We start from the raw sequence: 115,343 nt of genomic DNA on the forward strand, positions 1-115,343 counted from the left end.
CCCCCGAGGACGCCATCGAGGGTGCCAAGAGCCGCTACACCCTGGTGGTGGAACTGGCCCGGCGTGAGCGTCTCACCGTGCGGCAACTCATCGGGCGGCTGGGCGGCGGGCGCGGGCACCTCACCTTCGCGGGCACGCCCGAGCAGGTCGCCGACGCGATCGAGACCTGGTTCACGCAGGACGCCGCCGACGGTTTCAACATCATGCCCGCCGTGCTGCCCTCCGGGCTCGACGCCTTCGTCGACCACGTCGTCCCGCTCCTGCGCGCCCGTGGCCTGCTGCGCACCGAGTACGGCCCCCGCCAGACCCTCCGGGACCGCTACGGCCTCCCCCGCCCCGCCAACCAGTACGTCACCCCCGTAGAAGCCACCTCCGCCCCCATCCCCGCCTTCGTCTGAAAGGACGGCTCCCTATGAGCACCCTCGACATCCGCAAGGTCACCGCCCATATCGGTGCGCACGTCTCCGGTGTGGACATCTCCCAGCCCCTCGACGGGGAGACCGTCGCCGCTCTCCGTGAGGCGCTGAACGTCCACAAGGCGCTCGTCTTCGACGACGTGCGGCTCGACGACGTGGGCCAGCAGGCCTTCGCCCGGCACTTCGGCGACCTCACCAGCGCCCACCCGACGGTCGCCGCCGTCGAGGGCGCCCCGAACGTGCTGCCCGTCGACAGCGAGCGGGGCGTCGCCAACCAGTGGCACACCGACGTGACGTTCGTCCTCAACCCGCCGCAGGCCAGCACCCTGCGCAGCATCACGCTCCCGCCGTACGGCGGCGAGACCCTGATCGCCAACTCGGCCGCCGCCTACCGCCAACTGCCGCAGCCGTTGCGCACGTTGGCGGACTCCCTGTGGGCCGAGCACACCAACGACTACGACTACGCGGTGCCGGCGGAGGAGATCGACGAGGAACGGGCCGCGCAGCGCGCCCGGTTCACGTCCATCAAGTTCCGCACCGCCCACCCGGTCGTCCGCGTGCATCCGCTGACCGGTGAACGCGGCCTGTTCATCGGCGGGTTCGCGCAGCGCGTCGTGGGGCTGTCGGTCGGCGAGTCCCGCAAGGTCCTCGAACTGCTCCAGTCGTACGTCGTGCGGCCGGAGAACATCCTGCGGCACCGCTGGTCGCCGAACCAGCTCGTGCTGTTCGACAACCGCATCACCCAGCACTACGCCGTCGACAACTACGACAAGCTGCCGCGCCGCCTGAACCGGGTGACCGTCGCCGGGGACGTACCGGTCGGCGTCGAGGGCAAGGAGAGCTACTCGATCGAGGGGGATGCGGCGCACTACACCCCCGTAGCCGCAGCCGTAGCGGCGTAGGCACTCTCCGTATCCGAACAGTCCAGATAGTGGGCAGTCCCCCGCTCACCCGGCGGGACTGCCCAGACTGTGTGCGTTTTTGTCCATCTCACGCATTGGACGAGCCGCACCCATGCCCAACACCGCCAAGGCGGAGACGTCTCACGAGGACGCCGTCGCCCCTCTCACCCACGGCCTCAAGCAGCGCCATCTGTCGATGATCGCCCTCGGCGGCGTCATCGGCGCGGGTCTCTTCGTCGGTTCGGGGGCGGGCATCGCCGCCGCCGGGCCGTCGATCGTCCTCGCCTACACCGTCTCCGGCCTCCTCGTGATGCTGGTGATGCGGATGCTGGGCGAGATGTCGGCCGCGCATCCCTCGTCGGGCTCGTTCTCGGCGCATGCCGAGCGGGCGTTCGGGCCCTGGGCGGGCTTCACCGTGGGCTGGGCCTTCTGGGTCCTGCTGTGCACGGCCGTCGGCCTGGAGGGCATCGGCGCCGCGAAGATCGTCACGGGCTGGCTGCCGGGCACGCCCGAGTGGGCCTGGGTGGCCCTGTTCATGCTCCTGTTCTGCGGGGCGAACCTGGCCGCCGTGAAGAACTTCGGCGAGTTCGAGTTCTGGTTCGCGGCCCTCAAGGTCGGGGCGATCACCCTGTTCCTGCTGCTGGGCGTGCTGGCCATCGTCGGCGTCCTGCCGGGCACGGACGCGCCGGGGACGTCGAACCTGGGCAGCCTCCTCCCGCACGGCAGCGAGGGCCTGGTCGTCGGCCTGCTCGCCTCGGTCTTCTCGTACGGCGGCCTGGAGACGGTCACCATCGCCGCCGCCGAGTCCGAGGACCCGGTCAAGGGCGTGGCGAGCGCGGTCCGTACGGCGATGTGGCGCATCGCGCTGTTCTACATCGGCTCGATGGCCGTCATCGTCACCCTCGTGCCGTGGGACTCGGCGGCGGTCGTCGAGAAGGGCCCGTACGTCGCCGCCCTCGACCACCTCGGCATCCCGGGCGCCGGCCAGGTGATGAACGTGGTCGTGCTGGTCGCGCTGCTCAGCGCCATGAACGCCAACATCTACGGCGCCTCGCGCATGGTGCACTCGCTGGTCGAGCGGGGTCACGCGCCGAGGGCGCTGGGCCGGGTGTCGGGCGGCGCGCCCCGCGTCGCGGTGCTCGCGTCGTGCGTCTTCGGCTTCGTGTGCGTGGTGCTCAGCTACTGGCGGCCGGACGACGTCTTCCCGTGGCTGCTGAACATGATCGGCGCGGTGATCCTGGTCGCCTGGATCTTCATCGCGCTCTCCCAGTTGCGGCTGCGCCGCCGCCTGGAACGGGAGTCGCCGGAGAAGCTCGTCGTACGGATGTGGGCGTTCCCCGTGCTGACGTGGGTCGCGCTGGCCGGCATGCTCGCGATCCTCGTCCTGATGGCCCGCGAGCCGGGCACGCGCGTGCAGTTGTACTGGTCAGGCGGCATGACGGCGTTCCTGGCGGCGGTCGGATACGCCTGGCAGCGGAAGCGCTCCACGACCTGACCCGCCCTTCCCCCCTCCCCCCCTTCCCCGGTAGGCCCTCACGTGCAAGAACACGTGAGGGCCTACTTGTTGCCCCCACACCCACTCTTGTTGCTAACCTGCACTTGCAAGTAGCTTGCAATAAGAGGTTGAGGGGACCCCGCATGCCCGTCTACACGCTGCCCGAACTGCCCTACGACTACGCCGCGCTCGCCCCCGTGATCAGCCCGGAGATCATCGAGCTGCACCACGACAAGCACCACGCGGCCTATGTGAAGGGCGCCAACGACACGCTGGAGCAGCTCGCGGAGGCGCGGGACAAGGAGTCGTGGGGATCGATCAACGGGCTGGAGAAGAACCTCGCGTTCCATCTCTCCGGGCACGTCCTGCACTCGATCTACTGGCACAACATGACCGGCGACGGCGGCGGCGAGCCCCTCGCGGCGGACGGCGTCGGCGAGTTGGCGGACGCGATCACCGAGTCCTTCGGCTCCTTCGCGAACTTCAAGGCCCAGTTGACCAAGGCCGCAGCCACCACCCAGGGCTCGGGCTGGGGCGTCCTCGCCTACGAGCCGCTCAGCGGCCACCTCATCGTCGAGCAGGTCTACGACCACCAGGGCAACGTCGGCCAGGGCTCCGTGCCGATCCTCGTCTTCGACGCCTGGGAGCACGCCTTCTACCTCCAGTACCGCAACCAGAAGGTCGACTTCATCGACGCGATGTGGGCCGTCGTCAACTGGCAGGACGTGGCCCGGCGTTACGCGGCGGCGGCGTCCCGCGCGGATGTGCTCCTGCTCGCTCCCTGAGCAACAAAAAAAGCGTCCTGCCTCGTGATCGTCTTCTCACCCTTCACGGCGGCGGGCGGAAGGACGGAACGGCCTCGCGAGGACCTGACTCGCGGGGCCGCTCCCGTGTGTGCGGCGCGGAGGCTTCCCTTCGACGCGCGTCGCGGGCGACAGTGGCCCGCATGGGTCTTCCGACGAGGCGGTGCCCCAACTGCGGGGACACCGACCAGGGCTTCCGACCGCTGCACGGCGACGAGACGGCCTTCGCCCTGACACGGGTGGAGCGCGCCGATCTCGCCAAGTACCGCCGCTGCACCCGCGAGGGCTGCGTACGGGTCCAGTCCTACTTCAACTGGCGCTCCGGCTTCGACCTCCCGGAACAGTTCCGAACGCCTCCGCCTCCGCCACCGCCCCCGCCGTCGCCGTCATAGCCGCCGGACACGTAGTCCCGCGAGGTTCTCGTGCGGTCAGACCTTGCGCCCCAGCCCCCCGTGCTGGCCGATCGGGGTCGGGGTGGCCGTGTCCTTGGTCGGGCGCCACAGGGGGACCGAGACGATGCCCGGGTCGACCAGGTCCAGGCCGTCGAAGTAGCCCTCGATCTGGGTGACCGGGCGTAGGAAGTACGGGACCGCGCCGGTTTCGTTGTAGGCGTCCTGGGCTGCTTCGTAGGCGGGGTCGGTGCCTCGGGAGCCGTCGTTGATCGAGAGGTAGCTGCCGGCGGGGAGGCCGGACAGGAGGGCCTGTACGAGGTCGCGGGCGCGGTCGTAGCCGTCGACGTGGCCGAGGATGCCGCTGAGGATCAGGGCGGTCGGGCGGTCGAGGTCCAGGGTCCGGCCCGCCGCCTCGAGGATGCTGTCGGGGGCGTAGAGGCTCAGGTCCTCGTACGCCGTCACGCCCTCGGGGGTGGAGGTGAGCAGGGCGCGGGCGTGGGCCAGGACCAGCGGGTCGTTGTCGACGTACACGATCCGGGACTCGGGGGCGAGGCGCTGGGCGACCTCGTGGGTGTTGTCGACCGTGGGCAGGCCGGTGCCGACGTCGAGGAACTGGCGGACGCCCGCCTCCTCGACCAGGTACCGGATGCTGCGGCCGAGGAAGGCGCGGCTGCCGCGCGCGACGGTGACGATGCCGGGGAAGACGGCCGTGTAGGCGTTGCCGGCCGCCTCGTCCACCGGGTAGTTGTCCTTGCCGCCCAGCCAGTAGTTCCAGATGCGGGCCGAATGCGGCACCGAGGTGTCGATCTTCGTCATGGGAACCATGGTGCCCCCGCGAGGGCGGCTCGCGGGGGCTGTGCGGCGCAGAAGTCGTTACAGATTGCTGAAGTCGGGGCCCTGGGTTCGGGTGCGCTTGATCTCGTAGAAACCGGGGACCGAGGCGACGGCGAGGGTGCCGTCCCACAGGCGCGCGGCCTCGTCGCCCTTGGGGGTGGGGGTGACGACGGGGCCGAAGAAGGCGATCTGCTCGCCGTCGGCGCCGGGGACGGCGATGACGGGGGTGCCGACGTCCTGGCCGACCTTCTCGATGCCCTCCTTGTGGGAGGCGCGCAGTTGGGCGTCGAACTCGAAGTCGGACTGCTCGGCGTACTCGATGAGGGACGCGGGCAGACCGACGTCCTTCAGCGCGCCCGCGATGGCCTCCACGGTCGGGCCCTCGCCGTTGTTGTGGATGCGGGTGCCGAGCGCGGTGTAGAGCGGGCCGAGGACCTCGGCGCCGTGCAACTGCCAGGCGGCGGTGACCACGCGGACCGGCTGCCAGGCCTTGACCGCGAGCATCTCGCGGTACTGCTCGGGCAGCTCGTCGAGCTTGTTCTCGTTGAGGACGGCGAGGCTCATGATGTGCCAGCGCACCTCGATGTCGCGGACCTTCTCCACTTCCAGGACCCAGCGGGAGGTCATCCAGGCCCAGGGGCAGAGCGGGTCGAACCAGAAGTCGACGGGGGTCTTCTCCGACATGTCTCTCCTCAACGGGAAGTCTTTCCCCACTGAACACCGCCGCCGGTGCCCGTCATTCCCGCCGCCGGGCCCGACGGGCGCGTGGCAGGATCGCTGCTGTTCATCCGCACCCTGTTCATCCGCATCCTGTTCAGAGGGAGTACCGCCTGTGCCCGGTGAGAACCTGTCCCGCGACGAGGCCCGGGAGCGGGCCGCCCTGCTGTCCGTCGACGGGTACGACGTGTCACTCGACGTACGGTCGGCCGTGGGCGACCCGGGCGGGGACGGGCCGCGCACCTTCCGCTCGGTCACCACGGTCCGCTTCCGCTGCGCCGAGCCCGGCGCGTCGAGCTTCGCGGACCTGATCGCGCCGAGTGTGACGTCCGTCTCCCTCAACGGCCGGGATCTCGACCCCGGCGAGGTCTTCGACGGCGTCCGGATCCGCCTGGACGACCTGGCGGCGGAGAACGAGCTGGTCGTCGACGCGCAGTGCGCCTACTCCCGCACCGGCGAGGGTCTGCACCGCTTCGTCGACCCGGAGGACGGCGAGGTGTACCTGTACACGCAGTACGAGCCGGCCGACGCGCGGCGCGTGTTCGCGGACTTCGAGCAGCCCGACCTCAAGGCCCCGTTCCGCTTCGAGGTGCGCGCCCCCGAGGGGTGGACGGTCTGGAGCAACGGCGTCGGCACACCCTCCGGCGACCTGTGGCGGTTCGCGGAGACGAAGCCGATCTCGACGTACATCACGTGCGTCGTGGCCGGCCCGTACCACTACGTGACGGACTCCTACACGCGCGACCTCGGTGACGGTACGACGCTGGAGATCCCCCTCGGCGCGATGTGCCGCAAGGGTCTGGCCCCCTACTTCGAGGCCGACGACGTCTTCCTGATCACCAAGCAGGGCCTGGACTTCTTCCACGACCACTTCGACTACCCGTACCCCTTCGGGAAGTACGACCAGGCGTTCGTCCCCGAGTACAACCTCGGGGCGATGGAGAACCCGGGTCTGGTGACCTTCCGCGAGGAGCTGATCTTCCGGGGCAAGGTGACGCGGGTCGCGTACGAGGGCCGGGCCAACGTCATCCTGCACGAGATGGCGCACATGTGGTTCGGCGACCTGGTCACCATGGAGTGGTGGGACGACCTGTGGCTCAAGGAGTCCTTCGCCGACTTCATGGGCACCTTCGCGAACGTCGGCGCGACGCGCTTCACCGACGCGTGGATCACCTTCGCCAACCGCCGCAAGGCGTGGGCGTACCGCGCCGACCAGCTTCCGTCCACCCACCCGGTCACGGCCGACATCCGCGACCTCCAGGACGCCAAGCTCAACTTCGACGGCATCACCTACGCCAAGGGTGCCAGCGTGCTCAAGCAGTTGGTGGCGTACGTCGGGCAGGACGCGTTCCTGGAGGGCGCGCGGCGCTACTTCAAGCGGCACGCGTACGGGAACACGCGCCTCGGCGACCTGCTGTCGGTGCTCGGCGAGACCAGCGGCCGGGACATGGCCGCGTGGGCGCGGTCCTGGCTCCAGACGGCCGGCGTGAACTCCCTGACCCCGCAGGTGCTGCTGGACGCGGAAGGTCGTATCAACGAGCTGACGGTCCTTCAGGAGGCCGCCGAGTCGCATCCGGAACTGCGCCCGCACCGCGTCGCGATCGGCCTCTACCGGCTCGAAGAGGGCCGTCTCGTGCGGTACGCGCGCGCCGAGGCGGACGTCGACGGTCCGCGTACGGTCGTGACCGGGCTGGCCGGTGAGGCGGCCCCGGAGCTGGTGCTCGTCAACGACGACGACCTGACGTACTGCAAGATCCGCTTCGACCAGACCTCGCTGGACACCCTGCGCGAGCACCTCGGCGACATGACCGACCCGCTGGCCCGCGCCCTGTGCTGGTCGGCGCTGTGGAACCTGACCCGGGACGCGCTGCTGCCGGCGCGGGACTTCGTCGACCTGGTGCTGCGGTTCGCGGGGCGCGAGTCCGACATCGGCGTGCTCCAGATGCTGCACGCGTGGGCGGAGTCGGCGCTGGTGCACTACGTGGCCGGGGAGGCGCGGCCGGGCGTCGGCGCGCTGCTGTCCGAGGGCGCCGGGCGTGAGCTGCGCAGCGCCGAGCCGGGCAGCGAGCACCAGTTGGCGTGGGCGCGCTTCGCCGCGCGGACGGCCGCCGCCCCGGGCGACTTCGAGCTGCTCCAGGGCCTGTTGGACGGTACGTCCGCCGTCGAGGGGCTGGACGTCGACCAGGAGTTGCGCTGGGTGTTCCTGGAGCCGCTGGTCGCGCACGGGTTCGCCGACGAGAAGGCCCTCGCGGCCGAACTGGCCCGCGACGACACGGCGTCCGGCAAGCGGCACCAGGTCCGCTGCCTGGCCGCCCGCCCCTCGGCGGCGGTCAAGGCGCAGGCGTGGGCCCAGCTCATCGAGTCGGACGCGCTGTCCAACGCGCTGGTGGAGGCGACGATCGCCGGGTTCGACCAGCCCGCGCAGCGCGAACTGCTCGCGCCGTACGCGGCGAACTACTTCGCGTCGATCGAGCGGATCTGGGCCGAGCGGTCCATCCAGATCGCGATGGACGTCGTCAAGGGCCTGTTCCCGGCGCTCCAGGACTCCCCTCAGACGCTGGCGGCGACGGACGCGTGGCTGGCCGCGCACGAGTCGGCTCCGCCGGCGCTGCGGCGGCTGGTGCTGGAGGCCCGGGACGACCTGGCGCGGGCGCTGCGGGCGCAAGGCCGCGAAAATCTTTAAAATCTCCGGGATCTTTGGCCAAGGATTCCGCTGACGGTCACCGTTACGGAATTCAGTCAATCGGAACCGTAACCCCTGGCTCCCCCGATCGGGACCAGGGGTTTTCGGTGCCTACTCGGCATCCGAACACCCGTCCTTTAGGGCGAGCTTGTCCGGGTTTGTCGACGGGCGTGTAACAGCGGTTATGAGGGCGTCCGGGCGCGGAATCCCCGTTGCATGAACCCCAACACCCCGCTCCCCCAGGTTCCCTCGGCGTCCCCCCGCCCCGTCCGCCACCTGTCCGAGGTCCAGCGCCGCGTCACGACGGCGGCCCAACTCCGCGCCCAGGGCGTCGCGCAGGCCGAGGCGAACGACCAGTGCCGTCCCGGCGGCCCCTGGCAGCAGTTCCTGCCCGGCGTCTACCTGCTCCACCCGGGGCCGCCGACCAGCGAGGAGCGGCTGCACGCGGTGCTGATGTACGCGGCCCGCGAGACGGCCGCGCCGGGCGTGCCGGCCCAGCCGGGCGCGGGGGGACCGCACCGGCCGGTGTACCAGGACGCGATGATCACGGGCCTGGCCGCCCTGAACCTGCACGGCCTGGCGTCCGCGCCGCCGCTGCTGTCCCTGGAGCACATCGACGTCCTCGTCCCGCGACTGCGCCGGCTGCGTTCGACGGGCAGCGCGCACATCGTCCGTACGGCGGCCCTGCCGGCCCCCGAGCAGGCCACCGGCATCCCGGTCGCGCCGGTGCCGCGCGCGCTGGCCGACGCGGTGGCGCAGCTGACGGACGCGGGGGTGGTGCGGCGGCTGCTGTCGGAGGCGGTGCGCGGCGGTCACTGCGAACCGGCGGCGGTGGTACGGGAGTTGAACGACGCGAAGCTGCTGACCCGCCCGCACGTGGTCGACGCGGTGGACTCGCTGCTCGCCGAGGGCCGCGCGATCGCGGAGGACCGGCTGTACGCGATGGTCTGCGAGTACGGCCTCCCCGACCCGGTGTGGAACGTGGACCTCCGCCTGCCCGGCGGCCCCCACCTGGGCGGTCTCGACGCGTACTGGCCGGAGCAGGCGGTCGCGGTGGAGCTGGACACCCGGGCGCCGAGGCAGGACGAGGACGCCCTGTGGTCCGAATACGCCCGCAAGCGCGAGCACTTGGAGCGGCTGGGCATCACGGTCGTCCACATCACCCCCAAGAAGCTGCGGGACTCCCTGGAGCAGCAGGCTGCGGTGGTCCGTACGGCGCTGATGGCGTCGGGCGACCGGGACCCGGCCGCGTACGTCGTGGTGCTGCCCCGGTAGCCCGGCAGGGGGACCCGGGGGCAGCGCGACGGCGATGTGTACGTTGGCCCGAACAGCCAGTCGGGAACAGCCAGTCGGGAACAGCCGGTCGGCCACAGCTAGGGGAAGACACACATGGCACGCGTCGCCGTCGTCACCGCGCCCAACATCGGGTACCGCAACACCGGAATGCTGACCGTCGACCTCGCCTTCGAGTCCCTGCGGCGGCGGACGGGCGACGAGATCGACGCGAGCTGGTACACCCTCCACACCCCGGAGACCGTGCCGCTGCGTGCGGGGATGCGGGACGCCGAACTCCCGTTCCGGTTCCGGTCGTTGATCGAGCAGCCCGACGAGCGCCTCGCCGAACTCCGCGACCACGACGCCGTCGTCTTCTGGGGCGACTTCCTCCACACCCGCCACTACCTGGCCCAGGACGCGACCAACCGCCTCCTCGACTTCGGCTTCGCCGCCGACCGCGACGCCGCCCGCGCCCTGCTGAACCGCACCCTGCTGATGGCGGACCAGCCGGACGAACTCCTCGCGCGGACCGTCAGTTACGGCGGCACGATCCTGCACAACACGCAGTCCGACTACGAGGACAAGGAGTACGGCCCGCTGTTCTCCCGTCTGATGACGCGCAGCCACCGCGTCTGGATGCGCGAACCGCTCTCGGCGGCCAAACTCGCCCACTTCCGGGGCGACTTCACCACCGAGTACTTCGGTTCGGACGCGGCGCTGCTGTCCCGTCCCGGCGACCTCGACGGTCATCTCCCGACCACACCGTGGTCCCAGGACGTCCCGGACGGCGGCGCGATCGGCGTGTTCCTCGGCGCGCGCACCGCCATCCCCGCCTGGCTGCCCGACTTCTGCCAGGGCCTGTCCGACCGGCTCGGGGCCCCGCTGGAGTGGCTGCCCTGGTTCGACCGGGACGTCCCCGCCCAGGTCGGCCACATCGGGCAGCGCCCGGGCGACCCCACCGTCGGCGACCTGGTGGGCGTGCTCCCGCGCTACCGGCTGGTCATCACCGACACCTACCACCTGTGCGTCAACGCGTGGGGCGCGGGCACCCCGGTGGTGTGCGTCGGCGCGCCCGAACCGGTTCCGACGACCGACGACGACTATCTGACGCTGAGCGACGTGAAGAAGCACGTGTTCCACATGGCGTACGACGCGGCGGACTTCTATCTGTCCACCCTCCCCGACACCGACGAGGCCCACGCCCGCCGCGCGGACCGGCTCGTCCAGCTCGTCGAAGGCGGCGGCGCGGATGCCGTCGCGGCGCGGATTCGCGCGCACGCCGACCGTTCGGGGGCCGCCTTCACCGAGACGCTCACGTCGTTGCTCGGCGCTACTTGCCGTTGAGGCGGGCGCGGACGGTCTTGCCGACCTCCGCACGCGGGAACCAGTCCAGTTCGGCGGCGATCGACGACACGACGAGGAGGCCTCGGCCGGTGTCGCCGGTCGCGTTCTCCTGGATCTCCGGGAACGCGCGCAACGGGTCGGACACCTCGATGCTCAGCGCACGGTCCTCCTCCAACTCGTGGATCCGCAGCCACAGTTCGTGACCGGGGACCCTGCCGTGCCGTACGGCGTTGGCGACCAGCTCCGACGTCACGAGCACGGCTTCGTCGACGTCACCGGGCCACAGCCACATCGTCAGCCGACGGCGGACATGGAGCCGGGTGAGGCGAACGGTGCGGGGGGTCATGGGGTAACCCATGGACCAGTCGGGGGCGAGGAGGGTGGGGGGCATGGGGGGTCCTTTCGGTGCGTGACTCCCCATCAGCCTCTTCGGCTGACCCGAGTGGCCGCAATCGAACATGCCTTGAATATTCAATACCGGCGATATTGGACTATGCAGGAATCTGCACAAGTGCCTGCGCGAGCGCCACAGGCGATGTCACACTCTGCGTACGAGATCTCACTGAACGCACTCGAATGTAAGGGAGCGCACATGGCAGCGAAGCGCGGACGCACGGCCCAGCGACTGGAACTTGGGCTTCAGCTACGTCAATTGCGCGAGAACTGCGACGCCGGTCATCAGGGAACGGGGATCACCCGCAAGCAGGCGGTAGTCGGACTGCGTATCTCGGAGGCGTCCCTCCAGCGCATCGAAACCGGCTCCCTCAACTTCCGCAACGTCGGCGACCTGCGCAAGCTGCTGAACAAGTACGGGGTGACCGACGAAGAGGTCGTCGAGTCGCTGATCAACCTCAACAAGGAGTCGAACCAACAGGATTGGCTGACCCAGTACCGGGGGCTCATGCCTGCGGGGATGCCTGGTTTCGTCGGGCTGGAGCCCGAGGCACGGTCCATGAAGGCGTATCACCCGACGGTCGTCTACGGCCTCTTGCAGACCAAGGCCTACGCCCAGGCAACGCACGAGTCGCACAAGCCGATCGAGGAGTACACCACGGAGTTCATCAGGAACAGCGTCGAGCTCCGCATGAAGCGCCAAGAAGTGCTCACCCGGGAGAATCCGGTCAGGCTGCACGTCATCCTCGGTGAGGCTGCACTGCGCTACCCGGTCGGGGGCCTTGATGTGATGGCCGAGCAGTACGCGAAGATCGAGGAGATGTCCGGCTGGGACCACATCACCATCCAGGTGCTGTCTTTCCGTCGGAGCTACCGTTCGACCAATGACTTCGCCATCCTCGACTTCGGCACCGAACTGCCGCCTCGTGTACAGACCGACAGCGCCTGGGGGTCCGTGTCCAGCTCGGACAAGCCAGGTGAAGTGGACAGGTTCCACCGCCGGTTCAACGCGATGGCGGCATCGGCGCTGCCGCCTGAGGACACGCCCGACTTCCTGCACCGACTGAAACGAGAGCTGTAGCCCATGCCCCCGCGTCCGACCGCACCCGAACTCGCCCCTGAGCACGCCTGGTTCAAGTCTTCGTACAGCGACCCGGGCCAGAACTGCGTAGAAGCAGCCTGGATCAAGTCCTCCTACAGCGACGCGACCCAGAACTGCGTGGAAGTCGCCGCCGTCGCGCCCGGCATCGCGATCCGTGACTCCAAGAACCCCGCCGGCCCCGCCCTCCTCCTCCCCTCGCCCGCCTGGGCGGAGTTCCTCAGTTCTCTTCCGGAGATGTGAGGGTCAGCGGGGCACCCGCGTAGACGCGGTCGATCAGGGCCGCGTAGGACGCGATCATCCGCGTCCTGCTGAAGCGTTCGCGGCTCGCGGTGAGGGCCTGGGCGTACGACGCCCGGTCCGTCACCGCCGTGCGCCAGGCGGCGGCGATCGCGTGCGGGTCCGGCGGGGTGACCAGGCCGTGGCCCGCCACGATCGCCGCGCTGTCGCCGACATCCGTCGTCACCGGGACGGCCCCGCACATCATGCCCTCGATGAGGCACAGCGGGGCCGCCTCGCCCCACGCCGAGGTGAGGGAGACGACGTCGGCGGCGGCGTAGACCGTCTCCATGTCGTGGCGGACGCCGAGCCGGTGCAGGCCCGCCGGCTCAGGCGTGCCGAACGCGTCCGTGATGTCACCCGCGAGGCCCGGGTTCGTCGCCGTCATGCCCGCCCCGCACATCAGGACGTGCCCGTCCGGTACGGCGTCCAGCCACGCCCTGGCCGCCGCCAGGAACAGGGGGACGTTCTTCATGCCGTCGTAGCGGGCGGCGAAGACGATCACCGGGGCGGTGGGCGAGATGTTCAGGGACGTGCGCAGGGTCAGTCTGCGGGCCGCGTCGGGGCGGAAGCGGATCAGGTCGACGCCGTTGGGGATCACGTGCAGCAGGGCGGACGGGACGCCCGCCGCCTCGTACGCCGCCCTCGTCGACTCCGCGCAGCACACCGCCGCCGCGACCGTGCCGTCGGCGATCGCGGCCTTGAGATCGTCGAGGGCGCGGCCCTGGTTCTCGGGGTCGGAGCGGTGCAGGCCGACCACGACCGGGCGGCGCGGCAGGCCCGCCTGGCGCAGCAGGGCGAGGGGCTGCTCCTTGAGGGAGAGGATGACGTCCGCGTCGGCCGTCGCCCGCGCGGTATCGGCCAGCTCGGGGCCAGTGAAGACGGCCGGATCCGTACCCCCCGTGCCGAACGTACGGCCGAGGGAGGTCACTCCCACCTCGGCCGCCGTCAGCTTGCGGTAGCAGGCGTCGTCCTCCATGCGCTGGCGGGTGGCCTCGCGGTGCACCTCGCCGTGAATGCTCAGCACCCGGTGGTGCTGGCCGCCTTCGCGCAGCCCCAGCACCACATCGCTGTGCACGATCCGGGCCCCTCCGGAGAAGAACCCCTCGTAGACCGAGAGCACCCGCAGTCCGTTGCCCCTGCGCACGCCATTGCGCATACGATCACCCGCCTTGCACCGATATCAAGCCATCCCCGTGAAGTGCGGGTTAGCCGATATGAGGCGGTACGGACGTTTCGCATGGATGAACGCGGCGTCACATGTCCGCGCATGCTGCGTGACGTGCGGGTCACAGCCTCGGCGGCACGTGCACCCGGCCGTTCGCGGGGCGGTCGCGCCACAGTGTCAGGGCCACGTCGACCAGGCGGATGCGGGTGGCGGGCAGCGCGGTCAGGTCGTGCCAGGCGGCCAGGTCGGTGGAGCCGTTCACCTCGTTGCGCAGTGCGCCGCCGACGATCCGGGCTTCGTAGACGATGCGGAGGGCGTGGTGGTCGCGGGGGCCGCGCAGGCCCTCGCGGGGGAAGGTGTGGCGGGCGGAGTCGACGCCCAGGAGGCCGGTCGGCTCGACGCGGTAGCCGGTCTCCTCGTCCAGTTCGCGGACGACCGTGTCGAGCGGATCCTCCCCGTGTTCCATGCCACCGCCGGGCAGCACCCACTCGTAGGTGCCGCCGGGGGCGGGTGAGCGGGCGAGCAGAATCCGGTCGTCGCGGACACATACGGCGTAGGCCGCCACCCTCAACTTCGTGCGCATACAGGGACGTTAGCCGTTCCGAGGCCGATCGGGAGAGCGGAAAACCCGCACAATCGGCACAACAAACACACCGTCTTCACACAGGGGGTTCGTAGAGGGTTTTCCCCATCCGTCCATATCGATTCGGTCAACTCTCCCCAAACAGCGGTCCCTTAGGTAAAGCTTTGCGGTCATCCGGGATCGCATTCCGGACGACCGTGATCAGGCAGGAACGTACTGATCATGTGCTGCTCGTTCCTTTACCTACAAGGGATGCCGATGACCCTCACCCCCCAGCCCGAGTCGATACCGGGCGCGAGACGCGTGGCGCGGATAGCCGTGGCCGCAGGCCTGGTGGCCGCGCTGTCCGCGGCCGGTCCGATCCCGCTGGCCTTCGCCGCCGACTCCGGTTCGACCCCGGCCGTGGCCGACCCGGGCGTGAAGTCCGCCCACGACAAGCTCGGCGCCGACGACGCCGACCTCCTCGCCGACGCCAAGGCCGACGGCGACAAGAACGTCACGCTGATGGTCGCGACCGCCCCCGGCCAGACCGAGCAGGTCGCCAAGGAGCTGGACGCGGTCAAGGGCGGCTCGGTCGGCCAGTCCTACGACAAGGTCGGCTACGTCCGCGCCACCGTCCCGACGGCCAAGGCCGACTCGGCGATCGCCGCCGCGGCCAAGCTGACCTCGGTGCACGCCATCGACCTGCGCCAGGACATCGCCCTCGACGACCCGACGCCGAGCGCGGACACCGCGACGGGCGCCACGAGCGCCGCCTCCGCCGCCAAGGCGAAGAGCTACCCCGCGCCGGGCAAGGACACGCCCGCCGAGAACCCGTACAACCCGTCCTTCGAGACGGGCGCCGTCGACTTCGTGAAGAAGAACCCGAAGGCGGACGGCCGCGGCGTCACCATCGGCATCCTCGACTCGGGTGTGGACCTGTCGCACCCCGCGCTGCAGAAGACCAGCACCGGCGAGCGCAAGATCGTCGACTGGGTCACGTCGACCGACCCGATCATCGACAACGACGCCTCGTGGCGGCCGATGACGACCTCCGTGTCCGGGCCCACCTTCACCTTCGGCGGCCGGACCTGGACGGCGAAGGCCGGCTCCTACCAGGTCAACCTGTTCCGCGAGTCCGCCACCGCGGGCGGCGACGCCAAGGGCGACGTCAACCGCGACGGCGACACCACCGACGCGTGGGGCGTCCTGTACGACGCCGCGGCCGGCACGGTCACCGTCGACGTGAACAACAACGGCGACTTCACCGACGACACCGCGATGAAGCCGTACAAGGACGGCTACCAGGTCGGCTACTTCGGCACCGACGACCCGAAGACCGACGTCGCCGAGCGGCAGCCGTTCGTCGTGCAGATCCGCAAGGACGTGCCGATGGACCCCTTCGGCGGCGACTGGGTCGGCAAGAAGGCCGACTTCGTCAACATCGGCCTCATCGCCAGCGAGCACGGCACGCACGTGGCCGGCATCACCGCCGCGAACGGCCTGTTCGGCGGCAAGATGAACGGCGCCGCGCCCGGCGCGAAGATCGTCTCCTCCCGTGCCTGCGTCTTCGGCCCGGGCTGCACCAACGTCGCGCTCACCGAGGGCATGATCGACCTCGTCGTCAACCGCGGCGTCGACATCGTCAACATGTCGATCGGCGGCCTGCCGGGTCTGAACGACGGCAACAACGCGCGCGCCGAGCTGTACACCCGCCTCATCGACACCTACGGCGTCCAGCTCGTGATCTCCGCGGGCAACGAGGGCCCCGGCGCGAACACCATCGGCGACCCCGGTCTGGCCGACAAGGTGATCTCGGTCGGCGCGGCCATCTCCAAGGAGACGTGGGCCTCGAACTACGGCTCGCAGGTCGAGAAGAAGTACGCGCTGATGCCGTTCTCCTCGCGCGGCCCGCGTGAGGACGGCGGCTTCACGCCGACGCTCGTCGCGCCCGGCGCGGCGATCAACACCACGCAGACCTGGCTGCCGGGCTCCCCGGTCGCCGACGCGGGCTACCCGCTGCCGGCCGGCTACTCCATGCTCCAGGGCACCTCGATGGCCTCCCCGCAGGCCGCGGGCGCGTCGGCGCTGCTGATCTCCGCCGCCAAGCTGAACAAGGTCGCGCTCACCCCGGCGATCCTGCGCACGGCGCTGACCTCGACCGCCGACCACATCAAGGGTGCGCAGGCGTACGAGGAGGGCGCGGGCGCCATCAACATCGTGGACGCCTGGAAGGCCATCAAGAAGGGCGCCACCGCCCACGACTACACGGTGAAGGCCCCGGTCGACACCGCGCTCGACCAGGCGCTGAAGACGCCGGGCTTCGGCACCGGCATCTACGACCGCGAGGGCGGCCTCAAGGCCGGGCAGAAGAAGACGTACGACGTCACCATCACCCGTACGTCCGGCGCCGACAAGGCGATCCGCCACAAGCTGCACATCGAGAACAACGCGGGCGGCACCTTCAAGATCCTCGGCTCGGACGAGGTCACGCTGCCGCTGAACAAGCCGGTCACGGTCAAGATCCAGGCCAAGGCGGGCTCCGCCGGTCTCAAGAGCGCGATCATCGAGGTCGACGACCCGAAGACCGTGGGCATCGACAAGCAGATCCTCGCCACGGTCGTCGTGTCGACGCCGGTGCACTACACCTTCGTCAAGAAGGCCAGCGTGCAGCGCAACAGCTCGCAGTCCTACTTCCTGACCGTGCCCGAGGGCGCGAAGTCGTTCGAGGTCGGGATCAGCGGTCTGAAGGACAAGAGCCAGACCCGGTTCATCTCGATCCACCCGTACGGCGTCGCCGTCGAGGACACCGGCACCCCGTACTGCTACAGCAACTACCCGAACAGCAACGGGTGCGGGCCGGACGCCCGTTCGTACCAGAACCCGCAGGCCGGGGTCTGGGAGATCGAGGTCGAGTCGCGCCGCACGTCGCCGCTGCTCGACAACCCGTACACGCTGGACGCCACCGTCTACGGCGCGACCTTCGCCCCGGAGACCGTGACCCTGCCCGAGGCGAAGGTCGGCACCCCGGCCCCCGTCTCCTGGACGGTCTCGAACACGTTCGCCGCGATCGACGGCAAGCTGGTCGGCGGCCCGCTCGGCTCGTCCAAGAAGGACCGTCCGAGCATCGCGAACGGCGCGACCCAGACCAGCACGGTCGAGGTCCCGGCCGGCGCGAAGTCGCTCGACGTCTCCATCGGCAACGTCTCCGACGCCTCCGCCGACCTGGACCTCACGGTCTACGACGCGAACGGCACGCAGGTCGGCCAGTCCGCCGACGGTGACTCGGAGGAGGCGGTCTCCATCCCGTCGCCCGCCGCCGGCACGTACACCATCGAGGTCGCGGGCTACTCGGTCCCGGCCGGCACGACGGCGTACGACTACCTGGACGTGTTCTTCTCGGCCTCGCTCGGCACCGTCACGGTCGACGAGTCGACGCCGGTGAAGCTCGCCACGGGCGCCTCGGCGCCGGTCTCCGCGACCGTCACCGCCGCGGCCGCCGCGCCCGAGGGCCGCGCCTTCTTCGGCCAGGTCCAGTTGGTGAACGCGCGGGGCACCGTCGCGGGCATCGGCAACGTGGCCATCGAGAAGGTCACCCCGTAACACCGGTACCGGTACCGATATCGGCATCGGTTGAGCAGTGAGGGCGGGCGTCCGTAAGGGCGCCCGCCCTTCGTCACGGAGGCGTACGTCACACCCCTCCGTGTTCCACTCCTCGGGCATGACGCGCAAAGAATTGGACAAGTGGACCGGGATCGGTCTCATGATGGAGAAAACCACGTTGTAGGGAGTCGCTGTGAGGGTCGGAATCGTCGGAGCCACCGGTCAGGTCGGCACGGTCATGCGCGGGATCCTCAAGGAGCGCGCCTTCCCGGTCACCGAGCTGCGCCTGTTCGCGTCGGCCCGTTCGGCGGGCACGACCCTGGACGGCGTGACGGTGGAGGACGCGGCGAGCGCCGACTACACCGGCCTGGACATCGTGCTCTTCTCGGCGGGCGGCGCGACGTCTAAGGCGCTGGCCGAGAAGGTCGCCTCGCAGGGCGCGGTCGTGATCGACAACTCGTCGGCCTGGCGCAGGGACCCGGAGGTTCCCCTCGTCGTCTCCGAGGTGAACCCGCACGCGATCGCCAACCGCCCCAAGGGCATCATCGCCAACCCGAACTGCACCACGATGGCCGCGATGCCGGTCCTGAAGCCGCTGCACGCGGAGGCCGGGCTCGAGGCGCTGGTCGTCGCGACGTACCAGGCGGTGTCCGGGTCGGGCGTCGCGGGCGTGGCGGAGCTGCACGGGCAGGCGCAGAAGGTCGTCGCCGACGCGGACAAGCTGACCCACGGCGGCGACGCGGTTTCCTTCCCCGACCCGCAGGTCTACAAGCGCCCGATCGCCTTCAACGTCGTCCCGCTCGCGGGCTCGATCGTCGAGGACGGGCTGCACGAGACGGACGAGGAGCAGAAGCTCCGCCACGAGTCCCGCAAGATCCTGGAGATCCCCGCCCTCAAGGTCTCCGGCACCTGCGTGCGCGTCCCCGTCTTCTCCGGCCACTCCCTCCAGGTGAACGCCCGCTTCGCGCGTCCGCTGTCGGTGGAGCGGGCCACGGAGCTGCTCGCGGGCGCGCCCGGCGTGGAGCTGTCGGAGATCCCGACCCCGCTTCAGGCGGCGGGCCGGGACGCGTCCTACGTGGGCCGCATCCGCCCCGACGAGACCGTCGACAACGGCCTCGCCCTCTTCATCTCCAACGACAACCTCCGCAAGGGCGCGGCCCTGAACGCGGTGCAGATCGCGGAACTGGTAGCAGCGGAACTGAAGGACTGACGCCGGCCTCTCCTCGGGGGCTCCGCCCCCGAACCCCCGCTCCTCAAACGCCGGAGGGGCTGGATTTCCAGCCCCTCCGGTTGGGCGATCGGCACAGCTCCCGTGGAAGGATGGCGCAACCCACCCATCACGAGGAGATGACCGCGTGCCTGGCACAAACCTGACTCGCGAAGAGGCCCAGCAGCGGGCGAAGCTGCTGACCGTTGACTCGTACGAGATCGATCTCGACCTCTCCGGCGCGCAGGAGGGCGGTACCTACAGGTCCGTGACCACGGTGCGCTTCGACGTCGCCGAAACCGGTGCCGAGTCCTTCATCGACCTGGTCGCCCCGACCGTCCGCGAAGTCACGCTGAACGGCGACGCGCTGGACCCGGGCGACGTCTTCGAGGACTCCCGGATCGCGCTCCCGGGCCTACTCGAAGGCCGTAACGTCCTGCGGGTCGTCGCCGACTGCGCCTACACCAACACCGGTGAGGGCCTGCACCGCTTCGTCGACCCGGTCGACGAACAGGCCTACCTGTACACGCAGTTCGAGGTGCCGGACGCCCGCCGGGTGTTCGCGTCGTTCGAGCAGCCGGACCTCAAGGCCACCTTCCAATTCACGGTGAAGGCCCCGAGCGGCTGGACCGTCATCTCCAACTCCCCGACGCCCGAACCCAAGGACGACGTCTGGGCGTTCGAGCCGACCCCGCGCATCTCGACGTACATCACGGCGCTGATCGTCGGCCCGTACCACAGCGTCCACAGCGTGTACGAGAAGGACGGCCAGTCGGTGCCGCTCGGCATCTACTGCCGGCCCTCCCTCGCCGAGTTCCTCGACTCGGACGCGATCTTCGAGGTCACGCGGCAGGGCTTCGACTGGTTCCAGGAGAAGTTCGACTACGCGTACCCGTTCAAGAAGTACGACCAGCTCTTCGTGCCGGAGTTCAACGCGGGCGCGATGGAGAACGCGGGCGCGGTGACCATCCGGGACCAGTACGTGTTCCGGTCCAAGGTCACCGACGCGTCGTACGAGCTGCGCGCCGAGACCATCCTGCACGAGCTGGCGCACATGTGGTTCGGCGACCTGGTCACCATGGAGTGGTGGAACGACCTGTGGCTGAACGAGTCGTTCGCCACCTACACCTCCATCGCCTGCCAGGCGTACCACCCCGACTCGCGCTGGCCGCACTCGTGGACCACGTTCGCCAACTCCATGAAGACGTGGGCCTACCGGCAGGACCAACTGCCCTCCACCCACCCGATCATGGCCGAGATCGGCGACCTGGACGACGTCCTCGTCAACTTCGACGGCATCACGTACGCCAAGGGCGCGTCCGTCCTGAAGCAGCTCGTGGCGTACGTCGGCATGGACGAGTTCTTCGCGGGCGTGCAGGCCTACTTCAAGCGGCACGCGTTCGGCAACACCCGGCTGTCCGACCTGCTCGGCGCGCTGGAGGAGACCTCCGGCCGTGATCTGGGCACCTGGTCGGAGAAGTGGCTCCAGACCGCCGGCATCAACATCCTCCGTCCCGAGATCGAGACGGACGCCGACGGCGTCATCACCTCCTTCGCCATCCGCCAGGAGGCCCCGGCGCTGCCCGCGGGCGCGAAGGGCGAGCCGACGCTGCGCCCGCACCGCATCGCGGTCGGCCTGTACGACCTCGACGGCGACAGCGGCAAGCTGCTGCGCGGCGAGCGCGTCGAACTGGACGTCGACGGCGAACTGACCGCCGTACCGCACCTGGTGGGCAAGCGCCGTCCGGACGTGGTGCTGTTGAACGACGACGACCTGTCGTACGCCAAGGTCCGCCTCGACGAGCAGTCCCTCGCGTTCGTCACCGAGCACCTCGGCGACTTCGAGTCGTCGCTGCCCCGCGCCCTGTGCTGGGCGTCGGCCTGGGACATGACCCGGGACGCCGAACTGCCCGCCCGCGACTACCTGTCGCTGGTGCTGTCCGGCATCGGCAAGGAGTCCGACATCGGCGTGGTGCAGTCGCTGCACCGCCAGGTCAAGCTCGCCATCGACCTGTACGCCGACCCGAGCACCCGCGAGGCCCTGCTGGCCCGTTGGACGGACGCCACGCTGGCCCACCTGCGGGCGGCCGACGCGGGCGGCGACCAACAGCTCGCGTGGGCACGGGCGTTCGCGGCTACGGCCCGCACGCCGGAGCAACTGGACCTCCTGGAGGCCCTGTTGGACGGCTCGCAGACGGTCGAGGGCCTGGCCGTCGACACCGAGCTGCGCTGGGCGTTCGTGCAACGCCTCGCGGCGGTCGGCCGGTTCGACGAGGCGGAGATCGCCGGGGAGTACGAGCGCGACAAGACGGCCGCCGGTGAGCGGCACGCCGCGACCGCCCGCGCCGCCCGGCCGACCCCGGAGGCCAAGGCGGAGGCGTGGGCGGCGGTCGTCGAGTCCGACAAGCTGCCCAACGCCGTGCAGGGCGCCGTCATCGGCGGCTTCGTCCAGACCGACCAGCGTGAGCTGCTCGCGCCGTACACGGACAAGTACTTCGAGGTCGTCAAGGACATCTGGGACGCCCGTTCGCACGAGATCGCCCAGCAGATCGCGGTCGGCCTCTATCCGGCGATCCAGGTCTCCCAGGAGATCCTGGACAAGACGGACGCCTGGCTGACCTCCGCCGAGCCGAACGCGGCCCTGCGCCGCCTCGTGTCCGAGTCCCGCTCGGGCGTGGAACGCGCCCTCCAGGCCCAGGCGGCGGACACGCAGTAGCCGGTAGTCGGTACATGGATGGGGGCGCCCGGTGTCATACCGAGCGCCCCTTCTCCGTACTCAGGACGGGGATCGCGCCCCTTCCGTCCGGACCGGACGCGCGTACGACCGCCCTGGTCGTCCCGGTCGTCCCGCCCACCCCCCGCTGCCCCGCCACCGTCGCGCCGAACGCCAGCGCCATGCCCGTCAGTTGTACCGGTGTCAGGGCCTGGCCGAGGGCGGCCCAGCCGACGACGGCGGCGGTCAGCGGGGAGAGCGGGCCGAGGAAGGTGACCTGGGTGGCGGTGAGGCGGCCGATGCCGCGGAACCAGAGCCAGTACGAGACGGCCGTGTTCGCCAGGGCGAGGTAGAGGTAGCCGCCGACCGCACGGCCGTCCAGGGCGGGCGGAGCGCCCTCGACGAGGAAGGCGACCGGCGCGATGAGCAGGCCGCCCGCGGTGAGCTGCCAGCCGGTGAGGGCGAGCGGGCCGACGCCGTCCGGGCGGCCCCACTTCTTCGTGAGGACCGTACCGGCCGACATGGAGGCGGCGGAGGCGAGCGCGGCCAGGACGCCGACGGGATCGAGCGCGCCGGCCGCCTTCAGCACGACCAGGCTGACGCCGAACGCGGCCACCACCCCGGCGAGCAGAGTCCGCACGGTCGGCCGCTGCCCCAGCAGCAGCGCCGAGAGACCGACGACGAACAGCGGCCCGACCGAGCCGACGACCGCCGCCATACCGCCGGGCAGCCGGTACGCGGAGAGGAAGAGCAGCGGGAAGAAGGCCCCGATGTTCAGCGCGCCGAGCACCGCCGCCTTCCCCCACCACGCGCCGCGCGGCAGCACCCGGCCGAGCGCGAGCAGCAGCAGCCCGGCGGGCAGGGCCCGCATCAGCCCGGTGAACAGGGGCCGGTCGGCGGGAAGGAACTCGGTGGTGACGGCGTAGGTGGTGCCCCAGGAGACCGGGGCGAGCGCGGTGAGCAGGACGGTGAGGGAGGTGGCGGCGGGCAGCTTCATGGCCGGTCCCTTCCGAGGGAGGCGTGCGGGAGTGAGAGGGGGGTGGTGACGGGGGCGGGGGGCGCGGTGTGGGTGACGGTCGGCGGGGTGGGGCGTACCGCTTCCGCCGGGAGCCGTCGTTCCACCCGGACGAGCAGGGTGGCGGCCACGGCCGAGGTGAGGACGAGGACCGCCCACGGCAGCCGGCCGTCCACCGCGAGGAGCACGGTGAACAGGGACGGCGCCACCGCCTTCGCCAGCGACCAGGACATCTGGTAGGCCGCCAGGTACCGGCCGCGCACGGCCTCCGGGGCCGCCGACACCGCGAGGACCTCGGCGGCGGGGCTGTGGATCAGTTCGCCGAGCGTGTAGACGACGACCACGGCGACCAGGGCCGCGCCCAGCACCGGTCCGGAGGCCGGGCGCAGGGTGCCCAGGACGATCTGCGCGAGGAACGCGACCGCGAACAGGCCACCGCCCAGCGCGGCGGCCCGGGTACGCCGGGCACCGGCCCTGCGGACCCGCCCGCCGACGAACATCCCGGCCGCCGCGCACAGCACGGTGTTGACCGTGAACGCGGCTCCGGTGAGCACGGCGGGCCCGTGCAGCCACTCCACGATGAACAGCGGGAAGAGGACGGACAGGGCCGAATAGCTCAGCGCGTTCAGGAAGTTGGCACCGGTGACCACCAGGAAGGGCCGGTCGGCCAGCACGAGCCGGTATCCGGCACCGGCCGCGGCCCCGCGCGTCTTCGTGCCGTCCGGTGCGCGCCGCGGCCGCAGGGGACGCAGCGGGCGCAGCAACAGGGCGGCGCATGCGAAGGAGAGGGCGTTGCCCCAGGCCGCGTAGGTGTAACCGGCGCTGCCCGCGAAGGCGATGACCAGCGTGGCCAGCAGAGCGCCCGCGCCGTTGCCGCCGTTCTGCAGCGCCCGGGTGGCGGCCTGCAACCGGTCCCGGTCCGCGCCCCGCGCCACCTCTCCGATCAGGGACGACTGCACGGCCGGGAAGGCGCGGTCGGCGGCGGCGGTGACGAGGGCGACGCCCGCGAACGCCGTCAGGGAGTGGGCGAAGGGGTAGAGCGCGAAGCCGACGACCCGCACGCCGTACAGCACGTACTGCACGCGCCGCGCCCCGCAGCGGTCGACGGCCGCCCCGGCGAGCGGGAGTGCGCCGATGCCGACGAGTCCGGTGACCGTGAGCACGGCGCCCACGAGGGTGAAGGACAGCCCGGTGACGTAGTGGAAGAACACGAGCGTGAACGGGATGTACATGCCGGTGCCGACGCCGTTGACGGCGGCGGCGACGGGCAGGGCCCAGTGGCCGGGTATGCCCGGGCCGCCATCCCTGTTGTCCTTGTCCTTGCTTTTGCGCTTGTCCTTGCCCTTGCCCTTGCCCTTGCCCTTGCGCATGGCTCCCCCTTGGAGGCGATGAAAGTAGCTCGCTCGAAAGTAGCTTACTCCTAAGCTACTTTCCATCAAGCTACTTTCTTGCGGCCGACCGAACCCCGTCGGATACTCGCCCCATGGACCCCATGGACCCCGTCGACGTGATCGTCAAGCAGTGGGCCGCCGCGCGGCCGGACCTCGACACCCGGGCGATGGAGGTCTTCGGCCGCGTCTACCGGCTCTCGCGCGCGATGGGCGACCGGGTGGAGAAGGTGTACGCGGGGTACGGCATCGGACGCGGCGAGTTCGACGTACTGGCCACCCTGCGCCGCTCCGGCGAGCCGTACACCCTCTCGCCGCGTCAGTTGTCGGCGACGCTGATGCTCACGACCGGCGGTATGACCGGCCGCCTCGACAAACTGGAACGGGCCGCGCTGCTGCGCCGCTCCCCCGACCCGCACGACCGCCGGGGCCTGCACGTCACGCTGACCGAGAAGGGGCTCGAACTGGTCGACCGCGCGGTCGGCGCGGGCCTCGCCCTCCAGACGAAGGCCCTGTCCGCCGCCCTCACCCCGGAACAGTCGGACCAACTGGCCGACCTGCTAAGGCTGTTGCTGACGACGACGGAGACGCCGGGGAGTTGACGGTGTCAGCCGGAGCCGGAGGGCCAGTCAGTGGTGTGGGGTGCGGCGAGCAGGCCGGGCACGGGAGAGCCTCCGAGATGCGGCGGACTGGATACGCCATCCGGGCGAGGGCACCGCGAGGCGCAGCACGCGGTCATCGAGCGGTGAAGGACTCGATTCCGTATCCGTAGGTCATGCGCGGCAGCCTGCCAGCCGGGCTCGCGGCCTGTCGACGGAATTACCCACCGGGCGACATGCGGGGGAACGCGACGAGGGCGTCGGCCTCACCTGCGTCCGGCGTGCGTGTACGCGAGTGAGGCCGACGCCCTCGGAGAGCGTGCGGCGGATACCGGACCAGAGGCCCGGCGCTGGACCTAAGCCTTGGCCTTGGCCATGACCTAGGCCTTGGCCCGGGCCTTGCTGTCGTCGCGGTCGGTCGAACCGTCGAGGACCCAGACCAGCCCGGCGATCACAGCGAAGATCACGAGGGGGGCCGCGACATAAAGGCCCAGCGTGTCGACGACACTGAGACCCGGGCCGGGGTCGTCGCCGTCGTCGCGGGTCAGCGCGAGGGCGGGGGACGACATGAGCAGCATCATCAGCGTCGTACCGGCGGCCAGGGCGCCGGCGCGCAGGGTGTTCTTCTTGTCCACGGTGCCAAGTTAGCGAACGGTGTCGGAGGGCGCGCGTCCGGGGTGCCGTATGAGGAGCCGTACGCGGTGCGGGGCGGGAATCACACGGTGCCCCGCTCGCGCAGGACGTCGATCAGCGCCCGCAGTCTCGGCGAGGCCGCGAGCTGCTCCAGGGTGACCGGACGGCCCTCCGCGTCCGCGACGGGCAGACGCCAGTTCGGGTACTGGTCCCACGTGCCGGGGAGGTTCTGCGGGCGGCGGTCGCCGACGCCGTCCGGGAGCCAGACGCCGATCATGCGGGCGGGCGTGTGCAGCAGGAAGCGGTGGACGGCCTGCACCTCGGCCTCCTCCGAGGAACGGTCGCTGCCGCCGCCGGACCCGGCCAGCAGCCCGAGGCGGCTGAGCAGGGCCAGCCACTCCGCCGTGTCGTTGGCGGCGGCCGCGCGCTCCTCCTCCACGGGCCGGGTCAACAGGCCCAGCCGGTCGCGGAGTTCGACGTGTTCGCCGGTGAGGCGGGCGGCGGTGGACGGCAGGTCGTGGGTGGTGGCGGTGGCCAGGCAGTCGGCGCGCCAGCGGTCGGGGGGCAGCGGCTGTCCGTCGCCGTCCCAGTCCCGCTCGAACCACAGGACGGACGTACCGAGCACCCCGCGCTCGCGCAACGCCTCCCGGACGCCCGGCTCGACGGTGCCGAGGTCCTCGCCGATCACGATCGCCCCCGCCCGCGACGCCTCCAGCACCAGGACGGCGAGCATGGCCTCGGCGTCGTAACGGACGTACGTACCCTCCGTGGGCGGCTGCCCCTGCGGCACCCACCACAGCCGGAACAGGCCCATGACATGGTCGATGCGCAGCGCGCCCGCATAGCGGAAGAGGCCGCGGAGCAGTCGCCGGTAGGGCGCGTAGCCGGAATCGGCGAGCCGGTCCGGACGCCAGGGCGGCAGGCCCCAGTCCTGGCCGCGGGCGTTGAAGGCGTCCGGCGGAGCGCCGATGGACATGCCGGCGGCGAAGTACTCCTGCTGCGCCCACGCGTCCGCGCCCTCGGGGTGCACGCCGACGGCGAGATCGTGCACGATCCCGATGCCCATCCCCGCCTCGCGCGCGGCGCGCTGGGCGGCGGTGAGCTGGGTGTCGGTGAGCCAGGCGAGCCGGGAGTGGAAGTCGACGCGGGCCATCAACTCCCCGCGCGCACGGGCGGTTTCGGCGGACCGGGGGTCCCTGAGTCCCGTCGGCCACTGCTGCCACCGCGACCCGTGGACCTCGGCGAGGGCGCACCAGGTGGCGTGGTCCTCCAGGGCCTGTCCCTGCTCGGCGAGGAAGTCGCAGTAGGCGGCGCGCCGACCGGGCCCGAGCGGCACCCGGACAACGGCGTCGAGCGCCTCCCGTTTCACTTCCCATACGGCATCCCGGTCGATCAGCTCACCCTTCTCCAGCACGGCTTCCCGCAGCCGGGCGGCCCGTCCGAGAAGCGCCGCGACGCCTTCGCGGTCGTCGACGTACGCGAACTCGGGAATGTCCTCGACGCGCAGATGCACGGGGTCGGGGAACCGGCGGGAGGACGGCCGATAGGGCGACGGATCGGTCGGCGCACCGGGCACCGCGCCGGGCACGGCCGCATGCAACGGGTTGACCTGCACGAACCCGGCCCCGAGCGCCCGCCCGGCCCAGCCGGCCAGCTCCCCGAGGTCCCCCAGGTCACCCATGCCCCAGGAGCGCCGGGAGAGGAGTGAGTACACCTGAACGAGAAGCCCGTACGACCGTCCCGTGGGCGGGGACGTGGGCGTGGGCGTGGGCAGCCGGCCCGGGGCGACGACGAGGTGGGCGCGGCCGGTCCGCCCGTCGGGCGCGGTGACCGTCAACCGATGCACCCCGAGCGGAAGCCCGTCAACCGCGTGACGGCTCTCTCCCTGCTCGGTCTCGACGAGCAGCCGAGTGCCCTCGGGAAGGGCGTCGAGCGCCTCCGCCCGGCCCCCGTCCCCGTCCTCGTCCCCGTTCCAGCACACCACGGTCGGCGGCAGCAACCGCTCCCGCAGTTCGGCTTCCCGGGCGGCGAGCGCGTCCCGAACGGCCTCCGGGGTGCCCACGTCGACGCCGAGGGCGGCCAGCGCACGGGTGACGGCGGCGGCCGACGCCGTGACCGTACGGTCCGGGGAGGGCTGGTAGGAGGTGCCGACGCCGTGCAGCGCGGCGAGCCGGGCGAGCTCCTCTCCGGGCGGCGCGGCCACCGCTACCGCCTCGTGGACCCGGAGTCGGCGGCGGCAAGCGGCGGCTCGCTGGTCAGCGGCTCGGCGTCGGGCAGCGGAGGTTCGCTGGTCAGCGGGGGTTCGGCACAGCTTCCTTCGGCCCGGGTCGGCTCCGCCAGACGTTTGGACTGAACCGGGAACGGGGGGTATGCCGGTGCGACCACAGTGGCCTCCTTGTGGGGGGTACGGCGTCGGTTACCACTACCGCAGGCCTACCCAGCGAGCGCGATGACAGACGTCCGACGAACGTCCGTCATCGCAACACACGCTGCCATAACCTCGCTCGACCCGCTCAGAACCGACAGACCAGCAGACCGGCAGACCAGCGGCCCGGCCGAACTATTCGGTTGACCGGGCCACGGGGCCGACGCTGCACTGTGGCGGGCAACCATGAGGCGTGGTGGCGTTTGTTTCGGATTCCGGGGAGGCGGCGGCAGTGGCAGCGATGGAGATTCGTCCCACGACCGACGAGGATCGCGAGGTCTTCGTCGACACGCTCCATGCCGCGTTCGGGCGCTTCCCGGAGACGCCGGGCGAGGGCGGCGGCGGGGTCTGGTGGGCGGCGCTCGAAGCGGACCGCTGTCTGCTCGCCGTGACGGCGGACGGGCGGCCCGTCGGCACCGCCGGTGCGTACTCGTTCGAGCTCACCCTGCCCGGTGAGATCCTCGCCCCGGCCGCCGGGGTGAGCTTCGTCGGCGTCCTGCCCTCGCACCGGCGTCGGGGCGTGCTCAGCGCGATGATGCGGCACCAGCTCACCGAACTGCGGGCCCGAGGGGAGTACCTCTCCGTGCTGCTGGCCTCCGAGGCCCCGATCTACCAGAGGTACGGCTACGGACCGGCGACCTACACGCAACGCCTGACGGTGCCGCGGAGGCAGGCCGCCCTCGTCCTCCCCCGGACTCGCGAAACGACCGACACCGCAGCGACCGTCCTGGACCCCGGCACGATCGAGGTGCTGCGGCGGGCCGAGTGCGGCGAGATCCTGGAGGCGGTCTACGACCGGTACCGCCGCGCACAGCCCGGCGCGCTGTCCCGGCCGCACCGCTGGTGGGCGTCGGGCGCGGGGCAGCCCCCGATCGCTCCGGCCCCGCGCTACGTCGCCGTCCACCGTGACGTCGACGGCGTCCCGGACGGCTACGCCAGCTACTCGATCGGCGAAGCCGACACCCTGACGGTCGACGAGACCATCGCCGCCGACGACGCCGTCTTCACGGCCCTGGCCCGGTTCGTACTCGGACACGACCTCGTCTCGCAGGTCGTGTTCAAGCACTTCCCGCCGGGCCACCCGCTGCGCTGGCAGCTCGCGGACTTCCGCGCCGGCCAGGTCAGCGGCGACACCGACTGGCTCTGGGTACGGCTGCTGGACATCCCGGGCGCGCTGACCGCGCGCGGCTGGTGCACGGACGGCGAGCTCGTCCTCGACGTCGACGACCCGTTCCTCGGCGAGCGCAGCCGCCACCTGCTGACCGTCCGGGACGGCAAGGCCGACTGCGTCCCGACGGACCGCGCCCCCGACCTCTCCCTGGACGTGAGCGACCTCGGCTCGATCTACCTGGGCGGCACCACCCCGAGCACCCTCGTCCGCGCCGGCCACATCACGGCCCACCACCCAAGCGCGCCCAGCCTCGCCGACACCCTCTTCCACACCGCCGTCCCCCCACACTGCCTGCACTGGTTCTGACGGCAGGCGGGGCGCACCCGCGCAAGGCTCGCGTGAACCGGCTGCCCGGGGCGGGGCGATAGACAGGTTGTGAGACTGTTCCGCCCCGTGAGGGGCCACCGGGAGAGTGATACGGACGCGGCGCTGCTGCGGGCCGTGGCGGGTGGGGACGCGGCCGCGCTGGGCGCGCTGTACGACCGGCATGCCGGGTGGCTGCACGCTCGCCTGACGCGGCGTTGCGCCGATCCCGAGGTGGTGCGGGAGGTGTTGCAGGACACCTTCGTGACCGTGTGGCGGTCAGCCGGCGGGCACCGGGGTGAGGAGGCCGGCGGGTGGTTGTGGACCGTCGCCGCCCGGCGGCTCGTCGACGCGCGGCGGGTGCAGGAGCGGGCCGACCGGGTCGAGGCGGCACGGGTCGAGGACTGGCCGTCGCCGGTCGCCGCCTCCGCCGAGGAACGGGTGCTGGCCGGGCTGGAGTTCGGCGATGTCGGCACCGCCCTGGACCGGATCTCGCCCGAGCTGCGCGAGGTGCTGCGCGCGACCGTCGTCGACGGGCTGACGACCCGGGAGGCGGCCCGGCTGCTCGGCATCCCCGAGGGCACCGTCAAGACCCGAGCGATGCGCGCCCGCGCCGAACTCCGCGCCGCGCTCGCCCAGTTGAACCCCAACCCGAACCCGAATACCCATCCCTCGGGAGGTCCGGCATGAGCCTGGCCCAGAACTGGCACACGTCCGACGACCTCGCCGCCCGCTACGCCGACGGCACCCTCCCGGAAGCCGACGCCTGGTCCCTGGAGAAGCATCTGGAGCGGTGCGCAGCGTGCGCCGAGCGCGTCTCCGCAGCCGTACGGCAGTCGCCCGCGGCGGGAGTGGTGCTGGCGGAGGTGCGGGCGACGGTGCTGAGGGAGGTGCGGGAGGTCACCCCCCGCGCCCACCCGCCGTTCTCCTTCCTCACCCGCGCCCTCTGGGCCGCCGGACCCGCCCTGCGCGGTGCCTGGCTGCCCGCGCTCCTGCTCGTCGCCCTCGGTGCGCTCGCCCTGTCGTACGGGGCCGGGGTCGACGGGTCGTGGCCGTTGCTGCTGGCGCTCGCGCCTGTCGTGCCCGTCGCCGGGGTCGCCGTCTCCTACGGGGTGCACGCCGATCCGCTGCACGAGATCGCGGCGGCCACGACCTCCGGGGGGCTGCGGCTGATGCTGACGCGGACGACCGCCGTCCTCGCCGTCAGCCTGCCGCTGCTGACCCTCACCGGTCTGCTGCTGCCCGCCTCCGGTGCTCCGGGCGCCGCCGCCTGGCTGCTGCCGGGGCTCGCGCTGACGCTGGCCTCGCTGACGCTGGCCGGGTGGGTCGGCTGCCGGACCGCCACCGCGCTGACGGGCGGGGGCTGGCTGGCCGCCGTCCTCGTCCCGGCGCTGGCCGCCCCCGACGGGCCCGCGCTCGCCGGGCTGGCCGCGCAGCTCGACCGCTGCCTCGACGGCCCCCTCGCCCAGGGCACTTGGGGAGCCGCGGCCGTGCTGTGTGCCGGACTGCTGGCCACCCGCCGTTCCGCCTACGACCGCCTGGAGAAGCCGTGAGCACGACAAGCGCGACCCACACGATACGAGTGAGCGGACTGCGCGTCCGGCACCGCAGGACCGTCGCCCTCGACGGCGTCGACCTCGACCTCGGTCTCGGCGTGCACGGGCTGCTCGGTCCGAACGGGGCCGGGAAGACGTCCCTGATCCGGGTCCTGGCGACCGTCGCGCAGCCGTCCGCCGGGCGGGTGGAGCTGCTCGGCGAGGACGTCGGCGAACCGTCCCGGCGCGGCACGGTCCGGGCCCGACTCGGTTATCTGCCGCAGGAGTTCGGCTACTACCCGGGCTTCACGGTGCGCGAGTTCGTCGCCTACGTGGCCTGGCTGAAGGACATGCCCGCCGCGGACACCCCGGCCGCCGTCGCCCGCGCCGTCGAACGCGTCGGCCTCGGCGACCGTGCCGACGTGAAGGTGAAGACGCTGTCCGGCGGCATGATCCGCCGGGTCGGCATCGCCCAGGCCATCGTCAACGAGCCGGAGCTCCTGCTCCTCGACGAGCCGACCGCGGGCCTCGACCCCGAGCAGCGCGTCGAGTTCCGCGCGCTGCTGCGCGAACTGGGCACCCGCGCCACGGTCGTCGTCTCCACCCACCTGGTGGAGGACGTGGCCGCCGCCTGCACGGAGGTCACCCTCCTGGACGCGGGCCGGGTCGCCTACCAGGGCACCCCCGCGTCCCTGACCAAGCTGGGCGAGGCAACGGAGACCCAGGGGGCCGAGGCAGCGGACGGCTTCGGCGACAACCCCGTCGAGCGCGGCTACCTGGCCGCCCTGCGCGCCCACCGCGCCCCGACCACGGTGGAGACGGCGCGATGACGCTCGTGGCGGAGCCGAAGACGGCGCGGCGGGCGCTCGCGCATCCGCTGTGCGCCGAGGCGACCCGTGGGCTCGCGCCCTGGGCGGGCGTCGCCGCCTTCCTCGTCCCGGCCGTGCTGCTGGCCGCCACGGCGGACCGCTGGCAGGGCGGCTGGGCCGAGACCCGGTCCGAGGTGCACGGCGTGCTGCTGGTCCTCGTGCCGCTCGCGGCGGCCGTGGGCTGCGTGCGGGGCGGGCGGGAGCGGCGGCGCGGCACGCAGGAGTTGTGGGGGACGGCCGTCCGCGGACCGCTGGCCCGGCTGCTCGCGGCGGCGCTGCCGCCCGCGCTGTGGGTGGCGGCCGGGTATCTGCTCGCCGCGGCCGGGGCGCTCCTCGCCACCTGGCCGTACGCCCGCGGCGACCGGCCGTACCTGGACCTGCTGCCGACGGACGCGGTGGTCCTGGTGGCCGCCGCGCTGGCCGGCCATGTCGTGGGGCGGCTGGTCGCATGGCGGGCCGCGGCGCCGTTGCTGGCGGTGGGCGGGTATCTCGGTCTGGCCCAGTCCGGGCAGCCGGGCTCGGGCTCCGGGCGCTACCTCGACCCGGCGCTGCCCGTCGCGGAGGGGCTGGTTCCGGTGGGGTGGCAGCCGACGGCGATGGCCGTGTGGACGGCCGGGCTCGCGGTCTCCGCGGTGCTGGCGTACGCGGCCCGGCGCAGGTACACCGCGCTGCTGCCGCTGGCGGCGGCGACGGCCGCGGGCGCGCTGCTGGCGCAGACCGGGCCCGGACCGTGGCGCACGAACCCGGCCGGGCACGGCCAGGTGTGCGCCACCTCGACCTCGCCGCAGATCTGTGTGAACGACCGCTACAAGGACCTGTTGCCGCAGGTCACAAAGGCGCTGTCGGGGATCACCGGCCGCCTGGAGGGCGTACGGAACCTGCCGGTCCGGTTCGAGGACCGTCCCGGCGAACCGGGCGACGGCGAGGTGCGGCTTCCGATGCTGACGCCGTTCGGCCGGTCGGTCGTACGGGGTCGGCTGACCGATCCGGAGCAGTACGCGTGGGAGGCGGTGATGGCGCTGGAGGGTCGTGACGACTGCCGTGAGCTGACCGCGCGTGTGCGCCCGGCGGACGACGCCGTCATCGCCTACCTCGCGCCGAGCCCCAGCCAGGACTACTTCGACGGTCTGGACGCGAAGGGCACCGCCGCCGAGCGCGCCGGGCTCAAGGAGCGGCAGGCGGCCCGGGCCCGGCTGGCGTCGATGGGCGCCGACGAACGTCGGACCTGGCTGTCGGCCTACTTCGCGACGGCCGGCGACTGCGACCCGAGCGGGGTGCCCGCCCTGTGAGCCCCCGCCTCTTCGCCTCGACGTCCGGCCTCCGCCTCTACGCCCGCTCCCGCACTGTTCCCCGCACCCTCGTCCTGCTCACCGTGACCTGCGTGTTCGCCGGGTGGGCGGCGCACCGGACGGGCGATGCGGAGCTGGATCCGGGGCGGGCGACGCCGGTCGCGACCCTGGCGGCCCTGGCGGCCGCCGCGTTGATCGGCGCGAGCCTGTACGCCCCGTCCCACGAGCTGGACCGTACGGCGGTACGCCCCTGGTGGCCCCGGCGGCTGGCCCACCTGCTCGCCCTGACGGCCGTCGCGGCCCTCATGGCCGCACTCCTGCCGCTCGCCCCTGCCGCCGCGCTCCGCGATCTGCTGGGCTGCGTCGGCCTCACGGCGACCGCGGCCGTCCTGTTCGGCGCCCGGCTGAGCTGGCTGCCCGCGTCCTGCTATGTCGGCGCGATGTGCCTCGCGTCGGGCGGGGTGCACGGGTGGGCGGTCACGGTGTGGGCGTGGCCGGCGGCGGGGGCCGCGTTCGCGCTCGGCGCGGCGCTGTACGCGGTACAGGGGGCGCGGCCCGAGGACTCGCGCGACTGAGTTCTCGGGCCCGGGAGCGGGTCGTCCCGAAGGGCCCCGTGGCTGGGCTGGCTGGGGCGGGGGTGCCACGGGGTATGCAAAAGCCCGGGTCGGCTAGGCGGAGATGCCGTCGATCCGGGCCAGGGCGTCGTCCGCGCCGTACGGCTGCAAGTACGGCAGCCAGCGCGGATCCCTATGGCCCGTGCCGATGATGCGCCAGGCGAGGCCGGAGGGAGGGGCGGGTTTGTGGCGCAGCCGCCAGCCGATCTCGACGAGGTGCCGGTCGGCCTTGGTGTGGTTGCAGCGGCGGCAGGACGCCACGACGTTGTCCCACACGTGTTTGCCCCCGCGGCTGCGCGGGATGACGTGGTCGACGCTGGTTGCGACGCCACCGCAGTACATGCACCGGCCCCCGTCCCGGGCGAACAGCGCCCTGCGGGTGAGAGGAACGGGCCCCCGGTAGGGAACCCGGACGAATCGCTTGAGCCGGACCACGCTGGGTGCTGAAACCGTGACGGTCGCGCTGTGCATGAAGGCGCCGGATTCCTCCAGGGAGATCGCCTTGTTCTCCAGGACGAGGATGAGCGCGCGGCGGAGCGGTACGACGCCGAGGGGCTCGTACGACGCGTTGAGGACCAGGACATGCGGCACGGATGCCTCCTTGGGCGTCGGCGGCGCGTGGCTCGCGCCGGGACGATCTGCAGTCAGTCTCTCCTCTTGCCTGGTGGACGCGCCACCATGTCCCGGTAACGGGCTGGGAGTGTTTTCGACCACACCCTGATGCATCCCCCGGATCATGGCCTGTTCAAGCACGGGTGAGGACCGTCTCTCCTTCACTCATCTCGCCGAACCACTCACAATGCCCCGTTAGTGTGGTGGTTCTGTCTGTCCGGTGACCTTTCCGTGACCTTGCGGCGCGTGTCGCCTTGACCCGCCGCGCCGGACGGAGCAGTGCAGCACCTGGAGGTACCTGCCGTGTCCTTGCCCGCCGTCCTACTGGCCGCCGGTTCGTCGCCGTCGCCGACTCCCTCGGAGTCGCCGACCACGGTGACGGTCCCGTCCTTGCAGGACGCCCAGGAGAGCGCGACGAACGCGGCTAGCTGGGTCGAGGAGAACTGGTCGACGTGGCTGGCGATCGGCCTGCGGGTGCTGCTGATCGTGGTGATCGCGGTGGTGCTGAGAGTGGTGGTGCAGCGGTCGATCACCAAGCTGATCGACCGGATGAACCGCACGGTCGCGTCGGTCGACGGCACCTCGCTGGGCGGGCTGCTGGTCAACAACGAGCGGCGGCGGCAGCGCTCGCAGGCGATCGGCTCGGTGCTGCGTTCGGTGGCGAGTTTCCTGATCCTGGGCACGGCCGCGCTGATGGTGCTGGCCACCTTCGAGATCAATCTGGCCCCGCTGCTGGCCTCCGCCGGCGTCGCGGGCGTCGCGATCGGTTTCGGGGCGCGCAACCTGGTCACCGACTTCCTCTCCGGCGTGTTCATGATCCTGGAGGACCAGTACGGCGTCGGCGACCAGATCGACGCGGGCGTGGCCTGCGGCGAGGTCATCGAGGTGGGGCTGCGGGTGACCAAGCTGCGCGGCGACAACGGCGAGATCTGGTACGTCCGCAACGGCGAGGTCAAGCGGATCGGCAACCTCTCGCAGGGCTGGGCGACGGCCGGCGTCGACGTCACCGTCAAGGCGTCCGAGGACCTGCACCTGGTCAAGTCCACGCTGGACGAGATCGCCGAGAAGATGAGCAAGGAAGAGCCCTGGAACGAGCTCCTGTGGAGCCCGATCGAGGTCCTCGGCCTGGACAGCGTCCTGCTGGACTCGATGGTGGTCCGCGTCTCCGCGAAGACCATGCCGGGCAAGGCCCTCACGGTCGAGCGCGAGCTGCGCTGGCGCGTCAAGCGCGCCTTCGACGCCGCCGACATCCGCATCGTGGGCGGCGCGACCGCGCCCGCCACGGAGGACCCGGCCGACCCGACCGCCTCGGTCGCCGCGCCGTCCGCCTTCGCCAACGCGGACTCCCCGCAGTCGGCGGCGGCCACTCCGATCGCCCCGCAGCGCGCGACGACGCCTCCGGCGAAGTAACCCGCGCTCCACCCCCGCCTCACCCCCGCCTCATCCCCGTCCCATCCCCGTCTCAGCGCCCTTGAGGTAACGACTCCGTTGCCTCGGGGGCGTTTGTCGTTTCCCTTCTTGACGCCCCCTTCGCGCCGGGCTTACCTTCCCTTCCATCGATAGGAAACTTTCCTAACAATGATCGCGGATGACGGGAAGTGGACTTGTGTCCCGCGTCACTGAAAAGCTGTGCAGTTCAGAAAGGCAGGTGTCGACCCCATGGCAGCAACCGCAGGACCCTCCGGAACCACCGGAACGCCGGGCACCCCGCGCGTCCTGCGTGCCATGAACGACCGCGCAGCCCTGGACCTCCTGCTGGCGCACGGCCCCCTGTCCCGCACCCGCATCGGCAAGCTCACCGGCCTGTCGAAGCCCACCGCCTCCCAGCTCCTGGCCCGCCTGGAGGCGGCGGGACTGGTCCTGGCCACCGGCACCACCGAGGGCCGACCCGGCCCCAACGCCCAGCTCTACGAGGTCAACCCGGCCGCCGCGTACGCCGCCGGGCTGGACGTCACCCCCGAACGCGTCCTCGCCGCCGTCGCCGACATCACCGGCCGCACGGTGGGCACGTACGAGGTGCCGACCCCCGGCAGGAAGACCGCCGGGGCCGTCGTACGGCAGGTCACCGACGCCCTCGACGGCGCGGTGAAGGCCGCGGGCCTCACCCGCGGCGACGTGCGGCGGCTCGTCGTCGCCACCCCCGGCGCTTTCGACCCCACCACCGGTCGCCTGCGCTACGCCTCCCACCTGCCCGGCTGGCACGCCCCGACGCTGCTCGACGACCTCGCCGCAGCCCTGCCGATGCCCGTCGAGTACGAGAACGACGTCAACCTCGCCGCCATCGCCGAACAACGGCTCGGCGCGGCCCGCGGCCACGAGGACTTCGTCCTCCTGTGGAACGAGGGCGGTCTCGGTGCCGCACTCGTCCTCGGCGGCCGGCTGCACCGCGGCTGGACCGGCGGCGCGGGAGAGGTAGGTTTCCTGCCAGTTCCGGGCGCACCCCTGGTGCGGCAGGTAAAGAAAGCCAACAGTGGCGGTTTCCAGGAGCTGGCCGGCTCACAGGCCATCCCGCAGCTCGCCCTGGACCTCGGCATGAACGGCATCCCGTCCGGACCCTACGCCGAGGTCGCCGCCGCACTCGTCCAGCGGGCCGCCGCCGAGGACACGGTCCAGAACCGGCTGCTGCTCCAGACGTACGCGACCCGGCTCGCGACCGGTCTCGCCTCGCTCGTCTCCGTGCTCGACCCCGAACTCGTCGTCCTCAGCGGTGCCAGCCTGACCGCCGGCGGCGAGGTACTGCGCGCCCTCGTCCAGGACGAGCTGGAGGAACTGGCCGCGTCCCGGCCCAAGCTGGTCGTCGGCGACGTCATCGAACGGCCCGTGCTGCGCGGTGCGCTGGAGAGCGCGCTCGCGGCCACCCGCGACGAGGTCTTCGACACCACCGCACGCTGACCCCGGCCACCTCCTCTTCCCCCTCCCCTTAGACCCCTCTCGCCTCACCCCTCACCTCTCTCCTCACCCTCCCCTGTCCCTGGAAGGCTCCGCCATGCCCACACGCATACCCGAAGTAGTCCGAAAGGCGGCTTTTGCCCTCACCGCCTCCACGGCACTGCTCCTGTCCACCACCGCCTGTACCGGCCAGGCGGCATCCTCCGGCGCGGGCGACGACGCGTCGAAGGAACAGACCATCACCTTCTGGCACGCCTGGAGCGCGCCGAACGAGGTGAAGGCCGTGAAGGCGCTGGTCGCCGGCTTCGAGAAGGCGCACCCCAACATCCATGTCGACGTCGTCGGGAACATGACCGACGACAAGATCAACCAGGCGCTGCGGGCGGGCGGCAGCACCGCGCCCGACGTGATCTCGTCGTTCACCACCAACAACGTCGGCAAGTTCTGCTCGTCCGGCGCGCTGGTCGACCTCAACCCGCTGTTCAAGAAGGCGGCCATCGACCCGGGCACCACCTTCCCGAAGGCGATGAGCGAGTACACCGAGTACGACGGGAACCGCTGCGCCGTGCCGCTGCTGGGCGACGCCTACGGCCTCTACTACAACAAGACCGCGTTCCAGAAGGCGGGCATCACCGCCCCGCCGAAGACCTGGTCCGAGTTCGAGGCCGACGCCAAGAAGCTGACGATCACCCAGGGCGACACGTACAAGCAGCTCGGGTTCATGCCGAACTACCACGGCTGGGAGGCGACGACCGAGCACTACATGGGCCAGTTCGGGCCGACGTACTTCGACTCGTCCGGCAAGTCGACGGTCGCCACCGACCCGGCCGTCGCGGGCGCCTTCACGCTCCAGAAGCAACTGGTCGACGAGCTGGGCGGGTTCAAGAAGCTGGAGAAGTTCCGGGCCGGGCTCGGTGACGAGTGGGGGCCGAAGCACCCCTTCCACACCGGCCAGGTGGCCATGCAACTGGACGGCGAGTGGCGTCTCGGGATGGCCCTGGACGCCAAGCCCGGCTTCGAGATCGGCGTCGCCCCGCTGCCCGTGCCCGACGACCAGGCCGATCGGTACGGCCGCGGCTACATCACCGGCACCATCGCCGGTATCGCCGCCACCAGCAAGAAGCAGGCCGCGGCCTGGGAACTGGTGAAGTACATGACCACCGACACGGCCGCGGTGGTCGCCTTCTCCAACGCCATCCACAACGTGCCGTCCACGCTGGCCGCGCTGAAGTCGCCGGACCTGAAGTACGACCCGCGCTTCAAGACCTTCCTCGACATCGCCGCGAACCCGAACTCGACGACCGCCCCCGCCTCGGTCAACGGCGGCGTCTACCTCACCACCATCCAGCAGCTCGGCTACGACTACGAGAGCGGCAAGGTCACCGACCTGAAGGCGGGCCTGACGAAGGCTGCCGCGCAGATCGACACGGACATCGCGCAGGCGAAGTAGCGATGAGCGCACTCACGTCGACGACGACGTCGAAGCGGCGCTCGCCCGGCCTCGCCGCGAAGCAGCGGAAACAGGCCCTGCGCACGCTCGCCTTCCTCTCCCCCTGGCTGATCGGTTTCGCGGTCTTCTTCGCGTACCCGATGATCTCGACGGTCTACTTCTCGTTCATGCACTACGACGGCTTCCAGCCGCCGACCTGGAGCGGGGCGAAGAACTGGACGTACGTCTTCGAGCACTACCCGCTCTTCTGGCCCGCCCTGCGCAACACCCTCTGGCTGGTCGTGATCATGGTGACGACGCGGGTCCTGTTCGGGCTCGGGATCGGCATGCTGATCACGAAGATCAAGACCGGTACGGGCGTCTTCCGGACCCTCTTCTACCTGCCCTACCTGGCCCCGCCGGTCGCGGCGACGATGGCGTTCGCGTTCCTCCTCAACCCCGGTACGGGCCCGGTCAACTCGATCCTGGAGAGGATCGGCATCCCGGCCCCGGGCTGGTTCAACGACCCGGACTGGTCCAAGCCGGCCCTCACCCTGATGTTCCTGTGGGGCATCGGCGACCTGATGGTCATCTTCATGGCCGCGCTGCTCGACGTGCCGAAGGAGCAGTACGAGGCGGCGGAACTGGACGGCGCGTCGGCGTGGCAGCGGTTCCGGTTCGTCACCCTTCCCAACATTTCACCGATCATCATGTTCGCGGTCGTCACCGGCGTCATCGCGGCGATGCAGTGCTACACGCAGCCGCTCGTCGCCGGAAAGGTCGCCTCGGGCGTGATCCAGGGCGCGGGCACCATGTTCGAGCCCGGCTACCCCGAGCACTCCACGCTCACCCTCCCCCAACTCGTCTACAACCTCGGCTTCCAGCGCTTCGACTACGGCTCCGCCTGTGTCGTCGCCCTGGTCCTGTTCGCCCTGTCGATGGCGTTCACCGCGCTGTTGATGAGGCGCCGGGGCGGCCTCATCCAGGCAGGTGACTGACATGGCCCAGCACATGGCCCCGGACACGGCCCAGAACACGGTCCACGTACCGGAACAGGAACGGGAACGGCCGGTGGGGTCGCAGTCGCAGGACCCGGCCTCGCCCGCCGAGCGCACCGCGCGCCGCAAGGCGCTCCTCGAATGGGTCGCGATCCACTCCCTCGGCGTCGCGGCGGCCCTCTTCTTCGTCCTGCCCTTCGTGTTCGTCTTCCTGACCTCCCTGATGAGCGACTCCCAGGCGCTCAGCCGGGACCTGATCCCGCACACCTGGGAGTGGGCCAACTACCGGAAGGTCTTCGACACCCCGGGCTTCCTCACCTGGTGGAAGAACACGCTGCTCTACGCGGGACTGGGAACAGTCCTTACCGTCGTGTCGTCCGTCCCCGTGGCGTACGCGCTGGCCAAGTTCCGCTTCCGGGGCCGCAATGTGACGCTCATGCTGGTGATCTCGATGATGATGCTGCCTCCCCAGGTGGTCGTCATCCCGATGTACCTGTTCTGGGCGAAGCAGCTCGACCTGTCGGGCACCCTGTGGCCGATGATCATCCCGCTGGCGTTCGGCGACGCGTTCTCGATCTTCCTGCTGCGCCAGTTCCTGATGACGATCCCGAACGAGTACCTGGACGCGGCGAAGGTGGACGGCTGCGGCGACCTGCGCATCCTGCTGAAGGTGGTGCTGCCGATGGCCAAGCCCGGCATCGCCGCCGTCGCCCTCTTCCAGTTCTTCAACGCCTGGAACGACTACTTCGGCCCGCAGATCTACGCCTCCGAGAACCCGGGCGCGTGGACCCTCTCCTACGCGCTGGAGTCCTTCAAGGGCGCGCACCACACCGACTGGAACCTCACCATGGCGGCCACCGTGCTGGTCATGGCCCCCGTGATCCTCGTGTTCTTCTTCGCGCAGAAGGCGTTCGTCGAAGGTGTCACCCTCACCGGAGTAAAGGGTTAACAAGGTATGAAACTCACCGTGGTCGGCGGCGGCTCGACCTACACCCCCGAACTGATCGACGGCTTCGCACGCCTACGCGACACCCTCCCCGTCGAGGAACTGGTCCTGGTCGACCCGGCGGCCGACCGGCTGGAGCTGGTGGGCGGTCTGGCGCGGCGCATCTTCGCCCGCCAGGACCACCCCGGCCGGATCGTCACCACCTCCGACCTGGACGCGGCCGTCGAGGGCGCCGACGCCGTCCTGCTCCAGCTCCGCGTGGGCGGCCAGGCGGCGCGCCAGGAGGACGAGACATGGCCCCTGGAGTGCGGCTGCGTCGGCCAGGAGACGACCGGTGCGGGCGGCCTCGCCAAGGCGCTGCGCACCGTCCCGGTGGTCCTCGACATCGCCGAGCGGGTGCGCCGCACCAACCCCGACGCCTGGATCATCGACTTCACCAACCCGGTCGGCATCGTCACCCGCGCCCTGCTCCAGGCCGGCCACAAGGCGGTCGGCCTGTGCAACGTGGCGATCGGCCTCCAGCGCAAGTTCGCCGCGCTCCTCGGCGTCACCCCGGCCGACGTCCACCTGGACCACGTGGGCCTCAACCACCTCACCTGGGAGACGGGGGTGCGCCTGAACGGCCCCGAGGGCGAGGACGTCCTGCCCGGCCTCCTCACCGCCCACGGCGACACGATCGCCGCCGACCTGCGGCTGCCCCGCCCCCTCCTGGACCTGCTGGGCGTCGTCCCGTCGTACTACCTGCGCTACTACTACGCGCACGACGAGGTCGTACGGGAACTGCGCACCAAGCCGTCCCGGGCGGCGGAAGTGGCCGCCATGGAGAGCGAGTTGCTGTCGCTGTACGCCGATCCGGCGCTGGCCGAGAAGCCCGCGCTGCTGGCGAAGCGCGGCGGCGCGTTCTACTCGGAGGCGGCGGTGGATCTGGCAGCCGCCCTGCTCACCGGCTCCGGCAGCCCCCACCAGGTGGTCAACACTCTTAACAACGGCACGCTGCCCTTCCTGCCGGACGACGCGGTGATCGAGGTCCAGGCGGCGGTGGGGTCCAAGGGCGCGGCCCCGCTCCCGGTGGCGCCGGTGGACCCGCTGTACGCGGGCCTGATGGCGAACGTCACGGCCTACGAGGACCTGGCCCTGGACGCGGCCCTGCGCGGCGGCCGGGAGCGCGTCTTCAAGGCGCTCCTCTCGCACCCCCTGATCGGCCAGTACGAGTACGCCGAGCGACTGACCGACCAACTCGTCTCGCACAACCGGGAGCACCTCGCGTGGGCCTGACGGCAAGTGTGCTCGCCATCGACGCGGGCAACAGCAAGACCGACGTCGCGGTCGTGGCGCCCGACGGGGAAGTCCTCGGCACGGCCCGCGGCGGCGGCTTCCGGCCGCCCGCCGTGGGGGTGGCGGCGGCGGTGGACGCCCTCGCCGACACCGTCACGCGCGCGTACCGGGCCGCGGGCGTCACGACGGCGACCCATGTCTCCGCGTGTCTGGCCAACGCCGATCTGCCGGTCGAGGAGGAGCAGTTGGCGGCGGCCCTGCACGCGCGCGCGTGGGGCGACTCCGTGGACGTCCGCAACGACACCTTCGCGATCCTGCGGGCCGGCGTGGCCGACCCGCGGGGCGTGGCCGTGGTGTGCGGGGCCGGCATCAACTGCGTGGGCATGCGCCCCGACGGCCGCACGGCCCGCTTCCCGGCCCTCGGCCGCCTCTCCGGCGACTGGGGCGGCGGCTGGGGGCTGGCCGAGGAGGCCGTGTGGCACGCGGCGCGGGCGGAGGACGGCCGGGGCGGCCCCACGGCCCTGACGCACACCCTCCCGGCCCACTTCGGGCTGCCGACCATGTACGCCCTGATCGAGTCGCTGCACCTGGAGCACATCCCCGCGTCCCGCCGCCACGAACTGACCCCGGTCCTCTTCGCGACGGCCACGGAGGGCGACCCGGTGGCCCGCGCGCTCGTCGACCGCCTGGCCCAGGAAGTGGCAACGATGGCAACAGTCGCCCTGACCCGCCTGCAACTGCTGGAGGAGGAAACCCCGGTACTGCTCGGCGGAGGCGTCCTGACTGCGGGGCACGCGCAGTTGGACGACGGAGTGCGGGAACTGCTGGCGGCCGGCGCGCCCAAGGCGGTGCCGAGCGTGGTGCGCGCGCGTCCGGTGCTCGGGGCGGCGCTCCTCGGCCTCGACAGACTGGGAGCGGGGACGGAGGCACAGGAAAAGACACGGCGCCATTTCGACGCGGGCTGAGCGCACCCCCGAACAGCACGCCCCGAACAGCACGCTCAGAACAACGCGCCCCCGAACACAACACAAGCCCCCACAAAGGAACCGATCCCTCCCCCCAGACGTATTCATGAACAGGGCTGACTGCGATCTGATCAAGATCCAGTGAAGGCCGGTGCGCACAACACCTCCCGCCAGCGATACTTGCCGACGGGAGCTGACCACGGGGGAGGTCAAAACAGTGGCAAACCTGGCAAGCCCGCCAGTCGGCACGGCACCACCGCCGACACGCCGTACGGCATTCGCCGAGGGCGTCGACAAGGCGCGCGCGGCGGCGACCACGGAACCGGGCCGGCTCCGCATCATCGGCGCTCTCCTCGCCCTCCTCGTCCTCGCCTTCGGCGCGCTGACGGCCTGGCAGACGACCGACCGCGAGGCCGCCGCCGACGACGTGCTGCACAAGAGCCAGCCGCTGAGCACGGCCGCCGCCGACATCTACCGCTCGCTGGCCGACGCCAACACGGCCGCCTCCAGCGGCTTCCTGGCGGGCGGCCAGGAGACGGCGGCGTCCCGGCAGCGGTACGAGGACGACATCGACACGGCCGCCGCCAAACTCGTCACCGCCGCCAACAACGCCGACCCCGGCTCCCCCTCCACGGCGGCCATCACCCGGCTGAACACACTTCTGCCCGAGTACAAGGGCCTGGTGGAGCGCGCGCGGACGTACAACCGGCAGGGTTTCCCGGTCGGCGGCGCCTATCTGCGGTACGCGAACCAGAAGATGCAGGAGGAGATGCTCCCGGCGGCCGAGGATCTCTACAAGAAGGAGAACCAGCGCCTCGACGCCGACTACGCCGACGCCACCCCCTACCCGTGGGCGGCGATCGCGCTGGGCGTCCTCGCGCTGGCCGGCCTCGCCTGGGCACAGCACCGCAACTACCGCCGTACGAACCGCCTGTTGAACCACGGCCTGGTGTCGGCGACAGCGGCCACCACCGTCGTCCTGCTCTGGCTGGTCGTCGGCCACACCGTGGCCCGCGCGGGTCTCAACGACTCCTACGACAACGGCGTCCGCTCGCTGAACGTGCTGCACGACGCCCGGATCGCCTCCCTGAAGGCGCGCGGCAACGAGAACCTGACGCTGGTGGCGCGCGGCGCGGAGACGGTGAAGGTGACGGCCGACGGCGAGGACGTCACGCTCGACAAGTACGACCACGACTTCGGCACCGACATGAGCGCCCTCGGCAAGGGCCTCACCCTGGCGGCGAAGCTCGCCGACGACCAGTCGGGCGGGAAGCCGGTCGCGGCGGCCGAGAGCAACATGGCGGAGTGGAAGAAGCGCCACACCACGGCACGCGCGCAGGACGACAACGGCAACTACGAACAGGCGCTGGCCCTGGTCATCGGCGGGAAGGACGCGACCGGCGCGTGTTTCGACAACGTCGACGCGAACCTCGCGGACGCCCTCGATCACGAGCAGGCCGAGTTCCAGCGGGCGGCCGGGGACGGCCTGGGCGCGATGACGGGCCTCGCGGTCGGCGCGGCCGTGCTCGCCGTGCTGGGCGCGGCGGGCGCGGTCCTCGGCATCGGCCGCAGGCTGTCGGAGTACCGGTGAAAGGGGGCACGCCGATGCGTGCGCGACGTGTGCGGGCCGGTCAGCGGGTGCAGGCTGGTCAGCGGGTGCGGGCCGGTCTGCGGGGCTGGGGCGGCGTCGGGGCGATGGCGGTCGGCTGCGCCCTCGCGCTGGCCCTCGTCCTGCTGCTGCCGTGGGCGCGGTCCCAGGGCGACGGAAGCGGCGACGGCAGCACGGGCCGCGGCGGTCGGGGCGTCGCCGAGGGCAGCCCGGTGGCCGACGCCACCTGCACGGCCCCCGAGAAGCAGACCTTGGCGCCGTCGAGCGCGGACGGCCCGACGATCGCCGCGATCAAGGCCCGGCAGGGCGAGAAGCGCAAGCTGATCGTCGGCGTCGACCAGAACAGCTACCGCTGGGGCTACCGCGACCCCAACAACACCGGCGCGGAGCTGGAGGGCTTCGACATCGACCTCGTCCACCGCATCGCCCAGGACATCCTCGGCGACCCGGACGCGGTCCAGTTCAAGGCCATCCCGACCAACCAGCGCGTCCCGGCCATCCAGGAGGGCCGCGTCGACATGGTCGTCCGCACGATGACGATCTCGTGCACCCGCCTCACCGACGTCGCGTTCTCCGCGCCGTACTTCAAGACGGGTCAGCAGGTGCTCGCCCCCAAGTCCTCGACGATCACCGGCTACAACGGCACGCTGGCGAAGAAGAAGGTCTGCACGGCGACCGGTTCGACGGCCAACACCAAGCTGGCCGACGACAAGAAGACCGGCAGGCTCGCTTCCACCGTCGACATCCGCACCACCGTCCCCAACCAGCTCGACTGCCTGGTCCGGTTGCAGCTCGGCGAGGTCGACGCGGTGGTCACCGACGGCGCGCTCGCCGCCAGCCAGGCCGCCCAGGACCCGACGGTCGAGCTCAAGGGCGCCCCGTTCACGGCCGAGTACTACGGGGTGGCGATGAAGAAGGACGCGAGCGACCTGGTGCGCCGGGTCAACCAGATCCTGGTGGAGTACCGCGCGAGCGGCTGGCAGGCCTCGTACGACAAGTGGCTGTCGGCGACACTGGGCGGCGACGCGACGACGTCGATGCCACCCGCACCGCAGTACCTGCGCACGAGTTGACGAACGCCGGACAATACCGGGCAGGCAGCGCACCGAGCGAAGATCCGACAAGGCAGCGAGAGGTGATCGATGGGCGTCACGGGACCCCCCGGGCCGGTGCTGGACCGGGACGAGGTCGACCGTGCGCTGGCGCGGCTCGGCGCGGAGCACGAGGCGATCGAGACGTCGCTCCTCGCCCTCCAGGACCACGCGGGCCGCAGGCTGCTGGAAGGCGCCGAACTCACCGGTTTCACCAAGGAGCGCTGGGCGTCCGCCGACGCGTCGATCACCCTCCTGTGGGCGTACTTCGACGCGTACACGGACGCGTTGCGCCGCGCCCGTGACATCCGTTCGCGCCGCCGCTGGGCCAGCCGCGAGGACCTGGTCGAGCTGACGGAACTGCTGCGCGGCGAGTCCGTGACGGTCGCGGGATCGCTCGCCGGTGCGGCGGTGGCCACGGCCGAAGCGCCCACGCCGCACGGCACGGGCAAGCTCAGCCAGAGCTTCACCCTCGTCGGCCTCGTCGACCGGATGAACGAGCTGTACGCGTCGTCGCTGGACATGGTCGTCGCCGCCGACGCGGTGTGGTCGGCGCTGCCCGCGCGGATAGATTTACTGGCCGCGGAGCTCCAGCGCACCCGCCGGCTCGCGCACTCCGTCGGCGTCCGCCCGGGCGAGCACCCGGCGGGCGACGACCTCGAGCAGATCACGCACACCCTGACCCGGCTGCGCGAGGAGGTCGTCTCGGACCCGCTGGCGTACTGGGTGCGCGCGCAGGGCAGTTCGGCCCCGGGCGGCGGCCGTCCCGACACCACGGTGTACGACCGTGAGGCGCGCGCCCTGGAGGACGTACGCCGGGAGATCGACGCCGTGTTGACGGTCCGTCAGGACGCGGAGCAGCGGTTGGTGAGGCTGCGGGACGTCCTCAGCCGCGCCGACCGGACGCTCGCCGAGGCGCGCACCGCGCGCGGTGAGGTGCTCGCGAAGATCGCCGCGACCGAGGTGCCGGTGGTCGGCGGACCGCCGACCGTGCTGCAGGAGCAGCTCGCGACGGCCGCCGAGTACCGCCGGCACGCCCAGTGGCACCGGCTGTCCCCGCTCCTGGAGGCCCTGGAGGAGAAGGCGGAGGACGAACTGCTGCGCGCCCGCGAGTCGTTGAGCGCGGTCACCCAGCCGCTGGCGGTCCGCGCGGAGCTGCGCGGGCGTCTCGACGCGTACAAGGCGAAGGTCGCGCGGCACGGGCTCGCCGAGGACCCGTTCCTCATCGAGCGCTACGACGCGGCGCGCCGCATGCTGTGGAGCGCGCCCTGCGATCTGCGCGTCGCCGAACAGGCCGTCCTGCGCTACCAGCGGGCGGCGGCCGAACTGCTCGCCGCGCCGCGCGTGCCCGAGCAGGGCGGACCCGAGGACCACAGGGACAGGGGGGAGCAGTAGCCATGAGTCAGGCAGGGCAGTCGTGTCAACGGCCGGGCTGCGAGGGGTCGTACGAGGACGTGGGCGGCGGCGAGCTGTACTGCGACACCTGCGGTCTGGCCCCCGTCGTGGCGTCCGGGGGTCCTTCCTCCGGGGGCGGCCTGCTCGGCTCGCCGCCGACCGGGGTGACCGGCCGGGGCGGCGGCGGGGGCGGCAAGAGCTCGGCGGGGAGCGGGAGTTCGAGTTCCAGCGGGCAGAGCGCGCGTAGTGCGCGCAGTTCGCGTACGTCGTCGCAGTCGTCGAAGTCGCGGCGCTCGGTGTCCGGGCGGTTGTCCCGCTCGCTGTCGGGCAGTTCGACGGGGCGCTCGGTGTCGGTGCGCTCCTCCGGCACGGCGGCCGGCTCCTCCGGGCGGGCCCGGCTCGGCGCGGGTCTGGTCTCGGTGCCGCAGGTGCCGCGTCCCGACCCGCGCGCGATGGTCCTCGACAACCCGGAGGTGCCCGAGCGTAAGCGGTTCTGCTCGCGCTCCGACTGCGGGGCGCCGGTGGGCCGTTCGCGCGGCGAGCGGGAGGGACGTACGGAGGGGTTCTGCACCAAGTGCGGCAACCCGTATTCGTTCGTACCGAAGTTGAAGTCCGGGGACGTCGTGCACGGGCAGTACGAGGTCGCGGGCTGTCTCGCGCACGGCGGCCTGGGCTGGGTCTACCTGGCGGTGGACCGCGCGGTGTCCGACCGCTGGGTGGTCCTCAAGGGCCTCCTCGACACGGGCGACCAGGACGCGATGGCCGCCGCGATCTCCGAGCGGCGCTTCCTCGCGGAGATCGAGCACTCCAACATCGTGCGGATCTACAACTTCGTCGAGCATCTCGACCAGCGCACCGGCTCGCTCGACGGCTACATCGTCATGGAGTACGTCGGCGGCAAGTCCCTGAAGGAGATCGCCAACTCCCGCCGGACGACGGCGGACAAGCGGGACCCGCTGCCGGTCGAGCAGGCGTGCGCGTACGGCATCGAGGCCCTGGAGGCGCTCGGCCACCTGCACAGCCGCAACCTGCTGTACTGCGACTTCAAGGTCGACAACGCGATCCAGACCGAGGACCAGCTCAAGCTGATCGACATGGGCGCGGTCCGCCGGATGGACGACGACGAGTCGGCGATCTACGGCACGGTCGGCTACCAGGCGCCGGAGGTCGCGGAGGTCGGCCCGTCGGTCGCCTCCGACCTGTACACGGTGGGCCGTACGCTCGCCGTCCTGACCTTCGACTTCCAGGGTTACACGACCGTCTTCGTCGACTCCCTGCCCGACCCCGACAACATCGAGGTCTTCCGCCAGTACGAGTCGTTCTACCGGCTGTTGGTCCGCGCCACCGACCCGGATCCGGCCCGCAGGTTCGCCTCCGCGCAGGAGATGGCCGAGCAGTTGACGGGCGTGCTGCGCGAGGTCGTCTCGCTGCAGAGCGGCCGGGCGCGGCCCGCGCTGTCGACCCTGTTCGGACCGGAGGTCAAGGTCACGGACACCGAACTGTTCCCCAAGCTGGACGGGGAGGTGTCGCGGCTTGGGGCGCGGGTCACGGTCGGCGGTACGGTCAAGTCCCGGCGGCTGTCCGGGAGTTCGGGAAGCCAGGGGAGCTTGGGGAGTTCGGGGAGCTTGGGATCTTCGGGGGCTGTCCCGGCTCTCGGCGGCGGGCTGCCACATACCGGTGCCGGTGTCGTCCCCGGTGGGCTGGTGAAGATCGTCCCCGCGTCCGCCGCCGGCCTCGCGCTGCCCGTTCCGCATGTCGACCCCGCCGACCCCAACGCGGGCTTCCTCGCAGGCCTGTTGGCGTCCGCGCCGGGCGAGTTGATCACGGCTCTCACGGCCGCGCCCGCGCCGTCGGTCGAGAGCCGGCTGCGGCAGATCCGCGCCTGGCTGGAGAACGGCGACCATCAGGCGGCCCTCATGTCCCTCCAGAGACTGGAGGGCGAACGGCCCGACGACTGGCGGGTGGTCTGGTACCGGGGCGTGGCCTCGCTGGTCACCGGCGACCACGAGGGCGCGGCGCTCTCCTTCGACGCGATCTACGACGCCTTCCCGGGCGAGCCCGCGCCCAAGCTGGCGCTCGGCCTGTGCGCGGAGGTGCTGGGGCAGCTCGACAACGCCGCCGAGTACTACCGCCTGGTGTGGTCGACCGACCCGAGCTATGTCAGTTCGGCGTTCGGCCTGGCCCGCGTACAGCTCGCGGCGGGGGACCGCCGGGGGTCCGTACGGACGCTGGAATCGGTGCCGGAGTCCTCGATCCACTACACGGCGGCCCGGGTGGCGGCCGTGCGGGCCCGGCTCCGGCAGCGGACGGCGCTCGCCGCCGACGTACCCTTTCAGGAGGATCTCACCGCGGCCGCGGCCCAGGTCGAGGCGTTGGACTCGTACGGTCTGGATCCGACGCGGCGCGAGCAGTTGTCGGCGGAAGTCCTCGGCTGCGCCCTGGACTGGATACTCTCCGGAGGCCAGGGCGCGGGACCGGACACCCGGCGGGTACTGCTCGGCAGCGAACTGGACGAGCGGGGCCTGCGCTTCGGCCTGGAACGCTCGTACCGCACGCTCGCCCGGTTGGCGACCGGCGGTGAGGAGAGGATCGACCTGGTGGAACGTGCCAATCGTTACCGCCCCCGGACGTGGGTGTAGTTGATGTCCCAGATGCCCCAGCCCCGGCAGGCCGCCCTGCCGACGTGTCCGAGCTGCGCGGAGCCGCTCGACGCGGGTGACCGTTTCTGCGGCGCGTGCGGATACGACCTGTCCGCCGTACCGCCCCGCCCGGACGACCATCCGACCCTCACCATGAACACCACGAACGCCACGAACACCGCGGACGCCATGAACGGCTCGGCGCAACCGGCTGCCCCGGAGGGAGCCCCGGTGAGCGGTACGACCGTGTCGGGCACCGGCGTGAGCGGCTTCGCCGGTGGGACCGGTGCGGGATCGCCTGCCCCCGCTGTTCCCTCCGCCGCTCCCGCCGCCCCCGCCGCCTCCGGTGTCCGGTTCGACCGGCCCGCCGAGCCGGACGAGTACGCGCTCCAGGCGCCGGATCCCCGGGTGGCCGCCGAGGTCGCCGCGGTGGCCGGGGCCGTCAAGGTGTGCGTGGCCTGCCGTACCGGGCGGGTCGACGGCGACGGGTACTGCGAGAACTGCGGGCACGCCCAGCCGCGTGAACGCGACCACATGGAGCTGGAGTCGGGCCCGATGGCCGCCGTCAGCGACCGCGGGCTGCGCCACCACCGCAACGAGGACGCCTTCGGCCTCGGCCGCGCCGTCCTGCCCGACGGCACCCCCGCGCTGGTGGCGATCGTCTGCGACGGCGTCTCCTCCGCGACCCGCCCCGACGACGCCTCCCTCGCCGCGTCGAAGGCGGCCACCGAAACGCTGCTGGCGGCCCTGCCGCAGGGCACGCACCCGCAACAGGCCATGCACGAGGCGATCATCGCCGCCTCGCACGCGGTCAACGCGCTGGCCGACGAGCCGGCCACGGCCCGCGAGCACGCCCCGCACCAGAACGCCCCCGCCTGCACCCTGGTCGGGTCGGTCGTCACGCCCGGGCTGCTGGTCGTCGGCTGGGTCGGCGACAGCCGCGCCTACTGGGTGCCGGCGGACCGCAGTTCACCTCCGGCCCGGCTCACCGAGGACGACTCGTGGGCCGCGCAGATGGTCGCCGCGGGCCTGATGAACGAGGCGGAGGCGTACGCCGACGAGCGCGCCCACGCGATCACCGGCTGGCTCGGCGCCGACTCCTACGAACTCGAGCCGCACACCGCCTCCTTCAAGCCGGACCGGCCCGGTGTGGTCGTGGTGTGCACGGACGGCCTGTGGAACTACGCCGAGGCCGCGGAGGAGATGGCCGAGGTCGTCCCGCCGGACGCCGCCGTACGGCCCCTGCACTCCGCGCGCGTGCTCGTCGGCCACGCTCTCGACGGCGGGGGCCACGACAACGTAACAGTGGCCGTCGTGCCGTTCCCCGCCCCCGTACAAGGGGCAGGATCGGCCTGAGGCCGCAAACGAACGAAGCGCAGGACGCGAGAAGTAAGACGCAAGACTCAATACGTAAGACGCACACGGGGAAGCAGGGTGACGGACCGGTGGGGACCGGTCCGTGATCCGGATGACGGGACATCACTCCACCAACGTGGGGTTTTCAAGGGGGATTTGAGTAGGCATGGCCAATTTCGCGAAGTCGAACGTGCCGCAGTTCTCGGTGGACGTCTATCAGAACGAGTACCTGCCTGAGGGCGGGCGCGAGGTCAGCGCGATCGTCACGGTGAGCGCCACCGGCGGCGGCACGGTGGGCAGCGCGGTCGCCGCGCCGCACCTGTACTCGACGGGCCAGGGCCCGTCGGCCGCCGTGGCGATCATGGTGGACTGCTCCGGCTCGATGGACTACCCGCCGACCAAGATGCGCAACGCGCGCGACGCCACCGCCGCCGCCGTCGACACCCTGCGCGACGGGGTGCACTTCGCGGTGGTCGGCGGCACGCACGTCGCCAAGGAGGTCTACCCGGGCGGGGGCCGGCTGGCGGTCGCCGACGCGAGCACCCGTGAGCAGGCCAAGCAGGCGCTGCGGCGGCTGAGCGCGGGCGGCGGCACGGCGATCGGCACCTGGCTGCGGCTGGCCGACCGGCTGCTGTCCACCGCCGACGTCGCCATCCGGCACGGCATCCTGCTCACCGACGGCCGCAACGAGCACGAAGCGCCGCAGGATCTCAAGGCCGCCCTCGACGACTGCGCCGGACGTTTCACCTGTGACGCCCGTGGCGTGGGCACCGACTGGGAAGTGAAAGACGTCACAGGGATCGCCTCCGCCCTGCTCGGCACCGCCGACATCGTCGCCGACCCGGCCGGTCTCGCCGCCGACTTCACGCAGATGATGGAGACGGCGATGGGCAAGGAGGTCGCCGACGTCGCGCTGCGGCTGTGGACCCCGGTCGGCACCGCCATCAAGTTCGTCAAGCAGGTCGCGCCGACGGTCGAGGACCTGACCGGACGCCGTACGGAGGCGGGCCCGCGCGCGGGCGACTACCCCACCGGTTCCTGGGGCGACGAGTCCCGTGACTACCACGTGTGCGTCGAGGTCCCGATCGCGAACATCGGCCAGGAAATGCTGGCCGCGCGGGTGTCCCTGGTCATCCCGCAGCCGGACGGCAGCGTCCAGAACCTGGGCGCGCAGGGGCTCGTACGGGCCGTGTGGACCGACGACATGGCCGCCTCCACGTCGATCAACCCTCAGGTCGCGCACTACACCGGCCAGGCCGAACTGGCGCAAGTCATCCAACAAGGGCTGGATCTTCGCAAAGCGGGCGATATGGATGGAGCAACGGCCAAACTGGGCCGGGCCGTTCAGCTCGCGAGCGCCTCGGGGAACGGAGATACTGCGAAACTGCTTGCGAAGGTGGTGGACGTGGTCGATGCCACGACAGGTACTGTGCGACTGAAGGCGAAGGTCACGGACGCCGACGAGATGACGCTCGAGACCCGGTCCACCAAGACTGTTCGTGTAAAGAAGTGATCTGAACCAGCTCCTGAAAAGAACTTTTCAGGACACCGAAGGAGAGAGGGGGACGCGCCGACATGCCGACCTGCCCGAACGGACACCAGTCGGGTTCCGACGACTGGTGCGAGGTCTGCGGTCACCGCATGGCCGGTTCCGTACCTCCGCTCCCGCCGCCCCCGCCGCCTCCGACCGCCGGTGGTGGCTACGGCTTCCCGCCGCCGCAGCAGCCCGGCGGCCGGCGGCTGTCCTCCGGGCCGGATCACGAGCCCGAGCTCTGCCCGCAGTGCCGTACGCCCCGTGAGGGCGGCGCGCCGTTCTGCGAGGAGTGCCGGTGGAACTTCCTGACCAACACGGCGACCTCGTACACCCCGGCCGCCCCGCGCCCGCCGGCGCCCGGCCCCGGCCAGGGTCCCGGCGGTCCCGGTGGAGGCCCCGGTGGTCCCGACGCCCGTTTCCAGCCGCCGCCCCCGTCCTACGGCGGCGGCGACTCCTTCGAGTACCAGGGGTCCCGTCCGTCGCAGGTGAACCGTCCCGCGGAGCCGATCCCGCCGGGTCCCTACGGGCGTGACCCCTCCGGGCCGCCGCCCGGCCCCCCGCCCGGTCCTGGTGGCAGCTCCTTCGGGCCGCCGTCCGGTCCCGGTGGGCGTCCCCCCGGTCCGCCCGGTCCGCCCGGCGATCCCTTCGGGCGCGCGCCGTCGGGTCCGCCGACCTCGGACCCCTACCGGCGTGAGCAGAGCGGGCAGTCCTCCGACCCCTTCGGACGCGAGCCTTCCGGTCCCGGTCAGGGTCCGGGTCAGGGTCCGTCGGGTCCCGGCGGTTTCGGTGGTCCCGGTGGCCAGGGCGGCCAAGGTGGCCAGGGTGGTCCGTCCGGCTTCGGCGGCAACCCGTCGCGGCAGGTTCCGCCGCCGCCCGGGCCCACACCCACGGCCGGACCCGGATACCCGGGTCAGGGCCAAGGTCAGGGTCAGGGTCAGGGAGGCTTCGGCGGTCCCGGCGGCCAGGGCGGTCAGGGTGGCCAAGGTGGTCCCGGGGTTCCGCAGGCGTTTCAGCCGTCCGGTCCGCCCGGCTACCCGCAGGGGACGGGCCGTCCGCAGCAGGGCGGCCAGCCCTTCGGCGGCGGTGACGACGACTGGGTGATCTCCCCGCCGTCGAACGCCGACCCCCGCCAGGGCGGTCCCGGTGGTCCCGGTGGTCCGGGTAACACCCAGGGGCAGGGGGGCGGCGGTGGCTACGGCTACCCGCAGCCCGGTGCCACGCAGGCACCACCGCCGCCGCCCGGCCCGGCGTACCCGCAGCAGCCGGCGACCTGGACGGCGACCATCGGCCCGGACCGCGGCTACTTCATGGCGATGATGCACCGCTCGGGCCCCGAGGCCGCCGGCCTGAACCTGCCCGCGTACTCGCCCGAGCAGCAGCGCACGCTCACCGGCAACCAGATCACCATCGGCCGCCGCCGGCACTCCACCGGCGAGACCCCCGACATAGACCTGTCGGTGCCGCCGGAGGACCCGGGCGTCTCGCACCAGCACGCGGTGCTGGTCCAGCAGCCGGACGGCAACTGGGCCGTCGTCGACCAGAACTCGACGAACGGTACGACGGTCAACGGTTCCGAGGAGCCGATCCAGCCGTTCGTCCCGGTGCCGCTCCAGGACGGCGACCAGGTGCACGTGGGTGCCTGGACGACGATCACGGTCCGCCGCGGCTGAGCGACAGCCGGACTGACTGAGCCGACCGGGCCGGCCGGGCAATCGGATGCCGGTCGGCGCTAACCCGGCAGGGGCCACGCGTACGGCCCCTCCGGTTCGTCCAGCCACGCCCACGCGTGCTCGGCGGCGACCGTGACGCCGTAACGCTCCCGTCCCGGCATGCCCTCGCGCTCCCACAGGGCGTACGCCTCCTGGGGGTCGAGGGTGCCGCGGGTCAGGGCCAGCAGGAAACGGAACAGTTCGCTCTCCCTGGCTCGGCGCGGCACCCCGGCGAGCGCCACCGGCTGCGGCTCGGGCGGGTCCGACCCGCGCAGTGGCACGAAGTAGGCCGCGGTGTGCAGGAAGTGCCCCTCCGCGTGCCCGGAGTCCCGGACGGTCAGCGCGATCAGCCCGGTGGCCAGCGGCGCGAGGATCAGCGCACCCGGGGTGCACTGGGCCAGCCACGCGCGCGGGACGGCCGTCACCGTGCAGGTCGCGATGATCCGGTCGAAGGGGGCGCGTTCGGGAACCCCGCGCGCGCCGTCCCCGGTGACGACGGTCGGCCGGTACCCGGCGGTGGCGAGGTGCCGGCGGGCGGACTCGGTGATCTCGGGGTCGAGATCGACGGTGGTGACATTCTCCGCGCCGAGCCGGTACGACAGCAGCGCCGCGTTGTAGCCCGTCCCCGCGCCGATCTCCAGGACCGTGTCACCGTCCGCGACCCGTAGCTCGGCCAGCATCAGGGCCATCAGCGAGGGCTGACTGCTGGAGGAGACCAGCACGCCGTCGCGCAGCCGGGTGGCCAGCGGGACGTCCTCGTACGCGCCGCGCACCCACCGCTCCCGGGTGCGCGGGTCGGGACTCTCACCCCAGCGCCGTTCCGTGCCGGTGTAGTAGTACGGCACGAAGAGGTGACGCGGGACCGCCTCGAAGGCCGCCCGCCACCCCGGGTCGGCCGCGAAGGCCCCACTCGCCTCGATCTCCCGAACCAGCCCGGCCCGCGCAGCCCGCGCGACGCTCGCCAAAACGGCGAGGCCTTCCGGTTCCCTGTCGGCGGCATGGTTGCCCATGACTCAACTGTGCGGCGGAACGCGTCCCGGGGCGAATGTGGGGGTCCCCTAGGGGGAAGGGGGCCGCCCGTCAGCGCCGGCGGGCAGGTTGCCGGTGCGCCAGTCGTCCACGCGCTTGCGGATCGAGGGGACCATGGGCAGGCCGTCCACCTCGGACGGCTCGAACCAGCGGACGTCCGTGGACTCGTCCGACACGGCCAACGCGCCGTCCACGGGCCGGGCCAGGAAGCAGATGCTGAACTCCTGCCGTACCTCGCCGTCGTCGTAGGCGAAGACGTGGGCCGGGTTGGTGTAGGTGCCGACGATGCCGATCACCTCGACGTCGTAACCGGTCTCCTCGCGCGTCTCCCGGACCGCGCAGTCCGGCAGGGACTCGCCGATGTTCATCGCGCCGCCGGGCAGGGCCCACATGCCGTTGTCGGCGCGGCGCTGGAGGAGGATCCGTCCGGCGTCGTCGACCACGACGGCGGACGCGGCCGGAACCAGGCTGTTCGCGGCCGGGGCGGCCGGATCGTCCTCGTAGTCACGGCGTCCCATCGCTCTCCTCCCGTACCGGCCTGCCCCGGGTCCACAGCTCCTCGACGTGGGCCGCGAAGCGGTCGAACATCCCGTCGTCCTGGTGGCGGCGCAGGTGCAGCGTAGGTGCGTCGTGGCCGACGGAGTGTGTCAGCAGCGGCGTGACGATCATGTCGTCGTCGAACCGAAAGACGGACAGGTGGGCGTGCCCGTCGCTGAACCTCGCGGCGATGCCCGGCCGCCCGCGGATCTTCTCCAGCTCGGCCAGCGTGACGCGGATCCGCGTGGACAGGGTCAGGGCCACCCGCTCGTCCTCCTCCCGGGACCGCGTCGGTTGCGCGTGATCGGCCATGACTCAACTGTGCGGCGGAACGCGTCCCGGGGCGAATGTGGGGGGGCCGTGGTCGTACGCCTCGGGTCGTCGGTTATGCGCGGATCAGTCGAATTCGCGCAGTGCGGCGACGAGCTGATGCCCCTCGGGGGCACCCCGGCGCAGGAGCACGGCCGCCGTCGTGTGCAGTTCGTTCCACGAGTGCGGGCGGCCGACGGCAGCGGCGTCCGGTACCGCCTCCAGGGCCGCGGTGAGGGCCTGCGCCGCTTCTCCGGCGCCGGCGAGCGCATGTGCCAGGCAGGTGCGGTACCAGGTCCGGTCCCGCCGGTACTCGTCCGGTAGGGCGGCCAGCCCGACCGTCAGGTGGTCGACTGCGGTCCGCCAGTCCTTGAGGTGCAGCGCGGCCATGCCGCGTTGCAGCGTGAACCAGGTCTCCCCATAGAAGTACATCCAGACCGGCTCGTCCTCGGGGTGCTCGGCGGCCTGGCCGATGAGCGACTGCGCCTCGTCCAGGAGCCGTTCGGCGTCGTCGCCGTCACCGTTGAGGGCGTGCCCCCGGGCGGCCATCTGTGCCGCCATGCCCTGGACCCCGAGCGACGTCCCCGGGGCGGACCAGCGGGCGGCCTCGGCCAGCCGGACGGCCCGGTCACCCCGTCCGCCGGACCACGCCATGTGGGCTTTCATCGACAGGGTGGTGGCGGCCATATTGGCGTCTCCGGCCTCCAAGGCCCACTCGTGGGAGCGGTCGTACCAGGCCAGCGCGGCGGCCGTCCGGCCTTGGTCCTGCGCCATCCAGGCCAGGAACTGAGCGTGCTCCGAGGCGAGCCGGATCACCCGGTCGGCCAGCGGACCACGGGCCCCGGCGTACAGGTCGACGACCGTACGGAGCTGCTGGCGCATCACGTGTACGAGGGGGCGCGAGCCGATCTCGTCCTCGGCTCGGCGGTGCTCGGCGAGCAGTCGGTCGAGCCAGTTCAACGTGGGAGCGTCCACACGGTGTTCGGACTCCACCACGCTCGTCACCCGGGTCAGCAGATCGTCATCGGGCCCGGGGCCCGGGAGCACCAGCCCGGCGACCGCCTGAGCCGGGGCGCGGGCCCCCGCACGGGTGAGGTCCGCCGGGATGTCCAGGCCGGACACGATGCGTTGCCGCACCTCGACGGAGGTCACCCGGCGGTGCCCACGTTCGATACCGGAGACGTCGGGCTGGACCAGGCCGACACGCTCACCGAGCTTCATCTGGCTCAGGCCGGTGAGCTTGCGGTACGTGCGGAGGACAGCGCCCCAATCCTCGGCCGTGACGGCCGCGATGAGCTGCGGGTGCGACCACAGGCCAGGTCCGGAATCCCCCATGGATTCAACGATATCGGGCCGGGCTATAGGACGGCCCAATTGTGACGGATGATGCAGCGCACGAGGGTTGACAGGCAAGTACCCCGGGAGAACTGACCGACTCGCCGGGGCGTGGCCGACGCTTTGAGGGAGCGGCGACATGACCAAGACGACGATGAGCGGCCCGATGCACCTGGGACTGCCGAACGCGGAACCGGTGCCGATGGAAGGGTGCGGCGGTTGCGCGGCGTTGGCCGAACGGCGGAGAGCGGCCCGGCGGGGTGGGGATCTGTCGACGGTGTCCGACCTCAACGTCCGGATGCGCGCGCATCAGGGAAGTGGTTGCGCGTGATCGGCCAGGAGCCCCAAGTGGGCGACCTCGTCTGGGACGAGGCGACGCGAAAGGTCGGCCGGTTGATGGACCGGATCGGCACCCGTTGGCAGCTCCGTCCGGCGGGTGGAGGGCGGGAGTGGGATGCCATGGGCCCCCTGCGGCCCGCCACAGCGGCGGAAAGCCTGTCGGCGGGCGTGGCCCGGGCCAACGCGCGGAGCAGGGGAGAGCAGCTCTGAGCGCGCCGGCCGGTGAGGCGACCCTGTCCGCCGAGTGCACGGTGGCGCGGCGTCCGGACTGCGCGGACCTGCACGCGTGGTGCAAGCAGACGAAGGACGTGCCGCTGCCGCACTCGACGGGGATCCTGCTCGTGCGGCGGTGTGGCTGCTCGTGCCACCGGCGGCCCGGAGCGAAGTAGCCCGGACAGGGCGCAAGCCGCCCCGATCGGAAACCGGGGCGGCTCCGCACGTCCGGTTCTGGTGCCTGCTTTCCGTTCTTAACCTCCGTCTCCCCGTCTGAGACCATGGGAGGCGTGACAGAGATTCGGCGGGGCACGCTTCAGGAGCAGACCTTCTACGAGCAGGTCGGCGGGGAGGAGACCTTCCGGCGACTGGTCCACCGGTTCTACGAGGGAGTCGCCGGGGATCCGATCCTGCGGCCGATGTATCCCGAGGAGGACCTGGGTCCGGCCGAGGAGCGTTTCGCGCTGTTTCTCATGCAGTACTGGGGCGGTCCGACGACGTACAGCGACAACCGCGGGCACCCGCGCCTGCGCATGCGGCACGCCCCGTTCGCCGTGGACCGGGCCGCGCACGACGCCTGGCTGAAGCACATGCGGGACGCGGTCGACGAGCTCGGCCTCTCCGAGGAGCACGAGCAGACGCTGTGGAACTACCTGACGTACGCGGCGGCGTCCATGGTGAACACCCCGGAGTGATCACAGGGTATTGGTCAGGGTATTGACGCGGGCCGAAACCCGCTGTCATGGTTACCTCCGTCGAGACATCAGACGTCTGATGTCAGATGTCCGCACCCCACACTCCCGCGCCCCCGCACTCCCGTACTTCCTGATCCCGCCCGCCCGGAGGCCCAACGATGTCGCTCTCCGAAGACCTCGCCGAGCGTCTGCTCAGCGAGATCATCGACGGCACCCACCAGCCGGACGCCGCCCTCCCCCCGGAGGCCGAGCTCGCCGAGCAGGCCGCCGTGAGCCGGCTCACCGTGCGCGAGGCCGTGAAGCAGTTGCGGGCGAAGAACGTCGTACGGGTGGTCCGGGGCCGTGGCACCTACGTGAACCCGCCGGACCGCTGGACGGCCCTGGAGGCGGTGGTACGCGCCGCGTCCCACACCTCGCACTCCTCCCCCACCTCCCCCACCTCCCGTTCCTCCCTCTCCGAGCGGCTGATCGAGGCCCGGCGCCTCATCGAGAACGGCGCGACGGAACTGGCCGCCCTGCGCCGCGACGAGACCCACCTCGCGGACCTGCGCGAACACCTCGCCACCATGCGCGACGCCGCCGACGAGGCCGACACGGAGAAGTTCGTGCAGGCCGACATCGACTTCCACGCGACGGTGATGCGGGCGACGGGCAACCTCTTCGTCCCGCTCCTCTTCGAGCCCTTCGGCGCCCTCCTCGCCGAGGGCCGGCGCGAGACCTCCGCCGTGCCTCAGATCCGGGTCAACGCGATCGCCCACCACGAGGAGGTCCTCGCGGCCCTGGAGTCCGGCAACCCGGACAGCGCCCGCGAGGCGATGAACGCCCACATGAACCAGACGGCGACGGACTACCGCACACACGTGGCCAAGTCAGCCGGGTCCGCCGGGTCCGCCGGGTCCGCCGGGTCCGCCGGGTCCGCCGGGTCCGCCGGGTAACACCCCCGCCTTCCCCCCCCTCCCCCCCCCCCGCTTTCACCCCCACCCCAGGAACCCGCCATGTCCCTGCCTCGCCATGCCCTCGCCTTCCCCGAGTCCGACGTGCTCGCCGGTCTGCCTCCCGTCAGGGAGATCGCGCCATCCGAGGTGGCGGCCCGTATGGAGTCGGCCCCCCGGCTCGCCGTCCTCGACGACGACCCCACCGGCACCCAGACCGTCAAGGACATACCGGTCCTCACCACCTGGTCGGTGGACGACCTGCGCTGGGCCCTGCGCCAGGACAGCCCCGCGTTCTTCGTCCTCACCAACACCCGCAGCCTGGCCCCCCAGGACGCCGCCGCCCGCAACCGCGAGATCGTCCGCGCCCTGCACGAGGCCTCCCAGGCCGAGCAGGTCCCGTACGTCATCGCGTCCCGCGGCGACTCCACCCTGCGCGGCCACTTCCCGCTCGAAACGGACGTCCTGGCCGAGGAGTTGACGGCGACCGGCACCGCCCCGGACGGGGTCGTCCTGGTCCCCGCGTACATCGAGGCGGGCCGCCTCACCGTCGACTCGACGCACTGGATGCGCACCCCGGACGGCCTTCTCCCGGTCGGCGAGAGCGAGTTCGCGCAGGACGCCACCTTCGGCTACACCTCGTCCGCCCTCCCCGACTGGGTGGAGGAGAAGACGAAGGGCCGCGTCCCCGCCGACAAGGTCGTCCGCATCACCCTCACCGACCTGCGCACCGGCGGCCCCGCCCACGTCGCCGAGCAACTCCGCACGCTCCGCGACGGGTTGACCGCCGTGGTGGACGCGGTCTGCGACGACGACCTGCGCGTCCTGGCCCTCGCCACGGCCGAGGCGGAGACGCTAGGCGCACGGCTCCTCTACCGGGTCGGCCCGTCCTTCGTCCGCGCCCGCTCCGGCCAGCCGGCCCACCCGCCGCTCACCGCCGCCGAGTTGACGCCCCTGCGCGCACCCGCGCCGCACGGGCTGATCGTCGTCGGCTCCCATGTCTCCCTGACCACCCGCCAGTTGAACCGCCTGCGGGACAGTACGACGGACCTCGCCGAGTACGAACTCGACGTGGCCAGGCTCCTCGACCCGGCCCGCCGCGAGGCGCACATCCGCGAGATCGCCACCGCCGCGGCGACCGCGATGGCCACGGCCGACACGGTCATCCGCACCACCCGCACCGTGGTCACCGCCGCCGACCCCGACGAGAGCCTCGCCATCTCCCGCAGCGTCTCCGCGGCCCTGGTCGAGACGGTCCGGGCGATCACCGCGACCCGCCGCCCGGCCTTCGTCATCGCCAAGGGCGGCATCACCTCCAGCGACACCGCCACCCATGGCCTGGAGATCCGCCGCGCCTGGGCCCGCGGCACCCTGCTCCCCGGCATCGTCTCGCTGTGGCAGCCCGTCGACGGCCCCGCCGCCGGCATCCCCTACATCGTGTTCGCCGGAAACGTCGGCGGCGACGACGCCCTCACCGACGCCCTCGCCCTCCTACGAAGCGCCGCCTGACGCCGCCCCCCTTACTCCCCCCCGCCGCTCTCCCTCCCCGCTGCCCAGAAAGGCACCCGATGTCTCCCCGTCCCCGCACCGCAGTGATCGGCCTGGGTGCCATGGGCCTGCCCATGGCCACCCGCCTCGCCGCCCACCTCCCCGTCACGGCGTTCGACGTGGCCGAGGAGCGCGTCGCCCAGCTCACCGCGGCGGGCGGCACGGCCGCGCGCACCCCCGCCGACGCCGCCCGCGAGGCCGACGTCGTCCTGCTCGCCGTACGCGACCAGGCACAGGTCGAGGCCGCCCTGTTCGCCGCGAACGGCGTCGCCGAGACGCTCCGCGCCGGTGCCACGGTCGTCCTGACCAGCACCGTCGGCCCGGAAGCCGCCCGCGCGACGGCCGCCCGCCTCGCCGAGCAGGGCGTCCACACGGTCGACGCGCCCGTCAGCGGCGGCCCGGTCCGCGCCGGGAACGGCGATCTGCTGATCGTCGTGGGCGCGGCCGACAAGGCCCTCGACCTGGCCCGTCCGGTGCTGGACCTGCTGGCCTCCACCCTCACCGTCGTAGGCCCCCGCCCCGGCGACGGCCAGGCGCTCAAGGCGATCAACCAGCTCCTCGCCGGTGTGCACATCGCCGCCGCGGCGGAAGCCGTCGCCCTCGCCCGCGGCCTGGGCCTCGACCCCGCGACGGTCGTCGAGAGCCTGCGCCACGGCGCTGCCGGTTCCTTCATGTTCGCCGACCGCGGCCCCCGCATGGTCGAGACGTACGCCAACGACACCGCCCCCGAGGTGAAGTCCCGCCTGGACATCTTCGTGAAGGACATGGGCATCGTCACCGGCATCGCGAAGGACGCCCACGTCCCCGTCCCGCTCGCCTCCGCCGCCCAGCAGCTCTACCTCCTCGGCGAGGCGGCCGGGCTCGCCGCGCACGACGACTCGTCGGTCGTCACGGTCCTGTCCCCCAAGTCCCCAGCGGGAGGCACCCGATGAGCCACACCGCGCTGCTGCTGACGGCCGCCGTCGGCGTCGCCGGCCTCCTGCTGCTCATCCTGCGCGCCAAGGTCCAGCCGTTCGTCGCGCTGGTCGTCGTCTCCATCGGCGTCGCGCTCGTCGCCGGCGTCCCGGCCGCCGACCTGGTGAAGACCATCGAGGAGGGCATGGGGTCCACGCTGGGCCACATCGCCACGATCATCGCCCTGGGCGCCATGATCGGCCGGATCATCGAACTCTCCGGCGGTGCCGCGTCGTTCGCGCACTCCCTCATCGACCGCTTCGGCTCCCAGCGCACCCCTCTCGCGCTCACCGTCGCCGGTTTCGTCCTCGGCATCCCCGTCTTCTTCGAGGTCGGCCTGATCATCCTGATGCCGATCGCGTACGGCGTCGCCCGCGCTTCGCGCAAGCCGCTGCTCGGCTACGCCCTCCCGATGGGCGCGGCGATGCTCACCGTGCACGCCTTCCTGCCGCCGCACCCCGGCGCGGTCGCCGTCACCCAGGCCATCGGCGCGGACCAGGGGTTGGTCCTGCTCCTCGGCATCCCGATCACGGCGGTCGTGGTCCTGCTGGGCTACCTGGTCTCCCGCCGGATCACCCGCCGCGAGTACCCGATGGACCCGGCGGTGCACGCGGAGGTCTACGGCGAGGACCCGCCCACTCCCGGAACGGCCTCCTCAACTCCCGCCGCCGACCCGGCAGATGACGGCCACGGCACCGCCGTACTCACAAAGCCCGCGCACCAGACGACCACGGACGCCCCCTCCCCATCCGCCCCCTCCTTCGGCATGGTCCTGGCCCTGATCGTCACCCCGATCCTGCTGATCCTCGCCGGCACGCTCGGCCAGAACCTGCTGGCCGAGGACGGCGCGGGCTCCACCCTCCGGGCCACCCTCACCGTCCTCGGCGCGCCGATGGTGGCCCTGCTGATCGACGTGGCGCTGTGCGCGTACCTCCTCGGCGCGCGCCGTGGCTGGGACCGCGCGCACATCGCGAACGTGATGGGCTCGGCGCTGCCGCCGGTGGCCATGGTGATACTGGTGGCGGGCGCGGGCGGGGTCTTCGGCAAGGTGCTGGTGGCCAGCGGTATCGGCGACGCGATCGCCGACGTCCTGGACCGCACCGGCCTGCCGGCGCTCCTCCTGGCCTTCCTCACGGCGCTGGCCCTGCGCGCGGCCCAGGGCTCGACGACGGTGGCGCTGATCACGGCGGCGGGCATCCTCACCCCGCTCCTGGCGCGCGCCGACCTGTCCACCGGCCAACTCTCCCTGGTCGCCCTGGCGATGGGCGCGGGCGGACTCGCCGTCTCGCACATCAACGACGCGGGCTACTGGATGTTCACCAAGCTGGCCGGCCTGGACGTGGCCTCCGGCCTGCGCACCTGGACGGTCCTGACGACCACGATGGGCGTCATCGGCTTCGCCCTGACGGCAGCGCTCTGGCCGTTGGTCTGAGTTATCGGTACGACGGTGCCACGGGGCGGGGATCAGCGAACGCTGAGGACCGGGATCCCCAGCCCCGCCCGCCGTACGGCGATCGACCCGTACGGCGTGCGCAGCCGCAGCCAGCCGCCGAGGGAGAGCAGCGCGAGATCTCCCGAACTCGCCGAAGGGCGAAGGAAACCGAGCGACTGGGCCGCGTGCACGGCCCGTACCGGAAGGCCGGTGTCACCGACCGGCCGGGACCAGATCTCCCGCCCGATCCGGTCGAGTTCGGCGCGCGTGCGCTGCTCGTCCGCCAACTCCTCGCTGCGGGACCGGAATTCGGCGACGACCGCGCCGACCGTCGCCCGCAGCGCGTCCGGCGCCGGCAGTCCCGGCTCGGGCCGCCAGCCGCCGCGCGGCGGCAGCACCCCGGCCCACGGCGGCCCGGTGACGGCCGCGGGAACGACGGCCGTCGCGGCGCTCTCGTCGACGGACTCCAGCAGCTCACCCGCCGACACCGTCACGTCGAGCGTGACGTCGAGGCCGTTCTCGTACGGCTTGGCGAGGCGGACCGCGCGGATCGCGAGCACCTCGAAGGACGGCGGACGCCCGAAGACGGCGAGCGCGGTGCCGGCCGCCTGGAGACGGACCGCCGCGCCACGGTCGTAGTGGAGCAGCCGGGAGAGGAAGGCCGCGAGGTCCGCGGCCTCCCCCTCGTCGGCGAGGTGGAGCACCGTCATGCGGCGACGGCCTTCTCGGCGTCGTCCCGGTACTCCTGGAGGAACTCGCGCTCCTCGCCGGTGAGCCGGCGCGGTCGCCCGGTCTCGAAGTCGAACGGCACGACCACCGTCGACGCCCGTACGTAGACCAGGTCGTCGTCCTTCACCTCGTAGGCGATGGTGAAGGACGCCGCCCGTACCTCCGTGATCCACAGCTCGATGTCCACGGGCGTGTGCCGGTGGACGAGCTGCCGCTTGTAGTCGATCTCGTGGCGCGCCACCACGGACCCCTGCTTGAAGTTCTTCTCCGGACGGAACAGGAAGTCGATACGGGCTTCCTCCAGGTAGCGGAGGAAGACCACGTTGTTGACGTGGCCGTACGCGTCCATGTCCGCCCAGCGCAGCGGGCAGCGGTAGATGTGCCGCAAGATCGATCAGCCCCGGGTCAGCTTCTTGTAGGTGGCGCGGTGCGGACGCGCGGCGTCGGCGCCGAGCCTCTCGATCTTGTTCTTCTCGTACGAGTCGAAGTTGCCCTCGAACCAGAACCACTTGGAGTCACCCTCGTAGGCGAGGATGTGCGTGGCCACCCGGTCCAGGAACCACCGGTCGTGGGAGACGACCACGGCCGCACCCGGGAACTCCAGCAGCGCGTTCTCCAGGGAGGACAGGGTCTCGACGTCGAGGTCGTTGGTCGGTTCGTCGAGGAGGAGCAGGTTGCCGCCCTGCTTGAGGGTGAGCGCGAGGTTCAGGCGGTTGCGCTCACCGCCGGACAGGACGCCGGCGGCCTTCTGCTGGTCGGGGCCCTTGAAGCCGAAGGCGGAGACGTAGGCGCGGGAGGGCATCTCGACCTGGCCCACGTTGATGTAGTCCAGCTCGTCGCTGACGACGGCCCACAGCGACTTCTTGGGGTCGATGTTCGCGCGGCTCTGGTCGACGTACGAGATCTTGACGGTCTCGCCGACCTTGATGGAGCCGGAGTCCGGGGTCTCCAGACCCTGGATCATCTTGAAGAGGGTGGTCTTGCCCGCGCCGTTCGGACCGATGACGCCGACGATGCCGTTACGCGGCAGCGTGAAGGAGAGGTCGTCGATGAGGACCTTGTCGCCGAAGGCCTTGGAGAGGTTGCTGACCTCGACGACGATGGAACCGAGCCGCGGGCCCGGCGGGATCTGGATCTCCTCGAAGTCCAGCTTCCGCATCTTGTCGGCCTCGGCGGCCATCTCCTCGTAGCGGGCGAGACGCGCCTTCGACTTGGCCTGGCGTCCCTTCGCGTTGGAGCGCACCCACTCCAGCTCCTCCTTGAGCCGCTTGGCGCGCTTCGCGTCCTTCTGCCCCTCGACCTTGAGGCGGGACGCCTTGGTGTCGAGGTAGGTGGAGTAGTTGCCCTCGTAGGGGTGGGCGCGACCGCGGTCGAGCTCGAGGATCCACTCGGCGACGTTGTCCAGGAAGTACCGGTCGTGGGTGACGGCGACGACGGTGCCGGGGTACTTCGCGAGGTGCTGCTCCAGCCACTGCACGGACTCGGCGTCCAGGTGGTTGGTGGGCTCGTCGAGAAGCAGCAGGTCAGGGGCTTCGAGGAGGAGCTTGCAGAGCGCGACGCGGCGGCGCTCACCACCGGAGAGGTTGGTGACGGGCCAGTCGCCGGGCGGGCAGCCCAGGGCGTCCATGGCCTGCTCGAGCTGGGTGTCCAGGTCCCACGCGTTGGCGTGGTCCAGGTCCTCCTGGAGCTTGCCCATCTCGTCGAGCAGCGCGTCCGAGTAGTCGGTCGCCATGAGCTCGGCGACCTCGTTGAACCGCTTCAGCTTGCCCATGATCTCGGCGGCGCCGTCCTGCACGTTCTCCAGGACGGTCTTGGCCTCGTCGAGCGGCGGCTCCTGCAACAGCATGCCGACGCTGTACCCGGGCGACAGGAACGCGTCACCGTTGGAGGGGTGCTCGAGCCCCGCCATGATCTTGAGAACGGTGGACTTACCGGCACCGTTCGGCCCGACCACACCGATCTTCGCGCCGGGCAGGAAGCTCAGCGTTACGTCGTCAAGGATGACCTTGTCGCCGTGTGCCTTGCGCGTCTTGCGCATGGTGTAGATGTACTCAGCCAAGAGAAACCGTCCGGCAGCTTGAAATCAGGCAGTGGGCAGATACACCCCATCTTGCCTGAGGTCCACCCCCGGGTGGTAACCCGTTTGGTCGGGGGGCTGTGAGCTGGGGGTTCGGGGATGACCACAGCGGCGCGGCGGGGCGGGGCCGTGGAACGGTTAAACGGTGAAACGGCGAAGGGGGACCGGCCCTGGTGGACGCGGGACGCGCGACCCGAGCCTGATCTCGGGTGGACCTCGCTCGGTCGAACCCCCCGTGACGGAACCCCCCGTGGCGATGCAGATGCCGATGCCGGTGGTCGCGGTGACGTGAGCATGATGGTCGACCTCCCCATTTCCGCCGGGAGCCGGTGAGGTGGCGCCGGGCCGGTGTAACGGTGGTGATCGCCGAGGACGTGGCGTCCTTCGGGGCGGACAGTGGCGGCAGGGGTCTGTTGGAGTCACCGGCCGAGGGGGCGATGCAGAGGTGGCGGAGTTGGCGCGGGTCGACGCGGTCGGGGTCACGCTGGTCGGCGATCATCCGGTGGTGCTCGCGGGGTTCGAGTCGTGGTACGCCGCCTCGGACCCCCCGATCGAGGTGCGGGCCAAGGGCGTCCGGGTGGCGACGGCGCTCGCGGGGCCGGGGCGGGACGCCCACGTCGTCGTCCTCGCCCTCGGGCAGCGGAACGGCACGCCCGCCTACGGGGACCTCGAGCAACTGGCCCACTCCCGGCGGCGGGTGATCGTCTACGACGTCGAGGGAAGCCGGCACGCGGCGCTCACCTGTCTGGACCTCGGCGCGTTCACGTACCTCACCAGGGCCGAGGGGCGGCGGCATCTCCTCCAGGCCACCTACGCCGCGGCGCGCGGCGCGCGCTACGAGTCCCCGGCGCTCAGCGGTCCACGCGGCGGCCGGGGCCTCAAGCGGCCCCGGCTGTCACCACGCGAGGCCGACGTGCTGCTGAAGTGGCTGCAGAGCGAGTCCAAGGCCGTCGTCGCGGAATGCCTGTGGCTGTCCGTACGGACCGTGAACACCTACCTGGAGCGCGTCCGCGTCAAGTACGCCGACGTGGGCCGCCCGGCGACCACCAAGGCCCAACTCCTGGCCAGGGCCGTCCAGGACGGGCTGATTTCCCTGGACGACCTGTGAGCCTCGCGCGGTGACGGGAGCGTAGTGGTGGGACAACACATGGGACACCTGTCGGTTTCGCCGATTCATACCGAACGGCTCGTGCTGCTGCCGCTGCGGGTGGAGCACGCGGAGGAGATGGCCGGCGTGCTGGCCGACCCGGACGTCTCCGCGCGGTTCTTCGGCGGCGGCGAACCGCCGTCCGTGGAGCGGCTGCGGGCCGCCTACGAGTGGCTGCTCGCCACGTCGTCGGACACGGACTCGACGATCTCGTGGTGCAACTGGGTCATCCACCTGCGCGAGGCCTACTGCCTCACGGGCTTCGTCCAGGCGACGGTCTCGCCGTCCGACCGCGGCCCGAGCGCGGCCGTCTCCATGGTCGTGGGATCGCCCTGGCAGGGCCGCGGCATCGGCAAGGAGACGGCCCGGGCGCTCCGCGGCTGGCTCCACAGCCGGCGCGTCGACATCGTGGTCGCCAACATCCACCCCGACAACCGAGCCTCCCGAGCCGTCGCCGACTCCGCGGGACTCACGCCCACGGCTCAGCGGTACGACGACACGGTCCTCTGGCAGTCGCACGGCACCGGAGAACCCGGAGAACAGTGATTTTCGAGGCGCGGGGTGCCCCGCCGGACGGAGGGGGATCCGGCGGGGCGGGACCCGAGCGCCGCTCTCACCTGACGAGGCGCGTCCGGGTCGGATGGAGGTCCGGTCAGGCTACGAAGGCGTGCGTCTCACCGATGCCGGTGATCGTGTCGAAGCAGCAGATCATCTCGTGCAGACCGGCTGCGTTGACCATCTCCGTCGCCGCCAGCATCTGCAAGTCCTCGACCTTGTCCGTGACCACGTCCGTCGTCCTGTCCGTCATCGTGCCCACCCTTCTGTCGTGGTTCCGTCGTGTCCCTCGCGGGTTGTCGCGTGGGTTCGTGCGTGGGTTCATGCGCGCCACGGACGGTCCTGCCCGCGGCTGGGTGCCGTCGGCGGGGAGTCGTCCGCCATCCACCAGCGGTCACCGCCGTGGTGGAAGCGGTGGAGGAATCCGATCGGTCCGGCCATGCCCAGGTTGTAGCTGTGCAGCAGGTCGGAGCTCCCGGTGGCGGACTCCGCCACGACGACCCACCGGTCCTCGCGCAACGCACAGAACCGGTGCAGCGCCGTGACGTGTTCCGCGGCCCAGTCCCGGTAACGGCTCTCACCGGTCGCGGCCGCCATGTCCAACAGGAACTCCCCGTTTCCGGCGAGCCCGTGACAGTGCGACGGGCCCAGCAGCCACTTCTGGCGGCGCGCGCTGACCGCGGCCCGGTGCGCGACTGCCCGCAGCCGGTCGTCCCCGGTGACCTGCCACAGCCGGATCAGGAAGGTGCCGATTCCCGGTGCCCCGTTGCACCACCCGCACCCGTAGGCCAGGCGCATGGCCAGGTCGTCGTCCGTGGAGGCCGTCGCCCCGGGCCAGGTGACGCCGTTGCCGTCCTCGCGGGCCAGCGAGACCAGCAGCTCCCCGCTGCGCGCCGCCGCGTCGAGGAGGTCCGTACGGTCCAGGTCGCGCGCCGCGGCCAGCACGAAGGTGGCGATCCCGGCGATCCCGTGCGCGAAACCGAGGTCACCGGGGTTGGGCGTGCCGCGCAACTCGTCCGGTTCCAGCCACCTGTGCCCCTGGGCCGTACGGGCGTCGAGCAGGGAGGTGACGCACCGCTCCACCCGGTCCCGGAACTCCTCGTCCCCGGTACGACGCCACAGGTGCGACTGCGCGAGGCCGTTCCCCGCGAGGCCGTGGGTGATGTCGGCCACCGGCCACACCGTGGGCAGGCGCTTGGCACGCCGCGCGCTGCGCTGCCGGATCTCCTCCTCGCCGAGCGTGTCGGCGGCCTCGTACATGGCCCAGTAGGTGCCCGCGCGGCCGAAGTAGAGGCCGGGCAGTTGTCGCGACTCCCGGTCGACGTGCCGGTCCAGCCAGGTCAGAGCGGTGCGCAATGCGTCGCGCAGTCTCTCCCCGCCGTGCCCGGTCTGGGCCCCGCGACGCAGTACCTCGAGCGTCCCCGCGCCGCCCGCGTGCACGGCGAACGGGTCGAAGCGCTTCCCGCCGACCGTCGGAGCGGACCAGGGGGCGCGCCCGGAGGACGGGGTCAGGGCGGCGGCGAGCTCGTCCCAACCGTCGGTGAGCAGCCGTTCCGCGTCGATGGGGACGAGGGGCTGCGGCGGCTCCACGATCGCCCACGCCGTGGGCGGTGCGTGCGGGGCGGGCATGGTGCGCAGGGCGTCCTTCGCCTCGGCCGGCTCGGGCCGCCGCTCCGGCTGCTCCCGCATGAGCGCGGTGACGAGCGGGGCGAGGGCGGCGAGCGCCGGACTGTCGGCGGCGACGGCCCCCACCAGGTTCCGCACCCGCGCGTCGTGCGGACGCGACCGAGGGCGCGGCTGCGACTGCGGTCCGTCGGCGGTGCCGGGCCGGTCGTCGGCCAGGTAGGGGACGCTGCCGGTGCACAGGTAGAAGAGCGTCGCGCCGAGACTGTAGAGATCGGCGGCCGTCGTCGCCACGATCGTGCGGTCAACTCCGGTACGGGCAGCTCCAGTCCCGTCCGCTCCAGTCCCGTCCGCTCCGATACGGGCCGCTCCGGTGCGGACCTCGGGTGCCATGAAACCGGGGGTGCCGACGGGGGTCACCCGCTCACCGGCCATCGCCACGAACTCGGTGTCGATGAGGAGCAGTTCGCCCTTCGGCGTCACCATCACGTTGCCGGGGGTGAGGTCCCGCAGCGCCAGCCCCTTGTCGTGCACGGCGGCGACCAGGTCCACCAGACGCCGGGCCACCGGAAGCACCTGCTCGGGGGCCAGGAACCGGCCGGGCTCCGCCTGGACGAGGTCTCGCGCCCAGGTCCGCAGACTCGCGCCGGGCACCTCCTCCTCGGCGAGAAAGACATGGCCCTGATACTCGAACAGACCCACAGGCCGCACCGCGATGTCCAACGGCTCCAGCAGGGTCAGGACGCGGTGCTCGTTCCAGAGCTGGTCCCGGATATCCGTCCCGTCCGACTTGGCCTCGATGTGGGGACGCGCTTCCTTCAACACGACCGCGCGATCACCGTCGTGCCGGTCGAGCGCACGGTAGACACCCCCCTTGTTGGAGTGCCGAACGGCATTGCGCACCAGAAAGCGACCGCCGAGAAGGACGGGAGACGGAGCCGTCGTACCTCCCGAGGCCGACGCCCCGGCCCGCGCACGCGCCCCGTCCCCAGCCGCGGTCGCGGTCTCGGCACCGGGCAGTGGCGGCAGCGCGGCCCAGGACGGGGGCGAGAACCAGGCGTTGCGCTCGTCGGGAGCCCAGCCGCCGTCGGGCGCGACGAGGACGGGGACGTAGAAGCCGCCGTCGTCGAGCCTGGGCGGAAGACCGCCGAAGCCTCCGTAGCGGTAGTGCACGACACTGTCCGGCCGGTAGCGGCGGTCGGACAGGACGGCCGGCCCCTCCATCCCCTCCGTGACGCGCTGCAGGGCATCGAGAAGCCGGACGAACTGCGTGTCGTCCCCCGGGTAGACGGTGATGAACTTCCCCGCCGAACCCCGGACCGTACTCCTGGACAGCAGACTCCGCAGGCGACTCTGGTCCCGCGCGAACTTGAAGACGACCCGCTCCCGCGTCAGCACCCGGGCGGCAGCGCCCAACACGTCCTCCGCGGAGTGCGGGGTCGCCGACAGATGGATCTTCCAGCCCTGCGTACGAAGCGCGGCACCGGGCGGGGCCATGACACACCAGACGTCACGGACATCGCTCCGCCAGCCCTCCCCGGTCTCCTCGGCCTCCCCGCCCTCCGCAACCGCGCCGACGCGGGTCACGATCTCCCGGTAGGTGTGGTCACCGCCGAGCTCGACCCGCGCCGACCCGAACTCCGCCTGCCGAAGCCCGACTTCAGGGTGACTCGTACACATTCCACACCTCCACGCTCGCCACACCCCACGCTAGGACGCCGACCCGCCAGCCGGTGACGGCCGATCGACCCACCTGCGGTGCGGGTGGGTCGAGGTGTGGCGGGGGTGGTGCCAGTGGGGTGGGGCTTACGAGGTGGCGGCGGTCCAGGAGTGGGCGACGTCCACGATCAGGTGATCGCCCGACTGGGTCACCCGGAACGGCAGTCGAGCCCGCACACCGACGCCCACCACCACGCCGTCCTCAAGGCCGTCCGCGTAACGGGTGTCCTGGAACGTCTGGTAGCCCGTGATGTCCACTCCGGGGAGCGGCTGGCCGTGCTGTCCCGGGTAGGAGTCCGTGCCGGTGGCCGGGTCGTAGTTCGGGCCCACGGAGATCTGCAGGATCGCCCCGCCGGAGACCGGGATCTCCCCCGTGGCGGGCGTGGTCAGTTTGTCGACGTACTTGACGCGATAGCCGAGCGCGCCCGCTGTCGCGCCGCCCTTGAAGTCGAGGACCATACGGTCGAAGCACTCGTGCTGACCGGTCCTGATGTTCGTCAGCGGGGGCTTGTGGTCGTCCGTCGGCGCGACCCGCTTCTCGAGGCTCCCCCACCCGGTCTCGCACACCGCCTCCGCCGCTGCTGCCGCGGTGCCCGCCTGCGCCGTCCCCGCCGCTCCCGCGATGCCGGTTCCCGCCAGCACGAGCACCGCCAGTGTGGTTCCCAGTCGTCGCATGCTTGCTCCCCTTGATCGAGTACAGGTGGACCTGGTGATCAAGGCTGAGCGCGCGATGTGACCGGACCTGGCCCGGACGATCACGAAACGACAACGGCGACGGCAACAGCAACGGGGACGGCAGCGGGGACGGGGACGGCAGCGGCGACGACAACGGCCGACGAAGGGAGAGACCGGAGCCCGAGGCGACCCTCGGCCTCAACAGCCGTTCTAGCCGCCGTAGTTGACCCAGTGCACACCACGGGGGTACTGGAACGCGACCTGCTTGCAGTCGAGACCCGTGTCGGCGCGGTCCGAGTCGGCCGGAAGACGGTAGGTGGACGCGCCCGCGACCTCGGCACCGGAGCAGTTGGTGCTGCGGTAGGTCCTGAGCGTGTAGACCAGGTCGGCGCGGATGGTGGCGCGGAAGTTGAAGTTGCTGAGGACGGTGCCGTGCACGATCGTGGCGCAGGAGCTGCCCCCGCCCTCGCTGAGCCGGACGCTGTTGGTCCCGGACGGCAGTCCGCTGTTGAGGACCTGCCCGGTCCACGGGGTCGCGGCGGACGCCGTGCCCGTGCTCACAGCGGTCGCACCGACGACTGTCGCGAGCACCAGACCGGCGCTGACGCCGGCGCCGAGCGCCCGACGACGGAGAGGACGGCCAGAGGAGAACATGGTGGAACCTTTCGGATGGTGCGAGGGGGGAACCGAGGTCTTCGGCAGCAGAAGTCCGCTGCTCTCCTCGGCTTTCCGATTGTCGAGGCCGAACACCCGACCGGAATAGAGCAAACGTCACCAACTCGGCGTCGACTTCCGTCGGCCACCGCAAGTCGCCGTCGCCTCGCGTGCTTCCCGCGTGCGCTTCCCTCGCGTGTTTCCCCCGCGCGCTCCGCGCCCTCCCCGCTCAGTCCTGCGCCCCGTTCTCCTTTCGTCCGACGAGAACCAGGGCCGCGCCGCCGATGACCACCAGGCCGATGGCCGTGCCCGCGATCAGGGGGGTGGCGCTGGAGCCGCCCGTCGCCGCGAGGTTGGTTTCGTCCACCGTGGACGTGCCGCCCACCGTGGCCGGGCTCGGTTCGCTGAGGGTCTGGGTGGTCAGGCCGGCGATTTCGTCGGCCTGGGTCTTGCAGTCCAGGACACCGGTGAAGCGGTACTCGGCGCCTTGCGGACCGTTGATCGTGAAGTCGTAGGCCTGGTCCTCCTGGAGCGGGATCGTCACCGTCTGGGACGCACCGGCCGGGATGGTGTGCTGGGCGCCCATCAGGTCGAAGGCGAAGGCCGCGTCACCCTGGTTGGCGGCGGTGATGTCCACGCCGCTCTTGGCGCAGTTCTTCGCCGCGGACAAGGCCGGTACGGCGCCCTGCTTCGCCCACGTCGCACTCGCCGTCGCCGACACCGTCGACTCGCTGGAGCCGGCCAGGATCTGGGTCTGGCTGCGGCTCTCGGAGGTGAAGGCGCGGCCGACGGGGACGGTCGTCGAGGCCTGGACGGTCAGCTCGGCCGAACCGGCGGCCGCGTCGGCGGGCACGTCGAAGAACAGTTGGCTGCCGTCCGCCACGGACGTCACCACCTTGCCGTTTTTGCCGACGATCCGCACCCCGCTGATGGCGGCGTCCATCGGCGGTGTCACCGTCCCGCCGGTCGCGTCGGTGTGCACCGTCACCGGGCCGAGCAGCTCGCCGGGGCGACCGGAGACGGCGGGCGCGTCGAGGGTGAGCGACGCCTTGGGCTCCGCCACGGTGCGGGCGGCCTTCTGGAGGTAGTCGGCGAGCCGCTCGGCCTGCGGGTCGACGGCGTCGACGTCCGCGCCGTCCGAGTAGCGCCAGATGGCCACCTGGGTGCCGGCGGCCGCGTCCTGCTCGGTGAGACCGGCGGCGATGCCGGCCTTGTCCGCGAGCGCGGCGAGGTCGTTGACCTGGGGGTAGGAGTTCTGCAGGATCCAACGGATGCGACCCGCGTCCCGGTTGGTGCCCAGTGAGGTACCGCTCCAGGGCGTCTCGTGGTACTTGGCGTCCTTCTGCGTGGGGTTGTAGAGGTCGACGCAGTAGGTCTGAAGGGTGCCGCCGCCCTCGACGGACATCTCGAACAGACCGGCCGAGACCTCCTGGTCCCCGCTCTGCCCCTCACCCTGCCCCTCGCCCGAGCCCTGTTCCCCGCTCCCGGCGTGGATCACCGCGGCGCCGTAGGTCTTGAGGCCGCCTATGGTCGCGGTCGCTCCGCCCTGACTCTGCGTCATCTCGGCGGCGACGGCCGCGCCCGCACCGGTGATCACCCCGGCTGCGACGAGTCCGGACACCAGCACCGCCGCGGCGAGGCGAACCACCCCTCGTCCGCACGCGAACGGCGCGGAGAACGAAGAAATCACGCAAATCCCCTTCGAGCAGGACACGTTGACGTGGGGAGTACGGTCCCACCAGCAGAATCAGAAGCCCCGTGGGCCACGTCCGGCATCCTAGAGACGCCACGCACCACGCCTGCCGGTCATCTCATCGGATCGACGATCCGACTCGTAATCGTTATCCCCAAGATCGACTACGGACGGCCCGCGAATCCGGCTTATCGACAAATCCACTCGGTCGTTCGGAGCGCATCCGTCGATAAGCCGTAGTTCGGTCAGTGGTGGAGCGGCATGACCGCTGACACTCCGTCACCACTCCCTTCGTCTCACGTCACCACTCCCTCCGGCTCGCGTCACCGCCCCCGTCACCTCACGGCACCGCCCCCGTCACTTCATGACACCGTCGCCATCGGCTCACGGCACCGCCACCGGCTCGCCTCGCTGCAAGGTGCCCGGCTCCGGGTCCCGCTCCAGGTCCCGCTCCTGCTCGGGTTCCCGCCCCCATCCCTGCCCCTGCCCCCGTGCCGGTGAAGTCGCGGCCGGTGTCTCCCAGTTGGGGCCGGGCACGGCGGGTGCGCCGGTGAGCGTCGGCTCGGGGCGGCCCGAGCGCCGGAAGGCGGACGTGCCCCGCGCGATGTCATGGCCGATCGCCACGGCGTCGATGTCCGCCGACGTCCAGCCCTGCTGTCCCTCGCGCTGCTCCGTGCGCACCTTCAGCCTGCCCTGCACGATCACCGGGTCGCCGACGTTCAGCGAGGCCATCGCGTTGGCGGCCAGGTGGCGGTTGGCCCAGACCGTGAAGAAGTTGGTGTGCCCGTCGGTCCAGGCGCTCTTCTCGCGGTCCCAGTAGCGCGAGGTGACCGCCAGCCGGAACCTCGCCGACGCGCCCGACGCCAGGTCCCGGTAGATCGGCTGCGTCGCCACGTTGCCCACCGCGCAGATCGTCGTCTCGTTCACTCGAACCCCTCCCTCGCCGGGCGGTCGCGCCGCCCGGATACGCGTACGGGCCCGTCCCGTACGGCTGCGTCCGTCACACCGGTCGCGGTCGTGATCGCCGCGATCGCCGTGCAGCCAGACTGCCTCCGCCGGGCCGGACCCGCCGAGCGCTGTGGATCACCGTCCGCCTGTGGAAAACTCCACCACCCGGACGAGTGACCACCGTCCCGCCACCTGTGGATCACCCCACCCTTGCCACCCGGGCCACCCGGGCCACCCGGGCCACCCGGGCCACCCGGGCCGACTGTGGATCACCCCTCACCGCACCCCGGCGCGGGCCCCCGTCTCCACCCCCGCTCCCGCCCCCGTGACCCGCCCGTACTGCTCCCGGACCTCCCGGTACCGCAACAGCTCCGCGGCCACGGGATCCAGCACTCGCGCCCGGCCGCAGCCCGCCGCCGCCTCCCGCAGTCGGCGTTCCGCGTCCTGCCCGTACCGTCGGGCCGGTCCCCGGGCGGCCATCCGGCAGCTCCACTCGACGAGCGGGCCGCCGATGATGCCGGACACCATCAGCAGCACCGGAACCCCGAGGTTCGGCGCCATGAACCCGACGATCTGGCCGATCAGCCACAGCCCGCCGACGACCTGGAGCAGGGTCATGCAGGCCTGCGCCAGGACGGCCACCGGCCACCAGCCCGGGCGGGGCGGCCGTCCCGGCGGCAGTCCGGCCCGCGCCGCCAGGTCGTCCAGCGCCTCGGGCAGCCCCTGCGCCCCGCGTACGGCCGCCTCCCGCACGGCCTGCGCCCACGGCGTGGGCAGCCCCGCCGAGGCCCGCTCGGACACCGTGCGCACCGCCTGCTCGACGCGCTGCCGTGCCGTGGCCTCCTCGTCGGCCTGGGCGCGGACGCGGAGCCGTCCGGTGGGGGGTTCGCCGCGGTCCTGCTGCCAGCGCCACAGCCGTAGCCACGGCGTCCCGCACGCGCGGCCCGCGTGGCGCAGCCAGGCGCGTTCGGCGGCCTCGCCCGCCGCGGTGGCCCCGACGGCGTCCGCGAGCCGGGCGGCGAACTCGTCCCGCGCCTCCTCGCTGAGCCCGCTGCGCCGGCCGGTGGCGTAGACGGGCCGCAGCCGCCACGCGGCGGCGTCGACATCGGCCGAAATTCGCCGTGCGGCGGCGCCGCGCTCGGCGACGAACTGGCCGAGCAGTTCGCGCAGTTCCCCGACGCCGTCCCCGGTGAGCGCGGACAGGGCGAGCACGGTCGCGCCCGGTTCGCCGTACTCCCCGAGGGCGACGCCGTCCTCGTCCAGGAGGCGACGCAGGTCGTCGAGGACCAGCTCGGCGGCCTCTCCGGGCAGCCGGTCGACCTGGTTGAGGACGACGAACATGACCTCCGCGTGCCCTGCCATGGGCCGCAGATAGCGCTCATGGAGGACGGCGTCCGCGTACTTCTCAGGGTCGACGACCCAGATGACCGCGTCGACGAGCCCCAGCACGCGGTCCACCTGCTCGCGGTGCTGCACGGCCGCCGAGTCGTGGTCGGGCAGGTCGATCAGCACCAGCCCGCGCAACTGCTCCTCCGCGTCGGGGCTCTGCACCGGCCGTCTGCGCAGCCGGCCCGGGATGCCGATCCGGTCGATGAGGGTCGACGCGCCGTCGCTCCAACTGCACGCGATGGGCGCGGAGGTGGTCGGACGGCGTACGCCCGTCTCCGAGATGGTCACGCCGGCGAGGGCGTTGAACAACTGCGACTTGCCGCTCCCGGTGGCGCCCGCGAGGGCGACGACGGTGTGCTGCCCGGAGAGCCTGCGCCGGGCCGCCGCCTCGTCGAGGACCCGGCCGGCCTCGGCGAGCGTCCTGCTGTCGAGCCGGGTCCGGGAGAGCCCCACGAGCTCGCGCAGCGCGTCCAGCCGGGACCGCAGGGGAAGGCCGTACGAGAGCGGGGTCGAGGGCAGGGCACTCCCGCCCCCACCGCCGCCCCCACCGCCCGCACTCGCGCCCGTGCCGCCACCCCCGCCGCGGATCCTGCTCGCCATGACGGCGGCCTGCCCGACGGCGGAGTTCTCGCTCACGCGGCGTGCGATCAGCCCGTCGTCCCAGGCTCCGGCGGAGTCCGTACGAGCGTCCGGAGACGAGCCGGCGTCCTTACCCGCGTCGGCCGGCACCTCCGCCTCCGGGCACTGCTCCTCCTGCTGCGCCTGCTGTTGCTGTTCAGGCTGCTGCTGTTGCTCTTGGTCTTGCTCGTGGTGTTGCTCTTGATTGTGTTGTTGCTGCTGCTGATCCCGGTTGTCCGTGTGGTCCTGGTCAGTGACGGCGGTCACCGGTCACCTCTCCTTCTGCAGTACGGACAGCGCGGCGATGAGTTCGGCCTGGGGTTCGGGGTGGACGTCGAGTCCGTCGAGGGGGGCGAGGCGGCGCTCGCGTTCGGTGCGCATCACGCGGTCGAGGTGCTCGGTGAGCAGCCGTCCGGCCCGGTCGCGCAGGCGCAGCGCGCCGTGGGCGCCGATCCGCTCGGCGAGCCCCTCGCCCGCCGAACGCGCCCTACGGCCGCCCAGCAGCGCGGTGGCGACGAGGGCGGCGACCGTCTCCGGATCGGGCGCGACACCGCGTTCCAGGCCGCGTACCTCGTCCTCTGCGTACTCCTCCAGCTCGCGCCGCCACCGTCGTACGGCCAGGCCGATCCGGTGCTCGGCGTTCTCCGGGGAGGTGTCCGGGCCGGTCAGCTCGGGGGCGCTCGCCGCCGGTTCGCGCCGCCAGGCCTCGTCGACGCGCTCGTCGGCGGCGGTGACGGCGCACAGCAGGAGCGCGCCGAGGCTCTCCACCAGGGCGTCGAGGAGTTCGTCGGCGGCGCAGTCCAGGGGGAAGGCCCGCCAGCGCTTGAGCGCGTCGCCGGCGAGCACGGCCCCGGCCTGCAGACGGCCCCGCACGCGCGCGTACTCGCTGTCGTACGCCCCGTCGACGGCCGAGGTGAGCCGGAGCGCGGCCGCGTACTGCGCGGCGGTGGCGCCGGCCAGTTCGGGCAGCCGGGCCTTGAGGGAGTCGAGGACGCCGTGCGCCGTGCGGGCCAGGGCGTAACGGCGTGAGTTGGAATCCTGGACATGGTGGACGAGCCAGGTCCGCAGCGGTGCCACGGCGGTGGCCGGAAGCAGCCCGCCGCCCCAGGCGGACTCGGGCAGCTCGGGCACCGTGAAACGCGGTACGTCGCCCAGTCCGGCCTTGGTCAGCAGCGCGCCGTACTGCCGGGACACCTCGCCGACGACCTGGTGGGGCACCCGGTCGAGGACGGTCACGAGCATGGCGTCGTACTCCTTGGCGGTACGCAGCAGATGCCAGGGCACGGCGTCGGCGTAACGGGCGGCCGTCGTGACCATCACCCAGATGTCGGCGGCGCAGATCAGTTCGGCGGCCAGGACGCGGTTGTCGGCCACCAGGGAGTCGATGTCGGGCGCGTCGAGGAGGGCGAGGCCTGGTGGAAGGGTGTCGGCGGTCTCGATGCGCAGCACGCGTCCGCCGTGCTCGCCGGGGGGCAACAGGTCGTCCGCCGACTCCTGATGGGGCGCCCACACGCGTGTGAGGCCGGGGAGGACCCGCATGCCGCTGAACCAGTGATGGTCCTCCGGATGGCACACGAGCACCGGCGTCCGTGTCGTCGGGCGCAACACGCCCGCCTCACTGACGCGCTGTCCCACCAGGGAGTTGACGAGGGTCGACTTGCCGGCGCCGGTGGAGCCGCCCACGACGGCCAGCAGCGGCGCCTCGGGCTGCCTGAGCCGGGGCACCAGATAGTCGTCTAGCTGGGCGAGCAGTTCGTCGCGGTTGGCACGCGCGCGTGGAGCACCCGCGAGGGGCAGCGGGAAGCGTGCGGCGGCGACACGGTCGCGAAGTGCGGAGAGTGCGTCGAGCAGCTGAGGCCGTACGTCCAAGGTCACCACATGCGAAGAATGCCCAATTTTAGGGGATTTATGAAGCATATAGGCATGTCTGCGCGCCGATAGGACACAAGGGACGGAAGGTACGACTGGGACAGAGGCACAGCCCAGGCATAACGAGTGCACAACACCCCTAGCCGTGGACGCCAAAAGCGATGCACGATTCGCACCTGCCTGCGATTATCAGGACCGCTTCACCGAACCTCCACATTGAGCCACGGAGGTGAAGCAACCAGGACAAGGAACCGGGAGCCCTATCCTTGTCCCCGGCAACGTCACGGATCAGCCCACACCCGGGCAGCACGTACGCGGCCACCACACCCGGCCCCCGTAGCTCAGTGGATAGAGCAGGCGCCTTCTAAGCGCTTGGCCGCAGGTTCGAGTCCTGCCGGGGGCGCCCACACCCTTTCCCTGCGGAAACGCGCGAGGGGCTTCTTGATGTCCGGATGCACATCACTGTGAGACCAAGCGCCTTGACTGTCCACGATCGGGATACACACCCCGGCATCGGGACCGCAGTTCGAGCTGACAGATGCCTGGCTACCGCTCCTCGTCCAGCACCTGGGCAGCCGCGCGTGGGTCCATGAGGTTGGACCACGCCTGCTCGGCCGGGAGCAGGTCCCGCTCCGGCAGGGCGTACTCCGGATACCAGCCCTCGGCCTCGCAGCCGGGGACGTTGCGCAGGATCAGCACGGTCAGGTTCGGCGGTACGGAGCCGGTGATCCGGACGGCGAGGTAGGTCTCGCGGCCGTCGTCCGCACGCACCTGGAGGCCGAGGGTGAAGGTGTCGAACTCGCGTGTGTGCTCACGGCCGTCGCGCAGCGTGGCGTGCGCCAGGTCCAGCAGAGTCGCCCGTAGACGGCGCACGAAGTGGACACCGGCCTCGGCGCGGTACCGGACGTGGTCCTCGCGTGCGGGCAGGAGGTGAGCGGTGTGTGTCGCGGTCTTCAGCCCGTCGGAATGTTCCGCGTTGTAGCGAGCCCGGACGGCGCGGCCGTCGGCCTCCAGGGCTGCATGGAAATCACCGCCCGAGCCGTCCTCGCGCCGACCCGCCGCGACCAGCCACGGCAGGTCGGCGTCCAGGAATACCGCGCCGCGCCATCGCTGCACCTTGACCTTGAACAGCACCTGGTCGTCAACGGACCGGATGCGTTCGTGCTTGCCGTCCTCGTCCGCGAACTGCTCGGACGCCTTGGCCAGCACCGGGGTGGTCGATCTCGGCCAGCGGCACCGTGACCGGCGGCACAGCGAGGCATAAATCCTCGCGTAAGCAGCGCAGCGTCGGGCGGGCCGGGCGCAGCGGGCCAGGTCCGCTCATTCCTCGATTCCCCCGACCGCGTCGATCTCCTCCGCGGTCAGCCCGGTCAGCAGCATCACATCCGATTTCAGCGAGCCATCCAGCACACTGAGCGCCTCCACCATGCCGGACCGCAGATCCTCACGGCGCTGCTCCAGGTACACCCGGACCGCCTCGGCCACCAGGTCCTTCTTCGTCAGCCCCAGGAAATGAGCGCCCTGGCTGATCAATTTGTCCGTCGCCGGGTCCACCTTCAGCGGGGATTGGCGTACCGACTTTGCCGCCGCCGTCATCGTCAACACCTCCGCTGCCATAGTACCTAAATACCTCATGGTGGAGTTGTTTCCGGCGTCAGCGCTGTCGAACGCCCTGGCTCCGGGCGCTTGGCCGCAGGTTCGAGTCCCGCCAGGGGCGCAAGTCTCCGCCCTCCCTTGGGAGGGGCGGCTGGTGGGCGGAGACTCGCGCCGCTCATGTCTGTCGGCTCAGAGGCTGAGCATCCTCAAGGGGGCGTCTCGGGTTATCTCGGTGATTCTTGCCTCGGGCAGGGCCGCTTCCGTGAACCATGTCTGGCTGCTTGCCACCCAGGAGCCGATGTCCATCTGGGAGGTCTGTCCCAGGTCGGAGCTGTAGACCACGCGGGGAACCCGGGCGAGGACGGCGGAGAAGTCGGCCTCGTCCTGGTAGTCCAGGAGGTAGGTCAGCGCCGTCTGTTCCGTGTAGACCTGTTCCGCTTGCGCGATGTCCAGCAGGTCGGAACAGGTCAGGCCGGTCAGTGGGTTGGCGGGCTGGTTGAGCATCAGGCGCGGTACGTCGAGCCGTACCGCCTCCTCGACCAGCAGGCGGACCTCGCGTCCGTCGGCGTGGCCGGTGGAGATCACGATGGGCAGATCGCGGGCCATGTGCAGCAGTTCGCGCACTTCGGGGCGGAGCGGGCCGCCCTCCTCCGTGACGGTGAGCGGGCGCAGACCGTCCCGGGCCAGCAACGGGTGCGCGGGGGTTCGTGCCAGGCGGCTGGTGTGGGCGCGTCCGGTCACCGTGGGGAGGTGGACGACGAGGCGCAGACCGCTGTCCTCCCCGTGCTGTACGACCGCCTGCCGCACCACCCGCGGGTCCAGACCGCCCGCTATGTCGTTGAGGACGATCGATCCCGAGACCGGCCGGCCCTGCTGCCTGGCCTCCCATGCCTGGGCCGCCGTGGACCCCAGGTGGTTCTTGAGGACCACCCATCCCCCGAGCTGGGCGTACCGCGCGCCGGCCGAGGCCGCGGTGTGCCGGCGTACGTAGGCGTCCGGGCCGACGTGGTAGTGGACGTCGATGAAGCGTGCCTGCCTGGCCGACACGGTTGCAGTTGCAATTGCGGTCGTGGCCGTGGGGCGCGGATCAGCGACCGTCATCGTGGCCCCCGGCCTGTCCGTCTCCGGACTCGTCTGCGTCTTCCCATGGGCGTGCGTAGCCGAAGCGGGTGCGGGCCTCGTCCAGGCGGGTGCCGTTCTGGGCGGCCTGGCGGATGCGGCTTTCGGTGCGTTCGACCGCCTCGGCTCGGCGTACGACCTCCTCGACCAGGTCGGCGGGGATGCGCAGCGCTCCGTTGTCGTCCGCGAAGACGAGGTCGCCCGGGGTGACGACGGTGCCGGCGATGTCCACGGCGACGCCGGTGCGGTCCAGCACCACCCGGTTCTTGCCGCTGACCATGTTGACGGCCGTGCTGAAGAGCGGGTAGCCGAGCTCGCGGCTCTCCCGCACGTCGCGGACGGCACCGTGGACGACGGTCGCGGCGACCTCCCGGCGCAGTGCCACCGACGTGAGCAGGGACCCCCAGTTCGTGCAGGCGCCGGTGCCCGCGTTGTCGACGACCACCACGCAACCGGGCGGCACGTCGTCGATGTAGTTGGCGGCGTTGTGGAACGTGCTGTCGTCCTCGACCGGCCGGTAGCGGACCGTGAACGCCGGGCCGAACGCCGTGGTGCCGGGGGTGCGGGGCCGGATGCCCGGCAGCACGCAGGGCGCCGCGCGCAGGCTGTCCATGGCGTCCGAGAGCGCGGCCGTGTCCAGTCGCGCCAGGCGGACACCCAACTCGCTGTCCAGGGAAGGGTTGGCGGGGGCCGTGGTCATGCGGTCTCCTCCGTGAGTGTGCGGGCGATGGTCCAGGCGGTGAACTGGCTTGCGTAGGCCGCGACTTCGGGGCCCCGGTTGGGGATCGTCAGTTCGCGTGTGTGCTCTCCGGAACCGGCATCGGTCCCGGCACCGGCCCCCGTACGGACCGTGCATCGCAGGCGGACCGTGCCGGTGTAAAGCTCCGGGCCTCCACCGCCGTCCCAGGTCCCCTCGAGGGTGACGGCTAGCCGGGCGCCGGGCGCGGATGCCGTGGCCGCAGTTTCCGATTCGCGGGCTGCGGCCAGGTCGGCCGTGAAGCGGCCGGCGGTGACGGTGTCCTCGACGTCGAGTTCCAGGCCGCGGGCGTCGAGCAGCGCGGCCAGTTCCTGGACGGCGGTCCGGTCCCGGTCGGTGACGACGTACTCGGCGAGGGCGGAGTCCAGCCGTTTCGCCAGTTCCTCGGCGGCGTCGGGCGGGCAGTCGACGCGCACGTCGACGTACGGGTAGTGCCAGCGGTACGCGGGCCTGACCGTGAGTCCCTGTTCCCGGACGAGGGCGTCCACGGCGGCTGCGGCGTCCGCCTCGATGATGCCGAGCGTGCGGCGGAAGACGGTGGTGACGGCGTCCGGCCGGGGCAGGTGTCCGAGGCCGTCGCCCAGCACGGTGTCGAGCATCGGCAGGCACTCGCGCGGCGGCCCGGGGAGCATCACCACGGTGGTGTCCTGGACGTCCAGGCGACAACCCCAGGCGGTGCCGCCCGTGTTGGGCAGCAGGTGCGCGCCCTCCGGGAACAGCGCCTGCCGGCGGTTGTCCTCGTGTACGGCGACACCGAAGCGGGTGAGCCGTTCCACCACGCCCCGCCATGCCTCCTCGCGGTGCTCCAGGGGGCGGCCCAGCGCCCGCGCGACCCCGGCCCGTGTCACGTCGTCCGAGGTGGGGCCCAGGCCGCCGAGGACCACGACGACGTCGTCACGGCCGATGGACGCGCGCACGGCGTCCGCGATGGCCGCCTCGTCGTCCGCGACGGTGTGCCGGATCCGGACCGGCACCCCGCGCGCGGCGAGCCTGCGGGACGCCTCACCGGCGTTGGTGTCGTCCAGGGCGGCCCGCAGCAGTTCGTCCCCGACGGTGACGACGGCGGCGGTGTGGGCCCGCGGCACGGCGCGGCAGGCGTCGAGCACGGCGGCGGCGCACTCCCCCGTGGTCGCCGTACCGCCGAGGTCGTACGTCAACCGGTCGCGGCGGCGGGTGACATGGGCGACCGATGTGCGCAACTCGCCTGCCTCGTCGGCGAATCCGAGGTGTTCCAGCATCAGGGCGATGGTGAGGAACGCGGCGAGCGGGTTGGCCCGGCCGGTGCCGGCGATGGCCGGGGCGCTGCCGTGCACCGGTTCGAAGTAGTTGCCGCCCGCTCCGATGTTGGCGCTGGGCGCGAGGCCCAGGCCGCCCATCACACCGGCCCCGAGGTCGGACAGGATGTCACCGAACATGTTCTCGGCGACGATGACGCCGAAGCGTTCCGGACGCCGGACCATCCACAGGGCGACGGCGTCCACGTTGAGGATCTCGTACTCGATCTCCGGGTATCCGGCGGCGATCTCCTCCAGCCGCTCGCGCGTGTAGGCGCTGCTGCGCCGCAGGACGTTCGGTTTGTCGGCGAGGGTGACGCGGGTGTGCCCGTGGGCGCGGGCGTGGTCGAAGGCGTAGCGCAGGATGCGGTCGAGGCCGTGCGAGGTGAGCATCCGCACGCTCGCGGTGGTGCCGTCGGGGCCGCTGCGGCGGGCGTTGGGGTGGTCGGCGACCAGCGGCCACAGCTCGTCGGGGACGCGGTCCCAGTCGAGGCCGGCGTACAGGCCCTCGGTGTTCTCGCGCACGACGCAGAAGCGGTACGGGGTCCCGCCGAGGTGGTTCTCGACCGGCCGGAGGTTGGCGAACAGGTCGAGACGCTGGCGCAGTTGGATGATGGGCGACACGTACGGCCCGGCGCTCTCGCGCAGACCCGGTTCGAGGCAGGCGAGCGCCTCGCGCCCCGGCATGCTCGTGGTGGCCCCGAGCAGTACGGCGTCGCTGCGGCCGATGAGGTCCCAGGTGCGCTGCGGCACCGGATCGCCCTCGGCGCGCCAGAACTCCCAGCCGATGTCGCCGTGTTCCAGGGTGAGGGGCAGGCCGAGGGCGTCGAGCACCGGGAGGGCCGCGTCGAGCACTTCGGGACCGATGCCATCGCCCGGCAGGACCGCGATGGTCTTACTTGTCATACGCCCTCTTCATATTTGTCTTCGGGTTGGTCGGGGGCCAGGAACGCGGTGATGGCCTGGCGGACGTGGTCCGGCTGGTCGGTGTGCGGCCGCATGCCCGCCCGTGGGACGGCGACGCGGGTGTGCGCGGGTCCCGTGGCCAGGTGATGGCCCTGGACGAGGCGGGATTCGGCGCCGTGGACGTGCAGCAGCCGGCCGGGGAACCGCTCGACGGTGCGGCGGGCGTCGGCGCGCCGCAGCAGTCGCAGGCCGTCGGCGAGCCGCCGTCCGGCCGCCGGGTCGTCGGCGCGGTGCGGGGCGTCGTCGTACGAGGTGACGGGGTCCGCCGGACCGCGTACCACCTCGTGCAGCAGCCGCAGCGCGGTCGCCGTGCCGTGCGCTTCGACGGCTGCGGCGACGCGTTCCAGGGTGGCGTCGAGCGCGTCGTCGGCCACGGTGGGGGCGGAGAGCAGGACGACGTGCGCCCGGTGGGTCCACGGGTGGGCGAGGAGATGCTGGACCACGGCGCCGCCCAGGGCGTTGCCCACGAGCAGGTCGACGGGTGCGGCGGCGAGCACCCCGGCCCAGCGTTCGGCGAGGGCCTGCAGGTCGTCGCCGTCGCGTAACAGGGACAGCGTGTCGTACACGGTCACCCGGTGGCCCGCCGTCAGCGCGGCGGCGACGGGCGCCAGGAAGGCGCCCTCGTCCCAGCGGGCCATGACCGGGGAGAGGACGGCCGCGGTGCCGAGGGCCCGCTCGTCGCCCAGCCGCTCGCCGCCCAGCCGCACGGCGACCGGGGTCGGGGCCGGTGCCGCCACCGGTGCCGGCGCCGTGGCGGGCGTCGGCACCGGTGGCGCGGAAGGCGATGTCACGCCGCGACCGCCACGGAGGTCAGTTCGCGCGCGGCGCTGAAGGCCGCGCCGATGTGGTCGGCGGGCAGCTTGGCGCGCTCCTCGACGGACAGGTCGAAGTGGCCCAGGACCAGATCGGGCAGCGGCAGCGAGGGCCTGGCCTCGGGGATCTCGGACTCCATGCGGTGGGCGAGGGTGAGCACCCTGCCGAGGTCGTACGAGCCGTACGAGCCACCCTGGCCGTGCGGAGCGGTGGTCCGGCCGGTGCGGGCCAGGTAGGCCAGCCACTGTTCGGTGATCAGGTTGCCCGGGCCCTTGCCCATGCCCAGGACCGAGGAGTCGATCCAGGTGGCGCCCGCCTCGACCGCCGCGATGGCGTTGGCCAGGGCCAGGCCCAGGTTGTTGTGGGCGTGCAGGCCGATGGCCGAACCGGTCACCGAGCGCACCAGGGTGACCAGGCGGGAGACCTCGTCCGGCAGCAGGCTGCCGTTGGAGTCCGCCAGGTAGATCACGTCCGCGCCGGCGTCCTCGGACAGCCCGGAGAGCGCGACGAGTCTCTTGCGGTCGAGCTGGCTGACGCGGGTGATGTTGACCGTGGTGGTGAAGCCGATGTCCGCGGCCTTGCGCAGCATGGCGAGCCCGGGTTCCGGCGTGCCCGAGGGCAGGCAGAACCGCACCAGCCGGACGCCGGCCTCGAACATCTGCGTGAGGTCGTCGTCGACGATGTTCTTCGGGTGCAGGATCATGCAGATGCGTTCGGGCGGTACGACCTCGGCCACGGCGCGGATGTAGTCGTCGGCCCCCGTGCCCGTCAGGCCCAGGTCCGGCTTCGGCTGGAAGGAACCCTTGCGGTATCCGATTTCGACCCACTCGACACCGGCCGCGACGCTCTCCCGGGCGTGATGCAGGGCGTATTCGAGGGAGAAGCCGAAGTTGTTCCGGTATCCCCCGTCCCGCAGCGTCACATCGAGATTGGTGACCATGTCTCCTCCGTTGACTGTCCGAGATATCGACTGCAAGGGCAGGGGGTGGTCCATATCCGGACACCGGACATCAGGTGCCTGACGTCACACATCAGGCACCGGACACCGGCACACAGGCGACATCCCCCGCGCCTCATTTGCCAGGTATTACGCTTCGACGGACCCGCGCAGCCCATCGGCAGATTCCAGAATGAATGACCAAAGAATGACTAAGTAATGGCCAAGGAATAACTGCCTGGACGGGTCCGGAGTTTCTGTGGTGCGGTCGTTTCCGAAAGCACGATGAACGTTATCTCGCCGATACCGGCGGAGCAAGCTCGAATTATTTACGGTTGTGTGAACTCGACGGGTGGCCGAACCAGCCCGGAAAGAATGACCGAATTCTCCTCGGCGACCTTACGGCGCACCTCGGAACACGCCTCGGAAAACAGCGAAAATCGCCCCGGGTCGGCATCCTGGCGCAGGGCGAGGGACATTCGGATCGTCATCGGGGAATCAGCCAGCTCTTTGCGTGCGATCCGTCGCGAAGAGACCGCGCCGATCGCCGTCGGGTACACCAGCGTCCAGCCGGCCGAGCCCGACCCGATCTCCGCCAGCGTGTCCTGGAGCCCGGTGAACGGCGGGCCGATCACCGGGTCGAAGCCCGCCTCCCGGCACGCGGACACGACCGTGTCGTACAGCACGGAGTTGTCCCTGCGGTCGGCGATCCGCAGCGGCACCTCGGCGAGATCCCGCAGGTCGAGCACCGGTTTTTCGGCGAGTGGGTGCGCGGCGGGCAGCACCACCACCAGCGGGTCGTACCACAGGGTGAGCAGCGTCAGGCCGGGCGCGCTGTCGACGCCCCGGATGAAGGCGGCGTCCAGCGCGCCGGCCCGCAGCGCCTCCAGGCGCTCCGGTGCGCCGAGTGTCTGGAATTCGAAGCGGGTGTCTGTCCCGTCCCGGGGGAACGCGTCCAGGAAATAGTCGAGGCGCCGCCCGAGAGCCGAGCTGATACCGAGCCGGAAGGTGTCGCTTTCCTGCGCCGACATTCTTCTGGCGAGGCCGGTGAAGACATCGACCGCGCGGAGAATTTCCTGCCCCTCCGCCAGCAGTTCCCGACCGGCCGGAGTGAGTTGTACGGAACGGCGGGAGCGATCGAAGAGAAGTACCTTCAACTCGCGTTCCAGCCGCCGTATCTGCTGGCTCACCGCCGGCTGGCCGATATTCAACCGTTCCGCGGCTCTGCCGAAATGCAGCTCCTCGGCCACGGCAACGAAGTACTGAACCTGACGTAGCTCCACCCGCGCGCACCCCCGTGCTTCCTGTATACGGAAACGATCATCTCACGATCGGGCGGAGCAGCGGGGAAAGCTTACTATTCCTATACGTTACGTTGCGTTGCGCGAGCCGCCTGCCCGGTGTCCCCGTCGCGACGGGCGGCCAGCGTCAGGAAGAGCCGGAAGGCCATGACTCCCAGAAGCGCGGCACCCAGGACGAACCACCCGAGGCTGAACAGGTCGCCCGAGGGAAGCCTGCTGACGCAGAAAATGCCGAGTGACGCACCGAGCAATTGGAGTGCGCCCATCAGTCCGGACGCGGAACCGGCGGTGGACCGGAAGGTGGTCACGCCCGCGCTCATCGACAGCGGCAGCAGGAATCCGTTGCCGAAGGTCATCACCGGCATGAAGGCCAGCACGAGCAGCCCCCAGCGTCCGCCCACATCGCTCAGCCCGAGCCCGAGCATCAGCAGCGCGCCGGTGAAGAAGACGGCGTGCCCCCACCACAGCAGCCGGTTGACCGGATGGTTGCGGACCAGCGACCGCGAGGTCAGATTCCCCGCCACGTAGGCCACCGAGACGGTGATGTAGCAGTAGCTCGTGGTCACCGTGGCCAGCCCCAGCTTCTGGAAGATCAGCGGGGACGCGGCCAGGTAGCCGAAGTAACCGCCGTAGGCCACCACGAGGTTGAGGGTGTAGGCCCAGAAGAGAGGGTGCGCGAGCAGCCGCGGGTAGCCGCGCAGCGTGGCCCCCAGATGCCGGCTGCGGCGCTCGGGCGGCAGGCTCTCCGGCACCCACGCGACCATGGCGATCAGGGTGAGCAGCCCGATCAGCGCGGTCACCACGAACGGCGCCCGCCAACTGACGTACGTGGTCAGATAGCCGCCGACGAGGGGGGCGACGGAGGGTGAGACGCCCACGATCGGCATGACCGTGGCGAACATCCGCGCCGCGTCCTTCTCCTCGTACAGGTCGCTGATGACGGCGCGGCCGATCACCATGCCGGATCCGGCGCCCAGTGCCTGGAGCAGCCGTCCGGCGCCGAAGAACTCGACGGTGGGCGCCACCGCGCACAGCACCGACGCGACGACGAAGACGCCCAGACCGGAGACGATGACCCGCTTGCGGCCGTACGCGTCCGACAGGGGTCCGTACACCGCCTGGGAGATCGCGATGCCGATCATGAACGCGCTGAAGGTCCACTGGACCGACGAGACCGGGACGTCCAGGGCGTGCGCGGTGGACGGCACACCCGGCAGGTTGATGTCGGAGGCGAACAGACCGCCCGCGTTGAGCGAGCACAGTACGGCGAGCAGCAGCGCGTAGGAGGTGCGGGCCGGAGCGGCGGCGTTCGTTGCGGGCGTGGTGGTCGTAGTGGTCGTCATGAACGGACTTCCCTGGGGTCAAGGAGGCAGTGGGGTGCCGTTCCGGGCCGGTACGGGGGTGCCCGACCCGGAACGGCGGTCTACGGCGTTCAACTTCCGTCTACTGCGCGGCAGTTGAAGGAAAGAGGGCGACGCCTCAGCGCTTCGCCGCGCGCTCCGCGAGGGTCTCCCCGGCGATCGACCAACTGTCGGTGGCGATCTCCTGGACGGTCACCCAGACGCTCTCCGGCTTGCTGCCGGTCGCCCGCACATAGGCCTCGGTCAGCTCGCGGACGAGCTCGCTCTTCTGCTCGGTGGTCTTGCCGGGGGTCTGCTGAACCTGGATGAGAGGCATGTACGTCTCCGGATCGGGCCTGAGGGTGGTGAGGGTGATAAGCGTGATGAGGGTGATGAGGGTGGTGAGGGTGGTGAGGGTGGTGAGGAACGGACGGTGGGCCTGCGCGGGTCACCGCGCGGGCGCTCCGTCATGGGTCAAGTCCAGCAGCCGCCCACCAGGCGTCCAAGGCGCAATCCGCTCTCACGCCGATCACGAATCGTGATGAGTCGACGCCCCGCGCGTCACACAGCCCGCTCTCACTCCTGCTCCCGCCCCCGCTGCACCACCCGCGTGATCTCGAACCGGACCCTCGGCTCGCCGTCCGTCAGCAGGACGTGGGCGGTGCCGGTGAGTTGGAGCGTCGTACCGGTGCGTTCGTCGAGGAACAGCGCGCCGGCGCGTGGGTTGAGGACGAGGTTGCCGAGCGTCATGAGCATCGAGTTACCGGGGTATTCCGGCCACATCAGCTCGGTCGGCGACAGCACCTCGACGAAGCCGGGATCGCCGCCCCGGTGACTGGCGTCGGCGGCGCCCGTGTCCGAGGCCGTGGCGATGAAGAACGTGTCCGCCGCCGTGATCCACGCCTGTTGGTCCGGGGTGAGCGACTCGCCGGACGAGGTCGGTCCGCAGGCGAGGGGAGGGCGGGCCGGGCCGGTGCGGCGGCGCAGTCGCCCGGGGCAGTTGGTGAAGACCTGGGTGGTTTCGATCGCAATCCCGCGCGCGGTGGAGCGGGCGATTCCGTTGACCCTGAGCCGTAGCCGCGTACGCCCGTCGGGAAAGAGCAGACCGATCTCGAAAGGGCCGTCCCCGATTCGCAGGGACAGCGGCAGCGGAAGTCGCTCCCGGTCCAGGGCCAAGGAGAGCGAATGCGGGCCGGTTCCCTTTGCGAATCCCGGCGGTCCTGTAACGGCCGAGGCCCAGATCAGACCGGCGGAATCGGCCGACCCGAGCACCGCCAGACTCTGCATTCCGACAAAGGCCGCGAGAACCTCCGTCAGACCGCTCCGGATCACTCTCGAAGATCGGTCCGCCTCGGCCGATCTGCCCAGCGTCTCCTGCATTTCGCGTTCGCCTCGATGGTAATTCACCCTGATGACAACTCCCTTCCGCAGATGACGGAATGCCGCGCTCCGCCTCCGTACCCGATCGAACGGCACCGGCCCGGGCGGGCCGCAGCCATCCGAGACGGTATACAGACTTCGTCCAGAGCGGCCGCCGCAGAATGGCCGAGGCCTGCCGCACGGCCGGGTTCCGTCGACGTGGAGGGGCCGGAAACAAAGGCCGGATCACGTCTTGCGTCGCCGTTCCGTCGGGCAGTCCCCGTATCAGGAACGGCGGGCCGGAGTCACGTTCACGGCACGGGCGACAAACAGGGGGAGGGCGTTCCGGAACGGCCTTACAGAGCTGCCTCGCAGAGCTTGCTTGCGGCGCTCCCTTCCGGGCGACGGCGAATAACTTGAAGCCGAAATTCCATTCGTCCAGTGAATCCAAGAGATCCGATAGACCAGGTAGATCAGATAGATCCGATAGATCAGCTAGACCCAAGTGAATCCATAGGGGGAAAACTCATGCCACAAGTCGGCAGCTCCAAGGGTCGGGCGGCAACCGGCGACCCGTTCCTGGCCACCGTGGACACGATCGGCTCATGGCTCGGTTCCGCGCCCGGGAAGGTCGACTCCGTCCTGTCCGGCGGCGAGCGGGACCGCGTCCTGGGCGAGGTCGGCGACATCAACAGAGCGGCGGCCATGGGCGACACGAGCGCCCTGTACGCGCAGCAGTACCTGCTCGACCGTATCTACCAGCTCTACACGAAGATCCCGCTGGGCGAGACCGCCGAGGGATCCGTCGCCGTGTACGAGATCGGCCGGCTGCTGGAGACCGCCACCGCCGAGGCGCAGGACCGGCTCATCGATCCGGGGCTGCTCGACGAAGCGCCCGCGGAACCGCGCGCGTACCTGACCTGGCTGAAGCAGTTGGCCCGTGGCCACCGGGTGTACAAGCACCCCTACTACCACGAGTTCATCCGCAACACGGCCACCGAGAGCGACCTGCGCAACTACGTGATGCAGGAGTCGGTGGTCGACGGCCGCTTCGACGACCTGCTCGCGCTGATGCAGGTGGGCACCGCCGGCGAGGCCAAGATGGAGATCGCCGCCAACTTCTGGGACGAGATGGGCAACGGCAAGCCCGCCGAGGTCCACACCACCCTCTTCAACAAGATCTTCGAGGTCTTCGAGATCTCGGAGGAGGAGCTGGAGCGCTCGCTCACCGCGACCTCGCTGCTCAACGGGAACCTCGCGGTCATGCTGTGCCGGCACCGCTCGCTGTACCCGGAGGCGGTCGGCTTCCTGGGGATGACCGAGTGGATGGCGCCGGACCGGTTCGTGCAGGTCGTGCACGCCTGGGAGCGCCTCGGGCTGCCGGAGGTGGGGATCACCTACCACCGGCTGCACATCACCATCGACTCCCAGCACGCGCAGGGCTGGTTCCACAACGTGGTGCTGCCCGCCGCCGAGTCGGCGTACATGCGCCGCGCCATCGCGCGCGGCATCCTGTGGCGGCTCAACTCCTCCGCCGCGTACCTGGACGAGCGCATGCCGTCCGCCGCCGTCTGACGCCCCACCACCTCACCACTCCGTCTGGAGGACAGACATGCCGCTCGGCAGTGAAGGGTTCGTCATCATCGACCTGCCGGATGTCTCGGCCGACATCCTGCCCAGTTACGACGACTGCCCGGTCGACGAGTACATGGGCAACGGCACCCGCTTCAAACGCTTCTCCCAGTACCGGCTGAGCCCGCAGGGCGAGCACGCCTGGTCGTTCGACCGGCTCGCGCACCGCGACTACACGACGTACAAGAAGTTCAACTCGGTCGGCGGCGGCATCCGCCGCGTCTACGAGCCGATCAAGGTGGACTTCACCCCGCTGATCGAGGCCGGCATCCGGGAACTGGGCCTCGACCGCTCCGAGGACTGGCAGATCAACGTCCACCAGAACCGCACCCGCGCCGACGGCGGCAAGCCCGGCCCGCTCACCCCGGAGGGCGTGCACCACGACGGGCACGAGTTCGTCATGATCGCGATCCTCGACAAGGTGAACGTGGCGGGCGGCACCACCCGGCTGTGGCGCTCCGGGGCCGACGCGCCGTTCTGGTCCGGCACGCTCGAACCGGGGCAGGCGGTCCTGCTGGACGACCGGGCGCTCGCCCACGACGTCACCGACGTGCTCTCCGGCGACGGCGGTCCGGGCCACCGGGACATCGTCATCATCGCGTTCTCGCGGTGGGCGGAGAAGTGGTACGGCGAGGAGCACGACGCCGCCGCCCTCTCCGACGACGAGAACACGGACGACAACGCGGCCGAGAACACGGACGCGGACGCGAAGTAGCTCCTGGAACCGGAACGCGGTGGAGCCCCGGGCCGTCACGACGCCCCGGTGCTCCGCCGCGTCCAGCAGCGGAGGGAGATCAGCCATGACCGACTTCTTCAAGTACCAGGCCGCGGGCAACGACTACCTGGTGATCGATCCCCGCCACACCGACTTCGCCGTGAGCCCCGAGGCGATCCGGCTGGTCTGCGACCGCCGCCGGGGCATCGGGGCGGACGGTGTGCTGTACGGGCCGCTGGAGCAGCCCCGGGCCGGCGTGCCCGTGCCGCTCGCCCTGTACAACTCCGACGGCTCCGACTGCGGCCGCAGCGGCAACGGCCTGCGCATGTTCGCCCTGCACCTGGCCGCGCAGGAACCGGGCGGCGGGGCGTGGGAGGGGCGGGAGTTCACCCTGCGCACGGCCGCGGGCGAGAGTCCGGTACGGATCCTGGACGCCGCCGCGGGGCGCGTCCAGGTCGGCATGGGCTGCCCGAGCTTCGACGCCGCCGAGCTGCCGCTGCTCGCCGAGGACGGCACCCCGTACCCCGGCCGGGCGGTGTCCGTGCCGCTGACGGTGGACGGGGAACGGCTGGTCGTCACCTGTGTGTCCAACGGCAACCCGCATACCGTGGTCCTGGTGGACGCGCCGACCCCGCGGCTGGCCCGTCTGCTCGGCCCGAGGATCGCCCGGCACCCCCGCTTCCCGCAGGCCACCAACGTGCAGTTCGCGCGCATGGTGGACCGGACCGTGATGGAGGTCGAGGTCTTCGAGCGCGGCGCCGGCTATGTGACGGCGTCCGGCGCCGGCGCCTGTGCCGCGGCGTCCGCCGCGCGTGAACTCGGGCTGTGCGACGAGCGGGTGGAAGTCCGGATGCCGGGGGGCGGCGTGGAGATCACCGTGGGGGCGGACGGCCGGGTCACCATGACCGGCGACGCCGAACAGGTCGCCGTCGGCACCTTCGCCCCCGCACTGCGCACCCGCCTCGACCGACTCGAACAGCTCGACCGACTCGACCGACGCGACCGACCGGCGACGGCGGCACCCGCGAGAGCGGGGGCGACCCGGTGACCATGCCCGCACCCACACCCGCCCCCGCCCCCACACCCGCCGGGCGCTCCCGCGACTACCCGATGCAGCGGTGGGTCTTCGAGGACGCCGCCGGGCGCTTCGACATCGACCTCGGCGACAGCAACATGCTCCCCGGGCTCCTCGACGACCTCACCCTCCCCGCCGGTCTGGAACTGGACTACGGCCACGACCACGGCCTGGGCGCGCTGCGCGAGGCGGTGGCCGCACTGTACGGCGGACGGCCCGAGTCGGTCCTCATCACGCAGGGCGCCCAACAGGCCCTCTACCTCGTGTACGCGACGCTGCTGGCCCCCGGCGACCGGGTGATCGGCTTCCGGCCGGGCTGGCAGCAGTCCTGGGACGTGCCGGCCGTGCTGGGCTGCAAGGTCGATCTCGTCGGGTTCCGCCCCGACCTGAGCTTCGACGTCGAGGCCGCCGAGGCGGTCGCCGGGCCCGACGTACGGCTGATCGTGGCCAACAGCCCCTGCAACCCGACCGGTCGGCGCATCGCGGAGCGCGACCTGCGCGCCCTGGTCGCCCTCGCCTCGCGGACTGGCGCCCATCTGCTGCTCGACGAGGAGTACGCGCTCGACCTGTCCCGGTCCGCCGCGCTCGACGGCGGCGGCCGGGTGATCTCCGTGTCCAGCCTGTCCAAGGTGTACGGGTTCCCGGGGCTGCGGGTGGGCTGGCTGTACGGGCCGCCGGCCGTGGTGGAGGGCTGCGCCGAGCGCAAGTTCCTGTCCACCATCTCCAACTCGGTGCTGTGCGAGACGCTGGCCCGCGAGGTGCTGGCCGACCGCGACCGCCATCTGCGGTCCTATCACGCGCTCACCGGTCAAGGACTGTCCCTGGTAAGGGAGTTCGCCCTGCGCAACGCGGACGCGGTGACCCTGGTGGAACCGGAGGGCACCCCGTTCGCCTGGCTCTGGCTCGGCACCGGCGAGGAGCCCCTCACGATGTGCCGCCGGGCGCTGGACCTGGGCGTCCTGCTCATGCCCGGCGAGACGCTCGGCGCCAGCGACGGCTTCCGCGTCTGTTTCGCCCGCTCCCCCGAGGCGGTCACCGAAGGCCTGCGCCGCGTGGAGACCGTACTCAGGCCCCGTGGAGACCGCACTCGGGCCCCCGTGCTCCGGCCCAACTCCCCTGCCCCGCTGACCCCGTGAACCAGCCGATTGGAGTCCGACGATGAGCGACGCCTCGCTCCCCGCCGCCGAGTCACGTATCCAACTGTCCTTCGGGCAGGAGCAGTTGTGGTTCCTGGACCAGATGAGTCCCGGGGAGACCACCTACAACGTCATCCAGGCCTACCGGTTGCGCGGCCCGCTGGACGTGCCCGCGCTGGAGCAGTCCCTCGACGTGCTGGTGGCCCGCCACGAGCAGTTGCGGGTGACCTTCCACTCGGCGGACGGCGTCCCCTACCAGGTGGTCTCCCCGGTACAGCACCGGCCGCTGCCCCTTGAGGACCTTTCCGGCCTCGGCTCCCCCGAGGAGGCGGAGAGCGCGCTGAGCGCGGCGCTCCAGACCGAGGCCGACACCCCGTTCGACCTCGCCGCGGGGCCCGTCTCCCGGTTCAAGCTGTTCCGGCTGGCCCCCGAGGAGCACGTGCTCTGCCTCGGCTTCCACCACATCGTCACCGACGGCTGGTCCGGCGGCGTGATCAGCCGCGAGATATCCCAGGCGTACGGGGATCTCGCGGCCGGCCGCACCCCCGACCTGCCGGAGCTGACGGTCGGCTACGACGACCACATCAAGGGGCAGCGGCGACAGCGCGCCGAGGGCGTCTGGGAGGAGGAGCTCAAGTTCTGGCAGGAGCGGCTGGCCGGACTCGAAGCGCTCGAACTCCCCGCCGACCGGCTGCGACCGGCCGAGCCCACCCAGGGCGGCGAGACCTTCGTCGTCGACTTCCCCGCCGAACTCCTCACCAAGGCACGCGCGTTGGCGCACGAGCGAGGCGCGTCGCTGTACATGGTGGTCGCCGCCGCGCTGAACGTCGTACTGAGCCGGTACAGCGGCCAGGCCGACATCGCCCTCGGGGTGCCGATGCTCGGCCGTACCGACCCCGAACTCGAGGACGTCGTCGGCCTGTTCATCAACATGACGGTGCTGCGCTCCGACCTGTCCGGCGGGGTCACCTTCGCCGAGCTGCTGGACCGCATCACCGACGCCAACCTCGACATGTACGACAACCAGGACGTGCCGTTCGACCATGTCGTGGACCGGGTGCAGCCGGTCCGGGACGCGGGCCGCAACCCGCTGTTCCAGATCGCCTGCCAACTGCTCGGCGAGACGACCACCGGCGACGCCTTCCAACTGGCGGGCCTGACCGCCGAGACGATCGCGGTGGCCGGCACCCGCTCCCGGTTCGACCTGTCGTTCAGCTTCGTCGAAGGGGCCGAACGGCTGCGCCTGATCGTCGAGTTCGCGACCGACCTCTACGACCGCTGGCGCGTCGAGGCCCTGATCGACCACTTCCGGACGGTCCTGACGGCCGCGGCGGACGCCCCGGACACCCCGGTGTCCGCGCTGCCGCTGCTGTCCGACGCGGAGCGCGAGGAACTCCTCGCGGTGGGGCGCGGCCCCGACTTCGACTATCCGACGGAGCCGGTGCACGCGACGATCGCCCGGATCGCGGAGGAGCACCCGGAGCTGGTCGCGGCGGTCTGCCGTGGCGTGGACCTGACGTACGGCGAGCTGATGCGGCGGGCCGGGAAGCTCGCGCGCTACATCCGCTCCCGGGGTGTGGAGCGTGAGCAGGTCGTGGCGATCGCGATGGACCGCGATCTGGACGCGCTGGTGGCGATCCTGGGCGTCATGGTGTCCGGCGCCGCGTACACCATCATCGACCCGTCGCACCCCGACGCCCGGCTCGACCACATGCTGCGCGACACCGCGACCCCGCTGGTCATCACCCGGGAGGCGGCGCTCGGCGACCTGCCGGACTCGTGCGGCTGGGAGAGCCTGCGCATCGACGCCGACTGGGACGTCGTAGAGGCGCAGCCGGACGACGTCCCGCTGACGGAGTGGGCGGAGCCGACGTCCCTGGTGTACGTCCTCTACACCTCGGGGTCGACCGGCCGGCCCAAGGGCGTGATGATCGAGCAGCGCGGTCTGCGCATGTTCATCGAGGCGTACCGGCGCAGCTTCGGCGAGTGGGGCCACACCGACCGGCTGCTGCAACTGCCCGCGCTGACCTTCGACATGTCGCAGGGCGAGATCTTCGCCGGTCTGATCAGCGGCTCGGCGATGGTGCTGGTGGCCCCGGAGGACGCCTCGTCGCCGGAGTCCCTGGGCGCGCTGATCCGCGATCAGCGGGTCACGTACGCCGGGCTGTCGCCCGCGATCCTGTCCGTGGTGGAGGCGGGGCCGTACCCGGACCTGAAGTACATCATGGGCGGCGCGGAGGCCCTGCCGGCCGAGCTGGTCAACAAGTGGAACCTGCCGGGCCGTAAGTTCGTGAACCTCTACGGGCCCACCGAGGCGTCGGTCGCGACCACCGAGTACCTGTGCGAGCACCGGGAGTGGCAGTCGTCGCCGCCCATCGGCCGGCCCGAGTTCAGCCGGCTGCACTACGTGGTCGACAAGGAGTTCAACCTCGTGCCGGTCGGCGTGCCGGGCGAGCTGCTGATCGGCGGCGACGAGGGCCTGGCGCGCGGCTATCTGAACCTGCCGGAGATGACGGACGAGAAGTTCGTGCCCGACCCGTTCCTCGGCGACGGCAGCGGGGGCCGGGTCTACCGCACGGGCGACCTGGTGCGCTGGACGCGCGATCTCCAGATCGACTTCATCGGGCGGCTGGACAACCAGGTGAAGCTGCGCGGCCTGCGCATCGAGCTCGGGGAGATCGAGTCGGGGCTGCTGACCCACCCGAAGATCCGGATGGCGCTGGTTCTGCTGCGGGAGGACGGCGGGGAGAAGCAGCTCGTCGCCTACTACACGGTGCTCGGCGACACCTCGCCGACGGTGGCCGAGTTGCGCGAGCATCTGGGCCGCACGATGCCCGAGTACATGGTGCCGACGGCGTGGGTGGAACTGCCGGAGTTCCCGCTGACCCCGGCCCGCAAGATCAACCGGAGCGCGCTGCCCGCTCCGGTGTCCGCGGCGGCCGACGGCGCGGCCGGTTTCGTCGCCCCGGCGACCGCGACGCAGGAGAAGGTCGCCGAGGTGTTCGGCGCCGTCCTGTCCATGCCCCGGATCGGGGCCGACGGCAGCTTCTTCGCGCTGGGCGGCAACTCGCTCCAGGCGATGCGCGTGGTGAGCCGCCTGAACAAGCACTTCGGCGTCAAGGTCAACGTCCGGCTGCTGTACGGCGGCGCCACGGTGGCCTCCATCGCCACGGCCGTCGACACCCTGACGGCGGCCAAGAAGGGGACGGGGACCCATGCTTGACACTCCGTCAGCCATGACGACGACCTCGAACCGCAGACACAACGCCCCCTCCGCTGTCGACAGTTCCGCGCAGGCCCTGCTCCTGCGCCACGGGGCGGAGCTGCTGAACCGCACCGATCCCGAACTGGCCGTGCTGCTCGACCGGGAGGTGGAGGAGCAGACGGCGACGCTGGCGATGGTGGCGTCCTCCAGTGCCGCGAGCCCGTCGGTGCTGGCCACGGGCGGGGCCGCCCTGTCGAACGTGACGGCCGAGGGCTATCCGGGGGCCCGCTACCACCCCGGCGCGGGCCGGTTCGACGGGGTGGAGCGGCTGGCCGCCGACCGGGCCCGGCATGCCTTCGGCGCGCGCTACGCCAACGTCCAGCCGCATTCCTGCTCCTCGGCGAACCAGGCCGTGCTGGCCGCGTTACTGCCCCCGGGCGGGGTCCTGCTCGCCCTCGACCTGGACTCCGGGGGGCATCTCACCCACGGGTCGGCCGCCTCGGTGACCGGGCGCCACTACCGGGCCGTCCACTACGGCCTGGACGAAGGGGGGTTGGTCGACTACGAGCAGGCGGCCGAACTGGCCCGGCTGCACCGCCCCAAGGTGCTCATCGCGGGGGCCAGCGCCTATCCGCGGATGCTCGACTTCGCCCGGTTCCGGGCGATCGCGGACTCCGTCGGGGCCTTCCTCGTGGCCGACATCTCGCACATCGCCGGTCTGGTGGCGGCGGGCGAGCACCCGAGCCCCATCGACGTCGCGCACGTCACCACCACCAGCACGTACAAGCAACTGGGCGGCCCGCGCGGGGGGTTGATCCTCATCGGCCGCGAACACCGCACCGCCGGGCCCGACGGCCGTACCCCGCTGGACCGGCTGATGCAGCGGGCGGTGTTCCCGCAGTCGCAGGGCACCCCGAGCCCGGCGTCGATCGCCGCGAAGGCGCACGCGCTCAAGTCGGTGGCGGAACCGGCGTTCAAGGAGACCATGCGGCTCGTCGTCGACGACGCGGCGGCGCTCGCCGGTGAGTTGGCGGGGCTCGGCCACCGGGTGCTGACCGGCGGCACCGACAACCACATGGTGCTGCTCGACATGGCCGTACGCGGCATGACCGGGGTGGTCGCCGAACGGGCCCTGGAGGACTGCGGGATCCTCACCAACCGCAACCGCATCCCCGGCGACGTCAAACCGCCGCTCGTCGCCGGCGGCCTGCGGCTGGGCACGAACGTGCTCGCGCAGCGGGGCATGGGGCCCGCCGAGATGCGGGTCTGCGCCGGTCTCCTGCACGACGTGCTCACCGCGACCACCGTCCGCTCGGACACCGAGTACCGCACCGACCCGGCGGTCCGCGACCGGGTGCGCGCCGAGGTGGCCGCCCTCTGCCGCACCCACCCGCTGCCCTTCGCGCTCACCGCCCCCGCCGACATCCCTGCCGACATCCCTGCCGACGTCCCCGATCTCGCCCCAGGAGAGCGGCCTTGACCCCGAACGCCTCCCGCCACGCCCCCGCCCCGGCCGGTCGCCGCCCCGCGCCTCCCGCGCTGCTGCCGGCCGACCGGCCCCGGCTGCCCGAAGCCGCCCCGGCCCGCACCGCCACCGCCCGGGTGCGGCTCGGCCCCGCGGCCCGCACCGCGCCGGACGACCTGCTGCTGGCCGCGTTCACGGCGCTGCTGCACCGCTGGACGGGCCAGCCCGAGTTCACCTTCGCCGCCCGCGCACCGGAGAGGGGCGCGATACACCTGACCTGCGCCGTCACGGCGTCCTCCACCCTCACCGAGCTGACCCGGGCCACCGCCGCCACCGACCGGGCGGCGACCCAGCCGGACGAGTTCGAGCTCGTCCTGCACCCGCCCGGCACCGCCGAACTGCGGTACGCGCCCGCCCTGTTCGACCACGACACCGTGGTCCGGCTGCTGGCCGGCTACCGCACCCTGCTGGACGACGCGCTGGCCGCCCCGGACCGTCCGGTCTCCGCGCTGCGGCTGCTCCCGGAGGCCGAGCTGCACCGCATGCTCGTCGAGTGGAACGCCACCGGCACGGACCTCCCGCACGACGTGTGCCTGCACACCGCGTTCGAGGCCCGCGCCGCCGCGTCCCCGGACGCCCCCGCCCTGGTCAGGGGCGCCAGGACGTGGACGTACCGCGAGGTCAACGAGGCGGCGAACCGCCTCGCCCACCATCTGCGCGCCCTGGGAGTCGGCCCCGACCGCCGGGTCGGCATCTGCCTGGACCGCTGCCCCGACCTGCTGGTCGCCGTCCTCGGGGTGCTCAAGGCGGGCGGCGCGTACGTGCCGCTCGACCCCGACTACCCCGAGCAGCGGCTCGCCGCGATGATGACCGGCAGTGACTGCGCGGCCGTCGTCAGCCGCACCGGCCCGGCCGCCGCCCTCCCCCTGCCGGACACCGCGCCGGGCGGCCGGGTGGTGCTCCTCGACCGCGACGAGGCCCTCCTCGCCACCCGCCCGGCGGACGATCCGCCGCCCAATGCCACCCCCGACGACCTCGCCTACGTCATCCACACCTCGGGCTCGACCGGCGCCCCCAAGCCGATCGCGCTGCGCCACCGAGGCGTGATGAACAACATCGCGGACCTCAACTCCCGCTACGGCGTGGGCCCTTGCGACCGGGTCCTCGCGCTGTCCTCGCCCAGCTTCGACATGTCGGTGTACGAGTTCCTCGGGCTGACGACGGCCGGCGGCACCGTGATCCTGCCGGACCCGGAGCGGGCCAAGGACCCCGAGCACTGGGCGGAGCTGCTCGCCGACCACCGGGTCACCGTCTGGAACTCGGCCCCCGCCCTCCTCGACCTGGTCGTCAGCCACCTGGACGGCGTCGGCGCGCCGCCGCTCGACGCTCTGCGGCTGGCGCTGCTCGGCGGCGACTGGATCCCCGTGTCACTACCCGACCGGGCCCGCGCGATCGCCCCCGGCCTGCGCTTCGTCGCCCTCGGCGGGGCCACCGAGTCGTCCATCCACTCCACCCTCTACGAGGTGCGGGCCACCGACCCGGGCTGGACGAGCATCCCGTACGGCCGCCCGATGGCCAACCAGCGCACCTACATCCTCGACGAGGCGCGTCGGCCCGTGCCGCCGGGCGTCCCCGGCGAACTGCACCTGGCCGGCATCGGGCTCGCCCGGGACTACCTGGGACGGCCCGAGCAGACGGCGGAGCGGTTCTTCACCTGGTCCTGCGGCGAGGTGCGGGACGAGCGCCTCTACCGCACCGGCGATGTGGCCCGCTACGGCCCCGACGGCCTGATCGAGCTGCTGGGCCGGTCCGACTTCCAGGTCAAGGTGCGCGGGCTGCGCATCGAACTCGGCGAGATCGAGGCCGTCCTGCGCACCCATGACACGGTCCGGGAGGCGGTCGTCACCGCGCATCCCGACGGGTCGGGCGACACCCGGCTGGTCGCCCATGTCGTCGCGGTCGCGGGCACCGACGTGAAGCCGGAGGCGGTCGCCGAGCACGCCGCACGGTCGCTGCCCCGCTTCATGGTGCCAAGCTCCGTACTCGTCCTGGCCGAACTGCCGTTGACGCCGAACGGCAAGGTCGACCGCAGGGCGCTGCCCGCCCCGCCGCCGGAGAGCGTCGGCGAGCCGGACGCGTCGTACACGGCGCCGGTCACCCCGACCGAGCGGACGGTGGCCGCCGTCTTCGCGACCGTGCTGTCGGTGTCCCAAGTCGGCGCGGACAGCACCTTCTTCGCGGTCGGCGGCAACTCGCTCCAGGCCATGCGCGCCGTCACCCGCCTCAACAAGCACTTCGGGGTGCGGGTCAACGTCCGCCTGCTGTACGGCGATCGCACCGTCAGCGGTATCGCCGCCGTCATCGACGAGCGGCTCGCGCAGTCCGTACCGACCACGAACGGAGCACCAAAGCAGTGACCGAACCCGCCGTCGACAGCATCGTCCCCCTCCGGGAGACGGGCGCCCTGCCCCCGCTGCACTGCGTCCACCCGGTGTCCGGCTCGCCCTACTGCTACGCCGGCATGACGTACCAACTCGACGCCGAGCGCCCGGTGTTCGGCTTCGAGGCTCCCGGTTTCGACGGCGTCTCCGAGCCCGCGACGACCATCCAGGAGCTGGCGAACCGGCACACGGCCGCGCTGCGCGCGGTCCGCCCGCACGGCCCGTACCAGTTGCTCGGCTGGTCGCTCGGCGGAGTCGTCGCCTACGAGATGGCCCGCCTGCTGACCGCCGCGGGAGAGGACGTACCCCTGCTCGTCATCGTCGACGCGGCGCTGCCCGGCACCCAGTCGGTGCCGCCCGAGGACCAGCTCGCCCGCTACTTCCTGTACGACTTCCTCGGCGTGACGAGCGACCGCGCGCCCGGCATCGACAAGGCCCTGGCGGGCATGCGGCCGGAGGCGGAACCGGCCGAGATCTTCGCCGCGGTGGAGCACGACGGCGCGGTGCCCGAGGAGTTCGACGCGGAGTTCCTGCTGGAGCGCTACGCCCTGTTCCGTACGCATGTCAGGGCCCTGCGGCAGCACTCCCTGACCTCTGACCACGACGGCCCCACGGTCCTGCTCAAGGCCGCCCGGTCGACGGAACGCCTGCTGGACTGGCGTCCCCATCTGAGCCGGCTGACCGAACACACCGTGCCCGGCGACCACCACTCCGTCTGGCAGGAGCCCGGGCTCTCCGCCCTCAGCCGCATCGTCGACCAGGCCCTACGAGAGGCGACCCCCGCATGACGGAGCACGGCACCCACCCCGAGGCGGTCGCCACGGCCGAGCCGGCCGGCCCGCCGCCCCGTTCGCTCTGGCACCACCGGGACTTCATGGTGTTCTGGACGGGCGAGGCGCTCTCCCTGTACGGCACCCAGATCACCGCCCTGGCGCTGCCGCTCACCGCGGTCCTGGTCTTCGACGTGGGCGCGGAGCAGCTCGGCCTGCTGCGGTTCGCCCAACTGGTGCCGTTCCTGGGGCTGGCGCTGCTGTTCGGCGTGTGGGTGGACCGGGTCCGCAAGCGGCCGGTGATGCTGGGCGCGAACCTGGCCCGGATGGTGCTGATCGGCCTGGTCCCGGTCCTCTACCACTACGACCTGCTGACGCTCCCGCTGCTGTACCTGCTGGCGCTGGGCGTCGGGATCGCGACCGTGCTCTTCGACGTGAGCTGGATGTCGTACGTCCCGGTGCTGGTGCGGGACCGGCGCAGTCTGCTGGAGGCCAACAGCAAGCTCAACGCGACGCTGTCGTCGGCGGACATCGCCGGTCCGGGTGTGGCCGGCACGCTGGTCAGCGCGTTCTCGGCGCCCTTCGCGATGACCGCGAACGCCTTCTCGTACGCCGTGTCGGTGGTCTCCCTGCTCCTCATCAGAACCCCCGAACCGGCCCCGGCGGCCCCGCGCGAGAAACGGCCGCTGCGCGCGGAGCTGGCCGAGGGCCTGCGCTGGGTGTTCGGCAACCGCTGGCTGCGCGCGATCGGACTCGTCGGCTGCTCCTGCAACTTCCTGCTCACGATGGTGCAGTCGCTGTTCCTGCTGTACGCCGTGCGCGACAAGGGCCTGTCGGCCGCCGCGATCGGCTTCGTCATGGGCGCGGCGGCGGTGGGCGGTCTGCTGGGCGCGCTGGTGTCGGGCACGGTGGTGCGCCGGCTGACGGTGGGCCGCGCCTACCAGGTGTCGGTGTCGGTCATCTTCCTCGGCCCGCTGCTGATCCCGGTGGCGGCCGGTCCGAGCTGGCTGCTGATGCTGTTCTTCGTCGCCTCGTTCTTCGTGGAGTACTTCGGCGCGAGCGTCTCGAACGTCCTCATCGTGAGCCTGCGTCAGACCATCACCCCGCAGCATCTGATGGGCCGGATGACGGCCGCGATGCGCATGCTCCTGTACGGCGGCGGTGCGCTCGGCGGCCCGGTGGGCGGCCTGCTGGCGGCGCTGGCGGGGCTGCACGGCGCGCTGTGGATCGCGGGCGTGGTGTCCGCCGCGATGCTCGTCCCGATCTTCCTGTCCCCGGTCGGCCGCCTGCGCACCATGCCGACGGGGCCCGAGGACGGCGCGCTCACCACGCCGTGAGGCCGACATCCGGTGCCGGGTCAGCGGCCGTAACCGGCCAGCAGGCCCGACCCGTCGCTCCACTCGACCCGCACCGCCTCCGCCCCCGTCACGGCCACCGCCGCCGGATGGACCCCGTCGACGACCAGGTCCGCCATGGCCAGTCCGGGGGGCCGGGCGGTCGACGGTTCGGGCCAGGACAGTACGGCCGGCGGCAGGTCGGGGGCCGTCACCTCCAGCCCGCGCGGTGACACGCCCAGGCCCACACCGAGGGCCTTCAGCACGGCTTCCTTCCTGGTCCAGACGCGCAGGAAGGCGGACGGCCGCTCGGCGACGGGCAGGGCGTGCAGGGCGGCCAGTTCGCGGTCGGAGAGAGCGGCCCGCGCCGCGTTGTCGAGGGCGACGCCGACGACGCTCCCCGCCTCCTCGACGTCCAGGCCCACCTGCCCGCCCCGGCACACGGCCACGCCGATGACGCCACCGCTGTGGGTGACGGAGAAGTCGTAGGGCACCGGCGCGCCGGGAGGCAGGTCCAGCCGGACCTTGCCGTGCGGTCCGCCGCAGCGCGGGCACACCCGCCGCAGCGGCACATCGGCCGGGGGCAGGTCGAGCAACTCACCGAGGAGCAGCCGGCTCAGGGCGCAGCCGACGAGGAAGCGGGCCTGGTCGGCGGGGCGGCCGGTCGCGTCGTAGCGGCCACGCTCGACGGGGTCGAGCAGGGGCAGCAGGCGCTCGTGGGCGTCACCGAGGCGCGCCCACGAGACCTGCACGGAGAACGTCAGTGCACGGCGCGCAGCATGCGCGTCACGTTGATCCGCGTCGGCGAAAGACCGAGCTCGACGCTCTGCATCATCCGCTCGCCGTTCAGCCGGCCGTAGGCCAGCAGATCCACGTTGGCCAGGCTGAATTCAGGCCAGGTGTGAATGCTCAGGTGCGACGCGGAAAGCAGCAGAATCGCGGTGACGGCACCGTTCGGGAAAACATGCGACGCCTCGCCGAGTACCGTGGCGTTTCCCTTTTCGGCAGCCGTGCGGAGCACCTGGAGAAGGCGCTCCTCATCGGTCAGGATGCTGTGATCGCTCACCCATACGTCAACGGCATAAGAGCACAGATCGTCGACGTTTATACCCTCGGTGGCGAGGCTGGCGGAGTTGGTCATGGGGAACCGGGGGTGACGAACCGTCGCCCCCGTCTCCTTTCACATAGGCGCTCGATGGTGCCCAGAGTAGCATCCGAGGCACCCTGCGGCGCGCCAGCCTTTCCGGAGAACACCCCCGAAACACCTCGGCAGAACACCGCACGGAAACTCACGGGGAAATTCACGGAGAATATGTCGAGCGATATACCGAAGGCTGCGGCAGAGAATATGACGGGGGAATTCACAAGGCGCCTCGCAGAGCGGGTCCGGAGGGCTCCTCACCTGCCCGTATACTCGATAACCCGGAATCCATCATTCAGCCTGCCTGGAGCGGCATTGTGACGAACGCGCGTCGGCATCCTCGGAGTACCCCGGCCGAATCCGTACTCACGGAGGTCGCGGACGCCGTCCGGCTCCAGGAGGGCCCGCCCGGCGTACGGTCCGTCCTGCGCGCCCTGCGCCGCCTCGCCCCCGCCTCCACGAAGGACCTCAGCCGGGCGACCGGCCTGCCCGTGCCGATCGTGGCCGCGCTGGGCAACGAACTGCGCCGCCGGGACCTCGTCACCAAGCAGCGCCCGTCCCGGCTGACGGAGGCCGGTATGGACCTCGTCGCCGAGCTCGGCATGGACCTCGCACTGGACGCCACCTGCCGCACCTGCGACGGGCGTGAGCTGGTGATCCCCGACGTACTGGCCGAGGCCGTACCGCGACTGCGCGCGCTCATGGAGTCGGGCCCCGCCGCCGACATGGCCATCGACCAGTCACACTGCACGGCCGAGACCAAGGTCCGCCGGGTGCTCGCGCTGCTCGCGGCGGGCGCGCTGCCGGGCGGCTCGCTGCTGCTGATCGGCGACGACGACCTCGTCTCCCTCGCCGTCGCCGTGGTGGGCGACGTACTCGGCGCGCCGATCGTCGAGCAGGTCACCGTCGTGGACATCTCCCCGGAGATCCTCGACCACATCCAGAAGGTGTCGGCCGGCCTCGGCACCCGGGTGGAGACCGTCCAACACGATCTGCGGTTGCCGCTGCCCGCCGGACTCCACCAGCAGCACGACGTGGCCATGACCGACCCGCCGTACACCCCCGAGGGCGCCCGTCTCTTCCTCTCCCGCGCCGTGGAGGGCCTGCGGCCCGGACCGGCGCACAGCGTCTTCTTCTCCTTCGGCGGCAAGAGCCCGGACGAGATGCTGGAGGTGCAGCGCGAGATCATGGCCCTCGGCCTGGTCACCAACGGCTACATCCGCAACTTCAACGAGTACGAGGGCAGCGGCATCCTCGGCGGCGTCGGCTTCTTCCAGCACCTGCTGACTACCAACTCGACCGCCCCGTCCCACGAGGGCGAGTTCAGCGGCCCCCTCTACACCGGCGACAAGCGGACCCGGCAGCGCGAGTACACGTGCGTGGCGTGCGACGCACGGCTGCGCGTCGGCCCCGGCGCCCGCTGGACCTCGGTCGCCGCCCTGCGCACCGAAGGCTGCCCGACCTGCGGCAAGGGCCCCTTCCGCCCGGGCCGCCTGGTCCCGGCGGAAGAACCGACAGCGGAACCGACGGCGCCGACGGCACCGATCCAGGAGCCCCCGGCCCCCACCCCCGTACCCGCCGCCCCCGTACCCGCGGTCACTCCCCGCGCCACCGGCTGGCACCCCCCGTCCGACGCCGACCGTGCCGCCCTCGCCGAGCGCGCGCGGCCGTACACGACCCGGCAGGCCGACGAGCGCGATCTGCCCGCCATCGGGGCGTTCGAGGCGGAGATCGCCCGGGTGTCGTTCGGCGAGGACGCCATCGACGATCCGGCCCGCTGGTCGGCCCGGCTCGGCAAGGCCATGGAGAAGTCGAAGGAGGGCATGATCGTCGCCCACGGCCCGGGCGCGGAGCCCGTCGGCTGGTGCTGGGTGAGCATCAACCAGAACGCGATGACCGGCGACCGCTACGCCAACTTCCGCTCCCTGGCGGTGTCCCCGCTGGACAACCGCGGCGACGTCGCCGAACTCCTCCTCACCGCGGGCCTGGAGTTCTGCCTGGCGAACGGCATCACGGAGGTCGTCGGCCGGGTGCACGTCGGCAACGTCCCGATGCGCACGGTCTACCGCAAGTTCGGCTTCGACCCCACCAGCCTGTCGATGAAGCTGTTCCTGCCGGAGAGCGGCGGCACCCGATGAACGGCCTCGACGGCCTCGACAGCTTCGACGGCGTCAAGTGCGTCGTCTGGGACCTCGACGGCACCCTCTGGGACGACATCGCCGTCGAGACCCCCACCGACGAACTCCCCACCCCCCGCCCGGAGATGCTCGCCGCGGTCGACGCGCTGGCGGCGCGCGGCGTGCTCAGCAGCGTCGCGAGCCGCAGCGCGCCCGCCGTCCTGGACCGGCTCGCCGCCGCCCGCCCGGAGCTGCGCGAACGCTTCCTCGCCCCGCAGGTGTCCTGGCAGGACAAGAGCGAGTCGCTGCGCCGCATCGCCGAGGACCTCGGTATCGCGGTGGCCGCCCTGCTCCTGGTCGACGACTCCCCGTACGAGCGCGCCGAGGTCGAGGCCCTGCTGCCGGGCGTGCGCACCCTCGCCCCCGAGGACGTGCCCGCGCTGCTGGCCGCGTTCGAGGGCGTGGAGGTCACCCCCGAGTCCCGTGAGCGCGTGCGCCGCTACCGCACCGAGGAGACCCGCCGGGCCGAGGGCGAACGCTTCCAGGGCACGCGCGAGGAGTTCCTGCGCTGGTGCGACATGCGCCTGACCATCGGCGCGGCCACCCCCGACGAGATCCCCCGCGCCCTCGAACTCGCCGCCCGCACCCACCGCCTGAACTCCTCCGGCCTCACCCCCGGCCGACTGCGCGAGCTGGCCGCCGCGCCGGGCCACGAGCTGTACACGGCCCGCATGGCGGACCGTTTCGGCGCGTACGGCGTCATCGGCGCCGCCCTCGTCGACCGCGCCGCCCCCGCCGTCTGGTCCGTCCCGCTGCTCGCCCTCTCCTGCCGGGTCGCCGGCCGGGGCGCGGCGGCGGCCTTCCTGTTCCGGCTGCTGGAGCGGGCCCGCGCGGCGGGCGCCGAGGAGTTCCGGGTGACCCTGCGCCCGACCGACGCCAACCTGGAGATGCGCGTCCTGCTCCGCCAGGCGGGCCTACGCCGCGTGGACGACACCACCCCCACCCCCGATGCGGCGGTCCTGGGCCGGCCCCTCCACGGCGACCTGCCGGCCCCGCCGCCCTGGCTGCACGTATCCGACCGAGAGGAAGCCGACGCGTGACGGACACCCACGACCGGGCGACGGTGGAGCACCGGCTCCGCTCGATGATCGCCGAAGCCGCCCGTCTGGACGACGCGGCCGTCGCCCGACTCCCCGCCGACACCGACCTGTTCGGCCCGGAGATCGGCCTCACCTCACTGGCCGGCGTGACCCTGCTCGGCGCGATCGACCAGCGCTACGGCGTAGACGTGGCCACCCTCGACCTGAGCCTGGACAGCCTGCAGTCCATCGCCACCCTGACCGACTTCGTGACGGCACACCTCCAGTCGCACTAGCCACCCGTCTGTACGGCCCCCTTGTTCAAAAAGGGTGATCCGTACGGACGTGCCGTGACTCGCCCGGCGCGGCGGCGTTGTAGGGGAGTGCGGTGGCGCCCCCTGCCGCCGCGCGAACCGAATCACTTAAGGAGAACGTGATGTCTCGCATCGCGAAGGTCGCCGCTGTTGCCCTCGGCACCAGCGCCGTCGTGGTCAGCGGAGCCGGCCTGGCCATGGCGGACGCGGGCGCGCAGGGTGCGGCCGTGGGCTCGCCGGGCGTCCTGTCGGGCAACGTCGTGCAGGTTCCGGTCCACGTGCCGGTCAACGTCTGCGGCAACTCCATCAGCGTCATCGGCCTGCTGAACCCGGCCTTCGGCAACACCTGCGCCAACGTCAGCGACCACGACCACGGCGACAAGCACGGCGGCGGCTACGGCAACTGAGCCGTCTTCCGCACGCACCACCAGGAAAGCCCCGGCACCTCGAGCGCCGGGGCTTTCCCCCTGTCCGGGAAACATGTCCCGGACGATTCACACCTACCGACTCACACCTATCGGCTCACGCGTACCGGTAGATCCGGGACACGTCCTCCAGTTGGTCCGGGGTCACGTCCCACGGGGGCAGTTTCTCGCGCCGGGCGACGACCCGCCGGTACTGGCGGCTGGCCGGACCGGGCGGTTCGGCGGGCAGGTAGCGGTGCTCGCGGTGCCGGCTCTGCCAGCGGGTCCACAGCAGGTCGACGAAGGCGTGGTGCAGCCAGAACACCGGGTCGTTGACGGACGCGCCGCCGAGCATGACCCCGCCGACCCACCGGTGCACCCGGTTGTGGGTGTGCCAGGCGGCGCTGCCCGAGCCGGTCCCCCACCCCTCCAGCTTGTTGCGGAAGCCCCGGGTGACCGTCGAGTCCCACGGCGAGACGTCGTAGACCGGGTCCTGGAGCGCCGCGTCCACCTCGCTCCCGGTCGGCAGCTCGATGGGGCTCGCGGCGCGGCCGAGGTCACGGGTGAGGAACTCCCCGTCGGTCACGTTCTCCTTGATGGTCCAGTCGCCGGTGGCGTACGCGAACGGCCCGGTCGTCACCTGGTGGTCGGAGCGCCGGCCGTTGCCGCCGAGGAGATCCTTCGTCCAGGGCGCGGAGGTCGCGCCGCGCTCGCGCGTCCAGTCCCAGTACGGCACCGTCACCGAGGAGTCGACCCGGCGCAGCGCCTGCTCCAGGTCCAGCAGGAACCGGCGGTGCCAGGGCAGGAACGAGGGCGCCATGTGGGCCGTCCGCAGTCCGCCGTCGCCGTCGGAGACGTAGTGGTCGATGTGCATCCGCACGAACTCGTCGTACTCCCCCGTCCGTTTGATCTCCAGCAGCGCCTTCACGAAGCGCCGCCGCTCGGCGCCGGTGAGGGTGCTGACGTCCTTACGCGTGTAGACCATGCTGTCCCCCCATGTGTGTGTGGTCGTGCGCCGCGGCCGCCGCCTCGCGCAGCCGCTCGCCCGGCCCGAGTCCGTCGACGGCGGCGCGGGCCGCCTCCAGGGGCGTCGGGTACGAGCGGTAGTGGTCGACCATGCTCAGCCAGGTGCCGTCGGCGCGGCGCATGAGGTGCAGCGGGCGGCCGTCGACCGTGACCTCCCACTCCGCGCCCGCCGCGGCCGCGGGTCCCGTCGGGGTGAGTACGCCGTGCAGGTGGCGGCCCCGGTAGGTCTCGTCGAACGAGGAGCCCGTGGGGCCGCCGTCCGCCGGGCGCGGGGGCCGGGAGGCGGCGAGGACGGGGACGATCGCGAGGGCGGCGGCACCGCCGAGCAGCCCGCGCAACAGGTCCCGGCGGCGGGCGGGGCGTGGCGGGCGGAGTCTGTCCGCGACCGCCGGCACCGCGGTCACGGGCACTGCGGTCACGGGTACTGCGTCGCTGACGGCCATGGTGTGCTCCTCGTCCGGTTCGGTTGTCCGAGGGAGTAACCGTCCGGCGGCCCGCCGGGACACGCGGACCGGGCACGGCGACGGGCCCGGACGAGATGTCCGGGCCCGTGGTCGTGAACAGCGGTCGATCGGGTCGATCGGGTGGGTCGGGTCGGTCGAGTCGGTCGGTCCTACAGGCCTTCGCCCAGGCCGAGGTCCGCGCCGGGCACCGCCTGGAGCACCGGGGTGATCACGCCGGCCTCGGGCAGCTTCAGGTCCGGCAGGCCGAAGCGGTCGGGGTTGGGCGCGGTGAGCGGGGCGTCCAGGGTCAGGCCGGGGCCGAGCGTGCGCAGGTCGGAGGCGGGGGCGTCGAGGCCGACGTGGTTGAACTGGTCCCCGAGGACCTCGGGCAGCGGCGCGCGCAGCCCCACACCGGGCAGTCCGGCGGCGACCGGCAGTTGCGGGATCACCCGCTCCGGGATGAGGCGTCCCTCGACGAAGCGCGGCCCCTCGGGCGCCCCCGGCGTGGGCAGCGGGATCTCGCCGCCGATCGTGGGCAGTTCCACGTTGAGGGACTTCTCGACGCCGTCCAGCGGGACGGGGACGGGGACCGTGCCGATCGCGGCGGCGGGGGTCACGGAGGCGGCGACGCCGGCCGCGGCGGCCACACACGTCAGCACGGCGGCGAGGGTTCCTCGGGTGGTCGACTTCATCTCGGGTACGGGCCCTTTCGCAGGAGGACGGGAAATTCGGGGGGCGTTGCGTCCGTACCGGGTAACGAGCCGGAAAACGGCATCAGTTCACAATTCCCCCGGCTGCCGTAATCCTGCGCATCATCAGCTCGTCCAGAAATCCCACCATCGGGTCAGGACCAGCATGCCGACCACACCGATGTGCAGCAGCGGCGGCACCCACGCGAACTCGGCGAGGAAACCCCGTACCCCGGCCGGGGCGGGCAGGAATCCGTGGCGTACGTCGAAGGCGACGGCGTACCAGAACATGAGGATCGTGGCGACCCACGCCAGACAGCACCACAGACACAGCGCGTTGATCCGGTACAGCGACTCGAACTGCAGCCAGGACACGAACCCGACGCCGAACAGGCAGCCGGCGGTGAAGGTCAGCCAGTACCAGCGGGGGAACGCGGCGCGGGCCAGCAGGCTCACCCCGACGCACACGACGACCGCGTAGGCCACCAGGCCCAGCATCGGGTTGGGGAACCCGAACGCCGAGGCCTGGTCGCTCTTCATGACGCCGCCGCAGGAGACCACGGGGTTCAGGCTGCACCCGGGCGTGAACCCGGGGTCCTCCAGCAGCCTGAACTTGTCGAGGGTGATGACCCAGGCGGCCAGCAGCCCGGCCGCGCCGGTGAGGACGAGCAGCAGGGCGTACGCCCGGCCGGCGCCCGCGGGCACCGGCGCCGGGTGCGGCTCGCGCATCAGCCGCGCAGGCGGCGCGCGGGCAGGACGATGTGCGCCGCTGCCGTCAGGGTCTCCTCGGCGCCCGCGAACGCGGTCAGCGCCTCGGGCGTGACGGCCTGTCCGGGCATGGCCTCGGGCCAGGCGCGGGTGGTGAACACGAGGTAGGCGTAGCCGCGCTGCTCGACGGCCGCGAGCCACTCGGGCGGCGGCAGGCACTGGGCGTTGAGGCTCGGCATGTTGAGGACGGCCGCACCGGACTCGACGAGCAGCGTGAACGGCAGGCTCGGCCGCTCGGTGCCGTCGACGACGTCCCCGCCGACGTTCATGCCGTTGTCGGTGAGCAGCCGCTCGACGGCGGCGGCGGTCCCCTCGGGGCCGTCCTCGGTGTCGCCGAGGGAGTAGGCCAGGAGGTAGGGCATGTCGCTGCCGTCGGGGGCCTCGCCGCTCCACGGCATCACGACGAGGGTGCCCAGGTCGGCCACGCGGAAGGGGCGGGTTGCGCTTGGGGTTGAGGTCACCGCGCGACCTTATCGGCGCGACACGGGGCCGCCTGACGTGTTCTCACCCGACCGGAGGACGCAGGCCCGTTGCTCCACACGAACGAGGGACGCGCCGCTCGCCCCGCCTCGAACAGCGCGAGGGCCGGTCCCGTCGGCAACGGGACCGGCCCTTTCGGTGGAGCGCCTCGGGGGGGGTGCCTCCGAGGGTGCCTTCGGGGGGCGTCTCAGCCCTGCAGCGGCAGTCCGCCGAGGAGCGGGTTGTGCGTGTTGAGGGCACCGGTCGCGCCCTTGACGGTGCTGAGCACGGAGTCCTTGTTCTCGGTGTCGAGCGCGTTCGACTGGTGCTGGAGCGGCATCACGTCCTCCAGCGTGATCGGCCCCCGGGTGAGGGTGTCGACAGCACCGTTGAGGCTGGTGGGCGTGAGGTCGGCGGGGGTGGCGAACGCGGGTGCGGCGACACCGGCGAGCACCATGGATCCGGCAACGACAGCGGCAGCCTTCAGGGACTTCATCGGATTCCTTTCCAGGAAACAAAGGAGACGAGGGATACGAGGGAGACGAGGCATGCAGGGAAATTACGACGTCGTGCCTAACGAGCCCCGCCGGGAGCGGAAACCCCGTACGCAGAAAATTTCTGCACCCCGGTGAAGGAAAACACCGGGGTGCAGAAATCAAACGCAGAAATCAGGCTTCGGAAACCGCGTACGGAGACCGGCCGGCGACCGTCAGGTGACGGGCAGGGCAGGCAGCGCGGGCGGCGTGACCGGCAGCGCGGGGGCCGCCGGAACGGCCGGGACCGCGGGAGCCGCCGGGACCGCCGGTGCCTCGACCGGCAGGGTGGGCAGGCTCGGCAGGGTCAGGCCCGCCCCGGCCAGCACCGCGGTGAGCAGCCCGAGCAGGCCGCCCACCACACCCGTCACCGCCGGGACGACCTTGCCGACGTCCAGTGAGGTCGCGGCCGCGAGCAGGTCGTCGACGGCCTTCTGCAGCACCGCGACGGCGTCGGCCACGGGGTCGGCGGCAGCCGCCGCCCGCGACGTGCCGTGCCCATGCCCGCTCTTGGCGAGCGCGGGCAACGTGAGCACCGGCGAAGCCGGAAGCGCCGGGGCCGCCGGAAGCGTGGAGGCGGCGGGGAGCGCGGGCGTGGCGGGGAGCGCCGGAGCGTCCGGGGTGGCGGGGAGCGCGGGCGTGGCGGGGAGCGCCGGAGCGTCCGGAGTGGCGGGGAGCGCGGGCGTGGCCGGGAGCGCCGGGGCGGCCGGGTCCGCGGGCAGGGCGGCGATCGGGTCGGCGGGCAGCGCCGCGCCCGGGTCTGCGGGCAGGGCCGCGGCCGGGTCCGTGGGTACGGTCGGGGGCGTTGCCGGGGCCGCTGCCGCGACCTTGGTGATGGCCGCCTTGGCCGCGTCGCCGAGTTGGGTGGCCTGGTCGGCGGTGAGTTGACCGTCGGGGGCCTTGAGGACGGCGTCGACCAGGTCGGTGACCGGCTTGAGGACGGTGCCGAGGTCACCGAGGCCCTTGGCCTGGGTGAGCAGCGCGTCGGCTCCGGGGACGGGCGCACGGTGCGCCGCGGCGGCGCGCTCACGGGCCCCGGCCGCGTCGGACGCCATGGCGGCGGGGGCGGCGATGCCGAGGACGAGGGTGGCGCACAGTGCGGTGCAAGCGATACGCCGGGCGGGCAGACCACGCATGAGGGAAGTCCTTTCGGTGGTGTCGGGTCTCATGTCCCACCGTGCAAACGGCCGTCGCACACCGCAACAGAACCAGCGCTCCGAGTAATCGTCCCTGGTCGACGCCACACGCATCACCCCTGGTGAGGCGGCCCGTCACGGTCCGGCGAGCGCGCCCCGCACCCCTCCCCCCATTCGGGGCAACGCATCCGGCAACGCGAACGGCCGCCCTCCTGGCGGGAGGGCGGCCGTTCGGCGAATGACGTGTCGTGACCTCTGGGGGAGGTGACGTCAGTCGTTGATGCAGGTGTTGCCGAAGGACGGGTTCAGCAGGCCGATCACGTTGATCGTGTTGCCGCAGACGTTGACCGGAACGTGCACGGGAACCTGAACGACGTTGCCGGACAGCACGCCCGGGGAGTGCTCGGCGACGCCGTTCGCGCCACTGTCGGCGGCGGCGATGCCGGAAGCGCCGGCGACGGCCGCAGCGGCAACGGAGGTCAGGACCAGGCCCTTCGCGATACGCGACATGGAGAGGTGCTCCTTGGGGGGTTTTGAAACAAACACCCGGGCGGGGATGCCCGGCGCTGAAGTCAACGCGCGGGGCGCACCGGAGTTGTGCCGCCAAACGGGTGATGTGACCGGAGAACAGGCTTCACCATTCCGACACAGATGTCCGGTTTCAAGGGATTAATCCCGACAGTGGTTAGAGTTGCGCCTCGTCCGACGCACGCCTATAGCAAGCAAATCGCACGAAAGGGCACGCAGGTCATGCGTATTTCCCTGGGTTCCCTGGGCCCGACGCTGCGCCGCGCGACGGCCGGCGTC

103 protein-coding genes, 1 tRNA gene and 1 pseudogene (1 of these 105 running past the window's edge) are annotated in these 115,343 nt (G+C 71.7%); 58 read left to right on the forward strand and 47 right to left on the reverse strand.

Features of this window, described 5'->3' with window-relative positions:
• From BMZ82_RS22360 to BMZ82_RS22380, 5 genes and pseudogenes are all read left to right on the forward strand, one after another.
• Positions 1–398 (forward strand): annotated as a pseudogene (locus BMZ82_RS22360) (LLM class flavin-dependent oxidoreductase); the annotation flags it as partial.
• Positions 399–412: 14 nt separating this feature from the next.
• A complete protein-coding gene (locus BMZ82_RS22365; RefSeq protein WP_093778521.1) occupies positions 413–1,318 on the forward strand; it encodes a TauD/TfdA dioxygenase family protein in 906 nt (301 codons plus the stop codon).
• A 112-nt stretch (positions 1,319–1,430) separates the two neighbouring features.
• A complete protein-coding gene (locus BMZ82_RS22370; RefSeq protein ID WP_093778523.1) occupies positions 1,431–2,813 on the forward strand; it encodes an amino acid permease in 1,383 nt (460 codons plus the stop codon).
• A gap of 143 nt (positions 2,814–2,956) precedes the next feature.
• On the forward strand, positions 2,957–3,598 hold the full coding sequence (locus BMZ82_RS22375; protein WP_093778525.1) for a superoxide dismutase: 642 nt from the start codon (positions 2,957–2,959) through the stop codon (positions 3,596–3,598).
• A 161-nt stretch (positions 3,599–3,759) separates the two neighbouring features.
• Entirely contained in the window at positions 3,760–4,008 is a 249-nt protein-coding gene (locus BMZ82_RS22380) for a hypothetical protein (protein WP_143098892.1), read from the forward strand.
• Positions 4,009–4,044: 36 nt separating this feature from the next.
• On the opposite strand, the gene BMZ82_RS22385 is transcribed toward BMZ82_RS22380, so the two are convergent.
• Both BMZ82_RS22385 and BMZ82_RS22390 read right to left on the reverse strand, forming a co-directional pair.
• Positions 4,045–4,824 (reverse strand): SAM-dependent methyltransferase, encoded by a 780-nt coding sequence (locus tag BMZ82_RS22385; protein ID WP_093778529.1) that lies wholly within the window; start codon positions 4,822–4,824, stop codon positions 4,045–4,047.
• Between the two features lie 57 nt (positions 4,825–4,881).
• Positions 4,882–5,526, reverse strand: a complete 645-nt coding sequence (locus tag BMZ82_RS22390) for a mycothiol-dependent nitroreductase Rv2466c family protein (RefSeq protein ID WP_093778531.1) — start codon at positions 5,524–5,526, stop codon at positions 4,882–4,884.
• A gap of 148 nt (positions 5,527–5,674) precedes the next feature.
• Between BMZ82_RS22390 and pepN (BMZ82_RS22395) the strand changes: the two genes are divergently transcribed.
• The 3 genes from pepN (BMZ82_RS22395) (at position 5,675) to BMZ82_RS22405 (ending at position 10,861) form a co-directional block, all read left to right on the forward strand.
• Positions 5,675–8,242 (forward strand): aminopeptidase N, encoded by a 2,568-nt coding sequence (gene pepN / locus BMZ82_RS22395; protein WP_093778533.1) that lies wholly within the window; start codon positions 5,675–5,677, stop codon positions 8,240–8,242.
• Between the two features lie 216 nt (positions 8,243–8,458).
• The gene (locus tag BMZ82_RS22400; RefSeq protein ID WP_093778535.1) at positions 8,459–9,517 is read left to right on the forward strand and encodes a hypothetical protein; all 1,059 of its coding nucleotides are present in this window, start codon (positions 8,459–8,461) and stop codon (positions 9,515–9,517) included.
• Positions 9,518–9,631: 114 nt separating this feature from the next.
• Positions 9,632–10,861 (forward strand): hypothetical protein, encoded by a 1,230-nt coding sequence (locus BMZ82_RS22405; RefSeq protein ID WP_093778537.1) that lies wholly within the window; start codon positions 9,632–9,634, stop codon positions 10,859–10,861.
• On the opposite strand, the gene BMZ82_RS22410 is transcribed toward BMZ82_RS22405, so the two are convergent.
• A complete protein-coding gene (locus BMZ82_RS22410; RefSeq protein ID WP_256252049.1) occupies positions 10,848–11,252 on the reverse strand; it encodes an ATP-binding protein in 405 nt (134 codons plus the stop codon). The genes BMZ82_RS22405 and BMZ82_RS22410 overlap by 14 nt on opposite strands.
• A gap of 201 nt (positions 11,253–11,453) precedes the next feature.
• On the opposite strand from BMZ82_RS22410, the gene BMZ82_RS22415 reads away from it, so the two are divergent.
• Both BMZ82_RS22415 and BMZ82_RS22420 read left to right on the forward strand, forming a co-directional pair.
• Positions 11,454–12,335 (forward strand): helix-turn-helix domain-containing protein, encoded by an 882-nt coding sequence (locus BMZ82_RS22415; RefSeq protein WP_093778541.1) that lies wholly within the window; start codon positions 11,454–11,456, stop codon positions 12,333–12,335.
• A 3-nt stretch (positions 12,336–12,338) separates the two neighbouring features.
• Entirely contained in the window at positions 12,339–12,596 is a 258-nt protein-coding gene (locus BMZ82_RS22420) for a DUF397 domain-containing protein (RefSeq protein WP_093778542.1), read from the forward strand.
• Here the strand turns inward: BMZ82_RS22420 and BMZ82_RS22425 are convergent.
• Both BMZ82_RS22425 and BMZ82_RS22430 read right to left on the reverse strand, forming a co-directional pair.
• Positions 12,574–13,755 (reverse strand): glycosyltransferase, encoded by a 1,182-nt coding sequence (locus tag BMZ82_RS22425; RefSeq protein WP_093778544.1) that lies wholly within the window; start codon positions 13,753–13,755, stop codon positions 12,574–12,576. The genes BMZ82_RS22420 and BMZ82_RS22425 overlap by 23 nt on opposite strands.
• A 166-nt stretch (positions 13,756–13,921) precedes the next feature.
• Complete coding sequence (locus BMZ82_RS22430) at positions 13,922–14,383, reverse strand: NUDIX hydrolase (RefSeq protein WP_177244607.1); 462 nt, start codon at positions 14,381–14,383, stop codon at positions 13,922–13,924.
• A 258-nt stretch (positions 14,384–14,641) separates the two neighbouring features.
• Here BMZ82_RS22430 and BMZ82_RS22435 point away from each other — a divergent pair, with 258 nt between their 5' ends.
• The 3 genes from BMZ82_RS22435 (at position 14,642) to pepN (BMZ82_RS22445) (ending at position 21,888) form a co-directional block, all read left to right on the forward strand.
• A complete protein-coding gene (locus tag BMZ82_RS22435; RefSeq protein ID WP_093778548.1) occupies positions 14,642–17,965 on the forward strand; it encodes a S8 family serine peptidase in 3,324 nt (1,107 codons plus the stop codon).
• A gap of 193 nt (positions 17,966–18,158) precedes the next feature.
• Positions 18,159–19,175, forward strand: a complete 1,017-nt coding sequence (locus BMZ82_RS22440) for an aspartate-semialdehyde dehydrogenase (protein WP_093778550.1) — start codon at positions 18,159–18,161, stop codon at positions 19,173–19,175.
• Positions 19,176–19,320: 145 nt separating this feature from the next.
• A complete protein-coding gene (gene pepN / locus BMZ82_RS22445) occupies positions 19,321–21,888 on the forward strand; it encodes an aminopeptidase N (protein ID WP_093778552.1) in 2,568 nt (855 codons plus the stop codon).
• 34 nt (positions 21,889–21,922) lie between these two features.
• Here the strand turns inward: pepN (BMZ82_RS22445) and BMZ82_RS22450 are convergent, their stop codons facing one another.
• Positions 21,923–22,882: an EamA family transporter gene (locus BMZ82_RS22450; protein WP_093778554.1), complete on the reverse strand. Its 960-nt coding sequence runs from the start codon at positions 22,880–22,882 to the stop codon at positions 21,923–21,925.
• The gene (locus BMZ82_RS22455; RefSeq protein ID WP_093778556.1) at positions 22,879–24,270 is read right to left on the reverse strand and encodes an MFS transporter; all 1,392 of its coding nucleotides are present in this window, start codon (positions 24,268–24,270) and stop codon (positions 22,879–22,881) included. Before BMZ82_RS22455 ends, BMZ82_RS22450 begins: the two co-directional genes overlap by 4 nt.
• A 113-nt stretch (positions 24,271–24,383) precedes the next feature.
• Between BMZ82_RS22455 and BMZ82_RS22460 the strand changes: the two genes are divergently transcribed.
• The gene (locus BMZ82_RS22460) at positions 24,384–24,890 is read left to right on the forward strand and encodes a MarR family winged helix-turn-helix transcriptional regulator (RefSeq protein ID WP_093778558.1); all 507 of its coding nucleotides are present in this window, start codon (positions 24,384–24,386) and stop codon (positions 24,888–24,890) included.
• A 377-nt stretch (positions 24,891–25,267) separates the two neighbouring features.
• Here BMZ82_RS22460 and BMZ82_RS22465 read toward each other — a convergent pair whose 3' ends face one another.
• The 3 genes from BMZ82_RS22465 to BMZ82_RS42745 all read right to left on the reverse strand — a co-directional run bounded on the left by BMZ82_RS22465 (position 25,268) and on the right by BMZ82_RS42745 (position 27,905).
• Entirely contained in the window at positions 25,268–25,522 is a 255-nt protein-coding gene (locus BMZ82_RS22465) for a hypothetical protein (protein ID WP_093778559.1), read from the reverse strand.
• An 80-nt stretch (positions 25,523–25,602) separates the two neighbouring features.
• Positions 25,603–27,723 (reverse strand): 4-alpha-glucanotransferase, encoded by a 2,121-nt coding sequence (malQ, locus tag BMZ82_RS22470; RefSeq protein ID WP_093778561.1) that lies wholly within the window; start codon positions 27,721–27,723, stop codon positions 25,603–25,605.
• 2 nt (positions 27,724–27,725) lie between these two features.
• Positions 27,726–27,905 (reverse strand): hypothetical protein, encoded by a 180-nt coding sequence (locus BMZ82_RS42745; RefSeq protein ID WP_093778563.1) that lies wholly within the window; start codon positions 27,903–27,905, stop codon positions 27,726–27,728.
• Positions 27,906–28,186: 281 nt separating this feature from the next.
• Here BMZ82_RS42745 and BMZ82_RS22480 point away from each other — a divergent pair, with 281 nt between their 5' ends.
• The 6 genes from BMZ82_RS22480 (at position 28,187) to BMZ82_RS22505 (ending at position 33,687) form a co-directional block, all read left to right on the forward strand.
• Positions 28,187–29,422 (forward strand): GNAT family N-acetyltransferase, encoded by a 1,236-nt coding sequence (locus BMZ82_RS22480; protein ID WP_093778565.1) that lies wholly within the window; start codon positions 28,187–28,189, stop codon positions 29,420–29,422.
• 87 nt (positions 29,423–29,509) lie between these two features.
• On the forward strand, positions 29,510–30,109 hold the full coding sequence (locus BMZ82_RS22485) for an RNA polymerase sigma factor (RefSeq protein ID WP_371271280.1): 600 nt from the start codon (positions 29,510–29,512) through the stop codon (positions 30,107–30,109).
• Positions 30,106–30,972 (forward strand): zf-HC2 domain-containing protein, encoded by an 867-nt coding sequence (locus BMZ82_RS22490; RefSeq protein WP_093778569.1) that lies wholly within the window; start codon positions 30,106–30,108, stop codon positions 30,970–30,972. Before BMZ82_RS22485 ends, BMZ82_RS22490 begins: the two co-directional genes overlap by 4 nt.
• A complete protein-coding gene (locus BMZ82_RS22495; RefSeq protein WP_256252050.1) occupies positions 30,969–31,784 on the forward strand; it encodes an ATP-binding cassette domain-containing protein in 816 nt (271 codons plus the stop codon). Before BMZ82_RS22490 ends, BMZ82_RS22495 begins: the two co-directional genes overlap by 4 nt.
• A complete protein-coding gene (locus BMZ82_RS22500; RefSeq protein ID WP_093778573.1) occupies positions 31,781–33,112 on the forward strand; it encodes a hypothetical protein in 1,332 nt (443 codons plus the stop codon). Before BMZ82_RS22495 ends, BMZ82_RS22500 begins: the two co-directional genes overlap by 4 nt.
• On the forward strand, positions 33,109–33,687 hold the full coding sequence (locus BMZ82_RS22505; RefSeq protein ID WP_093778575.1) for a hypothetical protein: 579 nt from the start codon (positions 33,109–33,111) through the stop codon (positions 33,685–33,687). Before BMZ82_RS22500 ends, BMZ82_RS22505 begins: the two co-directional genes overlap by 4 nt.
• Before the next feature lie 93 nt (positions 33,688–33,780).
• Here BMZ82_RS22505 and BMZ82_RS22510 read toward each other — a convergent pair whose 3' ends face one another.
• Positions 33,781–34,317 (reverse strand): HNH endonuclease, encoded by a 537-nt coding sequence (locus BMZ82_RS22510; RefSeq protein ID WP_093778577.1) that lies wholly within the window; start codon positions 34,315–34,317, stop codon positions 33,781–33,783.
• A gap of 324 nt (positions 34,318–34,641) precedes the next feature.
• Here BMZ82_RS22510 and BMZ82_RS22515 point away from each other — a divergent pair, with 324 nt between their 5' ends.
• The 14 genes from BMZ82_RS22515 (at position 34,642) to BMZ82_RS22580 (ending at position 54,134) form a co-directional block, all read left to right on the forward strand.
• Positions 34,642–35,748, forward strand: a complete 1,107-nt coding sequence (locus BMZ82_RS22515) for a mechanosensitive ion channel family protein (RefSeq protein ID WP_093778736.1) — start codon at positions 34,642–34,644, stop codon at positions 35,746–35,748.
• 249 nt (positions 35,749–35,997) lie between these two features.
• Positions 35,998–37,230 (forward strand): ROK family transcriptional regulator, encoded by a 1,233-nt coding sequence (locus BMZ82_RS22520; protein WP_093778579.1) that lies wholly within the window; start codon positions 35,998–36,000, stop codon positions 37,228–37,230.
• Between the two features lie 94 nt (positions 37,231–37,324).
• Positions 37,325–38,677 carry an ABC transporter substrate-binding protein gene (locus BMZ82_RS22525; protein ID WP_093778581.1) on the forward strand — a complete coding sequence of 451 codons (1,353 nt, stop codon included), beginning with the start codon at positions 37,325–37,327 and terminating at the stop codon, positions 38,675–38,677.
• Positions 38,678–38,679: 2 nt separating this feature from the next.
• Entirely contained in the window at positions 38,680–39,654 is a 975-nt protein-coding gene (locus BMZ82_RS22530) for a carbohydrate ABC transporter permease (protein WP_093778583.1), read from the forward strand.
• Position 39,655: 1 nt separating this feature from the next.
• Positions 39,656–40,603 carry a carbohydrate ABC transporter permease gene (locus tag BMZ82_RS22535; protein ID WP_371271281.1) on the forward strand — a complete coding sequence of 316 codons (948 nt, stop codon included), beginning with the start codon at positions 39,656–39,658 and terminating at the stop codon, positions 40,601–40,603.
• A 6-nt stretch (positions 40,604–40,609) separates the two neighbouring features.
• Positions 40,610–41,875, forward strand: coding sequence for a 6-phospho-beta-glucosidase (locus BMZ82_RS22540; protein WP_093778585.1), 1,266 nt, complete (start codon positions 40,610–40,612; stop codon positions 41,873–41,875).
• On the forward strand, positions 41,866–42,840 hold the full coding sequence (locus tag BMZ82_RS22545; RefSeq protein ID WP_093778587.1) for an N-acetylglucosamine kinase: 975 nt from the start codon (positions 41,866–41,868) through the stop codon (positions 42,838–42,840). The genes BMZ82_RS22540 and BMZ82_RS22545 overlap by 10 nt, the downstream gene beginning before the upstream one ends.
• Positions 42,841–43,057: 217 nt before the next feature.
• Entirely contained in the window at positions 43,058–44,431 is a 1,374-nt protein-coding gene (locus BMZ82_RS22550) for a hypothetical protein (RefSeq protein ID WP_093778589.1), read from the forward strand.
• A 14-nt stretch (positions 44,432–44,445) separates the two neighbouring features.
• Positions 44,446–45,522, forward strand: coding sequence for a glutamate ABC transporter substrate-binding protein (locus tag BMZ82_RS22555; protein ID WP_093778591.1), 1,077 nt, complete (start codon positions 44,446–44,448; stop codon positions 45,520–45,522).
• 69 nt (positions 45,523–45,591) lie between these two features.
• Complete coding sequence (locus tag BMZ82_RS22560; RefSeq protein WP_093778593.1) at positions 45,592–46,935, forward strand: hypothetical protein; 1,344 nt, start codon at positions 45,592–45,594, stop codon at positions 46,933–46,935.
• A 2-nt stretch (positions 46,936–46,937) separates the two neighbouring features.
• The gene (locus BMZ82_RS22565; protein WP_093778595.1) at positions 46,938–49,574 is read left to right on the forward strand and encodes a serine/threonine-protein kinase; all 2,637 of its coding nucleotides are present in this window, start codon (positions 46,938–46,940) and stop codon (positions 49,572–49,574) included.
• A gap of 3 nt (positions 49,575–49,577) precedes the next feature.
• Entirely contained in the window at positions 49,578–50,930 is a 1,353-nt protein-coding gene (locus BMZ82_RS22570) for a PP2C family protein-serine/threonine phosphatase (RefSeq protein ID WP_093778740.1), read from the forward strand.
• Between the two features lie 166 nt (positions 50,931–51,096).
• On the forward strand, positions 51,097–52,443 hold the full coding sequence (locus BMZ82_RS22575) for a vWA domain-containing protein (protein WP_093778597.1): 1,347 nt from the start codon (positions 51,097–51,099) through the stop codon (positions 52,441–52,443).
• A 62-nt stretch (positions 52,444–52,505) separates the two neighbouring features.
• A complete protein-coding gene (locus BMZ82_RS22580) occupies positions 52,506–54,134 on the forward strand; it encodes an FHA domain-containing protein (protein ID WP_093778599.1) in 1,629 nt (542 codons plus the stop codon).
• 59 nt (positions 54,135–54,193) lie between these two features.
• On the opposite strand, the gene BMZ82_RS22585 is transcribed toward BMZ82_RS22580, so the two are convergent.
• The 4 genes from BMZ82_RS22585 to BMZ82_RS22600 form a co-directional block, all read right to left on the reverse strand.
• Positions 54,194–55,183 carry a methyltransferase domain-containing protein gene (locus tag BMZ82_RS22585; protein WP_093778601.1) on the reverse strand — a complete coding sequence of 330 codons (990 nt, stop codon included), beginning with the start codon at positions 55,181–55,183 and terminating at the stop codon, positions 54,194–54,196.
• 48 nt (positions 55,184–55,231) lie between these two features.
• Positions 55,232–55,720, reverse strand: coding sequence for an NUDIX hydrolase (locus tag BMZ82_RS22590; protein ID WP_093778603.1), 489 nt, complete (start codon positions 55,718–55,720; stop codon positions 55,232–55,234).
• Positions 55,707–56,051: a hypothetical protein gene (locus BMZ82_RS22595; protein ID WP_256252051.1), complete on the reverse strand. Its 345-nt coding sequence runs from the start codon at positions 56,049–56,051 to the stop codon at positions 55,707–55,709. Before BMZ82_RS22595 ends, BMZ82_RS22590 begins: the two co-directional genes overlap by 14 nt.
• Before the next feature lie 84 nt (positions 56,052–56,135).
• Positions 56,136–57,383, reverse strand: coding sequence for an NsdA family TPR-like regulatory protein (locus BMZ82_RS22600; protein WP_093778605.1), 1,248 nt, complete (start codon positions 57,381–57,383; stop codon positions 56,136–56,138).
• Positions 57,384–57,522: 139 nt separating this feature from the next.
• Here BMZ82_RS22600 and BMZ82_RS22605 point away from each other — a divergent pair, with 139 nt between their 5' ends.
• From BMZ82_RS22605 to BMZ82_RS22640, 7 genes are all read left to right on the forward strand, one after another.
• On the forward strand, positions 57,523–57,714 hold the full coding sequence (locus BMZ82_RS22605; protein WP_093778607.1) for a hypothetical protein: 192 nt from the start codon (positions 57,523–57,525) through the stop codon (positions 57,712–57,714).
• A complete protein-coding gene (locus BMZ82_RS22610; protein WP_371271282.1) occupies positions 57,711–57,932 on the forward strand; it encodes a hypothetical protein in 222 nt (73 codons plus the stop codon). The genes BMZ82_RS22605 and BMZ82_RS22610 overlap by 4 nt, the downstream gene beginning before the upstream one ends.
• A 284-nt stretch (positions 57,933–58,216) precedes the next feature.
• A complete protein-coding gene (locus BMZ82_RS22620; RefSeq protein WP_093778611.1) occupies positions 58,217–58,630 on the forward strand; it encodes a globin in 414 nt (137 codons plus the stop codon).
• 158 nt (positions 58,631–58,788) lie between these two features.
• The gene (locus tag BMZ82_RS22625; protein ID WP_093778613.1) at positions 58,789–59,565 is read left to right on the forward strand and encodes a FadR/GntR family transcriptional regulator; all 777 of its coding nucleotides are present in this window, start codon (positions 58,789–58,791) and stop codon (positions 59,563–59,565) included.
• 60 nt (positions 59,566–59,625) lie between these two features.
• Entirely contained in the window at positions 59,626–61,071 is a 1,446-nt protein-coding gene (locus tag BMZ82_RS22630) for a four-carbon acid sugar kinase family protein (RefSeq protein WP_093778615.1), read from the forward strand.
• Positions 61,072–61,130: 59 nt separating this feature from the next.
• Positions 61,131–62,042 (forward strand): NAD(P)-dependent oxidoreductase, encoded by a 912-nt coding sequence (locus BMZ82_RS22635; RefSeq protein WP_093778617.1) that lies wholly within the window; start codon positions 61,131–61,133, stop codon positions 62,040–62,042.
• A complete protein-coding gene (locus BMZ82_RS22640) occupies positions 62,039–63,496 on the forward strand; it encodes a GntT/GntP/DsdX family permease (RefSeq protein WP_093778619.1) in 1,458 nt (485 codons plus the stop codon). The genes BMZ82_RS22635 and BMZ82_RS22640 overlap by 4 nt, the downstream gene beginning before the upstream one ends.
• 32 nt (positions 63,497–63,528) lie before the next feature.
• On the opposite strand, the gene BMZ82_RS22645 is transcribed toward BMZ82_RS22640, so the two are convergent.
• Genes BMZ82_RS22645 through ettA form a run of 3 tightly spaced genes read right to left on the reverse strand, consistent with a single transcriptional unit; the run spans position 63,529 to position 66,284 of the window.
• Positions 63,529–64,206, reverse strand: coding sequence for a DUF8010 domain-containing protein (locus BMZ82_RS22645; protein ID WP_093778621.1), 678 nt, complete (start codon positions 64,204–64,206; stop codon positions 63,529–63,531).
• Positions 64,203–64,613: an acyl-CoA thioesterase gene (locus tag BMZ82_RS22650; RefSeq protein WP_093778623.1), complete on the reverse strand. Its 411-nt coding sequence runs from the start codon at positions 64,611–64,613 to the stop codon at positions 64,203–64,205. Before BMZ82_RS22650 ends, BMZ82_RS22645 begins: the two co-directional genes overlap by 4 nt.
• 6 nt (positions 64,614–64,619) lie before the next feature.
• Entirely contained in the window at positions 64,620–66,284 is a 1,665-nt protein-coding gene (gene ettA, locus BMZ82_RS22655; RefSeq protein WP_093778625.1) for an energy-dependent translational throttle protein EttA, read from the reverse strand.
• Between the two features lie 463 nt (positions 66,285–66,747).
• Here ettA and BMZ82_RS22660 point away from each other — a divergent pair, with 463 nt between their 5' ends.
• Together BMZ82_RS22660 and BMZ82_RS22665 are read left to right on the forward strand one after the other, a co-directional pair.
• Complete coding sequence (locus BMZ82_RS22660) at positions 66,748–67,410, forward strand: helix-turn-helix transcriptional regulator (protein ID WP_256252052.1); 663 nt, start codon at positions 66,748–66,750, stop codon at positions 67,408–67,410.
• Between the two features lie 81 nt (positions 67,411–67,491).
• Positions 67,492–67,995 (forward strand): GNAT family N-acetyltransferase, encoded by a 504-nt coding sequence (locus BMZ82_RS22665; protein ID WP_371271284.1) that lies wholly within the window; start codon positions 67,492–67,494, stop codon positions 67,993–67,995.
• Positions 67,996–68,101: 106 nt separating this feature from the next.
• Here BMZ82_RS22665 and BMZ82_RS40815 read toward each other — a convergent pair whose 3' ends face one another.
• The 8 genes from BMZ82_RS40815 to BMZ82_RS22700 form a co-directional block, all read right to left on the reverse strand.
• Complete coding sequence (locus BMZ82_RS40815) at positions 68,102–68,257, reverse strand: hypothetical protein (protein WP_177244608.1); 156 nt, start codon at positions 68,255–68,257, stop codon at positions 68,102–68,104.
• Positions 68,258–68,325: 68 nt separating this feature from the next.
• Entirely contained in the window at positions 68,326–71,307 is a 2,982-nt protein-coding gene (gene lanL / locus BMZ82_RS22670; protein WP_093778631.1) for a class IV lanthionine synthetase LanL, read from the reverse strand.
• 126 nt (positions 71,308–71,433) lie between these two features.
• The gene (locus BMZ82_RS22675) at positions 71,434–72,021 is read right to left on the reverse strand and encodes an AMIN-like domain-containing (lipo)protein (RefSeq protein WP_093778633.1); all 588 of its coding nucleotides are present in this window, start codon (positions 72,019–72,021) and stop codon (positions 71,434–71,436) included.
• 210 nt (positions 72,022–72,231) lie between these two features.
• Positions 72,232–72,675 (reverse strand): hypothetical protein, encoded by a 444-nt coding sequence (locus BMZ82_RS22680; protein WP_143098893.1) that lies wholly within the window; start codon positions 72,673–72,675, stop codon positions 72,232–72,234.
• Between the two features lie 229 nt (positions 72,676–72,904).
• The gene (locus BMZ82_RS22685; RefSeq protein ID WP_093778637.1) at positions 72,905–74,365 is read right to left on the reverse strand and encodes a TQXA domain-containing protein; all 1,461 of its coding nucleotides are present in this window, start codon (positions 74,363–74,365) and stop codon (positions 72,905–72,907) included.
• Positions 74,366–74,752: 387 nt separating this feature from the next.
• A complete protein-coding gene (locus BMZ82_RS22690; RefSeq protein WP_093778639.1) occupies positions 74,753–75,295 on the reverse strand; it encodes a single-stranded DNA-binding protein in 543 nt (180 codons plus the stop codon).
• A gap of 297 nt (positions 75,296–75,592) precedes the next feature.
• The gene (locus BMZ82_RS22695) at positions 75,593–77,434 is read right to left on the reverse strand and encodes a GTPase (RefSeq protein ID WP_371271288.1); all 1,842 of its coding nucleotides are present in this window, start codon (positions 77,432–77,434) and stop codon (positions 75,593–75,595) included.
• 159 nt (positions 77,435–77,593) lie between these two features.
• Positions 77,594–79,201, reverse strand: coding sequence for a dynamin family protein (locus tag BMZ82_RS22700; protein WP_093778643.1), 1,608 nt, complete (start codon positions 79,199–79,201; stop codon positions 77,594–77,596).
• A gap of 321 nt (positions 79,202–79,522) precedes the next feature.
• On the opposite strand from BMZ82_RS22700, the gene BMZ82_RS22705 reads away from it, so the two are divergent.
• A tRNA-Arg gene (locus tag BMZ82_RS22705) sits at positions 79,523–79,595 on the forward strand.
• 143 nt (positions 79,596–79,738) lie between these two features.
• Here the strand turns inward: BMZ82_RS22705 and BMZ82_RS22710 are convergent.
• From BMZ82_RS22710 to BMZ82_RS22760, 11 genes are all read right to left on the reverse strand, one after another.
• Complete coding sequence (locus BMZ82_RS22710) at positions 79,739–80,401, reverse strand: hypothetical protein (protein WP_256252053.1); 663 nt, start codon at positions 80,399–80,401, stop codon at positions 79,739–79,741.
• 111 nt (positions 80,402–80,512) lie between these two features.
• On the reverse strand, positions 80,513–80,809 hold the full coding sequence (locus BMZ82_RS22715; protein ID WP_256252054.1) for a hypothetical protein: 297 nt from the start codon (positions 80,807–80,809) through the stop codon (positions 80,513–80,515).
• 168 nt (positions 80,810–80,977) lie between these two features.
• Positions 80,978–81,835 (reverse strand): DUF6282 family protein, encoded by an 858-nt coding sequence (locus BMZ82_RS22720; protein ID WP_256252055.1) that lies wholly within the window; start codon positions 81,833–81,835, stop codon positions 80,978–80,980.
• A gap of 40 nt (positions 81,836–81,875) precedes the next feature.
• Entirely contained in the window at positions 81,876–82,607 is a 732-nt protein-coding gene (locus tag BMZ82_RS22725; RefSeq protein WP_093778647.1) for an RraA family protein, read from the reverse strand.
• A complete protein-coding gene (locus BMZ82_RS22730) occupies positions 82,604–84,844 on the reverse strand; it encodes an isocitrate/isopropylmalate family dehydrogenase (RefSeq protein WP_093778649.1) in 2,241 nt (746 codons plus the stop codon). The genes BMZ82_RS22725 and BMZ82_RS22730 overlap by 4 nt, the downstream gene beginning before the upstream one ends.
• Positions 84,841–85,695, reverse strand: a complete 855-nt coding sequence (locus tag BMZ82_RS22735; protein WP_177244609.1) for an alpha/beta fold hydrolase — start codon at positions 85,693–85,695, stop codon at positions 84,841–84,843. The genes BMZ82_RS22730 and BMZ82_RS22735 overlap by 4 nt, the downstream gene beginning before the upstream one ends.
• On the reverse strand, positions 85,692–86,657 hold the full coding sequence (locus tag BMZ82_RS22740; RefSeq protein ID WP_177244610.1) for a beta/alpha barrel domain-containing protein: 966 nt from the start codon (positions 86,655–86,657) through the stop codon (positions 85,692–85,694). The genes BMZ82_RS22735 and BMZ82_RS22740 overlap by 4 nt, the downstream gene beginning before the upstream one ends.
• A 326-nt stretch (positions 86,658–86,983) precedes the next feature.
• On the reverse strand, positions 86,984–87,937 hold the full coding sequence (locus BMZ82_RS22745; RefSeq protein WP_093778655.1) for a LysR family transcriptional regulator: 954 nt from the start codon (positions 87,935–87,937) through the stop codon (positions 86,984–86,986).
• Between the two features lie 80 nt (positions 87,938–88,017).
• Positions 88,018–89,298 (reverse strand): multidrug effflux MFS transporter, encoded by a 1,281-nt coding sequence (locus BMZ82_RS22750; RefSeq protein WP_093778657.1) that lies wholly within the window; start codon positions 89,296–89,298, stop codon positions 88,018–88,020.
• A 136-nt stretch (positions 89,299–89,434) separates the two neighbouring features.
• Positions 89,435–89,632 carry a tautomerase family protein gene (locus BMZ82_RS22755; RefSeq protein WP_093778659.1) on the reverse strand — a complete coding sequence of 66 codons (198 nt, stop codon included), beginning with the start codon at positions 89,630–89,632 and terminating at the stop codon, positions 89,435–89,437.
• 239 nt (positions 89,633–89,871) lie between these two features.
• Entirely contained in the window at positions 89,872–90,471 is a 600-nt protein-coding gene (locus tag BMZ82_RS22760; RefSeq protein WP_177244611.1) for a pyridoxamine 5'-phosphate oxidase family protein, read from the reverse strand.
• A 711-nt stretch (positions 90,472–91,182) separates the two neighbouring features.
• Between BMZ82_RS22760 and BMZ82_RS22765 the strand changes: the two genes are divergently transcribed.
• The 9 genes from BMZ82_RS22765 (at position 91,183) to BMZ82_RS22805 (ending at position 104,430) form a co-directional block, all read left to right on the forward strand.
• On the forward strand, positions 91,183–92,229 hold the full coding sequence (locus tag BMZ82_RS22765) for an iron-containing redox enzyme family protein (RefSeq protein ID WP_093778663.1): 1,047 nt from the start codon (positions 91,183–91,185) through the stop codon (positions 92,227–92,229).
• A 37-nt stretch (positions 92,230–92,266) separates the two neighbouring features.
• A complete protein-coding gene (locus BMZ82_RS22770; protein ID WP_093778665.1) occupies positions 92,267–93,001 on the forward strand; it encodes a 2OG-Fe dioxygenase family protein in 735 nt (244 codons plus the stop codon).
• A gap of 85 nt (positions 93,002–93,086) precedes the next feature.
• On the forward strand, positions 93,087–94,049 hold the full coding sequence (gene dapF, locus BMZ82_RS22775) for a diaminopimelate epimerase (protein ID WP_093778667.1): 963 nt from the start codon (positions 93,087–93,089) through the stop codon (positions 94,047–94,049).
• 2 nt (positions 94,050–94,051) lie between these two features.
• Complete coding sequence (locus BMZ82_RS22780; RefSeq protein WP_093778669.1) at positions 94,052–95,212, forward strand: pyridoxal phosphate-dependent aminotransferase; 1,161 nt, start codon at positions 94,052–94,054, stop codon at positions 95,210–95,212.
• 22 nt (positions 95,213–95,234) lie between these two features.
• A complete protein-coding gene (locus tag BMZ82_RS22785; protein WP_093778671.1) occupies positions 95,235–98,435 on the forward strand; it encodes a non-ribosomal peptide synthetase in 3,201 nt (1,066 codons plus the stop codon).
• 13 nt (positions 98,436–98,448) lie between these two features.
• Positions 98,449–99,897 carry a serine hydroxymethyltransferase gene (gene glyA, locus BMZ82_RS22790; RefSeq protein WP_093778673.1) on the forward strand — a complete coding sequence of 483 codons (1,449 nt, stop codon included), beginning with the start codon at positions 98,449–98,451 and terminating at the stop codon, positions 99,895–99,897.
• Positions 99,894–102,299, forward strand: coding sequence for a non-ribosomal peptide synthetase (locus tag BMZ82_RS22795; protein ID WP_093778675.1), 2,406 nt, complete (start codon positions 99,894–99,896; stop codon positions 102,297–102,299). The genes glyA and BMZ82_RS22795 overlap by 4 nt, the downstream gene beginning before the upstream one ends.
• Entirely contained in the window at positions 102,296–103,111 is an 816-nt protein-coding gene (locus tag BMZ82_RS22800; RefSeq protein ID WP_093778677.1) for a thioesterase domain-containing protein, read from the forward strand. The genes BMZ82_RS22795 and BMZ82_RS22800 overlap by 4 nt, the downstream gene beginning before the upstream one ends.
• Positions 103,108–104,430 carry an MFS transporter gene (locus tag BMZ82_RS22805; RefSeq protein WP_093778679.1) on the forward strand — a complete coding sequence of 441 codons (1,323 nt, stop codon included), beginning with the start codon at positions 103,108–103,110 and terminating at the stop codon, positions 104,428–104,430. Before BMZ82_RS22800 ends, BMZ82_RS22805 begins: the two co-directional genes overlap by 4 nt.
• Before the next feature lie 20 nt (positions 104,431–104,450).
• Here BMZ82_RS22805 and BMZ82_RS22810 read toward each other — a convergent pair whose 3' ends face one another.
• Positions 104,451–105,179: a 4'-phosphopantetheinyl transferase family protein gene (locus tag BMZ82_RS22810; protein ID WP_093778681.1), complete on the reverse strand. Its 729-nt coding sequence runs from the start codon at positions 105,177–105,179 to the stop codon at positions 104,451–104,453.
• A gap of 8 nt (positions 105,180–105,187) precedes the next feature.
• On the reverse strand, positions 105,188–105,568 hold the full coding sequence (locus tag BMZ82_RS22815) for an S-adenosylmethionine decarboxylase family protein (RefSeq protein WP_069773010.1): 381 nt from the start codon (positions 105,566–105,568) through the stop codon (positions 105,188–105,190).
• 317 nt (positions 105,569–105,885) lie between these two features.
• Here BMZ82_RS22815 and BMZ82_RS22820 point away from each other — a divergent pair, with 317 nt between their 5' ends.
• The 4 genes from BMZ82_RS22820 (at position 105,886) to BMZ82_RS22835 (ending at position 109,485) form a co-directional block, all read left to right on the forward strand.
• Positions 105,886–107,706: a bis-aminopropyl spermidine synthase family protein gene (locus BMZ82_RS22820; RefSeq protein WP_093778683.1), complete on the forward strand. Its 1,821-nt coding sequence runs from the start codon at positions 105,886–105,888 to the stop codon at positions 107,704–107,706.
• The gene (locus BMZ82_RS22825) at positions 107,703–108,785 is read left to right on the forward strand and encodes an HAD-IIIC family phosphatase (RefSeq protein ID WP_093778685.1); all 1,083 of its coding nucleotides are present in this window, start codon (positions 107,703–107,705) and stop codon (positions 108,783–108,785) included. Before BMZ82_RS22820 ends, BMZ82_RS22825 begins: the two co-directional genes overlap by 4 nt.
• Positions 108,782–109,060, forward strand: a complete 279-nt coding sequence (locus BMZ82_RS22830; protein ID WP_093778687.1) for an acyl carrier protein — start codon at positions 108,782–108,784, stop codon at positions 109,058–109,060. Before BMZ82_RS22825 ends, BMZ82_RS22830 begins: the two co-directional genes overlap by 4 nt.
• A gap of 140 nt (positions 109,061–109,200) precedes the next feature.
• Positions 109,201–109,485, forward strand: a complete 285-nt coding sequence (locus BMZ82_RS22835) for a chaplin (RefSeq protein ID WP_093778689.1) — start codon at positions 109,201–109,203, stop codon at positions 109,483–109,485.
• 115 nt (positions 109,486–109,600) lie between these two features.
• On the opposite strand, the gene BMZ82_RS22840 is transcribed toward BMZ82_RS22835, so the two are convergent.
• The 8 genes from BMZ82_RS22840 to BMZ82_RS22875 all read right to left on the reverse strand — a co-directional run bounded on the left by BMZ82_RS22840 (position 109,601) and on the right by BMZ82_RS22875 (position 115,046).
• Entirely contained in the window at positions 109,601–110,467 is an 867-nt protein-coding gene (locus BMZ82_RS22840) for a tyrosinase family protein (protein WP_093778691.1), read from the reverse strand.
• Complete coding sequence (locus BMZ82_RS22845) at positions 110,451–110,951, reverse strand: tyrosinase family oxidase copper chaperone (protein ID WP_093778693.1); 501 nt, start codon at positions 110,949–110,951, stop codon at positions 110,451–110,453. Before BMZ82_RS22845 ends, BMZ82_RS22840 begins: the two co-directional genes overlap by 17 nt.
• A gap of 170 nt (positions 110,952–111,121) precedes the next feature.
• The gene (locus tag BMZ82_RS22850) at positions 111,122–111,643 is read right to left on the reverse strand and encodes a hypothetical protein (protein ID WP_093778695.1); all 522 of its coding nucleotides are present in this window, start codon (positions 111,641–111,643) and stop codon (positions 111,122–111,124) included.
• A 123-nt stretch (positions 111,644–111,766) separates the two neighbouring features.
• A complete protein-coding gene (locus BMZ82_RS22855; protein WP_093778697.1) occupies positions 111,767–112,369 on the reverse strand; it encodes a vitamin K epoxide reductase family protein in 603 nt (200 codons plus the stop codon).
• The gene (locus tag BMZ82_RS22860) at positions 112,369–112,869 is read right to left on the reverse strand and encodes a DUF5949 family protein (RefSeq protein ID WP_093778699.1); all 501 of its coding nucleotides are present in this window, start codon (positions 112,867–112,869) and stop codon (positions 112,369–112,371) included. Before BMZ82_RS22860 ends, BMZ82_RS22855 begins: the two co-directional genes overlap by 1 nt.
• 206 nt (positions 112,870–113,075) lie before the next feature.
• The gene (locus tag BMZ82_RS22865; protein ID WP_093778701.1) at positions 113,076–113,363 is read right to left on the reverse strand and encodes a hypothetical protein; all 288 of its coding nucleotides are present in this window, start codon (positions 113,361–113,363) and stop codon (positions 113,076–113,078) included.
• A 213-nt stretch (positions 113,364–113,576) separates the two neighbouring features.
• Positions 113,577–114,536, reverse strand: coding sequence for a hypothetical protein (locus BMZ82_RS22870; protein WP_093778703.1), 960 nt, complete (start codon positions 114,534–114,536; stop codon positions 113,577–113,579).
• A gap of 270 nt (positions 114,537–114,806) precedes the next feature.
• Positions 114,807–115,046 carry a chaplin gene (locus BMZ82_RS22875; RefSeq protein ID WP_093778704.1) on the reverse strand — a complete coding sequence of 80 codons (240 nt, stop codon included), beginning with the start codon at positions 115,044–115,046 and terminating at the stop codon, positions 114,807–114,809.
• Positions 115,047–115,286: 240 nt separating this feature from the next.
• Here BMZ82_RS22875 and BMZ82_RS22880 point away from each other — a divergent pair, with 240 nt between their 5' ends.
• Positions 115,287–115,343 carry the 5' end (the start) of a DUF3344 domain-containing protein gene (locus BMZ82_RS22880; protein WP_093778706.1) on the forward strand. It continues 1,056 nt past the right edge of the window, so only the first 57 of its 1,113 coding nucleotides appear in the window; it begins with the start codon at positions 115,287–115,289; its stop codon lies off the right edge, out of view.

Source organism: Streptomyces sp. yr375 (genome assembly GCF_900110755.1).
Lineage (GTDB): Bacteria > Actinomycetota > Actinomycetes > Streptomycetales > Streptomycetaceae > Streptomyces.

Coding starts and splice junctions, on each gene's coding strand:
- BMZ82_RS22365 (WP_093778521.1), top strand. CDS start 413: ATGAGCACCCTCGACATCCGCAAGGTCACCGCCCATATCGGTGCGCAC.
- BMZ82_RS22370 (WP_093778523.1), top strand. CDS start 1,431: ATGCCCAACACCGCCAAGGCGGAGACGTCTCACGAGGACGCCGTCGCC.
- BMZ82_RS22375 (WP_093778525.1), top strand. CDS start 2,957: ATGCCCGTCTACACGCTGCCCGAACTGCCCTACGACTACGCCGCGCTC.
- BMZ82_RS22380 (WP_143098892.1), top strand. CDS start 3,760: ATGGGTCTTCCGACGAGGCGGTGCCCCAACTGCGGGGACACCGACCAG.
- BMZ82_RS22385 (WP_093778529.1), bottom strand. CDS start 4,824: ATGACGAAGATCGACACCTCGGTGCCGCATTCGGCCCGCATCTGGAAC.
- BMZ82_RS22390 (WP_093778531.1), bottom strand. CDS start 5,526: ATGTCGGAGAAGACCCCCGTCGACTTCTGGTTCGACCCGCTCTGCCCC.
- BMZ82_RS22400 (WP_093778535.1), top strand. CDS start 8,459: ATGAACCCCAACACCCCGCTCCCCCAGGTTCCCTCGGCGTCCCCCCGC.
- BMZ82_RS22405 (WP_093778537.1), top strand. CDS start 9,632: ATGGCACGCGTCGCCGTCGTCACCGCGCCCAACATCGGGTACCGCAAC.
- BMZ82_RS22410 (WP_256252049.1), bottom strand. CDS start 11,252: ATGCCCCCCACCCTCCTCGCCCCCGACTGGTCCATGGGTTACCCCATG.
- BMZ82_RS22415 (WP_093778541.1), top strand. CDS start 11,454: ATGGCAGCGAAGCGCGGACGCACGGCCCAGCGACTGGAACTTGGGCTT.
- BMZ82_RS22420 (WP_093778542.1), top strand. CDS start 12,339: ATGCCCCCGCGTCCGACCGCACCCGAACTCGCCCCTGAGCACGCCTGG.
- BMZ82_RS22430 (WP_177244607.1), bottom strand. CDS start 14,383: ATGCGCACGAAGTTGAGGGTGGCGGCCTACGCCGTATGTGTCCGCGAC.
- BMZ82_RS22435 (WP_093778548.1), top strand. CDS start 14,642: ATGACCCTCACCCCCCAGCCCGAGTCGATACCGGGCGCGAGACGCGTG.
- BMZ82_RS22450 (WP_093778554.1), bottom strand. CDS start 22,882: ATGAAGCTGCCCGCCGCCACCTCCCTCACCGTCCTGCTCACCGCGCTC.
- BMZ82_RS22455 (WP_093778556.1), bottom strand. CDS start 24,270: ATGCGCAAGGGCAAGGGCAAGGGCAAGGGCAAGGACAAGCGCAAAAGC.
- BMZ82_RS22460 (WP_093778558.1), top strand. CDS start 24,384: ATGGACCCCATGGACCCCGTCGACGTGATCGTCAAGCAGTGGGCCGCC.
- BMZ82_RS22480 (WP_093778565.1), top strand. CDS start 28,187: ATGGAGATTCGTCCCACGACCGACGAGGATCGCGAGGTCTTCGTCGAC.
- BMZ82_RS22490 (WP_093778569.1), top strand. CDS start 30,106: ATGAGCCTGGCCCAGAACTGGCACACGTCCGACGACCTCGCCGCCCGC.
- BMZ82_RS22500 (WP_093778573.1), top strand. CDS start 31,781: ATGACGCTCGTGGCGGAGCCGAAGACGGCGCGGCGGGCGCTCGCGCAT.
- BMZ82_RS22520 (WP_093778579.1), top strand. CDS start 35,998: ATGGCAGCAACCGCAGGACCCTCCGGAACCACCGGAACGCCGGGCACC.
- BMZ82_RS22525 (WP_093778581.1), top strand. CDS start 37,325: ATGCCCACACGCATACCCGAAGTAGTCCGAAAGGCGGCTTTTGCCCTC.
- BMZ82_RS22530 (WP_093778583.1), top strand. CDS start 38,680: ATGAGCGCACTCACGTCGACGACGACGTCGAAGCGGCGCTCGCCCGGC.
- BMZ82_RS22535 (WP_371271281.1), top strand. CDS start 39,656: ATGGCCCAGCACATGGCCCCGGACACGGCCCAGAACACGGTCCACGTA.
- BMZ82_RS22540 (WP_093778585.1), top strand. CDS start 40,610: ATGAAACTCACCGTGGTCGGCGGCGGCTCGACCTACACCCCCGAACTG.
- BMZ82_RS22555 (WP_093778591.1), top strand. CDS start 44,446: ATGCGTGCGCGACGTGTGCGGGCCGGTCAGCGGGTGCAGGCTGGTCAG.
- BMZ82_RS22560 (WP_093778593.1), top strand. CDS start 45,592: ATGGGCGTCACGGGACCCCCCGGGCCGGTGCTGGACCGGGACGAGGTC.
- BMZ82_RS22565 (WP_093778595.1), top strand. CDS start 46,938: ATGAGTCAGGCAGGGCAGTCGTGTCAACGGCCGGGCTGCGAGGGGTCG.
- BMZ82_RS22570 (WP_093778740.1), top strand. CDS start 49,578: ATGTCCCAGATGCCCCAGCCCCGGCAGGCCGCCCTGCCGACGTGTCCG.
- BMZ82_RS22575 (WP_093778597.1), top strand. CDS start 51,097: ATGGCCAATTTCGCGAAGTCGAACGTGCCGCAGTTCTCGGTGGACGTC.
- BMZ82_RS22580 (WP_093778599.1), top strand. CDS start 52,506: ATGCCGACCTGCCCGAACGGACACCAGTCGGGTTCCGACGACTGGTGC.
- BMZ82_RS22585 (WP_093778601.1), bottom strand. CDS start 55,183: ATGGGCAACCATGCCGCCGACAGGGAACCGGAAGGCCTCGCCGTTTTG.
- BMZ82_RS22590 (WP_093778603.1), bottom strand. CDS start 55,720: ATGGGACGCCGTGACTACGAGGACGATCCGGCCGCCCCGGCCGCGAAC.
- BMZ82_RS22595 (WP_256252051.1), bottom strand. CDS start 56,051: ATGGCCGATCACGCGCAACCGACGCGGTCCCGGGAGGAGGACGAGCGG.
- BMZ82_RS22600 (WP_093778605.1), bottom strand. CDS start 57,383: ATGGGGGATTCCGGACCTGGCCTGTGGTCGCACCCGCAGCTCATCGCG.
- BMZ82_RS22605 (WP_093778607.1), top strand. CDS start 57,523: ATGACCAAGACGACGATGAGCGGCCCGATGCACCTGGGACTGCCGAAC.
- BMZ82_RS22620 (WP_093778611.1), top strand. CDS start 58,217: ATGGGAGGCGTGACAGAGATTCGGCGGGGCACGCTTCAGGAGCAGACC.
- BMZ82_RS22625 (WP_093778613.1), top strand. CDS start 58,789: ATGTCGCTCTCCGAAGACCTCGCCGAGCGTCTGCTCAGCGAGATCATC.
- BMZ82_RS22630 (WP_093778615.1), top strand. CDS start 59,626: ATGTCCCTGCCTCGCCATGCCCTCGCCTTCCCCGAGTCCGACGTGCTC.
- BMZ82_RS22635 (WP_093778617.1), top strand. CDS start 61,131: ATGTCTCCCCGTCCCCGCACCGCAGTGATCGGCCTGGGTGCCATGGGC.
- BMZ82_RS22640 (WP_093778619.1), top strand. CDS start 62,039: ATGAGCCACACCGCGCTGCTGCTGACGGCCGCCGTCGGCGTCGCCGGC.
- BMZ82_RS22645 (WP_093778621.1), bottom strand. CDS start 64,206: ATGACGGTGCTCCACCTCGCCGACGAGGGGGAGGCCGCGGACCTCGCG.
- BMZ82_RS40815 (WP_177244608.1), bottom strand. CDS start 68,257: ATGACGGACAGGACGACGGACGTGGTCACGGACAAGGTCGAGGACTTG.
- lanL (WP_093778631.1), bottom strand. CDS start 71,307: ATGTGTACGAGTCACCCTGAAGTCGGGCTTCGGCAGGCGGAGTTCGGG.
- BMZ82_RS22675 (WP_093778633.1), bottom strand. CDS start 72,021: ATGCGACGACTGGGAACCACACTGGCGGTGCTCGTGCTGGCGGGAACC.
- BMZ82_RS22680 (WP_143098893.1), bottom strand. CDS start 72,675: ATGTTCTCCTCTGGCCGTCCTCTCCGTCGTCGGGCGCTCGGCGCCGGC.
- BMZ82_RS22715 (WP_256252054.1), bottom strand. CDS start 80,809: ATGGCAGCGGAGGTGTTGACGATGACGGCGGCGGCAAAGTCGGTACGC.
- BMZ82_RS22725 (WP_093778647.1), bottom strand. CDS start 82,607: ATGACCACGGCCCCCGCCAACCCTTCCCTGGACAGCGAGTTGGGTGTC.
- BMZ82_RS22730 (WP_093778649.1), bottom strand. CDS start 84,844: ATGACAAGTAAGACCATCGCGGTCCTGCCGGGCGATGGCATCGGTCCC.
- BMZ82_RS22740 (WP_177244610.1), bottom strand. CDS start 86,657: ATGGTCACCAATCTCGATGTGACGCTGCGGGACGGGGGATACCGGAAC.
- BMZ82_RS22750 (WP_093778657.1), bottom strand. CDS start 89,298: ATGACGACCACTACGACCACCACGCCCGCAACGAACGCCGCCGCTCCG.
- BMZ82_RS22755 (WP_093778659.1), bottom strand. CDS start 89,632: ATGCCTCTCATCCAGGTTCAGCAGACCCCCGGCAAGACCACCGAGCAG.
- BMZ82_RS22765 (WP_093778663.1), top strand. CDS start 91,183: ATGCCACAAGTCGGCAGCTCCAAGGGTCGGGCGGCAACCGGCGACCCG.
- BMZ82_RS22770 (WP_093778665.1), top strand. CDS start 92,267: ATGCCGCTCGGCAGTGAAGGGTTCGTCATCATCGACCTGCCGGATGTC.
- dapF (WP_093778667.1), top strand. CDS start 93,087: ATGACCGACTTCTTCAAGTACCAGGCCGCGGGCAACGACTACCTGGTG.
- BMZ82_RS22780 (WP_093778669.1), top strand. CDS start 94,052: ATGCCCGCACCCACACCCGCCCCCGCCCCCACACCCGCCGGGCGCTCC.
- BMZ82_RS22785 (WP_093778671.1), top strand. CDS start 95,235: ATGAGCGACGCCTCGCTCCCCGCCGCCGAGTCACGTATCCAACTGTCC.
- glyA (WP_093778673.1), top strand. CDS start 98,449: ATGACGACGACCTCGAACCGCAGACACAACGCCCCCTCCGCTGTCGAC.
- BMZ82_RS22805 (WP_093778679.1), top strand. CDS start 103,108: ATGACGGAGCACGGCACCCACCCCGAGGCGGTCGCCACGGCCGAGCCG.
- BMZ82_RS22815 (WP_069773010.1), bottom strand. CDS start 105,568: ATGACCAACTCCGCCAGCCTCGCCACCGAGGGTATAAACGTCGACGAT.
- BMZ82_RS22825 (WP_093778685.1), top strand. CDS start 107,703: ATGAACGGCCTCGACGGCCTCGACAGCTTCGACGGCGTCAAGTGCGTC.
- BMZ82_RS22835 (WP_093778689.1), top strand. CDS start 109,201: ATGTCTCGCATCGCGAAGGTCGCCGCTGTTGCCCTCGGCACCAGCGCC.
- BMZ82_RS22840 (WP_093778691.1), bottom strand. CDS start 110,467: ATGGTCTACACGCGTAAGGACGTCAGCACCCTCACCGGCGCCGAGCGG.
- BMZ82_RS22845 (WP_093778693.1), bottom strand. CDS start 110,951: ATGGCCGTCAGCGACGCAGTACCCGTGACCGCAGTGCCCGTGACCGCG.
- BMZ82_RS22850 (WP_093778695.1), bottom strand. CDS start 111,643: ATGAAGTCGACCACCCGAGGAACCCTCGCCGCCGTGCTGACGTGTGTG.
- BMZ82_RS22855 (WP_093778697.1), bottom strand. CDS start 112,369: ATGCGCGAGCCGCACCCGGCGCCGGTGCCCGCGGGCGCCGGCCGGGCG.
- BMZ82_RS22865 (WP_093778701.1), bottom strand. CDS start 113,363: ATGAAGTCCCTGAAGGCTGCCGCTGTCGTTGCCGGATCCATGGTGCTC.
- BMZ82_RS22870 (WP_093778703.1), bottom strand. CDS start 114,536: ATGCGTGGTCTGCCCGCCCGGCGTATCGCTTGCACCGCACTGTGCGCC.
- BMZ82_RS22875 (WP_093778704.1), bottom strand. CDS start 115,046: ATGTCGCGTATCGCGAAGGGCCTGGTCCTGACCTCCGTTGCCGCTGCG.